Below are 81,190 nucleotides of genomic sequence, written 5' to 3' on the forward strand. Positions count from 1 at the left end.
GGCCTACCGGCAGGACGGCGCCGCGAAAGACATGACCTCGATGGTGCAGTTCATCGAGGCATGGTCGCAGCAGGAGAGCCAGAAGAAGGGGTGACGCGCCGCTAGCGTCCGCCTGCCGTCCGCCTGCGCCCAAAGCGGGGGCGGACGTTGCAAAAAGACCGCAGGAAGCCGGCACGCGGAACGCCGTACCGGAATCGGGCGGGTTTCGTCATGCTATAAAGGCGAATGATTCTTATTTAATAATTCGCCGATAGCCATGCGCCCGATCTCCGCCTCCATAGCACTGTTCGCCTGCACGGCCGCGTTCGATGCCGTCGCGCAGCAAGCCCAAACCCCAGCCCCGGCCCAGGTTCCCGGCGAACTGGAAGCCGTCGTCGTCGAGTCCAGCGCGGATGCGTCGGCCCAGGGACTGCCCAAGCCCTACGCCGGCGGACAAGTGGCGCGGGGCGCGCGTGTCGGCGTGCTGGGCACGCAGGACCTGCGCGATACGCCGTTCTCCATTACCAGCTATACGCAAGAACTGATCAAGGACATGCAGGCCCAAAGCGTGGGCGAGGTCCTGCAGAACGACGCCGGCGTACGTCAGGCGCGCGGCTTCGGCAACTTCCAGGAGCTGTACATCCTGCGCGGCTTTCCGCTCTATTCGGACGACATCGCCTACAACGGCCTGTACGGCATGCTGCCGCGCCAGTACGTCGCCTCCGAATTCTTCGAGCGCGTCGACGTGATACGCGGCGCCAATGCCTTCCTCAACGGCGCGGCGCCCGGCAGCACCGGCCTGGGCGGATCGATCAATCTGGTGCCCAAGCGGGCCGGCAACGATTCTTTGTCCAGCGTCAGCGCCGGCATCCAGTCGGGCGGCCAGTTCTTCGTTTCGACCGATCTGGCGCGCCGCTTCGGGCCGGACCAGAGTACCGGCATTCGCCTGAACGCCGTGCGCCGCGATGGCGACACCGGCATCGACGGCGAAAGCCGCGAACTGACCGCCCTGGGACTGGGCCTGGACTGGCGCAGCAGCAACGTGCGCCTGTCGGCCGACCTCGGCTTCCAGGACAATCAGTACGAGGGCGGCCGCCCCAGCGTCACGCCGGCGGGCTTCATTCCCGCCGTTCCCGGCAACAAGGTCAACTACGCCCAGCCCTGGACGTATTCCAAAGAGCGAGACCTGTTCGGCACCGTGCGCGGCGAATGGGACATCAACGACGGCCTGACCGCGTGGGCCGCGGGCGGGCTGCGCCGCAGCAAGGAAAGCAACTCGCTGGCTGGCGTGACCATGGTGAACACGGCCGGCGACGCGACCAGCTCGCGCTTCGACAACGAACGCGAGGACGACATCGCCACCGGCGAACTGGGCCTGCGCGGCCGCTTCGCCACCGGCGCCGTCAACCACGAAGTCGTGGTCTCGGGCTCGGTGTACTCGGCCGAAGAGCGCAATGCCTGGGGCATGGGCGGCACCAGCATGGACACCAACATCTATTCGCCCTTCCCATCGGCGCGTCCCGCCCTGACGGCGTCCGGGGGCAACCTGTCCGACCCGGCGCGGGTGGGCGAAACCGATACGCGCAGCGTCGCGATCGCCGATACGCTGTCCTTCGCGCAGGATACGGTGCGCCTGACGCTGGGCGCCCGCCGCCAGACGATCGAGCAGTCCAGCTACGACTACGACACGGGCGCGCGCAGCAGCCACTACAAGGACTCGGCGATCACGCCGGTGGCCGGTATCGTGTTCAAGGCCACCGATGCGGTCTCCCTGTACGCCAACTACATCGAGGGCCTGCAGGCCGGCGAGGTGGCGCCCGCGGAATCGGGCGGCTCGCCCGTCTCGAACGCCGGCGAGGTCTTCGCGCCCTACCGCTCCAAGCAGAAGGAAGTGGGCGTCAAATGGGAGGGCAGGACGCTGGGCGCGACGCTGGCCGCCTTCACCACCGACCGCCCGGTGAGCTACGTGCAGAACGGCGTGTTCGGCGCATTCGGCGAGCAGCGCAACCGCGGCATCGAATTGAACACCTTCGGCGAGATCCGTCCCGGCCTGCGCGTCCTCGGCGGCGTCACCTTCCTGCAGGCCACGCTCAAGCGCACCGAGGGCGGCGTGGACCAGGGCAACCGCGGCATCGGCGTGCCCGCCCGCCAGTTCAACCTGGGGCTGGAGTGGGACGTTCCGGGCGCGCCGGGCCTGGCGCTGAACGCACGAGTGGTGCACACCGGCAAGCAATACGCCGATACCGCCAATACGTTGACGGTGCCGTCGTGGACGCGCGCCGACATCGGTGCGCGCTACGTTACCGAAGTGGGCCGGAACCGGCTGCTGACCATCCGCGCCCGCATCGACAACCTGTTCGATCGCCAGTACTGGGCCTCGGTGGGCGGCTATCCCGGCGCCAACTATCTCGTGCAGTCGTATCCGCGCACTTTCATGTTGAGCGCCAGCCTGGAGTTCTAAGGGCCGACCGGCATGCGAAACTTCTGGACGGTGGTCCATCGCTGCATGGGCCTGACCGTGGCATTGTTCCTGATCGTCGCCGGCCTGACCGGCGCGGTCATCTCGTGGGACCACCAGCTCGACGAGTGGCTCAACGCCGACATCATGCACACGCCCGGCCGCGGACCGCTGCAGGATCCGCGGGCGCTGGCGGCCGCCGTCGAATCGGACGATCCGCGCGCCGAGGTGTCGTACATGACGCTGGGCCTGGAAGAAGGGCATGCCGCGCTGTTCCTGGTGCGGCCGCGTGCCGATCCGGCCACCGGCAAACCGTACGCGCTGGGCTACGACACCGTGTTCGTGGACCCGGTCACCGCCCGCATCACGGGCCATCGCGAGTCCCGCAGCATCGCGCTGAGCAAGCGCAACCTGATGCCCTGGCTGCGGCAGCTGCACGAGAGCCTTCACCTTCCGCCTTTCCGGGGCAGCGACCGCTGGGGCTACTGGCTGATGGGCGGCGTCGCGCTGATGTGGCTGATCGACAGCTTCGTGGCGCTGTACCTGACTTTTCCGCCGCGCCGCGCGCGTGCCGCGGCGACGCCTGGCCAGGCCTCGGGTCCATCCTGTAAAGGCGGCGCGCCGGGCGGGCCGTCGTGGCTCTCGCGCTGGAATCCGTCGTGGCGGGTGCGCTGGCGCGCGGGCGGCTACAAGCTCAACTTCGACCTGCACCGGGCTGGCGGGCTGTGGGCCTTCGTCGTCATCATCACCCTGGCGTTCACCTCATTCTCGCTCAATCTGTACAACGAGGTGTTCTATCCGCTGATGAGCAAGGTCTCCACCACCACGCCAGGCCCGTACGAAACGCTCGCCCCCGCCCCCTACGGCACTTTCATCCGACCGAAGATTTCGTTCTCGCAGGCCATCGACATCGCCGCCGGGGAAGCGCGCCGGCTCGATTTCGAGCAGCCTCCGGGCGGCATCTGGTATGGCGGGGACTATCCCTTCTACAACGTTTCCTTTTTCGATCCGGCCGACGAAACGGGGGCGATGGGGATGGGTTTGTCGAACATCTACGTCAGCGCCGAGACGGGCCAGGTGCTGGGCGTGCACCGCCCCTGGCATGGCACGGCCGCCGACGTCTTCGTGCAGCTGCAGTTGCCGCTGCATTCGGGGCGCATCCTGGGCCTGCCCGGGCGCATCCTGATGTCGGCGATGGGGCTGGTGGTGGCGATGCTTTCCGTCACCGGCATCGTGATCTGGGAGAAGAAGCGGCGCGCGCGCAGAAGCGCCATCCGCGCGGCGCGGTGAATCGACCGGATTCGCCCACCAAGGCGTGCTATTCCGCGCTCAGGCGCGCCGAATCGATGTGCCAGCGCAGTTGCTCGGGCGTGGCGCCATCGACGCCGTTGACGCGCCGAAGCACGTAATGGCCGCGGAAGCGCTGGCGCGTGCCGTCGTCGAGCGTCGCATCGACCGTTACCGGCACTGTCTGATAAATGGAGCCGGCCGCTCCTTCTCCTGGCTCGAGCTTGCCGATCGTTACCTTCGCCGTCCTGGTATGCGCGAAGCCCGCCCTGAATCCGGCCGGCGTCTGGCCGCGCGGGCCGTTTTCGCCCCACTGGCGCCACGCCGTGTCGTAGTCGCGCGCATTGATCGCCGAGTAATAGCGCTCCACCACCGCCGCGGCGGCTTCCGCGCTCTTGGGCGCCGGCCGGCAGTCGGCCATCGGCGCGCCGTTTCCGTCGAACAATGCGCAACTGCGGGCGATCTCTTCTTCGATCATCGCGCAGCTGTTGGCGGCGTTGCATGGCGGATGCGTGGCCGGCGATACCTGCCGGCAGACTTGCACGCGGCGCGCGGCGTCCTGGGCGCCGACCTGGGCCGCGCATGGCACGACGCCGTCCGCCGAACCGCCCGCCGCCTGGCCCGGCGGGATGCCGCAGGCCGCAAGCGCGAGGAGGGACAGCCATGAGAAGGCCCGCGGTAGGGAAGTTGCTTGCATGATCGACGCTCTCCGCTCATGCCGGCACACGGCGGTAAGTGGTGCCCCCGACAGGAATCGAACCTGTATCTGCCCCTTCTTGCCGCCACGGCTTTCGCCGCCGCCCGAAGGCGTTTGCGGTCTGGACTTTACCTTGGCCATGGCATCGAAACGATGCGGTAGGCCGCGCCTGTCAAGTCTCTACACGTTCCCGGAAACCCGGGCTTCGCTCGGTATTGCCTCGCCGCGGAGGGCAGGGGGTTCACCGACGTTAAGCGCATTCACGGCAGGCCTTTCGTTCCTGCGTGCCCAATCGTTCAGGAGGGGGCCGTTATATCCATTTAACTACGGGGACACTCGGCGCCGACGGTGTGTTGGCGTCGTGCGCATTCTAGCATCCGCCGCGTGGCGCCGCCGTCATTCCCGGTAGCCCGGATCCATCCGGTCGAGCTTGCGCAGCAGCGCCGGCCATTCCATCACGCCATAGGGGCGGCGGGTGCCGGGCTGGTAGTTGTCCCAGGTGGCTTCGAGCACTTCCTGCGGCACGTCGCGCAGCTTCTGCTGCGTGGCCTGCGCGGCCAGCTGGGAGCGGCAGGCCAGTTCCAGGCGGTGCATCCAGTTGAAGGCGCCGCCGACGGTGGTGCCGACAGTGAGGGCGCCGTGGTTGCGCAGGATCAGCGCTTCGTTGTTGCCTAGGTCGGCGATCAGCGAGGCCTGTTCCTTGGTGTCGAGCACCACGCCCTGGTAGTCGTGGTAGCCGATCTTGAGGAAGCGCATCGCCGTCTGGGTGAGCGGCAGCAGGCCGCAGTCCAGGGCCGAGACGGCCATCGAGGCCCAGCTGTGGGTATGGATCACGCAGTCCACTTCGTGGCGGGCGGCGTGGATGGCGCTGTGGATGACGTAGCCGGCCTTGTTGATGCCGTAGTCGAAATCGCCGTAGTCGGGCTTGGCCAGGATGTTGCCGGCGATGTCGACCTTGATCAGGCTGGAGGCCGTGATTTCTTCGTACATCATGCCGTAGGGGTTGATCAGGAAGGCGTCGGGTTCGCCCGGGACGCGGGCCGAGATGTGGTTGGCCATCATGTCGGCCATGCCGTAGAACTCGACCAGCCGGTAACAGGCGGCGAGGTCGACGCGGGCCTCCCATTCCTGTTCGGAGACCTTGTTCTTCATGGACGAGATTTTCAGGACTTTGGCGGTCATGGCGGTTTCCTGTGCTGGCGGGGACGCCGCATCCTCGGCGAAAAGACGGATGCGCGCCAGTAGCCGGGAGCTAAGAGGGGATAAGGAATATTAAAGGGGCGCAGGCCGCCGGAGGCGGCGCAGGCATCAGGGTAAGCCCGAACCGCATCAGGCGGCCGTGCCGTCTTCGGCCGGCAGCAGGCCGCCCAGCAGCGCATCCTCGATCCGGTCCCGGGTCAGCGCCGGCGCCACGTCGCCCACGAATTCGTACAGGTGGCGCGGCCAGTAGGCGCCGCGGCGCGCAAGCACGTAGACGGTGCTGACCGGCACCAGGTGGTCCACCGAACGCGCGGCCAGCCGGCGGTCGCGCGCGGCCGAGTAGGCGATCAGCGGGATCACGGCCAGCCCCAGGCCGCTGGCCGCGTAGTACTTCATGATTTCGACGTCGGTGCCGCGCACGGCGATGCGCGGCGCCAGGCCGGCGGCTTCGAACGCCTCGCTGAGGTGGCGGCCGATGGCGTGCTGTTCGCTGTAGACGATCATCGGGTGGCGCGAAATCATTTCCAGCGTGACGGTGCGCGGCGCGAAGACCGGATGGCTACGCGGGCCGATCACCACGTGGGAGAACTCGTAGCAGGGGATGGTGGCCAGCGCCGGCGGCACGACCGGCGGCAGGGTGGAGATGCCCAGGTCGACCTGGCCGGTGGATGCCAGGTCGGCGATTTCCGATGGCGTGGCCTGCACCAGGTGCAGGCCGATGTCGGGATGGCGGCGGGCGAAGCCGGGAATGATGTCCTGCAGCGCGTAGCGGGCGTGCGTGTGGGTGGTGGCGATCGCCAGCCGGCTGCCGGCCACGCGCCGGTGGTCGTCCACCACGTGGGCGACGTCGGCCGTGGCCGCCATCATCGCCCGCGCCGCCTTCAGCACATCGCGGCCCACGTCCGTCAGCCCCAGGATGCGGCTTTTGGAACGGACCAGCAGCGCGCAGCCCAGGCTGTCCTCGAACTGCCGCAGCTGCTTGCTGACCGCCGGCTGCGTCGCATGCAGCCGGCGCGCCGCGCGCGAGACGCTCATGCCCTCGTCGACCACCGCACAAAACGCCCGTACCTGCTGCAATTTCATCCCATAAACCTCCATCGCCCCGCCCGCCTCCGCCCTAATCCAGGACGCCGCGGATCCGGCTCCGCCGGTCCGCCAGCGTCGCCCCTTGAGGGGCGCGGCCGCAGGCCGCCAGGGGTGGGCTTTCCTTCCGGTCCGCCAGCGTCGCCCCCTGGGGGCGCGCGCAAGCGCGTAGGGGGATATTCCATTTCAGAATGGACATGAGCAATTTATCACTTCCTGGAAAGTGGATCCGCTTCTACGATGGCCCGACTTCGATTCCGCCATGCAGAGGATTCCGCCTTGCCCGACGCATCTCCGCTTTCCCTCGACCCCGCCCTGCAGGGCTGGATCGGCCGCAGCGAAACCGTTTTCGACACCGTCACTCCGCAGCTCGCCCAGCGCCTGGCGGCCACGCTCGAATCGCCGCGCGCGGGCCGCGCGGGGCGCGGCGACGAGCTGCCGCAGCTGTGGCACAGCGTGCTGTTCCCGCGGGTGGCGCCGCGCTCGCAGCTGGGCCGCGACGGCCATCCGGCGCTGGGCGACTTCCTGCCGCCGGTGCCGCTGCCGCGGCGCATGTTCGCGGGCAAGCGGACGACGTTCGTCGCGCCGATCCTGATCGGCGACGAACTGGAGCGGGTGTCGACCATTGCCTCCATCGCCCCCAAGCAGGGCCGCTCGGGCCCGCTGATCTTCGTGACGGTGCGCCACGACGTGCGGCGCGGCGGGGACGTATTGGTGAGCGAGGAACACGACGTGGTGTACCGCAGCGAATCGCCGGCGGCGTCCGCCGGCGCGGGCCAGGCCGAAGCGGCGGCGCCTGCGCCGTTCGGCGCCACGCGCGCATCGGACGAGACGGCGTTCGATCCCGTCACCATCTTTCGCTACAGCGCGCTGTCGTTCAACGGCCACCGCATTCATTACGACCGCAAGTACGCCACCGAGGTCGAAGGCTATCCGTCGCTGCTGGTCAACGGCCAGCTGGGCGTGCTGTACGGCGTGGAGCATGTGCTGCAAGCCTGGGGCGGCCGGCTGTCCACGCTGGCCACCCGCAACGTGGGCCCGCTGTTCGAAGGCGAACGGTTCCGCGCCGAAAGCAAGGCCGGCGCCAAGGATGGCGAAGTCGATTTCCGCGTGGTGACGACGGCCGGCAAGACGGTGGTGGCCGGCACCGCGCAACTCGAAGGAGCGCCCCGATGACCGCGTTCGCACAGCCGGCCGAAGGGCAGGCCGCCGCCGGCGCCGCGCCGCTGGACGGCCTGCGCGTCGTCGACCTGACCCAGGTGGTGGTGGGCCCCTACGCCACCCAGATGCTGGCAGACTTCGGCGCCGAGGTCATCAAGATCGAACACCCCTCCGGCGACCTCGCGCGCTGGATCGGCGGCCGTTCCCCCACGCCGGGCATGTCGGCCAAGTTCCTGCACCTGAACCGCAACAAGAAGAGCCTGGCGCTCGATCTGAAAAAGCCCGGCGCGCTCGACGTGCTGAAGAAGCTGATCGCCGGCGCCGACGTCGTGCTGCACAACATGCGGCCGGCGGCGGCGGCGCGCCTGGGCCTGTCGGCCGAAGACCTGTTCCGCATCCGCCCCGACCTGATCTACTGCAGCGTGGTCGGCTTCGGCCAGCAAGGCCGCTACCGCGACAAGCCCGCCTACGACTCCATCATCCAGGGCGTGTCGGGCCTGGCCTCGATCAATACCGGCAGCGACGGCGTGCCGCGCTACGTGCCGATGGTGATCGCCGACCGCACGGTGGGCATCATGGTGGCCAACGCGGTGCTGCTGGCCGTGGTGCAGCGGCTGCGGCACGGCGGCGGCCAGACCATCGAGGTGCCGATGTTCGAGAGCATGACGGCCTTCGTGCTGGCCGAGCACATGTTCCTGAAGACCTTCGACCCGCCGCTGGGCCGCGCCGGCGACAGCCGCCTGCTGGACCCGGAGTCGCGCCCGGTGCGCACGCTGGACGGCCATATGTGCGTGACGGCCAACACCGACGCCCAGGTATTCGCGATGTTCGACGCCATCGGCCGGCCCGACCTGCGTACCGATCCGCGCTTCGCCGACAAGCGCAACCGTTTCGAGAACATCGGCGAGATGTTCCGCATCCGCAACGAGGCCTTCGAGAAGAAGACCACCGCCGAGTGGATGGAGATCCTGGAGAAGGCCGACGTGCCGGCGATGCCGATGCATACGCTCGATTCGGTGCTGGAGGATCCGCACCTGGCCGACACCGGGCTGTTCCAGCGCATCGAGCATCCCACCGAAGGGACGTTCTACAACCTGCGCAACCCCATGAAGCTGTCATCGTACGAAGCGGCGCTGAAATGGCCGGCGCCGCACATCGGCGAGCACAGCGTGGAACTGTTGCGCGGCATCGGCATCGCCGACGACGAGATCGACGCGCTGCTGGCCAGCGGCGCCACGGTCGACGGTCGCAAGCAGGCGCAGCGATGAGACCGCGCGGCGCGGATATCCAGGCTTGAAGGCGCGGCTTCGCGCACGCCGCTGAACACGAACAGAACAAAAGGGGACAACCATGCAGAATTTCGGATCACGCGGGAAGCGGCTGCGCCGCTGGGCCGGCACGGCGATGTGCGCGGCCGCGCTGTCCGCCGGCGCCGTACAGGCCGCCGGCTATCCGGACAAGCCGATCACGCTGGTCGTGCCGTTCGCGCCGGGCGGCAATATGGACATCACGGCCCGCTTGCTGGCCGAACCGCTGGGGCGGGCGCTCGGCCAGCCGGTGGTGGTGGAGAACCGCGCCGGCGCGGGCAGCCTGATCGGGGCCTCCTGGGTGGCGCGCGCCAAGCCGGACGGCTACACGCTGCTGCTGGGCAACAGCGGCACCCATGGCACCGTGCCGGCCGTCTACAAGGACGTGCCTTACGATCCGCTCAAGAGCTTCGTGGCGCTGGCCGGCGTGAGCAGCACGCCATCGGTGCTGTCGGTCGGGCCTTCGGTGCCCGCCGCCGATTTCGTCCGCCTCAAGGCCTATGCGGCAGGCCGGCCCGAAGGCATCAGCATCGCCTCGGCCGGCACCGGGTCGTTCAATCACCTCAGCATCGAGTTGGTCAAGCTTCGCTCCGGCCTGAAGGCCGTTCACGTGCCTTACAAGGGTAGCGGCCCCGCGCTGAACGATCTGATCGGCGGCCAAGTGGATGCGCTGGCCGACCAGCTCAGCACGTCGCTGCCGTATATCCGCGACGGGCGCATCAAGGCGGTGGCCCAGATGGGCGCCAGACGATCGCCGCTGCTGCCCGACGTGCCGACGCTGGCCGAACAGGGCGTGCCCGATGCCGAGGCGGCCGTTTACACCGGCGTGTTCGGCCCGGCCGGCATGCCGAAGGACGTCGTCGCGCGCCTTTCCGGGGCGCTGGCCTCGGTGCTGCGCGATCCCGCGCTCAAGCGGCGCTTCGCCGACATGGCGTCCGACATGCTGGACATGGACACGGCGCAATTCACCCGCTTCGTCGCCAGCGAAGCGGAAAAATGGAAGACGCTGGCGCAGAGCGCCGGCATTTCGATCGAGCAATGATCATCCGGCGCCGCGAATCGGGCATGCGCGATGCGGTGGCGCCCATCGGGGGAGATTTTGCATGAGTAGTCCGGTGGAACAGCCGGCAGGACGGAATCAGCCCGCCTGGCGCTCGCTGCTGTACGTGCCGGCCAACGTGCCGCGCTTCGTCGACAAGGCCCACGCGCGCGGCGCCGACGCCATCGTGCTCGACCTGGAAGACAGCGTGCCGCCCGCCGAAAAGCCGGCCGCGCGCGCAGGCGTGCGGGACGCCGCGCGCCGGGTGCGCAGCGGCGGCGCCGACGTGCTGGTGCGCGTCAACCAGCCTCTGGCGCTGTGCGTGCGCGACGTCGAGGCCAGCGTGTCGGCCGAGGTCGACGGCCTGGTCATCCCGAAAGTGGAAGGCGCCTCGCACGTGCGACTGCTGGACCAGCTGGCAAGCGAGCTGGAGGCCGAGCGCGGCCTGCCGGCGGGCCACAACCGCTTCGTGCTGATGATCGAGACGCCCGACGCCTTCGAGCGGATGACCGAGATCGCCCGCGCGTCCGCGCGCGTGGCGGCGATCGGCATCGGCGCCGAGGATTTCGCGTTGTACGGCGGTTTCGAGCCCGACGACGAAACCCTGCTGATGCCCAAGCAGCGCATGATCCTGGCGGCGCGCGCGGCCGGCGTGATGCCGCTCGGCTACATCGGCTCCATCGCCGATTTCTCGGACTGGGATGCATTCCGCGCCATGGTGCGACGGTCGCGGCGGTTCGGATTCGACTGCGCCAGCTGCGTCCATCCGGGGCAGGTGGCCGTCGTCAATGAAGAGTATGCGCCGCGCGCCGAGGAACTGGCGCGCGCGCGGCGTATCGTCGAGGCCGGCGCGCAGGCGCAGGCCGAGGGCCGCGCGTCGTTCCAGATCGACGGCAGGATGATCGACGTGCCCGTGATCGAGCGCGCCCGCCGCCTGCTGGATCGCCAGCGCCGCCTGGAGGCCAGGCGCGCGCCGCCCGGCTGAATCTGGCCGCATCACAACGATTTCAACGAAGAAGGAGACCCATCATGCACCGCTCCACGCTCGCAAGCCCCGCCCTTTCCTCCGCCCGCCGGTGGCGGCTCGCCGCCCCCGCCTGCGCCGCCGCGCTGGCCTGCGCCGCGCTGGCCGCGCCGGCCCAGGCGGCCGACAACTATCCGTCGCGCCCGATCACGCTGATCGTGCCGTTCACGCCCGGTGGCAGCACCGACATCATCGCCCGCGTCATCAGCAAGCAGCTGGGCGCCGCGCTCGGCCAGTCCATCATCGTGGAATACAAGCCGGGCGCCGGTGGCGTGATCGGCACCCAGTACGCCAAGAACCAGCCCGCCGACGGCTACACCATCATCATGGGCGCCATCGGCACCTTCGGCGCCAACGCCACGCTGTACAAGAACCTGCCGTACGACCCGGTCAAGGATTTCACGCCGATCTCGCTGGTGGCGGCCGTGCCCAACGTGCTGGCCGTCAACCCGGCCAAGCTCGACGTGCACACCGTGGACGAGCTGATCAAGGCCGCCAAGGCCAAGCCCAATGGCTACGACTACGCCTCCGGCGGCAACGGCAGCGCCGCCAACCTGGCGATGGAGTATTTCAAGGTCAGCGCCGGCATCCAGCTGCAGCACGTGCCGTACAAGGGCACCGCGCCCGCGCTGACCGACCTGATCGCCGGGGTGACCTCGGTGGTGCTGACCGGCTTCCCGCCGCTGTACCCCCACATCAAGGCCGGCCGGCTGCGCGCCATCGCGGTGGCCTCGGAACACCGGCTGCCGGACCTGCCCGACGTGCCCACCATCAGCGAAACCAAGGGTCTGGAGAACTTCACGGCCGACCAGTGGTACGGCCTGCTCACGATCGCCGGCACGCCGCAGCCCATCGTCGACCGCCTGAACAAGGAAGTGGTGGCGGCGCTGAAGGATCCCGAGACGCTGGCCATGTTCCGCAAGGAAGGGCTGGTGCCGATGCCCAATACGCCGGCCCAGTTCGGCCAGTTCATCAAGGACCAGATCGCCCTCTGGCGGCCGGTGGTCCAGAAGGCCGGCATCATCATCGAATAAGCCGGAGCGAAATCCGGATAAGCCGGCGGCCCGCGCGGCGTTTCTCCGGCACTGGACAAGCGCCCCGGTCTCGCACGACACTGCATGCCGACGCAATCTCTTGCAGGCATGAGGATTCGATGATGAAGGTGACGATTTTCGGCGCCGGCGCCGTGGGCAGCAACGTAGCGGTCAAGCTCGCTTCGGCGGGGGTGGCCGAGGTGTCGGTGGTGGCGCGCGGCGCGCACCTGGCGGCGATCCGCGAGCGCGGGCTGACGCTGATCCAGAAGGGCACCCGCACCACGGTGCGGCCGGCCCACGCGACCGACGATCCGGCCACCCTGCCGCCGCAGGACCTGGTCATTTCCACCCTCAAGGCCAACTCGCTGTCGGCCGCCGCGCCCGCCCTGGCGCGCCTGCGCGCGCCGGACGCCGCGGTGCTGTTCCTGCTCAACGGCATTCCGTGGTGGTGGCCGCACGGCCTGCCGGCGGGCCATCCGGCCGCCGCGGCGCCGGTCGACCTGCTCGATCCCGATGGCGCGCTGCGCCGCGAGTTGGGTTTCGAAGCCGCCCTCGGCGGCGTGGTGTATTCGCCCAACGAGGTGATCGAGCCCGGCGTGGTCCAGAACCATACCCGCAACCAGTACGTGCTGGGCGAACCCGACGGCTCGATCTCGCCGCGGCTGCAGCAGGCGCACGACCTGTTCGCCGCCGCCGGCGTCGACGTCTCGATGCAGCGCGACCTGCGCGCGGAACTGCTCTACAAGCTGGTGATCAACGCCTGCAGCAATCCGCTCTGCGCGCTGACCCGGCTTACCGCCTACCAGCGGCTGTGCGATCCCGGGCTGCGCGAGCTGGCGGCCCAGGTGATCCGCGAGGTGATGGCGGCGTCCGAGGCCATGGGCTGGAAGCTGGACGTCGACATCGAGGCCGAAACCGACCCGGCCCGCATCAAGGGGTCGCGCCCCTCGATGCTGCAGGACACGCTGCTCGGCCGCCCGCTCGAGGTCGAGCCGATGCTGGGCCAGATGCAGGTGCTGGCGCGTTCGGTGGGCGTTCCCACGCCGGCGCTCGACACCATCACGGTCCTGCTGCGCGGACTCGACCTGCATCTGCGCCGCGCCGGCGCGCCGGATCCCGCCGCGATCGAACCCGTAGTGAGGTGACCCCTGCGCGCTTACGCGCCCCCCGCCAGGGGCGGCGCTTTCCCTGTCGCGATTCGTCCGTAAAATGGCGACATTTTCAAGGTAGCAGGGGATAAGTTGGCCACTCGCTATAACGAAGCTTCGATCCGGGTGCTCAAGGGGCTGGAGCCCGTCAAGCAGCGCCCGGGCATGTACACACGGACGGAAAATCCGCTGCACATCGTGCAGGAAGTCATCGACAACGCCGCCGACGAGGCGCTGGCCGGCTTTGGCAAGCACTTGCAGGTCACGCTCAACGCCGACGGCAGCGTCACGGTCGAAGACGACGGCCGCGGCATTCCGACCGGCCTGCACCCGGAAGAAAAGGCCCCCGTGGTCGAGCTGGTGTACACCCGCCTGCACGCGGGCGGCAAGTTCGACAAGCAGGGCGGCGGCGCCTATTCCTTCTCCGGCGGGCTGCACGGGGTGGGGGTATCCGTCACCAATGCGCTGTCGTCGCGGCTGGAGGTGACCGTCTGGCGCGACGGCGCCACCCACCGGCTGGCCTTCGCCCACGGCGACGTGGTCGAGCCGCTGGCCAGGGTGGCCGACACGCGCAAGAAATCCGGCACCCGGGTGCGCTGCTGGCCCGACCCCAAATATTTCGACAGCCCGGCCATCCCGACGGCCGACCTGGCGCGGCTGCTGCGCAGCAAGGCGGTGCTGCTGCCCGGCGTGCGCGTCACGCTGAAAACGGAAAAAACCGGCGAAACCCAGACCTGGCTGTACGAGCAGGGCCTGCGCGGCTACCTGACCGAGGCGCTGGCCGGCGCCGAGCTGGTGATCCCGCTGTTCGAAGGCGAGCAATTCGCCGGCCGCGACCACGAAACCTTCGCCGAGGGCGAGGGCGCGCAGTGGGTGGTGGCCTGGACGGAAGAGGGCAACGTGGTGCGCGAGTCCTACGTCAACCTGATCCCGACCTCGGCCGGCGGCACCCACGAGGCCGGCCTGCGCGACGGCCTGTTCAACGCCGTCAAGGGTTTCGTCGAGCTGCACAACCTCACGCCCAAGGGCGTCAAGCTGCTGCCGGAAGACGTGTTCGCCCGCGCCAGTTTCGTGCTGTCGGCCAAGGTGCTCGACCCGCAATTCCAGGGCCAGATCAAGGAACGGCTGAACAGCCGCGACGCGGTGAGGCTGGTGGCGGGCTTCTGCAAGCCCGCGCTCGAGCTGTGGCTCAACACCCACGTGGAATACGGCCGCAAGCTGGCCGAGCTGGCGATCCGCCAGGCGCAGACCCGGGTGCGCTCGGCGCAGCGGGTCGAAAAGCGAAAGAGCTCGGGCGTGGCGGTATTGCCCGGCAAGCTGACCGACTGCGAAAGCTCCGACGCCTCGCGCACCGAAGTGTTCCTGGTCGAGGGCGATTCGGCCGGCGGCTCGGCCAAGATGGGGCGCGACAAGGAATTCCAGGCCATCCTGCCGCTGCGCGGCAAGGTGCTCAACGCCTGGGAAGTCGAGCGCGACCGCCTGTTCGCCAACAACGAGATCCACGACATCGCGGTGGCGATCGGCGTCGATCCGCACGCGCCGGGCGACACGCCCGACCTGTCCGGGCTGCGCTACGGCCGCATCTGCATCCTGTCGGACGCCGACGTCGACGGCTCGCACATCCAGGTGCTGCTCTTGACGCTGTTCTACCGGCACTTCCCGGCGCTGGTCGAGCGCGGCCACGTGTTCGTCGCCCGCCCGCCGCTGTTCCGCGTCGACGTGCCGGCCCAGGGCAAGCGGCCGCCGCGCAAGCTGTACTGCCTGGACGACGGCGAACTGGTCGCCACCGAAGACAAGCTGCGCAAGGAGGGCGTGCGCGAAGGCTCGTGGAGCATCAGCCGCTTCAAGGGCCTGGGCGAGATGAGCCCGGAGCAGCTGTGGGAAACCACGATGAACCCCGACACCCGGCGCCTGCTGCCGGTCACCCACGGCGAACTCGACGCGGCGCAGACCACGCGCATGTTCGACATGCTGATGGGCAAGGGCGAGGCCGCGCAGCGGCGCGCCTGGCTGGAAGAAAAGGGTGACCTGGCCGAGGTGGATATCTGATGACCGACACTCAACAACCCGGCCTGTTCGAGACCCCCGGCGGCGACGCCGCCATCACGCTGGCGCGCTACGCCGAGCAGGCCTACCTGGACTACGCCGTATCGGTGGTCAAGGGCCGCGCGCTGCCGGAAGTGGGCGACGGCCAGAAGCCGGTGCAGCGCCGCATCCTGTACGCGATGCAGGCCATGGGGCTGGGCCCCGCGGCCAAGCCGGTCAAGTCGGCCCGCGTGGTGGGCGACGTGCTCGGCAAATACCACCCGCATGGCGACCAGGCCGCCTACGACGCCCTCGTGCGCATGGCGCAGGGCTTCTCGCTGCGCTACCCGCTGATCGACGGCCAGGGAAATTTCGGCTCGCGCGACGGCGACGGCGCCGCGGCCATGCGCTACACCGAGGCCCGGCTGACGCCGATCTCGCGCCTGTTGCTGGACGAGCTCGACGAGGGCACGGTCGACTTCATCCCCAACTACGACGGCTCCTACCAGGAACCGAAACAGCTGCCGGCGCGGCTGCCGATGGTGCTGCTCAACGGCGCCTCGGGCATCGCGGTCGGCATGGCCACCGAGATCCCCCCGCACAATCTGCGCGAAGTGGCGCAGGCCGCCGCCGCGCTGCTGAAGGACCCGAAGCTTTCCGACGACGAGCTGCACGCGTTGCTGCCCGGCCCCGACTTCCCCGGCGGCGGCCAGATCATCACGCCCCAGGCCGACATCGCGCAGATCATGCGCACCGGCCGCGGCTCGCTCAAGGTGCGCGCGCGCTGGACCTTCGAGGAAATGGCGCGCGGCCAGTGGCAGCTGGTGGTCCACGAGCTGCCGCCGGCCACCTCGTGCCAGAAGGTGCTGGAAGAGATCGAGGAACTCACCAATCCCAAGGTCAAGGCCGGCAAGAAGAGCCTGTCGGCCGAGCAGCAGCAGCTGAAGGCCACGGTGCTGGGCCTGCTCGACGCGGTACGCGACGAATCCGGCAAGGACGCCGCCGTGCGGCTGGTGTTCGAGCCCAAGACTTCGCGCGTGGACCGCGACGAATTCGTCAACATGCTGCTGGCCCATACCTCGATGGAAAGCAGCGCGCCGGTCAACCTGGTGATGGTCGGCAACGACGGCCGGCCGCGCCAGAAGGGCCTGCGCGAAATCCTGACGGAATGGCTGGCCTTCCGCACCGACACCGTCACCCGCCGCACCCGCCACCGGCTCGACAAGGTCAACGACCGCATCCACGTGCTCGAGGGGCGCATGGTGGTCTACCTCAATGTGGACGAGGTGATCAAGACCATCCGCGAATCCGACGAGCCCAAGCCGGCGCTGATGGCCGCCTTCGAGCTGTCCGACCGCCAGGCCGAAGACATCCTCGAAATGCGGCTGCGCCAGCTGGCCCGGCTCGAAGGCTTCCGCATCGAGAAAGAGCTGGAAGAGCGCAAGGCCGAACGCGGCAAGCTGGAAGAATTGCTGGGCAGTCCGGCGTCGCTGCGGCGGCTGATCGTGCGCGAGATCGAGGCCGACGCCAAGCAGTACGGCGACGAGCGCCGCACGCTGATCGAGGCGGCCGAGCGCGCCTCGGTGGAAGCGCGCGTGATCGACGAACCCGTCACCGTGATCGTGTCGCAGAAGGGCTGGCTGCGGGCCCGCCAGGGCCACGGCCACGACGCCGGCCTGTTCACCTTCAAGGCGGGCGACGCGCTGTACGGCGCCTTCGAGTGCCGCACCACCGACGCGCTGGTCGCGCTGTCGAGCACCGGCCGGGTCTATTCGGTGGCGGTCAACGCGCTGCCGTCGGCGCGCGGCGACGGCGTGCCGGTCACCACGCTGATCGATCTGGAGCCCGGCTCGCGCATCCTGCACATGATCGCGGCGGCGGCCGACAGCCGCTGGCTGCTGGCCACCCGCGCCGGCCTCGGCTTCATGACCCGGCTGGGCGACATGCAGACCCGGCAGCGCGGCGGCAAGCAGTTCATGTCGCTCGACGACGGCGACGAGCCGCAGCGCCCGGTGCCGGTGGCGCCGGCCGCCGAGTCGGTCGCGCTGCTGTCGGCGCGCGGCCGTTTCCTGGTGATCGGCCTGGACGAGGTCAAGGTGCTGGCCTCCGGCGGCCGCGGCACCACGCTGATCGACCTCGACCCGAAGGACACGCTGGAACAGGTGGTGCCGATCGGCCCCGGCGGACTGCGCGTGGCGGGCATCTACCGCAACAAGCCGGTGGAAGACGTGCTGGCCGGGCCGGCGCTCGCCGTCTACGCGGGCAAGCGGGCGCGCAAGGGCCGGCTGCTCGACGTCAGGCCCAAGCAGCCCGTCCTGTCGCCGGTGTTCTAGCCCATGGCGCGCCGCCGTCCGCGGTCGACGCCATGGTCGGCGCTGCTGGCGGCGGCCGCGCTGCTGGCCGGCTGCACGCGGGTCAATCCCTACTACGACCCGAACCTGGCGCATCACCGGCCCGACGGCTTCCGCAACAATTACCCGCATGCCACGCCGGGTTCGGCGGATTTCTGGCGCTGGCAGATCGAGCGCCGCCGCGACGGCCTGCCGCCGCCGCCGACCGATCCGCTGGCGCCGGTGGCGGCCGACGTGCCGTGGATCAAGGCGCCGTCGAACGACGTCCGCATCACCTGGGTCGGCCATTCGACGCTGCTGCTGCAGGCCGGACGCTTCAACCTGCTGACCGATCCGATGTTCTCGGAGCGGGCCTCGCCGCTGTCGTTCCTGGGGCCGAAGCGCTACCAGCCGCCCGGCCTGGCCCTGGCCGACCTGCCGCACATCGACGCCGTGGTGATCTCGCACAGCCACTACGACCACCTCGACCTGGCTTCCGTGCGCGCGCTGGCGGCGCAGAAGGGCGGCCCGCCGGTGTTCATGGTGCCGCTCGGCGTCGACGTCTGGTTCCGCATCAACGTGCCGGCCGCCACCGAACTGCGGCCGCTGGACTGGTGGGGGCAGACGGTGGTGGGGCCGGTTACCTTCACGCTGCTGCCGGTGCAGCACTGGAGCGCGCGCACGCCGTTCGACCGCAACGAATCGCTGTGGGGCGCGTGGTCGGTGCAGGTGCGCGAGCCGGCGCTGCGCTTCCTGTTCGGCGGCGACTTCGGCTACTCGCAAGACCTGCGCGACATCGGCGAACGGGCCGGCCCCTTCGACCTGGCGGCGCTGCCGATCGGCGCCTACGAGCCGCGCTGGTTCATGGCGCCCCAGCACGTCAACCCCGCCGAAGCCGTGCAGGCGCGCAGCGACGTGCGCGCCCGCGCGGCGGTGGCCATCCACTGGGGCACTTTCGCGCTGACCGACGAGGCGCTCGACCAGCCGCCGCGCGACCTCGCTGCCGCGCGTCACGCCGCCGGCCTGTCGGAAGACGATTTCTTCGTCATGAAACACGGCGAATCGCGCGTCTGGCGCGACGGCCATTGGCTGGTGCGCGCGCCAGGGGACTGACGCCTGTCTTGCTTCGGTCACCGATGTGCTGTATATGGATACAGTGGCCGGGCGGCCGCAAGGCGCCTGGTCCCCCGTTTCGCAACACTTTCGGGAGATGATCGTGGCTCACCTGGTTCTCGCGCTCGATGTCGCCGGCACGCCGGTCCGTTGGGTGGATATCGACAAAGCCATCAGCCTGCACGTGGCAGACCGGGTGGCATGGGAACTGGGCGAAACCATCGTCACGTACCGCGGCGGCACCAACCATCTCACCGGCCTGGTTTCCACCGTCAGCACGGCCAGCATCATCGCCGTGCGCGGCCGCGAGTTCCGCGGCGACCGCAGCGCGTCCATCAGCGTCAGCCGCGAACGGCTGTTCGCGCGCGACAAATACATCTGCGGCTACTGCGGCGGCCACTTCGCCGAGCACGACCTCACCATCGAGCACGTCACGCCCGAGTCGCGCGGCGGCGCCAACACCTGGGAAAACATCGTCACCGCCTGCCGTTCGTGCAACCAGCGCAAGGCCAACCGCACGCCCGAGCAGGCCGGCATGCCGCTGCTGTACCTGCCGTACCGGCCCAACCGCTGGGAGGGCATGATCCTGCGCAACCGCCGGATCCTGGCCGACCAGATGGAGTTCCTGATGGCCGGCGTTCCCGTCACCAGCCGGTTGCTGCTGGCTGCGTAGAGGGCCCCCCTACGCGCTTCGCGCGCCCCCGACGGGGGCGACGCTGGCGGACCGGAAGAAAGGCCCACCCCTGGCGGCCTGCGGCCGCTCCCCTCAAGGGGCGACGTCGGCGGACCGGCGGAGCCGGATCCGCGGCGTCCTGGATGGGCTGCTTGAAAATTGGGGCTCCTGTCACGATATCCTATGCGTTTGCGCCTATTCCTTCGTCCGACACCATGAGCCAGACCGACAACACCACCGAGACTCTGGGTTTCCAGACCGAAGTCAAGCAGCTGTTGCACTTGATGATCCACTCGCTGTACAGCAACAAGGAAATCTTCCTGCGCGAGCTGATCTCCAACGCCTCCGACGCCTGCGACAAACTGCGCTTCGAGGCGATCGACCACCCCGAGCTGCTGGAAGGCGGCGCCGATCTGGGCATCCGCGTCCTGTTCGACAAGGCGGCGCGCACCATCACCATCTCCGACAACGGCATCGGCATGAGCCGCGACGAGGCGGTGGCCAACCTCGGCACCATCGCGCGCTCGGGCACCCGCGAATTCTTCAGCCGGCTCACCGGCGACAAGCAGAAAGACGCGCAACTGATCGGCCAGTTCGGCGTCGGCTTCTATTCCTCCTTCATCGTCGCCGCCAGGGTCACGGTGCTGAGCCGCCGCGCCGGCCTGCCGGCCGACCAGGCGATCCGCTGGGAATCCACCGGCGACGGCGAGTTCACCATCGCCCCGGCCGTCAAGGAAGGCCGCGGCACCGACGTGGTGCTGACGCTGCGCGAGGGCGAGGACGGCTTCCTGTCGTCGTGGCGGCTGCGCGAGATCCTGCGCCGCTATTCCGACCACATCTCGCTGCCCATCCGCATGCAGAAAGAGGAATGGGACGCCGAGAAATCCGAATCGGTGCTCAAGGACGAGGAAGAAACCGTCAACCAGGCCAGCGCGCTGTGGACGCGCAGCAAGTCCGACATCACCGACGAGCAGTACGCCGAGTTCTACAAGCACGTGGCGCACGACTTCGAAGGCCCGCTGGCCTGGACCCACAACCGGGTCGAAGGCCGCACCGAATACACGCAGCTGCTGTACGTGCCGCGCCGCGCGCCGTTCGACATGTGGGACCGCAACAAGAAGAACGGCGTGAGCCTGTACGTGCGGCGCGTGTTCATCATGGACGACGCCGAACAGCTGCTGCCCGGCTACCTGCGCTTCGTGCGCGGCGTGATCGACTCGGCCGACCTGCCGCTGAACGTCTCGCGCGAGATCCTGCAGGAAAGCCGCGACGTGCGCGCGATCCGCGAAGGCAGCGCCAAGCGCGTGCTGGGCCTGCTGGAAGACCTGGCCGAGAACCGCAAGGAAGACTACGCCACCTTCTGGGCCGCCTTCGGCCAGGTGCTGAAGGAAGGCGTGGGCGAGGACGCCGCCAACATCGAGCGCATCGTGCGCCTGCTGCGCTTTGCCTCCACCCATGCGGGCAACGAGCAGACGGTATCGCTGGCCGATTACGTGTCCCGCATGAAGGACGGCCAGGACAAGATCTACTACGTGACCGCCGAGACCTTCGCCGCTGCCAACAGCAGCCCGCATCTGGAGATCTTCCGCAAGAAGGGCATCGAAGTGCTGCTGCTGACCGACCGCGTGGACGAGTGGATGCTGTCCTTCGTGACCGAATTCGACGGCAAGCCGCTGGTGTCGATCGCCAAGGGCGGGCTGGACCTGGGCGCGCTGGCCGACGAAGACGAGAAAAAGCGCCAGAACGACGTGACCGAGGAATTCAAGCCCCTGGTCGAGCGCCTGAAGACGGCGCTGGGCGAGCGCGTGCACGATGTCCGCGTCAGCTTCCGGCTGGTGGATTCGCCATCGTGCGTGGTGGTCGACGAGCAGGACATGAGCCAGCACCTGCAGCGCCTGCTGCGCGCGGCCGGCCAGGAGGCGCCCGCCTCCCGGCCCATTCTCGAGATCAACCCCGGCCATGCGCTGATCGCCCGCGTCAACGCCGCGCCCGAGGCCGAGTTCGATGCCTGGGCCAGCCTGCTGCTGGAACAGGCGCAGCTGGCCGAAGGCGCGCCGCTGGACGATCCGGCCGCCTTCGTGCAGCGCGTGAACCGGCTGCTGCTGGGCCAGCCTTGACCGCCGCGCGCCCGGCCGCTCCAGGGAAGGCACACCGGTGAGCCTGCGCCGCATGCCGCTACGGCGCACCGCTCCCGGCCCCCTCGACGAACCCACGTTTTCCGAGCAACAGGGCATCCGCTACCTGCATTTCGGCACGCCCTGGATCCAGGGCGCGATGTCGCTGCGCAAGCCCGACCGGCTGGTGCTGGAATACACGCGCCAGATGATGGCCTGGCTGCTGTTTCTCGATCCTCCCGAGGCGCCGTCGGCCATCGGCGTGCTGGGCCTGGGCGCGGGTTCGCTGGTGCGTTTCTGCCTGGCCCATACCGGCAGCCCGGTGCGCGCGGTGGAGTGGAATCCGCGCGTGACGGCCGCCTGCCGCATGCTGTTCCGGGTGCCGGAAGACGACGAACGGTTCGAGGTGGTCCATGCCGACGCCGGCGACTGGGTGGCCGACATCGCGCAGCGCGGCAGCTGTCCGGTGCTGATGGTCGACCTGTACGACGCCGAGGCCCGCGGCCCGGTGCGCGACTCGGTCGAGTTCTACCGCGGCTGCCGGCAGGTCGTCGGCGGCCGTGCGCAGGCCGGCGTGGTCGCCGTCAACCTGTTCGGCTCGCACGACAGTTTCGAACCCAACATCGCCCACCTGAACGAAGCCTTCGACGGCCGGGTGGCGCTGCTGCCCGAGATCGACGAAGGCAACCGCGTGGCGCTGGCGTTCGCCGGGCCGCCGCTGCAGGTCGACGCCGCGGCCGTGCTGGCGCGCGCCGAGACGGTGGAGCAGCAGTATTTGCTGCCGGCCCGCAAATGGGCGCGGTCGCTGATGCCGGCGATGCGCCGCTAAGACCGCATGGCCAAGACTACTCCCGCCTGCCCCGGGCTGCCCGCCGATCCCCGCCTGAGCGGCTTCCCGCCGGTGCTGCCCGGCAACGCCCGCATCCTGCTGCTGGGCAGTTTCCCGGGCGTGGCTTCGCTGGCCCAGGGGCAGTACTACGCCCATCCGCGCAACCAGTTCTGGCGCCTGCTCGGTGCCTGCCTGGGCTGCGACCTGGCCTCGTTGCCTTATGCGCAGCGGGTGGCCGAGGTGGCGCGGCGCCGCGTCGGCATCTGGGACGTGGTGGCGGAGTGCCGCCGGGTGGGCAGCCTGGACTCGGCGGTTACCGAGGCCAGCGTCAATCCGCTGGCCCGCTATCTGCGCGAGCACGCGCCGGCGCTGGAGCGCATCGGCTTCAACGGCGGCTTGTCGTGGAAACTGGGTCGGCACCTGGCCGACCACGGCTACGCGGTGTACCGGCTGCCATCGTCGTCGCCGGCGGCGGCGATGTATTCCTTCGAGCAGAAACTAGCCCGGTGGCGGCCGCTGTTCGAGTTCTGAGGCAGCCGCTATAGCGGTTCGATGCCCTGGTCGCCGCAGGCGCGCAGCAGCGCGTCGACACGTCCCTGCGCCAGCGTCATGTCCGGGTCCAGGTCGAGCAGCGGGCGCAGCACGAAGGCGCGCTGGTGCATGCGGGGATGCGGCAGCGTCAGCCGCGGTCCGTCGCAGCGCAGGCCGTCGTAGCGCAGCAGGTCGAGATCGAGCGTGCGCGGCGCGTTGCGGTAGGGCCGGCTGCGGCCGTGGCGGTTTTCGATGTCCTGCAGCAGATCCAGCAGTTCGAGCGGCGCCAGCCGGGTGGACAGGCGTGCCGCGGCGTTGACGTAGTCGGGGCCGCCGGCATCGACCGGCCGGGTGCGGTAGAAGCCCGAGACGCGGCAGTCTTCCACCGCGGGATGCGCGCCCAGTTCGTCGAGCGCCCGGCGCAGCGTCTGCGCCGGCTCGCCGAGGTTGGCGCCCAGTCCGATCCACGCCGTATGGAAATCTTTCATCGAGGACTCCTCCCGCCCCGCTGCCCGGCATCCTTTCCGTGGGAGGGCGTGCCCCCTTCGGGCGGCCGGGCGGGCGCGCTCACCCCGCCGCCGGCGCGCCGCCTTCCTGGCCGCCCTGGCCGTCGGGCCGCGGCTTGGCCGGGCGCCGGCGCCGCTTGCGGGCCGGGGCGTCGCCGCTGCGCGGCTGGCGCGCGGCTTCTTCCAGCATCCTGGCGCGGGTGCCGTCGTCGGCGTCGGCCAGGTCCATCCACCATTGCGCCAGCGCCGCATCGACCTCGCCAGCCGCCGCGCGCAGCTGCAGGAAGTCGCACGCGGCGCGGAAGCGCGGCTGTTCGATCATGCGCCAGGCCGCCTTGCCGGCGCGGCGGTCGAAGCGCGGCTGCATGAACCAGATCTCGCGCATGTCGGACACGAAGCGCCGCTGGATGGCCAGCTTTTCGGTCTGCGCATCCAGCACCGAATCCACCGCCAGGCCCAGCGCCGGCATCGGCAGCTCGCCGTCGGCCTGGTACTGCTGCCAGCGGCGGTACACCAGCTGCCACAGCAGCGCGGCGAACAGGAAGCTCGGGCTGACCGACTTGCCGGCCTGCACGCGCTGGTCGGTACGTTCCAGCGCCAGTTCGACGAAGCGTTCGCCGCCCGGCTGCTCCAGGATCACGTCGAGCAGCGGCAGCAGCCCCTTGTGCAGGCCCTGCGCGCGCAGCTGGCGCAGGCAGGCCATGGCATGGCCGCAGGTCAGCATCTTGAGCATTTCGTCGAACAGGCGTGACGCCGGCACGTTCTCGATCAGCGGCGCCAGTTCGTGGATCGGCGCCAGCGTGGCGGGGGCGATGTCGCAGCCCAGCTTGGAGGCGAAGCGCATGGCGCGCAGCATGCGCACCGGGTCTTCGCGATAGCGGCGGGCCGGGTCGCCGATCATGTTGACCACTTTGTTCTTCAGGTCGGCCACGCCGCCGTGGTAGTCGATCACGATCTCGGTGGCGGGGTCGTAGTACAGCGCGTTCAGCGTGAAGTCGCGGCGCGCGGCGTCTTCCTCCAGCGTGCCGAACACGTTGTCGCGCAGGATGCGGCCGTGCTCGTCGGTGGTCTGCTCGCCGTTGCCTGGCGCGCGGAAGGTGGAGGTCTCGATGATCTCCTGGCCGAACACCACGTGTACCAGGCGAAAGCGGCGGCCGATGATGCGCGCGCGGCGGAACAGCGGCTGCACCTGCTCGGGCGTGGCGTCGGTGGCGACGTCGAAGTCTTTGGGCTGGGCGCCGGCGATCAGGTCGCGCACCGCGCCGCCCACGATGTAGGCCTGGTAGCCGTGCTCGTGCAGCACGTCGCACACCTTGATCGCGTGGCGCGACACCAGCTTGCGGTCGATGCCGTGCTGGGACTGCGGCACGCGCAGCGGCGCGTGCCGCTTGACGCTGAGGATCGGGCGCGGCGCCCGCGGCGTGAACAGCTTGCTGATGAGTTTCTTGATCATGCGAACAAGTCCAGGATGGGCCAGTTGCGCTGGCGCGCCAGTTCGCGCAGGGCCGCCGACGGGTTGACGGCGACCGGATCGGTCACGGCCTCGAGCAGCGGCACGTCGTTCATCGAGTCGCTGTAGAAAAAGGATCGTGCAAAGCCTGCCAGCGGCAGGCCCAGGCCGTCCAGCCATTCGCGCACGCGCACCACCTTGCCCTCGCGGAAGCAGGGCGTGCCCGAGATGCGGCCGGTGTGGCGGCCGTTGACGTATTCGGGATCGGTGGCCAGCAGCGTGGGGATGCCGAAGGCGCGGGCGATGGGGGCGGTGACGAAGGCGTTGGTGGAGGTCACCACCGCGCACAGGTCGCCCGCTTCCAGGTGGCGGCGCGCAAGATCGATCGCCTCGGGCCGGATGGCCGGGCGGATCACCTCGGCCATGAATTCCTCGTGCCACAGCGCGAGGTCGAACGGCGTATTGCGGGCCAGCAGGCCCAGCATGAACTCGGCCGATTCCACCGCAGTCAGCAGGCCGGCGTCGTAGCGCTGCATCAGTTCTTCGTTGCGGGCGCGCGCCGCTTCGGGATCGCCGACGCGGCCGTTGCGGGCGAGGAAGGCGGCCCAATGGTAATCGCTGTCGAGCGGAAGCAGGGTATGGTCCAGGTCGAACAGCGCCAGACGGGCGGGAGCGGGCAGGGCGGTCATGGCGCGCAAGAGTGAGAGGTATCGGGCAACGGGGTATTCGTGTGTTCGGCCAGCATCGCGCGCAGCGTCGGCAGGGTGACGGGGCGCCGCGTCTGCAGCGAGTAGTGGTCCAGCGCGGCCAGCAGCGCGGTCAGGCGCCGCATGTCGCGTTCGTAATGGGTCAGGATCCAGCGCACCATCTCGGGCGGCAGCTGCAGGCCGCGGGCCGCGGCCTGGCGCTGCAGCGCCGCTTCCTTGTCGGCGTCGGACAGCACGCCGAGCCGGAACACCAGATCCCAGCCGAGCCGGGTGCGCAGGTCTTCGCGCAGCGGCATCGCGGCCGGCGCGCGGTCGCCGGCGGCCGCCAGCGCGATCGCGCGGCTGCCGGCGCCCGCCTCGCGCCAGCGGTTGTACAGGGTGAACACCGCCGCGCGCCGGGCGTCGTCCAGGCGGTGCAGGTCGTCGACCGCGACGCGGGCGACGTCGGCCGCCGAGGCATCGTCTTCGGCCAGGGCCTGGAACACGTCGATCGGCGCATTGGCGTCCAGGTAGACGGCGCCTGGCTGCCCTTCGGCCCAGGCCCGGAGCAGGTGCGTGCGGCCGCAGCCCTCCGGGCCCCACAGGTAGACGGCGCGGCCCGCCGCCAGGCCGCGCAGCGCGGCGACGGCTTCGGCGTTGAGGCCGGCAACGTAGTTTTCCAGCGACGGCGCCGGTTCGGCCAGCACGTCGAGTAGCAACTGCTTCATCGGACGGGCGACAGGCCAGGGCGGGTCGAGTTCCGGTCCGGCGCCCGCGGGCGCCGCGCTCGTGTATCGGTCATCGTAAAATTATAGCTTTCGCGCGCGTCGCGACGGGTTTTCCGGGCAAAATCCCCCGGTTCGGCCCTTTTCACGTTCCGGAGCCACTCCGGCGGCCCCACATTTCGGTTGATTCCATGTCCTCGAACCCTCCCAGCGCTTCCCCACTCACCTATCGCGACGCCGGCGTCGACATCGATGCCGGCGATGCCCTGGTCGAGCGCATCAAGCCGCTCGCCCGCCGCACCCTGCGCGACGGCGTCCTGGCCGGCATCGGCGGGTTCGGCGCCCTGTTCGAAGTGCCCAAGAAATACCGCGAGCCGGTGCTGGTGTCGGGCACCGACGGCGTCGGCACCAAGCTGCGCCTGGCCTTCGCCTGGGACAAGCACGACACCGTCGGCATCGACCTGGTCGCGATGAGCGTCAACGACATCCTGGTGCAGGGCGCCGAGTCGCTGTTCTTCCTGGATTATTTCGCCTGCGGCCGCCTGTCGGTCGACACCGCGGCCGCGGTGGTGGGTGGCGTGGCGCGCGGCTGCGAACTGGCCGGCTGCGCGCTGATCGGCGGCGAAACCGCCGAAATGCCGGGCATGTACCCCGACGGCGAATACGACCTGGCCGGCTTCGCGGTGGGCGCGGTGGAAAAGTCCAAGATCATCGACGGCAGCCGCATCCAGCCGGGCGACGCGGTGCTGGGCCTGGCCTCCAGCGGCGCGCATTCGAACGGCTATTCGCTGGTGCGCAAGATCCTCGAACGCGCGGGCGCCCGGCCCGAGCAGGATTTCCACGGCCAGCCGCTGCGCGACGTGGTCATGGCCCCCACCCGCATCTATGTGAAGCAGGTGCTGGCGGCGCTGGCCCGGCACGACATCAAGGGGCTGGCCCACATCACCGGCGGCGGCCTGCTCGACAACGTGCCGCGCATCCTCAAGCCCGGCCTGGCGGCCAGCCTGCGGCGCGACGCCTGGACCCGCCCCGCGCTGTTCGACTGGCTGCAGCGCGAAGGCGGCGTGGACGAAACCGAAATGCACCGGGTGTTCAACTGCGGCATCGGCATGGTGGCCGTGGTGGCCGCAGCCGACGCCGACGCGGTGGCGGCCACGCTGCGCGAGCAGGGCGAAACCGTGTGGCGCATCGGCGAGATCGTCGAGCAGCGGCCGGGGCAGCCGCAGACCGTGGTGGCCTGAGGAAGGTCGCCGGCCAGCGGGCCGGCGCCCGCCGCTAGCCGACGATCTCGGCCAGCGCCGCCACCAGCAGCGCGCATTCCTCGTCGGTGCCGACGCTGATGCGCAGCCAGTCGATGATGCGCGCGTTCGAGAAATGGCGAACCAGCACCTTGCGTTCGCGCAGCGCCGCATGCAGCGCCGGGCCGGCATGGGCCGGATGCCGCGCGAACACGAAGTTGGCCGCCGACGGCAGCACTTCCATGCCCAGGGCCTTGAGCTGCACGACCAGGCGCTCGCGCGTGGCGATGACGGCCTGCCGCGTCTGGTCGAAGTAGGCGCGGTCGTCCATCGCCGCCGCGGCGCCGGCGATGGCCAGGCGGTCGAGCGGGTAGGAATTGAAGCTGCTCTTGACCCGCTCCAGCGCCTCGATCAGGTGCGGCTGGCCGATCGCGAAGCCCACCCGCAGCCCGGCCAGCGAGCGCGACTTCGACAGCGTCTGCACCACCAGCAGGTTGGGGTGGCGGGCCACCAGCGGCACGGCCGACTCGCCGCCGAAGTCGACGTAGGCTTCGTCGATCACGATCACCGAGCCGGGGTGCGCGGCCAGCAGCGATTCGATGTCGGACAGCGGCAGGGGCTGGCCGGTGGGCGCGTTGGGGTTGGGGAAGACGATCGCGCCGTTGGGCTGCGCGTAGTCGGCGATGCGGATGTTCAGGCCGGCGTCGACCGGCACGGTGCGGTAGTCGATGCCGTACAGGCCGCAGTACACCGGATAGAAGCTGTAGGTGACGTCGGGGAACAGCAGCGGCAGGTCGTGCTTGAGCAGCGCGGCGAAGGTATGGGCCAGCACTTCGTCGGAACTGTTGCCGGCGAACACGTGGCTGACCGGCACGCCGTGGAAGCGCGAGACCGCCTCTTTGAACGCGGTGGCGTCGGGATCCGGGTACAGGCGCAGCGACGCCGCCGCCGCATGCCGGATCGCCTCCAGCGCCAGCGGCGAGGGCGGATAAGGGTTCTCGTTGGTGTTCAGCTTGATCAGCCCTTCGATCTTGGGCTGTTCGCCGGGAACGTAGGGCGTCAGTTGGCGAGCGACGCTGCTCCAGTACCTGTCCATGAATCTTCGCGTGTGGCGCGCGGCGGCATGCCGCGCAGCGAAGAGCATAGCAGAGCGGAAGCGGCGGACGGCCGCTACGAGCGGCCCGCCGGCTCCAGCACGGCCGCGGCCAGATCGACCACGCGGGCCGCGGCGTCGCCGGCCAGGCAATCCACGACGCGGCGCGCCGGCAGCGCGCGCAGCCAGGTGAGTTGGCGCTTGGCCAGCTGGCGGGTGGCGGCGATCGCCTGTTCGCGCATCGCGGCATGCGAAGTTTCGCCCGCCAGATGCGCCCAGGCCTGGCGATAGCCGACGCAGCGGATCGACGGCAGCCCCGGATGCAGGTCGCCGCGTTCGTACAGCCGGCGCACTTCCTCCAGCAGGCCGGCGTCGAGCATGGCGTCGAAGCGCCGCCCGATCCGCGCGTGCAGCGCCGCGCGGTCGGACGGTTCCAGGCTGATGTCCACATAACGTGGCGACCGGCCTCCCGGGCCGCGGGCGTCGTGCGGATCGCCAGGATCCGGCGTGTCGTCCGGGCGGGCCGCATCGCGGGTCAGCAGCGCCGACATCGGGCGGCCGGTCAGGGCATGGATTTCGAGCGCGCGCTGGATGCGCTGGCTGTCGTTGGGCGACAGCCGCGCCGCGGTGGGCGGATCGACTTCAGCCAGGCGCGCATGCAGCGCGGGCCAGCCCAGCCGCGCGGCCTGCGCGTCGAGCTCCGCGCGCAGCCGCGGGTCGGCCGGCGGCAGCGTATCCAGGCCGTCGCGCAGCGCCTTGAAGTACATCATCGTGCCCCCCGCCAGCAGCGGCGTGCGGCCGCGCGCACGGATGCCGGCGATCAGCGCCAGCGCGGCGGCGCGGAACTGGCCGGCCGAAAAGCTCTCCGACGGATCCTTGATGTCGAGCAGATGCTGCGGCACCGCGGCGCGCTCGGCCGCATCCGGCTTGGCCGTACCAATGTCCATGCCCCGATAGATGGTGGCCGAATCCACGTTGACGATCTCGATCGGCCAACGCGCCGCGATCGCGAGCGCCGCAGCGCTCTTGCCCGCCGCGGTCGGGCCCGTCAGGCACAACACCGGCGGTTCGAAGCGCGAAGAAATTGATTTCATCTCAGTCGTTCACCGTGCCTCGCACGCCCTTCCCCGCACGTCTCCGATGCCGCCGACCCAGGGCACAGCGGATCCGGCTTCGCCGGTCCGCCAGTGCCGCGCCTGGGGAAGCGGCCGCAGGCTGCAAGGCAGGCATCACCTTCCACGCAGGAACAGGCGGTCGAGGTCCGCTACCGTGAGCTGGATCCAGGTCGGCCGGCCGTGATTGCATTGGTCGGCACGCTCGGTTGCTTCCATCTGGCGCAGCAGCGCATTCATCTCGTCCAGCGTCAGCCGCCGGTTGGCGCGCACCGCGCCGTGGCAGGCCATCGTCGCGAGCAGCTCGTTGCGCTGCTCGGTCAGCAGCCGCGATGCGCCCACCTCGGCGAAATCGCGCAGCACCTCGCGCGCCAGGTGCTCGATATCGGTATGGGCCAGCGCGGCGGGCACCGCGCGCACGGCGATCGACGCCGGCCCGGCCGGCCGCAGCTCGAAGCCGAGCGAACCAAGCGCGCCGGCCTGCTCCTCGACCAGCGCGACATCGGCCGCCGACGCGCGGAACACCACCGGCACCAACAGGTTCTGGCGCGGCACGCCCTGCTCGTCGAGCGCGGCCTTCAGCCCTTCGTAGACGATCCGTTCGTGCGCCGCGTGCATGTCCACCACCACCAGCCCGAGCGCGTTCTGCGCCAGCACGTACACCCCATGCAGCTGCGCGATGGCCATCCCGAGCGGGTGTTCGCCGGCCGGCAGCGGCCGGGCGGCAGATTGGGCCAGCCGCGCGGCAAGCCCGGCCGCGCCGTCGGCAGCGTCGAAACCGCCGGCACGGCCGGACGCGAACGGATGGGCCGCTTCGCCGGCGAGCGCGGCGGTTTGCGGGCCACCGGAATCGGCCACGACCTGATTTGAACCGTCAGGCGGAATCGAGGCCGGCCCCGGCAGCGGCTCGTTCAGGGCCAGCAGCCGCTCGCCCAGCGCCGGCCGGTAGGCCGGGCCGGCACGATAGCCGGGCGCGGCATCGTGCAGCCGGAACGGCAGCTGCGTGCGCGGCGGCGCCGGCGGCGCCGGTTCGGCCGAGCCGGAGTGGGGCGGGGTGGACGCCGGCTCTGCCGGTATCGGCGACGTGGCCGATGGCGTTGCGGCCGGCGGGGACGCGCCGGCCGCATGGGCCAGCACCCGCCCCACCGCCTGCGCGACGAAACGGTGGACGGCGCCGCTGTCGCGGAAGCGCACTTCATGCTTGGCCGGATGCACGTTGACGTCCACCGCGGCCGGATCGATGTCGAGGAACAGCACGAAGGCCGGCTGCCGGTCGCCATGCAGCACGTCGGCATAGGCCGTGCGCAAGGCGTGGCTGACCGTGCGGTCGCGCACGTAGCGGCCGTTGACGTACAGGTATTGCCTGTCGGCCCGCGCGCGCGATGCCGTGGGCCGCGACACCACGCCGCGCAGCCGGACCGCGCCGGCATCGGCCTCGATCGGCAGCCCGCCCTCGGCGAACTCGCTGCCCAGGATGTCGTACACGCGGCGCAGCGCGCCGGCAGGCGGGCGCTGCTGGTGGGCGCGGTCGTGGTGGAACAGCCGGAACGCCAGCTGCGGATGGGCCAGCGCGATGCGTTCGAAGGCCTCGACGCAATGCGCGAATTCGGTGTTCTCGGATTTCAGGAATTTGCGGCGCGCCGGCACCGAGTCGAACAGCTGCCTCACGTCGACCGTGGTGCCGGGCTGCCCGGCGGCCGGGCCGACCTCGCCGTCATGCCACTGCCACGCGTGCTCGGCATCGGCCGTGCGCGACGTGAGCGTGAGCCGGGCCACCGAGGCGATCGAGGCCAGCGCCTCGCCGCGAAACCCCATCGAGGCCACCGATTCCAGCTCTTGCAGCGAGCGGACCTTGCTGGTGGCATGGCGCGCCACGGCCAGCGGCAGTTCGCCGGCCGGAATGCCATGGCCGTCGTCGATGACCGCGATGCGCCGGATGCCGCCGCCCTCCAGCCGCACCTCGATCGCCCGCGCGCCGGCGTCGATGGCGTTTTCCATCAATTCCTTCAGCACGGAGGCCGGGCGCTCGATGACTTCGCCGGCGGCGATCTGGCTGACCAGCAGGTCGGGCAGGGGGGCGATGGGGCGGCGTTCGGTCATACCGAATTATAGGTCGCGGCATGCGCGCAGGCCGTCCGGTCCGTCATACGGGTCGGCTATAGTGCACGCTTGCCCGGCGTACTTCGTTCCTTCCAGGAAGCTCCAATGCCCGAATTGCTGACCATGCTGCTGCACATCGACCAGACGCTGGGCGTCTGGGTCGCCCAGTACGGCGCCTGGATCTATCTGGTCCTGTTCCTGATCGTGTTCGCCGAAACCGGCCTGGTGGTGCTGCCTTTCCTGCCCGGCGATTCGCTGCTGTTCATCGCCGGCGCATTCGCGGCCTCGGGCGCGCTGGACGCCGGCCTGCTGATCGCGCTGCTGGCCGTGGCCGCGGTGCTGGGCAATACCGTGAATTACATGGTGGGCCGCTACATCGGGCCGAAAGTGTTCTCGCACAACATCCGCTTCCTCGACCGCCAGGCCCTGCTCAAGACGCATGCCTTCTACGAGCGGCACGGCGGCAAGACGCTGGTGATGGCGCGCTTCCTGCCCATCGTGCGGACCTTCGCGCCCTTCGTGGCCGGCGTGGCCTACATGGGATTCGCCCGGTTCCAGCTGTTCAACGTGGTGGGCGCGGTGCTCTGGGTGGTATTGCTGGTGCTGGCCGGCTACTTCTTCGGCAACCTGCCGTTGGTGCGCGAGCACCTGAACACCATCGTCCTGATCGGCCTGGCCGCCGCCATCGTGCCGGTGGCGCTGGGCGTGCTGTGGAAAGGCCTGCGCCAGCTGCGCACGAAGGGCGGCTCGGCGCCGTCCTGATGGACGGCGCCGCCGCGGTTCAGGTCAGCCGGTTCTTCGCGAGAGGCGGGTTGCGGGCGAAATACCGGCCTATCCCCTGCATGATGGCGGTGGCCATGCTGTCCTGGTAGGACGCGTCCTTCAGCCGCTTTTCCTCTTCCGGATTGCTGATGAACGCCGTCTCGATCAGGATCGACGGGATGTCGGGCGCCTTCAGCACCGCGAAGCCGGCCTGTTCGACCCGCCCCTTGTGCAGCCGGTTGACGTTCGACAATTCGTCGAGCACCGCGCGGCCCAGCTTGAGCGAGTCGTTGATCTGGGCGGTGGTCGACAGGTCGAGCAGCACGCGGGCGATCTGCTTGTCCTGGCTGCCGATGTTGATGCCGCCGATCAGGTCGGACGCGTTTTCCTTGGCGGCCAGCCAGCGCGCGGCGGTGCTGCTGGCGCCGTGTTCCGACAGCGCGAACACCGACGATCCGCGCGCGTCCGGCCGCACCCAGGCATCGGCGTGGACCGACACGAACAGGTCGGCCTGCACCTGCCGCGCCTTCTGCACGCGCACGTGCAGCGGCACGAAATAATCGCCGTCGCGCGTGAGCATGGCCCGCATATTGGGCTGCTTGTCGATCTTGGCCTTGAGCGCGCGCGCGATGCGCAGCACCACGTCTTTCTCGTGGGTGCCTGCGCGGCCGGTGGCGCCCGGGTCTTCGCCGCCGTGGCCAGGATCGAGCGCGACGGTGATCATGCGCGACAGCGCCGGCTGGCCGGGCGCCGGCGCGGCGGCCTCGGGGCCGGGGCTGGGCGCCGGCGCGCCGTTGGGCGCCGGGCCGGTGCCCGGGATCTGCATGCCGGCTTCCCCGGGGGGGACGCGATCGATGCCTTGCAGCACCTGCGCCATCGGGTCGTCCTGCCCGGCATTGCCACCCTTGTCGGCCAGCGCCAGCAGCGGGTCAGGCGCGACCTTGGGATAGAGGTCGAGCACCAGCCGGTGCCGGTATTCGCCCACCGGCTTGAGCGTGAACAGCTGCGGCGCCGTCTCCTGCTTGAGGTCGAGCACCAGCCGCACCACGTTGGGGCGGTTTTGCGCCACGCGCAGGGCGGCCACGTAGGGATCGTCGGGCCGCACCTTGGACACCAGTTCGCGCAGCGTCGAATTCATGTCCATGCCTTCGATGTCCAGCACCAGCCGGTGCGGATCCGTCAGCATGAACATGTCGGTCTTGAGTTCGCGGTCCAGCTCGAGCGTGACGCGGGTGTAGTCCGGCGCCGGCCACATCCGCACCGCCAGCAGCGACGCGGCCCGCGCGGCGGTGGGCCACAGCGGCACGAACAGCGTCGCGGCCAGGCCGGCCACCAGGCGCCGGCGCGAGGCGCCGCGCGCCACGATCGCCTGCGCGTCGGCGTAAGTGGGCCCGCCCGAAGGGCGCAGCGGAGGTTCGTCGTCCTGCCCTAGTTCGTCGGGCCCGGAAATATTGCGTTCAGCCATGTATGCCCCCTGGCGGTGCCCGCCGATAGGCGCGCGCCGCGTCCTTCACCCTCGTGGGAGAGCGCAATGTCGAGGTCGGGATCCGGCAAGGCGCCGCCTGCGCGCTCCGCCCATTCGATCAGCACGACGGCGTCGTCGCGCAGGGCATCGCGGAATCCGGCGTCGAGCCACTCGCGCGGGTCGTTAAATCGATAAAAATCAAAGTGATAGCAGTATAAGTTCGAAACTTTGTAAGGTTCAACCAGCGTGAAGGTGGGACTTTTGATTCGACCTGTAACGCCGAGCGCCCGCAACAGTGCGCGGGCGAAGGTGGTTTTGCCGGCGCCGAGCTCGCCGTGCAGGTGGATGCGGCCGCCGTTGCGCAGCAAGGGGGCCAGCCGGCGGGCGAGCGTCTCGGTGGCGGACTCGTCGGGAAGGCGCAGGTCATAGGTGGGGAAAGGGGACATGGCAGCGGGCGGAGCGCGTGAAAAAGGCCGTCTATGCCAGGAGAGGCGGGGATGGGTGAGGGAAAACCAGCATGGCCTGGGGAAGGGCGTGACGTACTCTTTGGCGAGACCCCACAAGCCTGAGTAAGACTGTGTAGCAGAAGAAACTATATCCGAAGCCGAACAGGCGGGATCCGCCGGCACTTGCGGCCGGCGGCGCGTTTTTTCCGGCGCGCAGCGTCCCGCCCATCAAGGAAAATTCATGAAAAGTACAACAGTCGCCGCGCTGGCGTCGCTCGCCGCCTCCGCCGCCATGCTCTCCGCCGTGCCCGCCGCGCGGGCGCAATCGTCGTATCCGAGCAAGCCGATCCACGTCATCGTGCCGTTCGCGCCCGGCGGGTCGACCGACATCATCGCGCGCCTGATGGGAGACCGGATGGGCCGCGAGCTCGGCCAGCCGATGGTGATCGAGAACCGCGGCGGCGGGGGCGGCGCGATCGGCGCCGCCGAGGCCGCGCGCGCCGCGCCCGACGGCTACACGCTCAGCATCGCCACGGTGTCCACCATGGCGATCGTGCCCGCCTGCAAGCAGCAGGGGCTCGGCTACGACCCGATCAAGGACTTCCAGCCGGTCACCAACTTCGCCCATACGGCCAACGTCCTGGCGGTCAATCCCAAGCTGCCCGCGCAGGACTTCGCCTCGTTCCTGGAACTGGTCAAGAAGAGCCCCGGCAAGTATTCGTTCGCCAGCTCGGGCCCGTGCAGCATCAACCACTTCCTGGGCGAACTGTTCCAGGTCGGCACCGGCGGCAAGATCGTCCACATTCCGTACCGCGGCTCGGGCCCGGCCATCGCCGACGTGGTGGCCGGCCAGGTGGAGATCCTGTTCGACAACCTGCCGTCTTCGATGCCCAACATCCAGGCCGGCCGCCTGCGCGCGCTGGCGGTGGCGTGGAAGGAGCGCGTCCAGGGGCTGCCCAACGTGCCGACCTTTGCCGAGGTCGGACTGCCGCTGATGAACAACCCGGCCTGGTACGGCCTGCTGGCGCCGGCCGGCACGCCGCGCCCCATCGTCGACAAGCTCAATGCCGTGGCGGCGAAGGTGCTGGCCGACCCGCAGGTGCGTGACACCCTGGCCAAGCAGGGCGCGGCGCCGGTGGGCAATTCGCCCGAGGCGTTCGGCGCCGAGATCGCGGCCGAACTGAAGCAGGCCCGCGAGGTGGCGGCCAAGCAAGGGCTCAAGCTCGAGTAGCGCCGCCCCGCGAGCAGCCGCCACCCCGCCGGCGGTGCAGGCGCAGTCCTATCCCGCGAGGCCCATCCGCGTCATCGCGCCGTTCGCCGCCGGCGGCTCCACCGACATCATCGCGCGGCTGATGAGCGATCGCATGGGCGCCGAACTGGGCCGGCCCATGATCGTGGAGAACCGCGACAACCCGGCAGCCGCCGCGGCCGCCGCGGCGCGCGCGGCGCCCGACGGCTATACGGTGAGCGTGGGCACCGTTTCGACGATGGCCACCGTGCCGGCCTGCAATCCCCAGGCCGGCTACGATCCGCTGAAAGACTTCCGGCCGGCCACCAATTTCGCGCGCGCCGCCAACGTGCTCGCCATCCATCCCTCGGTGCCGGCGCAGGACGTGTACGAATTCATGGAACTGCTCAGGCAGCGGCCCGGCGAATACGCCTTCGCCAGCTCCGGCGTCTGCAGCATCAACCACCTGATGGGCGCGCTGTTCCAGCTGGCCATCGTCGACCGGCGGCGCGAGGCGGCCGTCAAGGCGCTGGCCGAGCCGCAGGTCCGCTATGCGCTGGCCGCGCACGGCGCCACGCCGGTCGGCAATACGCCGGAACAGTTCCAGGCCGAGATCGAAACCGCGCTGAAGAAAGCAAAGGAAATCGTGGCCCGCAAGGGCCTCCACCTCGAATAGCCCTGCCCGCCGGCCCTGGCGCCACCACTTGCCGCCGCGATCCAGGGCACGGCGGATCGGGCTCCGCCGGTCCGCCAGTGCCGCCCCTTGGGGGAGCGGCGAAGCCGCCAGGGGTGGGCCGTCAGCTTCAGCTTCCGATTCCGCGGGCCATGGCGGCCGCCAGCCCTGGCAGCGCCACCCAGCCGGCCGCCTGCCAGCGCACCAGCCGCCTGACGGTGGCGAGCTCGGCCGCCGGCGGCTGGTAGTCCGGCTGCTGCCGCGCCTGCCTGCGCCACCGCATGAAGGCGCGCGTGGGGCCGGCGGACAGCGCGCCCACCAGCAGGAATACGGCGATCTTGGCCCAGAACACCGGGTTGTCGAGGTAGAACGCGGCGGGCTTGGCGCCGAACGCGACGCGCGCGGCGCCCACGGCCAGGATGCCCATCGCCAGCAGGCCGTAGCCCGCATCGATGCGCGCCAGCCGGCGCAGCCGGGCCTGGCCCCAGGGGCCCCCCAGCGAGGCCGCCTGCGCCGCCAGGCAGGCGGCCATGCCCAGCAGGCAGAGGTGGTGCAGCCAGGCAAGAAGGGTATCGGTGAACATGGTTTTGACAATGTCTAGATTCAACCAGGCCGAACATAGCGCCGGATGTTTACACTGTCAAGAAGCAATCCGCCGCGCCGTACGCCGCCCCCGCATCCGGGCGCGTCGAAATTGACGGCGTAAAGATACTTGCGAGAAGATCGGCGCATGACCTCGAACCCACCAGGGCGCGGGCGGGCCGTGGCGCCCAGCCCGCCCGCGGCGCGGCGCGCCGCCGATGCCTACCACCATGGCGCGCTGCGCCAGGCCTTGCTCGATGCCGCCCAGTCGATCCTGGAAGAACAGGGCCTGGAAGGCTTCACGCTGCGCGAATGCGCGCGCCGGGCGGGCGTCTCGCACGCCGCGCCGGCCCACCACTTCGGCGATGCCGCCGGCCTGCTCACGGCCTTCGCGACGCTCGGCTTCGAGCGGCTGGCCGAACTGATGCGCCAGCACCGGGGGCGCGCGGCCGGCACCGGCGAGGCGCAGCTGCGCGCGGTCGGGCTGGCCTACGTCGACTTCGCGATCAGGCACCGCGCCCACTTCCAGCTGATGTTCCGGCACGACCGGCTCGACGCGTCCGACCCGGACCTGGCCGCCGCCGGCGCCCGCGCGTCGGGCCACCTGGCCGAGACGCTGCAGGCGGCGCTGGCCGCGCGCGGCGTGGACTGCGAAGACAGCGAATTCGACGACCGCATGATGCTGGCATGGTCGGGCGTGCACGGCTTCGCCACGCTGCTGCTGGAGGGACGGCTGGACGGCTGGCGCGGCCGGCAGTCCCCCGGCCGGTTCGCGCTGGCCGCCGGCGACCGGCTGCTGGCCTTGCTGGAAACCGCGCTGCTGCGCCCGGACGGCGCGGCGGCCATGCCCGCGCAGCCAGGGGGCGGGCCGTCCCGCGCCGGCCTGCACGAGTCGCAGCCGGCGGGCACCCGGGCCAGGAGGCGGCCATGAGCGCCGGCCGCGACGAGGCCGATCCGTCGATCGGCCTGTTCATCGACGCCCTGTGGCTCGAAGACGGCCTGTCCGCCAACACGCTGGCCGCCTACCGCCAGGACCTGCGCGGCTTCGACGCCTGGCTGCGCAAGACGCGCGACAAGGCGCTGCCGGCGGCCGCGGCGCACGACATCGAGGCCTGGTTCGCCGCCGTCCATGCGCAGAGCAAGGCCACCACCGCCAACCGGCGCCTGGCATCGCTGCGCCGCTACTTCCAATGGGCGCTGCGCAACGGCCGGGCCGGGTCCGATCCCTGCCTGACGCTGCGTGCGGCCAAGCAGCCGCCGCGGCTGCCCAAGAGCCTGTCCGAGGCCCAGGTCGAGGCGCTGCTGGCCGCGCCCGACGTCGTCACCGAACTGGGCCTGCGCGATCGCGCCATGCTCGAAACGCTGTACGCCACCGGGCTGCGGGTGTCGGAGCTGGTCGGCCTCAAATCGCTCGACGTCGGCCTGAACGAAGGCGTGGTGCGGGTGGTGATGGGCAAGGGCGGCAAGGACCGCCTGGTGCCGCTGGGCGCCGAGGCGGCGCACTGGATCGAGGACTACCTGGCGCAGTCCCGGCCCGTCCTGCTGGCCGGCCGGATCAGCGACGCGCTGTTCGTGACCGGCCGCGGCGCGGCGATGACGCGCCAGGCGTTCTGGCTCATCGTCAAGAAATACGCGCTGCAGGCCGGCATCCGCGCCGCGCTGTCGCCGCACGTGCTGCGGCACGCCTTCGCCACCCACCTGCTCAACCACGGCGCCGACCTGCGCGTGGTGCAGATGCTGCTCGGCCATGCCGACATCTCGACCACGCAGATCTACACCCACATCGCGCGCGAGCGGCTTAAACTGCTGCACGCCCGCCATCATCCGCGCGGCTGAGCCGTCCATGTCAAAAGCCCGACACGTTTCCGAAACGCCCGCCACGCAGTGGCTGCGCCGCCACGGCGTGGCATTCACCGAACATGCCTACGACTACGTCGAACACGGCGGCACGGCCGAATCGTCGCGCCAGCTTGGCGTGGACGAGCACATCGTGGTCAAGACGCTGATCATGGAAGACGAGGCCGCCCGCCCGCTGGTCGTGCTGATGCACGGCGACCGCGAGGTGTCCACCAAGAACCTGGCGCGCCAGGCGGGCGTCAAGAAGATCGCGCCGTGCAAGCCCGAGGTGGCGCAGCGGCATTCCGGCTACCAGGTGGGCGGCACTTCGCCGTTCGGTACCCGCAAGGCGATGCCGGTGTACGTGGAGTCGACCGTGCTGGAACTGCCCCGCATCCTGATCAACGGCGGCCGGCGCGGCTACCTGGTGGGGATCGATCCGGGCGAACTGACCCGGCTGCTGAAGGCGGTGCCGGTGTCGGCCGCGCTGGAGTAAGCCGGCGCCGCGGCGCGCCGGCCGCGGCCCGGATACGGGTATAAGACCCGATGGTTTTCCTGCCCTCGCGCTTGGGTAGAATGCAGCCACTTTCGGTCGCCGCGTCCGCGGCAAGGAACGCATCCCGCATGTTCACCATCGCCGCCGGCGTCGTCGCCTACCTGATCGGTTCGATCTCTTTCGCCGTGATCGTCAGCCGCCTGTTCGGGCTGAGCGATCCGCGCAGCTACGGCTCCGGCAACCCGGGGGCGACCAATGTGCTGCGCTCCGGCAACAAGAAGGCGGCGCTGCTCACGCTGCTGGGCGACGCCGCCAAGGGCTGGTTCGCCGTCTGGCTGGCGCAGCGCCTGGCGCCGTCGCTGCACGTGGCCGAGGGCACCGTGGCGCTGGCCGCGATCGCCGTGTTCCTGGGCCACCTGTATCCGGTGTTCCTGCGCTTCAAGGGCGGCAAGGGCGTGGCCACCGCGCTCGGCGTGCTGCTGGCGATCGAGCCGTGGCTGGCCGTGGCGGCCGCGGCCACCTGGCTGATCGTGGCGGTGTTCCTCCGGTATTCGTCGCTGGCGGCCATCGTCGCGGCCGTGTTCGCGCCGCTGTACTACATGTTCGGCGACGGCCTGGCATGGGATGCCGACGCCCGGCTGGGCACCGCGATCGCCGCGATGAGCCTGCTGCTGCTGTACCGGCATCGCGCCAACATGGCGCGCCTGCTGGCGGGCAAGGAGACCCGGATAGGGGGGAGGTAACGGCCCGCCCCTGCGCGCTGGAGGAGGCTCCCCCTACGAGGAGGCTTCCCCCTACGTGGTGCGCGCGCCCCTCGAGGGGCGGCACTGGCGGACCGGCAAAGCCGGATCCGCTGTGCCCTGGGTGGGCGGCGGTTCAGCGGGCCGGGTCGCCGGCCTGTTCGAGGTCCCAGCGTGGCCGCACGGTGAAGGAGGCGCGCCGCAGCGAGGGGTCGGCCAGGCCTGCGCGCAGGCGCAGGGCGGCGGCGAAGGCGATCATGGCGCCGTTGTCGGTGCACAGTTCGAGCGGCGGAAAGAAGGCTGCGCCGCCCAGCGGGGCCAGCGCCGCGGCCAGCCGCCGGCGTAGAAGTCTGTTGGCGCCTACGCCGCCTGCCACCACCAGCCGCTGCAGGCCGGTCTGCGCCAGCGCCTTGGCGGCCTTGGCCACCAGCACCGATACGATGGCGTCCTGGGTGGCGGCGGCCAGGTCGGCACGGGCCTGGGCGTCGGCGGCGTCGATCTGTTTCATGCGGGTCAGCACGGCGGTTTTCAGGCCGCTGAAGCTGAAATCCAGGTCGGGGCTGTGCAGCTTGGGACGGGGCAGGTCGAAGCGGCCGGCGTCGCCGCTTTCGGCCAGCCGGGCCAGCGCCGGCCCGCCCGGGTAGCCCAGGCCCAGCAGCTTGGCGGTCTTGTCGAAGGCTTCGCCGGCGGCATCGTCCAGCGTTTCGCCCAGCAGCGCGTAGCGGCCCACGCCGTCCACCCGCATCAGCTGGGTATGGCCGCCCGATACCAGCAGCGCCACGAAAGGAAAGGCGGGCCGCGGCTCGGCCAGCAGCGGCGACAGCAGATGGCCTTCGAGGTGATGGATGGGAATGGCGGGCAGGTCGCGCGCCCAGGCGATGGCCTGGGCCACGCTGGCGCCCACCAGCAGCGCGCCGGCCAGCCCGGGCCCGGCGGTATAGGCCACGGCGTCGACCTCGGCCAGCGACAGGCCGGCGCCTTCGAGCGCCTGGCGCGCCAGCGGCAGGATGCGCCGGATGTGGTCGCGCGAGGCCAGTTCCGGCACCACGCCGCCGTATTCCCGGTGCATGTCGATCTGCGAATGCAGCGCGTGCGCCAGCAGCCCGCGCCCGGCGCTGGCGACGGCGACGCCGGTTTCGTCGCAGGAGCTTTCGAATCCGAGGACGATCATGGAGGCAGTGGAGGCAGCCGGCGGCAGGCGCGGCCGTGGGCAAAAGCGTCAAGTTTAGCATCGGCGCCCGGCCGGGCTTGGCAACCGGCGCCAGGATCTGTTATATTGGCAGGCTCTGATTGATCAACCCCTAGGCAATCGCTACACATGCCCACGATTCGCGTCAAAGAAAATGAGCCGTTTGAGGTCGCCCTGCGTCGTTTCAAGCGCACGATTGAAAAGACCGGCCTGCTGACCGAACTGCGCTCGCGCGAGTTCTACGAGAAACCCACGGCCGAGCGCAAGCGCAAGCATGCCGCCGCCGTGAAGCGCCACTACAAGCGCATCCGCAGCCAGCAGCTGCCCAAGCGCCTGTACTGATCGCCGCCGCCGGCACCGCCGGCTGCGAGATCCAGCAGGTTTCTCCCGTCATAGCCGCCAAGGCACGCGCCTGGCGGCTTTTGGCGCTTATTTTCCCGTATTATTTTGCCGACAGGCTTTCCACCGCAAGGCATTCCATGAGCGCCGACACCCTCAAAGCCCGCCTTTCCGACGAAGTCAAGAACGCCATGCGCGCCAAGGCCGCCCAGCGGCTGGGCACGCTGCGCCTGCTGCTGGCCGCCGTCAAGCAGAAGGAAGTCGACGAACGCCGCGAACTGTCCGACGCCGACATCACCGCCATCATCGAAAAGCAGGTCAAGCAGCGGCGCGAGTCGATCGCCTCGTTCGAGCAGGCCGGCCGGGCCGAGTCGGCCGAGCAGGAACGCGCCGAAATGCAGGTGCTGCAGGAGTTCCTGCCGCAGGCCGCGCCGCCCGAGGAAGTCGATGCCGTGATCGCCGCCGCGGTGGCCGAAGTCGCAGCCCAGGGCGTGACGGGCGGCGCCGCCATGGGCAAGATCATGGGCTTGGTCAAGCCGCGCCTGGCCGGCCGCGCCGACATGGCCGAGGTCTCGCGCCTCATCAAGGCAAAATTGCAGTGACCGCCTCCTGCGCGCTTACGCTCGCCCCCCCGGGGCGGCACGGGTAGCCGCGTGATACCGGATTCGTTCATTCAGGATCTGCTGGCGCGCGTCGACATCGTCGACGTAGTGGGGCAGTACGTGCAGTTGCGCAAGGGCGGCGCCAATCTGCTTGGGCTGTGTCCGTTCCATAACGAGAAATCGCCGTCTTTTACCGTCAGCCCTACCAAGCAGTTCTATCACTGCTTCGGCTGCGGCGCGCATGGCACTGCGATCCGCTTCCTGATGGAGCATACGGGCGCGAGTTTCCCGGACGCGGTGCGTTCGCTGGCGGCCAACGCCGGCATGCGGGTGCCCGAGGAAGAACGCAGTCCGCAGCAGCGCGCCGCCCGGGCGCAGCGCGAGGCGGTGGTGTCGCGCCACGGCCAGCTGCTGGAGGCCGCCAACAAGTGGTACCGGCAGCAGTTGCGCACGGCGCCGGCCGCCATTGCCTACCTGAAGAAGCGCGGGCTGTCGGGCGAGATCGCGGCGCGCTTCGGGCTCGGCTGGGCCGGTCCGGAGCGGCAGGGCCTGGCCGCGGCGGTTGAGGACTACAACGACCAGTTGCTGGTCGAGGCCGGGCTGGTGATCGTCAACGACGAGGGCCGCCGCTACGACCGCTTCCGCGAGCGGGTGATGTTCCCGATCCGCAATGCGCGCGGGCACCTGATCGGCTTCGGCGGCCGCATCATCGGCCCGGGCGAGCCCAAGTACCTGAATTCCCCGGAAACGCCGATCTTCTCCAAGGGCACCGAGCTGTACGGCCTGTGGGAAGCGCGCCAGGCGATCCGCAGCGCCGGCATGGTGGTGGTGGTCGAAGGCTATATGGACGTGGTGGCGCTGGCGCAGCTGGGCGTGGAGTGCGCGGTGGCCACGCTGGGCACCGCGACCACGCCGGTGCACGTGCAGAAGCTGCTGCGCGCCAGCGACCACGTCGTGTTCAGTTTCGACGGCGACAAGGCCGGCCGGCGCGCGGCGTGGCGCGCGCTCGAGGCCTGCCTGCCGCTGCTGCGCGACGATGTATCGCTGCGCTTCCTGTTCCTGCCGGCCGAGCACGACCCCGACTCCTACGTGCGCGAATTCGGCGCCGAGGCCTTCCGCGCCGCGCTGCGCGAGGCCCAGTCGCTGTCGCAGTTCATGCTGTCGGAACTGGCGTCGCGCCATCCGATGGACGAGGCCGAAGGGCGGGCACGCTGCGTGCACGACGCCCGCCCGCTGCTGCAGGCCATGCCGGCCGGCGCGCTGCGGCTGCAGGTGCAGCGCGAGCTGGCGCAGCTCACGAGGCTTACGCCGGAAGAGCTAGGCCAGCTGATTCCGCTGCAGGACGTGCCCAGCGGGCCGCTGGTGCAATCCGGGCCGCAAATCCGGGGAACCTCTGCCGTTGCCCCGCGTCAAGAGTCTAATGGCACTGAAGCGGCGGACGACAGCCGCTGGGAAGAGGTGCCCCATGAAGAATTCGACGACGCGCAGTTCCAGCCCCGGGCCCCAGGCCCGTCCGGGCGGGCCGGCGGCGGGCGCAACGGATTCCGGCGCTTCGACCGCAAGGGCTGGCAGCGCGGCCGCGACGATGGCCCCCCGGCCTACACCGGACCGCGGCCGGTCGTGGTGCCGCTGGCGGCGCGCCTGTTGCAGCTGCTGCTCGCGCACCCCGCGCTGGTCGAGCACATCGACGGCGAGGCCGAACGGTTGCTGGGGCAGCACGGCGATTTCCGCCCCGTGCGCGACCTGGTGGAACTGGTCCGCAGCAGCGGCGCCCGGCATGCCGGCGCGCTGCTGCAGGCGGCCGAGGGTGGCCCGCTGGCCCAGCCCCTTGTCCTGGCGTCGACCGCTACCATCTATGAAGAGGAATTGCCGGATCCCGCCGGCGAATTGCGCGACGCGTTGCGGCGCATCGAATTCCAGATCGTGCGCGACGAAACCGCCGCGCTTGTGGCCTCGGGGCTGCGCGATCCCGAGCAAAAAGCACGTTATGAGGCCCTTAGCGCAAGATTGGCCGCTCTGAAAAGGCCCGGAGTGGTAGAATAGAAGGTTATCCCGTCACCTTTTCCTGCTTTGCCCACGTCGTTTGCCGTGCCCGCGTGGCGCACGCGCGCGGCCCCGGGGCGCGGGCGATGGCTGCCGGACGGCAGTACGAGTGCCGGCGGGATGGCGCCCGAGCGGCGGGCTCGATGCGGGTCGAACCGCAGAGCCGAACGAATCAATAGGAGTGGTTGACCGACCATGGCGAAAACGACTGGCAAAACGCTGACTGTGAACAAATCCAAAGCCGAAGGGCAAGACAAGGCCAAGGAAAAGGCAGCCCTGGCCAGGGAAGCGGGGCCGTCCGTGACGGTCAAGCCCGCCCGCAGGGCCGCGGCCGTCAGCGACGCCGCCGAACCGGTCGCCAAGGCGGCGGCCCGCCCTGCCAAGACGGCCGCCAAGGCCGCGGGCAAGGTCGCGCCCGCCAAGGCGCTGACCGCCGCCGAAAAGAAGAGCGCCGAGAAGAAGCTGGCCGACCTGCTGGCCAAGCCCGCCGGCCGCCGCCCCGGCCGTCCGCCGAAGGACGCCAAGCCGGCCGGCGACGCCGCCGGCTCGGGCGGCCCCGATTTCGACGATGTGGCCGATGGCGACGCCGAGCCGATTCCCGAGATCAAGATCCCGAAGGGCCGCGGCAAGCGCGGCAAGGCCGATCCGAAAGACCTGATCGCGCGCGGCCCGGTCTCGGCCGAGGAATACGAAGCGCGCCGCAACCGCCTGAAATTGCTGATCAAGCTCGGCAAGGACCGCGGCTACCTGACCTACGGCGAGATCAACGACCACCTTCCCGACGACCTGGTCGACGCCGAAGCCATCGACGGCATCATCAGCACGTTCAACGACATGGGCATTTCGGTCTACGACCAGGCGCCCGATGCCGAAACGCTGCTGCTGAACGAGAACGCCCCGGTGGCCTCGTCCGACGACGACGCCGAGGAAGAGGCGGAGGCCGCGCTGTCCACCGTCGATTCCGACTTCGGCCGCACCACCGACCCGGTACGCATGTACATGCGCGAAATGGGCTCGGTCGAGCTGCTCACGCGCGAAGGCGAAATCGAAATCGCCAAGCGCATCGAAGACGGCCTGAAGCACATGGTGATGGCGATATCGGCGTGTCCGTCCACCATCAACGAGATCCTGGCCCACGCCGACCGCGTGCGCGCTTCCGAGGCGCAGATCGACGAGATCGTCGACGGCCTGATCGACCCGAACGACGGCGAGGAATACGCCGGCTCGGGCGTGACCTCTACCGACGAGGACGACGAGGACGGCGACGAATCGCCGGCCGGCGGCATGAGCAGCAAGCAGGTCGAAGAGCTGCGCGTGAAATCGCTCGAGAAGTTCGACAGCGTCAAGCGCTGGTTCGAGAAGATGCGCCATGCCTACGAGCACGAGGGCTACAAGTCGTCCGCCTACATGGCCGCGCAGGAAACCATCCTGGAAGAGCTGATGGGCATCCGCTTCACCGCCAAGATGGTGGAGCGGCTGGCCGACACGCTGCGCGCCCAGGTGGAAGAAGTGCGCAAGCTGGAACGCGCCGTGATGCAGGCCTGCGTCGACCGCGCCGGCATGCCGCGCGCCCATTTCATCAAGTCCTTCCCCGGCAACGAGACCAATCTCGAGTGGGCGGTGGAAGAGGTGAAGGCCGGCCACGACTATTCCGAAACGCTGTCGCGCCAGATCCCGGCCATCCAGGAACTGCAGCAGAAGCTGATCGACCTGCAGGCCCGCGTGGTGCTGCCGCTGAAAGACCTGAAAGACGTCAACAAGCAGATGGCCACCGGCGAGGCCAAGGCCCGCAAGGCCAAGCGCGAGATGACGGAGGCCAACCTGCGGCTGGTGATTTCGATCGCCAAGAAGTACACCAACCGCGGGCTGCAGTTCCTCGATTTGATCCAGGAAGGCAACATCGGCCTGATGAAGGCGGTGGACAAGTTCGAATACCGGCGCGGCTACAAGTTCTCCACCTACGCGACGTGGTGGATCCGGCAGGCCATCACCCGCTCGATCGCCGATCAGGCGCGCACCATCCGCATTCCGGTGCACATGATCGAAACGATCAACAAGATGAACCGGATCAGCCGCCAGATCCTGCAGGAAACCGGCGCCGAGCCCGATCCGGCCACGCTGGCGCAGAAGATGGACATGCCGGAAGACAAGATCCGCAAGATCCTGAAGATCGCCAAGGAACCGATCTCGATGGAAACCCCGATCGGCGACGACGACGATTCGCACCTGGGCGACTTCATCGAAGACACGGCGACCCTGGCGCCTTCGGACGCCGCGCTGCACGGTTCGATGCGCAACGTGGTCAAGGAAGTGCTGGACTCGCTCACGCCGCGCGAGGCCAAGGTGCTGCGGATGCGTTTCGGCATCGAGATGAGCACCGACCAGACGCTGGAAGAAGTGGGCAAGCAGTTCGACGTGACCCGCGAGCGCATCCGCCAGATCGAAGCCAAGGCGCTGCGCAAGCTGCGCCACCCGAGCCGGGCCGACAAGCTCAAGAGCTTCCTGGAAGGGCAGTAAGATCGCGCCCGGGCCGCAAGGCCGCGGTGCCCATCGGGGCCGGAACTCCTGCATGAGGGGTCCCGGCCCCTTTTCTTTGCGCTGCGCCGCCGGGGCACGGGGCCTGATACCATGGATCGGGTATTCCGCTTTGCCGCGGATCGGGTGAAAATGCCGGGTTTGCTTGGAATATTTCAGGTCTCAGGGGGAAATCGTATGCGTGGACTCGCAAGGCTGTTGAGCGCCGTACTGGTCGTGCTGGTGGCGGCATGTTCCGGCAAGGACGGGGGCAAGGAGATCAAGGTGGCGGTGTCGCCGGCGTCGCCGCCCAATCTGTACGAAGAGAACGGCCAGACCAAGGGCCTGGACCTGGACATCTTCGAGGGCTATTGCAAGGCCCGCGGCTGCACGCTCAAGATCACCGCCTACGACTGGCAGGGCATGCTGGGCGCGGTGGTCAGCAAGCAGGCCGACGTGGCGTTCTCCGGCATTTCCATTACCGACCAGCGCAAGCAGGTGATGGACTTCTCCAAGCCTTATATGGAGAACACCTGGAACCTGGTGAGCCTCACGAGCCGCAACATCCGCTTCGACGACCTGGCCGAGATGAAGAAATACAGCATCGGCTATCCGCGCGGCATGGCCTATACCGATTTCATCCAGAAGGAACTGGAGCCCAAGGGCATCTACCAGGTCAGCCAGGTCAAGATGTATCCCTCCTACAACGAGGTGCTGGCCGACCTGCAGAACGGCAACCTCGACCTGGCCTTCCTCGACGGCACGGTCGCCTCGGTCTACCGCAAGAAGCTGCCGATCCAGGACAGCTACGTGTTTACCGGTTTCGACCGCTTCGGCTTCGCCTTCCCCAAGGGTTCGCCGCTGCGCGACGATTTCGACCACTACCTGAACGACGAACTGGGCCAGCAGGGGCTGCAGGCCATCATCGACAAGTGGATGAACTGACGCGGGCGGGGCAGGCGGCGGGGATGGCCCGGTGAGCTTCGCGCAGATCGTCGGCCTGCTGGCAAGCGGCGCCGGCTACACCATCCTGGTGACCGTCGCCTGCAGCGCCGCCGGCGTCGCGGTGGGGCTGGCCGTCGCGCTGCTGCGGCGCCTGGGCTGGCGGCCGCTGGATGCGGCGCTCGGCGTATTCACCTATGTGTTCCGAGGCGTCCCGGTGCTGGTCCTGCTGTTCCTGGTGTTCTTCGGCCTGCCCGGCATCGGCCTGAGCGTGCCGCCGCTGGCGGCGATGGTGCTCAGCCTCGGGCTGATCGCCGGCGCCTACCTGGCCGAAGTGTTCCGCGGCGCGTTCGACTCGGTCGACGCCGCCGAGATCGTGGCGGCCGAGGCGATGGGCATGAGCCGGCTGCAGGCGCTGCGCTACATCGAACTGCCGCAGATGCTGCGCTTCGCCGTGCCGGGCATGGTCAACGAATTCACCACGGTGCTCAAGTATTCGCCGTTCGCCTACACGGTGGGCATTTCCGAAGTGATGAAGCAGGCGATGGCGCTGTCGGCCGTCACCCTGCGCGGGGTGGAAATCTATTTCGCCGTGGCGCTGGTCTATTTCGCCATCTACAAAGTGCTGGTGACGGCGGTCTGGTCGCTGGAAAAACGCTGCCGCGTGCCGGGCCTGGACGGACGCTGAGGAAACGCCATGGCATTGCTGACCGTGCGCAAGCTGGTAATGGAATACGACGGCCGCGCCGTGCTGGACGGCATCGACCTGGACCTGGAAGAAGGCGAGCTCAAGGTCGTGATGGGGCCGTCCGGCTGCGGCAAGTCCACGCTGCTGCGCTGCCTGAACCGGCTGCTCACGCCCACCTCGGGCCAGATCATCTTCCGCGGCGAGGACGTGACCCGGCCCGATACCGATGTGCGCGCGCTGCGCCAGCGCATCGGCTTCGTGTTCCAGAACTTCGCGCTGTACCGCCACCTGACCGCGCTCGAGAACGTGACCCTCGGGCTGCGCAAGCTGCGCGGCATGGCCGCCGCCGAGGCCGCCGAGCGCGCGCTGCACGAGCTGCGCCGCATGGACATGGCCGAACACCAGCGCAAGTACCCGGCCCAGCTGTCCGGCGGCCAGAAGCAGCGGGTGGCCATCGCGCGGGCGCTGGCGATGGACCCGGCCGTGCTGTTCTTCGACGAGCCCACCTCGGCGCTCGATCCGCTGATGGCGCGCGAGGTCGTCAACGTGATCGGCCAGCTGCGGCGCGACAAGGTGTCGATGCTGTGCGTGACGCACGACCTGTTCCTGGCGCGTTCCCTGGGCTGCCGGGTGCTGTTCCTCGACCAGGGGCAGGTGCAGGCCGAGGGCGAGGCCGAGCAGCTGTTCGGCGACCACGCGGATCCGCGCATCCGCGCCTTCTTCAGCCAGGCCGTCGGCGGCGGCGAGGCCGCGGGCCGATGAACGCCTTCGACCTGTTCCTGCGGCAGGTGGCCGAGGCCGGCCCGCAATTGCTGACCGGGCTGGGCCATACCGTGATGCTGGCGGCCGTCGTTTCGGTGACCGGCCTGGTGGGCGGGATCGTCGTCTTCTACCTGACGCTCAGCCCCGGCCGCGCCTGCCGGCGGCTGACCGAGGCCTATATTTCGTTCTTCATCGGCACGCCGCTGCTGGCGCTGCTGTTCCTGATGTACTACGGCCTGCCGCAATGGGGTTTCCGGCCGTCGCCGCTGGCGGTGGCCGTCGTCGGCTTCACGATGAACGTGGCGGCCTACAACGCGCGCTACCTGGCCACGGCCTACCGCGGGCTGGACCGCGACGAACTGGAGGCCGCCCGGGCCCAGGGGTTCTCGGGACTGCAGGTGTTCCGCCTGATCACGCTGCCGCAGGTGCTGCGGCTGTCGGTGCCGGCGCTGTCGAACCAGGTGATCCTGAACCTGAAGGACAGTTCCATCGCCTTCCTGATCCAGTACACCGAGTTCTTCGCGCAGGTGCAGGACGTGGCCATGCGCCATTTCCAGTTCTTCAAGTCCTACGTGATGGCGGGGCTGGCGTATCTGGCGATGGTGTCCGTCATCGTGCTGGCGGCGCGGCATCTGGAGCGCCGCTACATCCTGCCGGGAACGCGGCGGCCGTAGCGGGCGATATCCTCCCGGCCGCGGCGGCCTGGAACAGGGCGGGCGGCGCCACGTACAGGCCGCGGCCCAGCAGCCCTCGTTCGCCGGCGGCGTCGAGCATGGCGATCGCGGCCAGCGGCGGGGCATCGGGCGTGACCGCCGCCGCGTCGAGCGCGGTGCGCAGGCCGAACGGGGCGAATGCGGGATGCACGCCGCTCAGCAGCGCGGCCGGGCGGTCGAGCGCGTCGGCCGGCAGCCATGGCGCCAGCGCCGATGCCACCTCGGGCGAGCAGCGCAGCGCGTGGCCGCCGAAGCCGGCGGCGTCGATCGCGCCGCTGTCGCCGATCATCGGCGAGGTTTCGGCCTCGACGGCGGGATCCAGCCGCGGGCCCTGGGGCGGGGCGGCGTCGGCGGTGAACCACAGGCCGGGCCGGCCGGCCAGGCGGATGCCGCAGCGCTGGCCGTTGCCGGCCAGCGCCACCACCAGGGTCGAATCGCCGGCGTCGCGGGCGGCGGCCGACAGCATCAGGTGGCAGGCTGCCATCCACAGCGTCAGGAAAAACAATGGCGTGCCGCGCAGCATCGCCAATGCCTCGGCATCGTCCAGCCGGGGTTCCAGGTGCGAGACCAGCGCCTGGGTGGCGGCGGTGGTGCGGCCGTGCAGGTCGTCGCCGCCGGCCACGCCGGACACTGCCAGCGGCAGCAGGTGGATCGGCGCTTCGGCCAGCACGCGCGCCAGCACGCCGGCCAGGTGGCCGTCGCGCCAGGCCAGCCGCGGCAGGATGGCCGGATCGCGGCTGCCGAAACGCAGTTGCGGGCCGGCGCCGCTGCCCAGCAGGGACCAGCTGCGTCCGGACTCGCCGTCGGCGGCGAGGTCGGTCACTTCGACCAGCGTGGTCGACGGCGAGAACACCGCCGCCAGCGGCGCCACGGCGCCGTAATGCTGGGCCGGCTCGAGCCGCACCGCGCCGTCGGCGATCAGTCTTTCGGCCTCGGCCGCATCGGCGGCCCAGCCTTCGTACAAGCAGCACAGCACGGCCGATGACAATACCGGCGCCGATGGGCGGCGCGGGTCGATGAACGGCGGGCCGGCGTGCAGCAGGGTGCGGTCGGGCAGGCCGAGCGCCTCGCGCGCGGTACGCACGGCGGTCCAGGCCGGCCGCACGGCGGTCAGGCGCGCGATCGCGCCGCGGTTGACCGAGGTGCGCGGCGGTTGTTGGGAGGAGGGGGGCTGGGAGCTCATCGTGGCCGTCCGTCCGCTATTTCGACGCGAAGCCGAACAGGCGCTTGATGCGGCCCCACAGGATCGGCCAGAAGAGATTGCCGAGGTCCAGCGGCTGGTTGGCGGCAGCGGCCGTTGCAGGGACCGCCGCAGGGGGCGCCGCTGCCGCGACGGGGGCCGCTTCAGCCACGGGGGGGACATCAGCCAGGGGTGCCGCCGCAGGTTCGGCTGCCGCGGCGGATTCGGGCGTCGCCGCGGTGCCTGCTGCGGGCGCCGTCTCCGACCCTCGCTCCAGCCGCTGCTTCAGGTTGTCGGCGAAGGCAGCCGTCATCCGGGTCGCCAGTTCCTTGACGATGCCGCCGCGCGAGAACTGCGCCAGCGTGCCGGTGATGGCGTAGTCCACCTTGACGTCCACGCGGGTGGCGGGCGCGCCGCCGGCCGTTTCGTCGTGCAGGGAGAACGCTGCCTCGCCCTTGACCCGCGAGCCGCTCTTGCGGTCGGCGCCGCCGCCGGTCACGCTGCCGCTGCGGCTGGCGTCGTCCAGCGCCATCACGCCATCGCCGGCGAACGAGGCGACGATGGGGCCGAGCTTGACGGTCATGGTCAGCTTGAGCTTGCCGTCGGGCGTCGATCCGGTCAGCGCCGCGCCGGGCAGGCAGGCGACGATGCCTTCGGTGTCGTGGAAATGCCGCCACACTGCGTCGGGCGGGAAGGGAACGCTGAAGGATTGCTGGATTTCCACCTGGTCTCCTGGGGAATTTGGTCAGAGTTGCGCCGAGGCCGGCGCGGCGGCGGCGCGCCGCGCTTCGAGCACGCGCAGCACGGCCCGCACGATGCCGCGGTAGCCGGTGCAGCGGCACAGGTTGCCGGCCAGCTCGCGGCGCACGGTTTCCTCGTCGGCGCCGGGCAGGCGGCCGACGATGTCGCGCGCGGTGGCGAGCATGCCCGGCGTACAGTAGCCGCATTGCAGCGCGTGCTCGGCCTTGAAGGCGGCCCGCAGTTCGGCCATCAGCGGATCGTCGTCGAAGCCCTCGATGCTGCGGATGCGGGCGCCGTCGCAGGCCGCGGCGTAGGCGATGCAGGAACGCATCGGCACGTCGTCGATCATCACCGTGCAGGCGCCGCACACGCCCTGCTCGCAGCCGATGTTGGTGCCGGTCAGCATCAGCTGATCGCGCAGGAAGTCGGCAAGATGGGTGCGCGGTTCGACGTTGGCGCCGACGGGCTTGCCGTTGACGATGAGCCGGATCGGGATCATGGCTGGCTTCCAAGCGCCTGCACGGCGCGCGACAGCGCCACCGCGTGCAGGCGGTACTCGTAGGTGTCCGGTTCGAGCCCGGCGGCGGCCAGTTCGCGGCGCGCGGCGGCCTCGGCGTCGCCGCCCAGCAGCGGCCGCGCGTCGGCCACCACGTGCGGCGGGCCGTCGAGCGCGCCGATCACCGCGCGGCACAGGCCGCGCCGCGGATCGTCCACCACGGCGGCGATCGCCTCGGCGAACTCGCCCGCCTTGCGGTTGAACTTGATGTAGCTCCAGCGCGCCGCCGGCGACAGCCGCGGCAGCCGCACGCCGGTCAGGATCTCGTCTTCGCCCAGCGCGGTCGTGAAGGCCGCCTGCATCCAGTCGGCGGCGGCCACGCTGCGTTCGCCGCCCGGCCCTTGCAGCAGGCATTCGGCATCGAGCAGCGGCATGGCGTTGATCCAGTCGGCCGCCGGGTCGGCGTGGGCCAGGCTGCCGCCCAGCGTGCCGCGGTTGCGCACGGCGCGGTAGGCGATGCCGCCGGCCACGAAAGGCAGCAGCCCGCGCGACGGATCGGGCACCAGTCCGTCCTCGATGCGGGCGTGGGTGATGCAGGCGCCCAGCACGATGGCGTCGTCTTCCTCGCGCGCCAGCGCAAGCTCGTCCAGCACGCGCACGTCGATCAGCGCCGAGGGCTGCGCCAGCCGCATGTTCAGCATCGGGCCGAGCGATTGCGAGCCGGCCACGATCTTGCCCAGGCCCCCGGTCTGCGCCAGCAGACGCACGGCCTCGAAGCGATCGGCCGGCCGCAGGTAGTCGAAACGGGCGGCCTTCATGCGACCCGCCGCTGCGGTTCGGCGCCGGGGGCGGCGTCGCGCCGGGCGCGGGCCAGCGCTTCCAGCACGGCGCGGGGCGTGACGGGCAGTTCGTTGACCTCGGCGCCCAACGGCCGCAGCGCGTCGTTGACGGCGTTGGCGATGGCCGCCGGCGAGCCGATCGCGCCGCTTTCGCCGATGCCCTTCTGGCCGAATTCGGTGTACGGCGCGGGCGTTTCCATGTGCTCGATCCGGAAGTCCGGCACGTCGGTCGCGCCCGGCAGCATGTAATCGGCCAGCGTGGAGGCCATCGGCTGGCCTTCCTCGCTGTAGCGCATCTCTTCCAGCAGCGCGGTGCCGATGCCCTGGGCCGCGCCGCCGCACACCTGGCCGTCGACCACCATCGGATTGATCAGCACGCCGCCGTCTTCCACGATCACGTAGTCCAGAATCGACACCTTGCCGATCTCGATGTCGACGCCGACCGCCACCGCGTGGCAGGCATAGCTGAAGGTGCCGGTGTCGCGCTGCGCCTGGTAGGTGGTGGAGACTTCCAGCCCGCCGGGATCGACGTCGGGCGGCAGCAGCTGCGGCTTCAGGTACCAGGTGCGGGCGATCTCGGCCACGTCGACGGCGGCCGCGGCGCCGGCCAGCCGGTCGCCCTGCCATTGCGGCGCGCCGCCGTCCTCGCGCAGCAGCCAGGCGCCGATGCGGTACAGCCGCTCGCGCAGGATCTTGCAGGCCTGGCCCACGGCGCTGCCGGCCATCACGATCGAACGCGAGCCCCAGGTGCCGGTGGAATAGGGCGTCTGCCCGGTGTCGCCCAGCACGATGCGCACGCGCGCGGTGTCGACGCCGAGCACCTCGTGCGCGATCTGCGCCAGCGTGGTTTCCATGCCTTGTCCGTGCGAATGGACGCCGGCGCGGATCTCCAGGATGCCGTCGGGCGTGAGCCGCACCGCCGCCGGCTCGCGGCCGGGCACCATCGGAATGCCCCAGCCGTAGTACACCGAAGTGCCGTGCGCGCCCTGTTCGCAGAACACCGCCAGGCCGACGCCGATGCGCTGCGTGCCCAGGGCCTCGCGCTGCCGCGCGCGCCACCTGGGCAGGTCCAGCGCGTCCATCGCCCGCATGACGCAGCCGGGATAGTCGCCGCTGTCGAAATGCTTCCTGGTGATGTTGTCGTAGGGCATGTCCTGCGGCTGCACCAGGTTGCGCAGCCGCACTTCATGGGGTTCCAGGCCGGTCTCGGCCGCGATCGCGTCCATCATCGTCTCGATCGCGTAGCACACGCCGGTGCGCGCCACGCCGCGGTACGGCAGGATCGGCGGCTTGTTGGTCGCCACCGACCAGGTACGGCAGCGGTAGCGCTCCATCTTGTACGGGCCGGGCAGGATGCTGCCTACCTGCGCGGCCTCCAGACAGGCCGAGAACGGGTACGACGAATACGCGCCCGAATCGACGTGGGCTTCGCAGTCGATCGCCAGCAGGCGGCCGTCGCGCTCGGCGTAGACGGTGATGTCGTAGTCGTGCTCGCGGCAGTTGGCGTTGGCCGTCAGCTGTTCGCGCCGGTCCTCGATCCAGCGCACCGGATGGCCCAGCCGCATCGCCAGCCACGCCACGCATACTTCCTCGGGCAGCAGGATGCCCTTGTAGCCGAAACCGCCGCCCACGTCGGGCGACACCACGCGGATGCGGCCTTCGTCCAGCCCCAGGCACATCGACAGCCCGGTGCGGTTGACGTGCGGCATCTGGGCCGAGGTCACCACCACCAGCTGTTCCTGGCGCTTGTCCCAATAGGCCACCACGCCGCGGCCTTCCATCGGCGCCATGCTCTGGCGCGCGGTGCGCAGCCGGCGCCGCAGGCGCACCGGCGCGCGGCTGCGGATGTCGTCCAGGTCGGCATCGACCACGGTTTCCAGGAACACGTTGTCGCCCCAGTGCTCGTGCACCAGCGCCGAGCCGGGCTGGCGCGCGGCCAGCATGTCGACCACCGCGGGCAGCTCCTCCAGGTCGGCCCAGGCCTGGGCGGCCAGGTCCTCGGCCTCGGCGCGCGTATCGGCCACGCACATGGCGATCATCTCGCCCACCTGCCGCACCTTGGCGCCGGCCAGCACCGGCTGCTCCGACGATTTGAAGCCAGGCAGGCCGGAGTCGGCGACGATCGGCTTGACGTCCGCCAGGTCGGCCAGCGTGTAGACGACGTGTTCGAAGCCTGCCGGCTTTTCCACGCCGCGCAGGCGGGCGTGGGCCACCGGGCTGCGCAGGAAGGCCACGTCCTTCATGCCGACCATGCGCAGATTGCCCACGTAGTCGCCGCGGCCCCGCATGAAGCGCTCGTCTTCCTTGCGTTCCAGCGGGGCGCCGATGCCTTGGCGGGTGGCCATGCCCGTTCCTCAGGCCGCGGCCGCGGCCGGCAGGATCGGCGCGTCGGCGTCGATCCGCACGCCGGCGCGCAGGCAGAACAGCGGCTGCAGCATGCGGTCGGTCACCACCTGGTTGTCTTCGTTGTCGCGCAGCACCCAGCGGCCGCGCTCGTCCGACAGCACGGTCACGTCGGCCGTGCGGCCGGGGGCGAGCGTGCCGATCTCGTCTTCCATGCGGGCCATGCGGGCCGCGTTGATGGTGGCCATCGCCACCACATGGTTCAGCGGCACGCCCAGCGCCAGCATCGACGTCATTGCCGACACCAGGCTGAAGCGGGTGTGGCCGAGGAACATGTGGTCCTCGTCGGGGTGTTCGGCAGGCGTGCCGGCAGGGGCGGGCACCGTGGTGTTGTAGCCGTGCATGTCGGCGCCCAGCGAGTCGGGCAGGAAGCCGGCATCGAGCACCTGCCTGGCCACGCGGAAGCTGAAGTGCGAGCCGTGGCCGACGTCCAGCTTCATCCCGCGCTCCAGCGCCGCCTGCAGCAGGGGATGGATGCGGCCGCGGCTGTCCACGAAGCCGCCGGGGTGGCGGCTGAAGGGATGCGCCAGCACGTCGCCCGGCTTGAGCAGGTCCATCACCTGATCGAGGATGGTGTCGGGATTGACCGCCTGTCCGCCGTCCTCCGGCTTGGGCCACATCCGGCCGAAGTGGATGTAGACGGGCAGGTTGGCCTGCCTGCCGATCTCGGCAGCCAGCCGCATGCTTTCCACGCCCCAGCGCTCGAAGCCGCCGAGTTCGGCGTGCGCCTTCAGGCCCTTGACCAGGTCCGGGTTGGCCTGCGCCGTCTTGACCGTGGCGTCGACGTCGATGCAGTCCGGGCGGTACAGCGAGGCGTAATAGTGTCCCTCCATGCCGCCCACCAGGTAGGCCGACAGGAAGGCCACCACCCGGCTTTGCGAAGGCTGGACGATGAACTGCCGGAAACCGGGCAGCGTCATGCAGCTCGGCCCGCCCTGGTCGATCAGCGTCGTCACGCCCGACTGCACGCCGCACATGTCGGGGTTCAGGCCGAAGCGGCCGGTGACGTACTGGTAGACGTGCGCGTGCGTGTCGATCAGGCCGGGCAGCACCAGCTTGCCGCGACAGTCGACCACCTCGGCGTCGGGCGCCGACAGGTTCTCGCCGACGCTGTCGATCCTGCCGCCGCGCACCAGAACGTCGCAGACCTCGTCGAGTCCGGCATGCGGGTCGATGACCCGGCCTTGCCGCAAAAGATAATTCGCCATGTTTCCCACCTGTATCAGTGATCGATCGGAGTTGTGCAAAAACCATGCCATTTGGATCGCCGCCCAGGCATTGCGCCGCGGCGCGGCGTCGATGCTGGCTTTATCGACTGTCCATATAAGAGGTATACCACGTATTTTGCGCGAGAATGTTGTCTTTGCGCCCGCCGCCACGCACTAAAAGCGGGGTGCGGAACGCACCGATGTCGTGCATTGAGTGGTATGCCACATAGTTATGGCCGGGGAATGGGGTAGAATCGGCCCGGAAAAAAAGCGGAGCGCCGCGCGTCCGGCCGGCATCCGGCCGACATGTCCCCACTTCGCGCCATGACCCAATCCGATTCTTCTTCCGACGCCCAGGCCCAGTTGCAGTCGGCGATCGAGCGTTCCGCCCTGCTGGGCCGCCCCGGCTTTCTCATCCGCCGCCTGCACCAGGTGCACGGTTCCCTGTTCCTGGAGGAAACCCGGGAATTCGCGATCACCCCCGTCCAGTACAGCCTGATGACCGCGCTTAGCGAGCGCGGCGAGATGGACCAGATTTCGCTCGCCCTGCAGCTCGGCCTGGAACGCACCAGCGTGGCCGAGGTGATCCCGCGCCTGGAGGCCCGCGGCCTGCTCAGCCGCAGGCAGAGCGCCGACGACAAGCGGGTCAAGCTGGTCAAGCTGACCCGCAAGGGGCGGGCGCTGGTGGTGAAGATGGCGCCGGCGGTGCAGCGGGCGCACGACCGCACGATCGAGGCGATCCCGCCGGGGGAACGGGCGCAGTTCATGCTGCAGCTGATCCGGCTGGTGGAGGCGGGGGGGGATTACGGGGTGCCGCTGGCGTTGCCGTAAGGCCCCCCGTCGCCAGCATTGCCTTGGCGGCATGGTATTCACGGCGCAGCCGGCGTCGCGTCTTTTCGCGGCCGTCCCTCCCTCGTTCCATTGGCACGGGCTGCTTCGATGAACGTCTTGAGTTGCGTGTCGGCAGGCTTTCAGGCGCGAGTTCAGCACCGGGTCGTTTGAGCAGCTTGCGCCCAAGCCGAGTTCGACTCGTACGATCCGCGGCACCAAGCGAGGGTATGTCCTGGTATCTATGTCACTAGGCCGTCAGTAAGATTGTCTGGCAATCTGGCCATATAAGAACACAAAGACGGATACCGGAGACAACATCATGAACGCTTTGCTCGCCCCCACGTGGGCCGTTCGTCCGCTCACAGGCTCAATAGGCGCCGAGATCGAAGGACTCGATCTGCGGCACGCCACCGACGATGACATCGCGCACATAAAGAAAGCCTTTCTCGAACATTGCGTGCTCGTCTTTCGTGGACAGGACTTGCAGCCGGAAGACCAAGTGGCCTTTGCAGAGAAGCTTGGCCAGGTCTACCGCTTCAAGAAGGACAAAGTCGACTTCGGCAGCGATGAACTGCCCTCCGGCATTCTCAAGCTCAGCAATGTCGGCAAGGAAAAAACCATCACCGAGCGCTGGCACTTCGATGGCATGTATCTGGAAAAGCCGCCCGCCGTCTGTATCCTGGCGGCCAAAGAGCTGCCGCCGCAAGGCGGCGACACGATTTGGGCCAATCAGTACCTGGCGTACGAAACGCTCTCCAAGCCGATGCGCGACATCATTTCCCGGTTGCGCTATCTGTACCAGGGCGGCCGGATCACGCAGCGCTACGAAGGCAACGACGTGCCCGAAACCGCCTGGCAGCCGGCGGTGCGCCGCCATCCCGAAAGCGGCCGGGACGCCCTGTACGTGGGCCATCCGGAACAGGCGCTGCACTTTGAAGGCATGACGCGAGAGGAGAGCGAGCCGCTCCTGCGCTTTCTCTATACTCATGGACAGCGGCCCGACTTCTGCTATCGACACATCTGGAAGAAGGGCGACGTGCTGATGTGGGACAACCGCTGCACCATGCACTTCGCCGTCCACGACTACGGCATGCAGCCGCGCTTGATGCACCGAATCACGCTCAACGGCGACGTCGCGGTAGGACCCGCCTGAAGGCGGGACGGCAGACGCGCCCCGAACTCGCAACCCGAGATCCAGATGCAGAACGATTGGCTGAAAATCGACACCGCCCCCGCAGCGCTGCGCAATCTGTTGGTCAATAAGCTGCGTACCGCCATCACCCAGGGCCGCTTCAGTCCCGGCGACCGGCTGGTGGAACGCAGCCTGTGCGAGCGCCTGCAGGTCAGCCGTCCGTCCCTGCGCGAAGCCTTCAGGCAGCTGGAAGCGGAAGGGCTGATCGAAATCATTCCCTACCGCGGCCCGGTGGTCCGGATCATCGGCGTGCAGGAAGCCGGCGAGCTGTACGACCTGCGAGCCGGCGTGGAGGCGCTGTGCGCCCAGTACTTCGCCGAACGCGGCACGCCAGCCGATATCGAACGGTTCGAGAATGCGTTGAAGACACTGACCGCAGCCTTGCGCCGCGGCGACCGCGAAGCGATCTTCACCGCCAAGGACGCCTATTACGAAGCCTTCACCGACGGCTGCCACAGCGTCCCGGTCAAAGCTGCCGCCAGCCAGCTCATCGCCAGGCTCAGCTATTTGTGGTCCACCTCGCTCAGGATTTCCGGCCGGGTCGACCAAGGCGCCGAGCAGATGAAGGCGATCGCTGCCGCCATCCGCAAGCGCGACCCCGCGAGTGCCTACGAAGCGGCCCGCACTTACGTGCTGCACGCACGCGCCACCGGGCTGGAAGCGCTGCGGCAGTCCGCCGGGCCCGCACCGAAGGCGACAGCGCGGCGTAGCCAAGCGGAGCTGCACACGGAATCTGTCGCCAAAGAAATGGGCTGATTGAAATGGGCTGAGCGCAGGCCCGGTCTTCAACAAGCAAGACTACCGAGGAGACACATCATGCTGGAAAGCAGGACTTCGTTCGCGCCCACGCGCAGGCATTTCGTCTTGGCGGCAGCGCTGGCGGCCGTAGCGGGGCCCGCCGTCGCCCAACAAAACGATGGCACGCCCATCACGATCGTCGTCGGCTACGCGGCCGGCAATGCCGCCGATGTGTTGGCGCGCGTGGTCGGGGCGAGGCTGTCGCAGGAGCTGAATGCTTCCGTCGTGGTCGAGAACCGGCCCGGCGCCAACGCCCGCATCGCCATCCAGGCCCTGAAGAACGCGCCGCCGGATGGCAAGACCATGCTGTTCAACACCAGTTCGGCGATGTTTCTGACGCCGCTCATTTTCAAGAATCTGCCGTACGACGTGGATAAGGATTTTGCGCCGATTGCCAACATCGGCAACAACCAGATCGCGATGACCGTCCAGGCCCATGCCCCCTACAAGAATCTCAAGGAATTCGCCGCATGGCTGAAGCAGCACCCCGAAAAGGCCCAGTTCGGGAACGAAGGCGTAGGCAGCCCGGGACACCTGATGGGCCTCCAGCTCGGGATCGCCGCCGGCGTACCGATGACTTTCGTTCCCTATAAGGTGGGCGGTCAGATGCTCAGCGATCAGATCAGCGGCCAGATCACGTCCGCCACGTGGGCGCTGCCTTCGGTCTACGAGCAGCACAAGGCGGGTAAACTGAGGATCATCGGGATTGCGGGCCCCGAACGCTCATCGATTGCGCCGGAACTTCCCACCTTCAAGGAACAAGGCTTCGATGTCGAGATCATCAGCAGCTACGGCGCCTACTTCCGCGCCGGCACGCCCAAGCCGTTGGTGGACAGAATGAGCGCTGCGCTGGTCGCCGCCATCAAGGATCCGGCCGTGCAAAAGCGACTGCGCGAGCTAGGCGTAGACCCCACCGGATACGGTACCGCCGAATTCGAAAAGATAATCGTCGACGATCGCAAGCGCTGGAGGAAGATGGTGGACGAAACGCACTTCTCCGTCGAATGAGAAACAGCATCGGGAGCGCTCGATGACCCCCACGAACGGCAGGACGATGACCGAGAAGATGCTGGCTCGCGCCGCGGGAATCGCCTCCTGCAAGGCAGGCGATCTGGTGCGGCCTGACCCGGCATGGGTGATCGTCCATGATGGCTACGTCGAGTCGCTCTATAAGGAGCTTTCCGCCCTCGGCTATCGGCGTATCGCCCGCCCGCAACGCATGGCTTTCGTCACCGACCACGATGTGATCTACACCACGACTCGCGCCGCCGAGCGCGGCGCCGCCAACCGCCGCATCGCCGCCGAGTGGCAGGTGGGACATTTCTCGGACGCCGGACGCGACGGGCACGGGCATCTATACCCGATGGAATCGGGCATGGTCCAACCCGGCTCGTTTGTCTTCGCCTACGATATGCACTGTACGAACTTCGGCGCAATCGGCGCGTTCGCGCTGGGCGTGCTCGGCGAAATCAGCGTCGTGGCCGCCACGGGCTCGTTGACGGTACAGGTTCCCGGCGCGGTGCGCGTCCGGCTTGACGGCCGGTTCGCGCCCGGCGTGCACGCGCGCGACCTGGGCTTCAAGCTTTCGCATGCCCTGACTTCCGGGCAAATCCCTGTGGAATACGACGCTCGCGTGTTCGAGTTCTGCGGGCCGGCGGTAGACGCGATGTCGGTGGCCGCGCGCGTGGGCCTGTGCAACACTCTCACCGAGATCGGCGTGGCTCATACTCTGTTCCCGCCCATGACCTACCGGAATGAGCCGTGTCCCGAATTGGCGGGGCTCGTGGGAGACGAGGACGCCGACTACGAAGCGACCATCGACTGGAACCTGTCCGAACTTGTTCCCCAGGTAGCGTTGCCGGGCTCGCCCGACAATGCGGCTACCGTGGAAACCGTCGCCGGCCAAGCCATCGACCAGGCCTATCTTGGCTCCTGCGGGTCGGCGATGTACGAAGACTTCCGCGATGCGGCGCAATTCCTGCGCGGCAAATCGCTCTCGCCCAGGGTGCGTATGGTGGTGGTTCCTGGCACCATCGAGATCGCCAGGCGCCTGACCGACGACGGGATCCTGGAGGTGTTCATTGACGCCGGCGCCACGGTGCTGCCTCCGGGATGCGGTCCCTGCGCCGGCGGGCGCTCCAGTCTGCTGGCGCCCGGCGAGGTCTCGATTTCTACCGCTGCCACCAACAATCATGGCCGCATGGGCGCCGCCACCTCGCGTGCCTACCTGGCCAGCCCGCTCACCGTGGCCGCCTCTGCAGTCGCCGGCGAGATCGTCGCCCCGCTCCCTTGGCCCGGGGATGGAACCGCCTCCTTGGAGATTTCATGAACACGATCTGGCGTGTCCGCGGCAAGGCGCATGTGATCGGGCACGACGTGCCGCACGACGGCGGCATCATGCCCAAGCAAGTGGTACAGGCCCGCATTGTCGACCCCGCGCAACTGATTCCCCATCTGTTCGAGGACTATCGCTCGGGCTTCATGCAGGACGTCAAGCCCGGCGACATCATCGTCTCGGGCCGCAACTTCGGCTGCGGCAAGCCGCACACGAATGGCTACATTGCGATGAAGGCGCTGGGCCTGCACCTGTTGTGCGAGTCCGTATCCTCGATCGTCAGGCGCGCGCTGATGAACCTTGGCCAGCCCTGCCTTCAGCCGTGCCCGGGAATCTCCGAAGCCATTGCCCAGGGCGACGACGTCGAAGTGGACTACGAAACGGGTACCGTGATGAATCTCACCTCCGGCACCCGCCTCCAATACAGCGCTATGGACGACTACACGCGACAGTTGATCGAGCAAGGTGGACAGAAGGGATTGCTGCTGCATTGGCTGCAAACGCATCCGGAACTGGCCGAGCCGATGCCTCCATGTATCTCCAGCACTGCGGCCGGGCCGGCGCTGCGGGCCGTCCACCTGCTCAAGGAAATCTGACGTGCGAGACGCCGCGCTGCTTGGCGACATCGACATTGCCACGATCGCCGCCGCTACGTTCTACGAAGCCAACGGCAAAGCTGGCGACATGTCGGCCGCCATTCGACCGTTGTTCGATCAGGCAAGGCTCATCGGCCCGGCTTTCACCGTCAAGAGCCTGCCCAACGACCTCAGCGCCATGCGACGCGCAGTCGACGTGGCGCCTCCTGGCTACGTGCTGGTGATCGACGCGGGCGAAGACGGCGTGCCAATCTGGGGCGGCAGCGGCACCATCGCCGCCCGGCGCCGAGGCCTCGCCGGTGTCGTCACCAACGGCATCGTGCGCGACAGCGCGCAGATACGCGAACTCGGCTTCCCGGTATTTTGCTCCGGCGCCGGGTTGCGCGGCGGCCTCCGCCAGCATCCCGGCTGGCATAACGTCGCTGTCACGGTCGGCGGCGTGCTCGTACACCCCGGCGATCTGGTGGTAGCCGACGCGGACGGCGTGGTCGTCATCGCAAAGGACCGCATCGATGCGGTGACCAAGCTGGCGAAAGAAAAGGCCAAGAAGGAGGCTGCGCGCGAAATGCGCCTGCATCAGGGCGAGGCTTACGACATCTAGGGGCATGGTATGCAGCGCCAGGTTTCCTCTTGGAACCGACATTTTTTCCCCGGGTTGGCCCTCAGCAATCTCCAAGAGAAACACAGATTCGTCCTAACGCCGGTCGCAATCCCGCTCCTAGAATCGACATTGCCCGCCCGCCGGGCCGGCACAATTCTGGAACGGCAACCGCTTCGCCATGACCACCGAAAAGAAACTCACCGGCAAGATCGCGCGCGAGCGCATCCGCCTGATGGAAACCCCGCGTCCGCCCGCGGGCCTTATCGAAGGCTTCAAGTCACTGGGCGACGCCAGCGGCATCGTCTCCGACATCCTCGACGAACTCGGCATTACGGGCGCGGTCGCGGCCACCACGCTGCGGCCCACCATTGCCGGCAAGTGCATCGTCGGTCCCGCGCTGACGGTGCGCAACATCGTCCAGCGCGAGCATCCGTACGAAACCGCCAAGGCGCACGTCAACAAGATGGCCGAATTCGAGGCCCACAACCTGGCGTTGCCGGGCGACGTGGTCGTGATCGACGGCGTGGCCGGCGTTTCCAACATGGGCGGCATCTCGGCCCAGACCGGCAAGCGCCAGGGGGAGGCCGGCGCGATCGTGCACGGCGGCATCCGCGACATTTCGCATTCCCGCAGTGTCGACTACCCGCTGTGGTCGAGCGAGGTGACGCCGGTGACCGGCAAGTCGCGGATCGAGACGGTCGAAATCAACGGCGACATCGAGATCGCCGGCATCCGCGTTTCGCCGGGAGACATCGTGCTGGCCGACGACACCGGGGTCTGCTTCATCCCGCGCGGGCGCGCCGAAGAAGTGCTCGCGCTTTGCCTGGCGAAGTCGCAGGCCGAAGACCGCAAGGTCAGGATCATCGTCGAAGGCGCGTCCGTGGCAGACCTGCCGACCAACGCCTGAGAACGCGGCGACGGGGCTCGCAGCCCTCGAGGCGCGGCGGTCCAGGTAGAAAGAGAAAGACCCGGGGAGACATCCATGCAACGACCATTGCTGCTGTCCTGCCTTCTTGCCGCCGCCTGCGCCGCAGCGGCGCCCGCCGCGACGGCGCAGGCCTGGCCCGACCGGCCGATCCGCATCATCCTCGGCTTCGCGCCGGGCGGACAGGTCGACAGTTCGGCGCGCATCGCGGCCAAGATCCTGAACGACGCGCTGGGCCAGCCCGTCACGGTCGAGAATCGCGCCGGCGCCGGCGGCATGATCGCCTCCACCTTCGTCGCCCGTTCGGCGCCCGACGGCTATACGCTGCTGGTCAACGCGACCTCCGACATCATCAATCCGATCGTCACCAAGAACGCCGGCTATTCGATCGAGAAGGATTTCGCGCCGATCGGCCTGATCGCCAGCTCGCCCAACGTGCTGGTCGTGCATCCGTCGATCCCGGCCAAGTCGGTGGCCGACGTGGTGGACTACGCGCGCACGCACCCGGTCAGCTACGGCTCGGCTGGCGTCAACACGGTCAGCCACCTGGCCGGGGCGCTGCTGAGCGCGATGTCGGGCGTGCCGATGACGCACGTCGCCTACAAGGGCACGGGCGCGGCGCAGGTCGACCTGCTGAGCGGCCGGATCGCGATGATGTTCGACGGCACCATGACGGCCTTGCCCAACGCCAAGCTCGGCAAGGTCAGGGCGATCGCGGTCACCTCGCTCGAGCGCTGCACTTGCGCGCCCGAGCTGCCAACCGTGGCCGAAAGCGGCTACCCGGGCTACAGCCTGCTGCCCATCTTCGGCCTGATGGCGCCGGCCGGAACGCCGCCGGCCGTCGTCGGGCGCATCTCGAACGTTTTGCAGGCCGCCTTGAAGACCCCGGCGGTGCGCGAACAGATCGCGGCCATCGGCGCCGAGCCCGGACGCATGGGGCCGGACGAGTACCGGCGCTATCTGCAGACCGAGACCGAGCGCTGGACCAAGCTCGCGGCCCAGGGACTCCTGCGCAGCGAGTGAGCGCCGCTCAGGGTTAACGTCAGTGCGGGCGGGCCGCCGGGGCCGGCTATACTGGGCAGCCCGTCCTGGTATTGACCGTGAACGCGCCGTCTCCCGCCTTCAATACGTATTCGATGGCGCAGCTCTGCGACTATGTCGATTTCGACATCCGCCGCCAGGGGCCGCGGCGGTCCGCGGCGCGCCTGCACCGGCACGACTATTTCCAGATGCACGTGCACCTGGAAGGCTCGGCGCAGATGCACATGGCCATGGTCACGCGCCAGCTCGCGCCGGGCGCGGTCACCTTCATCCTGCCTGACAAGGTCCACTTCCATTCGCATCCGCCGGGCTGCCGCTACTACGTGCTGAGCTTCGGCCTGCGCTTCCTGCGCGGCGACCTCGACGTCGGCCCGCTAGAGCTGGAAGACGTTCCGCTGGCGCGCGCGCCCGAGCTCGCGCCCTTCCTGTTCCAGGAGACGCTGGACTACGATCTCGACGCCGGCGAGCTGGCCGAGGCGGCGCGCCATTGCGAGGCGATGCTGGCCGAGAACGCGGTACGCGGCTTCTATGCGCTCGAGATGATCCGCTCCCACCTGCTGGCGCTGATCGGCCAGGTGTGCCGCAGGTACGCGGCCAGTTTCGAGCTCCTGAGCGCCGACCAGCACGGCCGTGCCTCGCGCCGGGCAGCCATCAAGCGCGTCGTCAAGTTCATGCGCGAGAACTACATGCGCCGCATCATGCTGGAAGACGTCGCCAATGCGGTCTGCCTGTCGCCCAACTACCTGTCGCACCTGATCAAGCGCGAGCTTGGCAAGTCGTTCGTCGACCTGCTGACCGGGCTGCGGATGGAGGCGGCCAAGCCGCTGCTGCTGGATACGCGGCTGCGCGTGTCCGATATCGCCGAGCAGATCGGGTTCGACGACGAGGCGTATTTCTCGCGGCGGTTCCGGCAGATCGAGGGGCGGACGCCCAGCGCGTATCGCGGCACGGCGCGGCGCGGTTGAGTCCGGTCCGGGCGCGGGCCGCAACGCCGGCGCGGCCGTCTGGAAGGGCGGCAGAGCAGGGCTGCGGCGTACGATGTAGAATTCGGCCTCCGGGCCTCTAGCTCATGCTTGGTTAGAGCAGCGGACTCATAATCCGTTGGTGCTGGGTTCGACTCCCAGGGGGCCCACCAAACATCAGGGCGGGCCTTTACCTAAGCGACCGCCCGTCAGGCCATATGCCGCCAAGCTCCCCAGCGATGCGCGCCCCGGACGCTCCCCAAGAAACGCGGAGGCATTCGAGGCGCTCATTCGTGCCGCACAGGCGGACCGCCCACGCCGAATTCTGCGGGTGTACCGCCGAATGGTTCTCCACGCGGTCCCACGAGAATCGGATTCGGGGGTCTGCCGCGTGGAGGCGCTCAGGCATGAAGCGATGAAAGCCCGCGGGCTGTAGCCTCAGGCCCGCGCCGCTAGCGCGTGTTCCGCTCCCAGGGCGGAACATGGCCGAATTTCTCTTCCAGGAAGGCCACGACCGCCGCGACTTTCTGGCTCAGGTTCCGCCGCGCCGGGTAGACCATGGTCAGCGGCTCCGGCGTCATCGATTCGAAATCCTCCAGCAGCGGCACCAGCGTGCCGCGCTGCAGGTCGCCATGTATGTGGAACTGCGCGAGCCGGACGATCCCCACGCCATGCCTGGCCAGTTCGAGCAGCATATCGCCCTGGTCCGCGCTCATCGACCCCCCGGGCGGCGCATCGAGCCCGGCCGGCACGTTGAAATGCCAGTTGTTCCAATGGGTCGGCATCGCGAATTTCAGGCAGTTGTGCCCTTTGAGGTCTTCCGGCCGCTTCGGGACGCCATGCCGGGCCAGGTATTCGGGCGAGGCGCACAAGGTCCACCGGCTGCTGGCCAGGTGCTTCGACACCAGCGAGGAGTCTTCCAGCGGGCCGCTGCGTATGGAAAGATCGATGCCGTTTTCCAGCAGGTCCGCATGGACGGGCGCGAGGTGGAATTCGATCTCCAGGTCCGGGAACCGGCGCGAGAATTCGGGGATCAGCGGCGCGATCTGGTACTTGGCGAACGTGAGCATGGTCGCGATCCGCACCCTGCCCACCAGCCGGCCGCTCTTGCCGGCCACTGCCGTCTCGGCGTCGGCCATCGCTTCCACCGCGCGCTGCCCGTGCAGGAAGAAGGTGCGGCCGTCTTCGGTGGGGCGGACGCTGCGCGAGTTGCGGTAGAACAGTTGCGCGCCGAGCCGGTCTTCCAGGCGCTGGATCAGTTTGCTGATCGATGATGGCGTCTTGTTGAGCGCCCTGGCCGCGGTCGAAAAGCTCCCAGACTCGTATACGGAAATAAAGACTTCCATTTCTTCCAATCTGCTGGGCATGGCTTGGCTGCGCTGTCTGTCGTATGTCTCGATGCGCCTGCGTGCAGGCATCCTCGTATATCACGCGGCGGATGCCCTACAAATCCGGGCTAACCCGGCTCGCTCACCGGGTTCGATCGCTGTGCCGCTGCTTCATAGAAGCTGTGAACCCGGAAAAATGGATGGCCGTTGCGCCAGCACTCACAATATCCGCAGGATCACCCGCAGCCGGATGCCGCGGGCCATCGACAGGAAAATCCATGCGTCTGAACAACAAGATTGCCCTGGTGATCGGGGCCGGCCAAAGCCAGGGAGAGGGGACGGGCAACGGCAGGGCCGTGGCCCTGAGGTTTGCGCAGGAAGGGGCGGCGGTGCTGGCCGTCGACCGCGACGGCGGGCTGGCCGCCGCCACCGCCGAGATCGCCAATACGCATGGCCGCGGCTGCCTGCCCTTCGAGGCGGACGTGACCGACGAGCGGTCCGTCGAGAAGATGATCGAGTTCGCTGTGGCGCAGTGGGGCCGCATAGACATTCTCCACTACAACGTCGGCATCAGCGTATCCGGCCGGGACGCTTCGCCGGAAGACATCACCGAAAGCGCGTTCGACACCATCATGGCCGTCAACCTGCGCGGCGCCGTCATGTGCGTGAAGCACGTGCTGCCGGTCATGCGACGCCAGCAGGACGGCGTCATCCTGACGGTGGCATCGGTCTCGGCCTGGCAGCGCTACCCGTGGGTGGCCTACAAGGCCAGCAAGGCGGCCCTGATCGCGTTCACGCAGCAGATCGCGATCGAATACGCGGCCGACGGCATCCGCGCCAATACCATCCTGCCCGGCCTGATGAACACTCCGATGGCGGTGGATACGCGGGCGCGGACGTTCAACCGTTCGCGCGACGACATCGTGGCCGAGCGCGACGCGCGGGTGCCCTTGCGCAAGAAGATGGGCACCGCATGGGACGTGGCGAACGCCGCCTTGTTCCTTGCGTCGGACGAAGCCGCCTTCATCACGGGCGTCGAACTGCCGGTGGACGGCGGCGCCCTCGTCAACTTGCCGCGATGACCGCACGGCAATCATGGGAACCAATATGCTGAACGGCGAATCCTCGGCCCTCGCGGGCTATCGAGTCATCGATCTCACCCAGTTCGAGTCGGGCACCTCGTGCACGCAGACGCTGGCCTGGCTCGGCGCGGAGGTGATCAAGGTCGAGCCGCCCGTCACGGGCGAACAGGGCCGCAATTCCAGCGCGGAAGGCGGGAAGGATTCGCTGTACTTCGTGCAGCTGAACACCAACAAGAAAAGCGTGACCTGCGACCTGAAGTCGGCCAGGGGCAAGGAACTGCTGGCCTCGCTGATCAGGCACGGCGACGTGTTCGTCGAGAACTTCGCGCCGGGCGTGATCGAGCGGCTGGGCTTCAGCGCCGACGAAGTGCTGAAGATCAATCCGCGCATCGTGTTCGCCCGCATCAAGGGCTTCGCGCCAGGCAGCAGGTACGCGAATTATCTTGCCTTCGACGCCGTGGCCCAGGCGGCCGGCGGCGCGGTTTCGATCACCGGCGAGCAGGGCGGGCGGCCGATCAAGCCGGGGCCGAACATGGCCGACTCGGGCACCGGGCTGCATTGCGCACTGGGCATCCTGGCCGCGCTGATCCAGCGGGCCACCACCGACAAGGGCCAGGTGGTGGAGGTGACGATGCAGGACGCCGTCATCAATTTTTCGCGCATCGCCTATGCCGCGCAGGCGATGTCGGGCCAGCCCGCGCCGCGCACCGGCAACCAGAGCATTTTCGGCGGCACTTCGCCCAGCGAGGTCTACCGGTGCAAGGGGGACGGGGAAAACGACTACGTGTACGTGTACACGACGCGGGCGGGCAGCAAACATTGGCTCAATCTCTGCCGCTTGATGGGCAGGGAAGACCTGCTCGACGATCCGCGGTTCAAGACGCCGCAGTCCAGGGCGCAGCATGCCGACGTGATCGACGCCATGCTTTCGGAGTGGGCGGCCCGGTACGACAAGCGCGAGGCCATGGAGATCCTGGCGGCCGCCAACGTGCCGGCCAGCGCCGTGTTCGACACGATGGAACTGTTCAACGATCCGGAGTTGCGGGCGCGCGGCACCTTCGCCACGTTCACGCATCCCCAGCATGGCGAGCTGACGGTGCCGGGCAACATGATCAAGCTTTCGGATTCCAGGGTAACGGTGTCTTCCCCGCCGCTTCTGGGCGAGCACAACCGGCAGATCTACGGCGGGCTGCTCGGATATACCGACGAGGAACTCACCAGCCTGGCCGGGCACAAAATCATCTGAGGAGGAGCCGCGCGCATGGCGACCACTACTGGCAACGAGCTGTTCGGGCGGGCCCTGGCGCGCCAGGGGGCCGATACGATGTTCTTCATCATGGGCGGGCCCATGAACGAAGCCTTGAATGCGGCGATGAAGCAGGGCGTGCGGGGCATCGACGTCCGCCACGAGCAGGCCGCGGCCATGATGGCGCAGGCCTATGCGCGGGTCAGGAGCCGGCCCGGGATCTGCCTGGGCGCCTCCGGTCCCGGCACGATCAACCTGACGCTGGGGCTGGCCAACGCGCTGATCGATTGCGCGCCCGTGGTGGCGTTCGGCGGGTCCAGTCCCTTGTCGGCTTCCCATTCCGGCGCCTTCCAGGAAATCGACCAGGTCGCGATCATGCGGCCCATCACCAAGATGGCCGACCGGGTGCTGGACGCCAGGCGGATCCCGGAGTTCGTGGACCGGGCATTCCGTACCGCGGTCAGCGGAAAGCCCGGGCCGGTCTATCTCGACTTGCCGGGCGACGTGCTGTACGCCAAGGTGGAAGAGAGCGAGGTGGCGTGGCCGCAGCCCATCTTCGAAACCGGCGTGGCCCGCCCTGCCGTGTCGGCGGCCGACATCGGCCGGCTCGTCGATGCGCTGGGCAGCGCCGAGCGGCCCGTCCTGCTGGCGGGCAGCGGCGTCCTGTGGTCAGACGCCGCGGACAGCCTCCGGCGCTTCGTGGAGCTGGCGGGGATGCCCTTCTTCTGCACGCCGCAGGGCCGCGGCGCGGTGCCGGACGACCACGAGTACAGCTATCCACTGGCCAAGTCGGCCGCGTTCAAGGGCGCCGATCTGGTCCTCGTCGTCGGCACGCGGCTCAATTATGTTTTTTCCCACGTTCGCCCGCCACGCTTCGATCCGGACGCGGTCATCGCGCGGATCGACATCGATCCGCAGGAAGTGTCGAGCGATGCGCGCGTGAGGATAGGCATCGCAGCCGACGCCGGCACGGCCTTGGATCAACTGGCCGAGGCGCTTGCCGCGTCGCCGTCGAAGAAGGACTATGCCGCGTGGCGCCGGACCCTGGGCGAGATCCAGGTCAAGAAGGCGCCCGGCGCCGAACAGGCGCTCGCCAACGACCAGGTCCCGATCCATCCGCTGCGTCTGTGCAAGGAGATCAGGGATTTCATCGACAAGGACACGGTGCTTTGCGTGGACGGCCAGGAGATCCTGAACTATGGGCGGCAGTCCATCCCCAGCTTCCTGCCGCGGCGCAGGCTCAATTCGGGGCCGTTCGGCACGATGGGCGTCGGGCTGCCGTTCGGCGTGGGCGCCAAGGCCGCGCTGCCCGACAAGAAGGTCGTCGTCCTGCATGGCGACGGCTCGTTCGGCCTGAACGCGATGGAGCTCGACACGGCGGTGCGCCACAAGCTGCCCTTGCTCGTCGTCATCAGCCTGAACGGCGGGTGGACGGCCGATCCGGAAAAGGTCAAGCCCGGGCGCAATCTGGGCTATACGCGCTTCGACAGGCTGGCCGAATCGCTCGGCTGCCATGCCGAATACGTCGAGCGGCCGGGCGATATCGCGCCGGCCTTGCGGCGCGCCGCCGAGCAGGTGGCCGCGGGCCGGGTGGCGTTGCTCAATGTCGTGACCGATGCCAATGCCCGCGCCGGCACGCAGGCGTTCACGAGCTTTTCGACCTGAGGGGCGCCACGCCGCGTCAAAGCGGCAGCGCGCTGCTGGTGCCGACGAACACGGTATAGAGCCCCGACGCCGTGGTGACGTACAGGCGGCTTCGCTTGCGTCCGCCGAAGGCGAGGTTCGTGACCGTTTCCGGAAACCGTATCCTGCCGATCAGCTCGCCGTCGGCGGCGTAGCAGTGGACGCCGTCGGCCGCGCTGGTCCATACGTTGCCTTCCGAGTCGACCTTGAACCCATCCGCGATGCCGGGGCTGACGGTGGCGAATACCTGTCCGTCGCGCAGCCGCCTGCCCGATACCTCGAACCGCACGATGTGGTGCGCGCCGGCCGGGTCGTGCGTGGCGCCGCTGTCGGCCACGTACAGGAAGCGCTCGTCGGGGGAGAACGCCAGGCCGTTGGGCAGGGTGATCTCGTCGGTGCCGACGGACAGGGCGCCGGTGTCCGGGTCGAGGCAGAACACGTAGTTGCGGCCGATCTCGCTTTCGGCCTTGTCGCCGGTGTAGTCGCTGACGATGCCGTAGACCGGGTCGGTGAACCAGACCTCGCCGTTGGACCTGACCACGACGTCGTTGGGCGAGTTCAGCCGCTTGCCTTCGAACTTGTCGGCCAGCACGGTGACGCTGCCGTCGTATTCGGTGCGGGTGACGCGGCGGCTGCCGCTTTCGCAGGTGATGAGCCGGCCCTGGCGGTCGCGGGCGTTGCCGTTCGCGAAGTTCGACGGCTGGCGGTGCACCGTGGCGCCCAGGCCGGGAACCCACTTCATGATCCGGTTGTTGGGAATGTCGCTGAACAGGAGATAGTCGCCGTCGGCAAAGTACACGGGGCCTTCGCCCCACAGCAGATCCGTGCAGAGCCGTTCGATGCGGGCGGTGGCCACGACGTTGGGGCGAAAGCGGGCGTAGTTCAGAATTTCGAAGTCCGGACTCATGTCGTTCCCTGAAGAAGGCGAAGAATCAGGCGCCGCCGAAAGCGGCCCGCGATGAGCATTGCACGTATTCCCTGTGAACGATTTTCGCAGGTGGTATTCCGCCAGGGCGCTTGTTGCGCCAGGTCCGAAAAGCAAGAATCGGTCTGCGCGGAACGCACCGGGCCGAAACGCATCGGGCCGGCTCGTTCGCATACCGGGGACACGAGCAATGCTTGATCGACACATAGGATTCATCGGGCTGGGCGCGATGGGCGGCGCCCTCGCGGAAAGGCTGCTGCAGTCGGGCGCCACGCTTCACGTCCACGACGTGGATCCGCAGGCCGTCGCCAGGTTCGTGGCCGCCGGCGCGCATGCCTGCGATTCGCCCCGCGCGGTGGCCGACAGCGTCGAACTGGCCATCGGCTGCCTGCCCAACGGCCATGTCTCGAAAGCGGTCGCGCTGGGCGAAAACGGCATCGTGCACGGCGCGCGGGTCAAGACCTACGTGGAATGCTCCACCATCGGCCGCGCCACGGTGATGGCGATGGCCGAAGGCCTGGCCGCAAAAGGCATCGCGCTGATCGACGCGCCGGTCAGCGGCGGGCCGAAGGGCGCCCGCGCGGGAACGCTTTCCGTCATCGCGTCGGGGCCGCGCGAGGCCGTGGCGGTGGCGCTGCCGGTACTCGCGGCCTTCGGCCCGAAGCAGTTCGTCGTGGGCGAGCAGGCCGGCATGGCGCAGATGATGAAGCTGGTCAACAACCTGGTGTCGGCCGCCAACATGGCGTCGGCATTCGAAGCGGTGGTGCTGGGCGCGAAAGCCGGCCTGGACCCGGACGTGATGGTCGAGGTGCTCAACGGCAGCACCGGCCGCAATACCGCCACCGAAACCAAGCTGCCCCAGTCCGTCCTCACCCGCAGCTTCGACTACGGGGCCAAGGTGGACGTCATCTACAAGGACGTGCATCTCGCGCTGGCCGAGGCCGAGGCGCTCGGCGTGCCGATGTGGGTTGGCCAGAACACCGGGCAGATGTGGCGCCACGCGGTGTCGCAGGGCGCGGGCGCGCAGGACTATACGGTCCTGATCAGGTTCATGGAGCAGTGGGCGGGCGTCGAGGTGAAGGGAAAGGGCGTCCGGCCCTGACGGCGTCGCAGGCCGGATCGAGACCGAATCAGGATCAACGGAGCACAGGAACGATGAGCAATCCCAACAACGATTTCAACCCCGTCACCGCCGAGACCATCGAGCTCGGACACCGGAACCGGCGCGCGACGCTAGGCGACGGCTATGTCGACAAGTCGCTGGCCGCCGCGCGCGACAACGAGTTCATGCGCCCGCTGCAGGAGGTCGTGACGGGGCTGGCCTGGGGCGGCATCTGGGGCCGGCCCGGCCTGAGCCTCAAGCATCGCAGCCTGGTCACCGTCAGCGTGCTGGTCGCCACCGGGCGGCGGCATGAATTGAAGCTGCACCTCAATGGCCTGTTGAACAACGGCTGGACCGAGACCGAGCTGCAGGAAATATTGATCCACGCCGCGTGCTATTGCGGCATGCCGGCCGCGGTGGACGGCTTTCGCGTGGCCAGGGAAGTGATCGCGGAACGCGCGGCGGGCGTCGACAGCACGTCGGCCCCGCTGGGAGGCGAATGATCCGGCGGCTTCCAGAAAAATGATGGCAGCGCAGCCATGACCAAAATCTCGGGCACTACCCGGGTCTTCGCCATCCTGGCGGACCCCATCCATCACGTTCAGACTCCGCAGGCCGTCAATGAAGTATTCCAGGCGGAAAAGCTCGACGCGGCCATGATCCCGATCCACGTCAAGCAGGAGCATCTGCAAAGGCTGGTCGACGGATTGCGGGGCATCCAGAATCTGGACGGCTTCGTGGTCACCGTTCCGCACAAGCGGGCGATGGCGGCGCTGTGCGACCAGCTCACGCCGGCCGCGGCGCGGATCGGCGCCGTCAACGTCGTGCGCCGGACCGCGGCGGGCGCCTTGCTGGGCGGCATGCTCGACGGCGAGGGCTTCGTGGCGGGGCTTCGTTCGCAAGGCCTCGAAGTAACGGGGCGCAGGATCTACATCGCGGGCGCCGGCGGCGCGGCCTCCGCCATCTTCCACGCGGTGGCCCAGGCCGGCGCCAGCCACGTCACCGTGGCGAACCGCACGTCGTCCAAGGCGGACGAACTCGTCAGCCGCATGCGGCAGGCGTTTCCCGCGGTGTCGATGTCGGTCGGCACGCCGGATGCCGGCGGGCACGACATCGTCGTCAACGCGACCTCGCTCGGCATGCATGCCGGCGATGCGCTGCCGCTGGATCCGGGATCCCTCGACCGCGGCCAGACGGTGGCCGAAATCATCATGCAGCCGGAGCAAACCCCGCTGCTCGCCGAGGCGAAACGGCGCGGCTGCCGGATCCAGTACGGCGCGCCCATGCTGCGTTGCCAGCTCGAACTGATGACGGGCTTCATGCGCCAATGAGCCGGTACGACTACATCATCGTCGGCGGCGGCACCGCCGGCTGCATCCTGGCCAACCGGCTGAGCGCCTCGGGCCGGCACACGGTGCTCGTGCTCGAGGCGGGCGGCGATCCGGCCAGCCCCTGGATCGGGATTCCCGCCGGCTTCAGCAAGCTGCTGACCAATCCCACGTACAACTGGAATTTCCGCACCGCCCCCGAGCCGAATACCAACGGACGGGCGATCGCGGTGCCGCGCGGCAAGGGGCTGGGGGGCTCGTCGCTGATCAACGGGATGATCTATGTGCGCGGCCAGCCGCGCGACTACGATGCCTGGGCCGAAACCGGCGCCGCGGGATGGACCTTCGCCGATATACGGCCGTATTTCCAGCGGATCGAAAGGCGGGCCGGCATTCCCGGCCCGGCGGCGGGCGGCCGCGCCGATGCCGGACAGGGCGCGGTGCACGTGATGGCGGTGCGGGAACGGTTCCCGCTGACCAGCGCCTACATCGAAGCCGCCAGGCAGGCCGGGCTACCCTACAACGAAGACTATAACGGGCCGACGCAGGAGGGCGTCGGCTACTACCAGGTCACCCAGAACAACGGCCGCCGTTGCAGCGCGTACGACGCCTACCTCAAGCCCGCGCTGCGGCGCGCCAACCTGCGCGTGGAGCGCTTCGCGCGCGTATCCAGGCTCGAGTTCGAAGGCGGGAAGTGCGTGGGGGCGAGCTATGTCCAGCGCGGCCGGGAACGTCGCGCGTCGGCCGCGCGCGAGGTCATCGTGGCGGCCGGCACGATCCAGTCGCCGCAACTGCTGGAATTGTCCGGCATCGGCGATCCGGCGCTGCTGAACCGGCTGGGCGTGGCCGTCAGGCATGCGCTGCCCGGCGTGGGCGAGAACTACGTCGACCATTTCGCGACACGGCTCAACTGGCGCGTGCGCAACACCGTCACGCTCAACGAGATGACGCGCGGCTGGCGGCTGGCCCTGGCCGTCATGCGCTATGCCGCGCGGCGGCGGGGCATCCTGACGCTGGGTACCGGCCTGGTGAATACCTTCGTCAAGACCCGGCCCGAACTGGAATCCGCCGATGCGCAATTCTTCGTCGTGCATGCCAGCTATGCCAACGCGGCCGAGCGCATCCTCGACCGGTGGCCGGGAATGACGATAGGCGTGAGCCAGCTGCGGCCGGAATCTTCCGGCAGCATCCACAGCGCATCGGCCGACATCGGCCAGCAGCCGGAGATCCGCCCGAACTTCCTGGACGCGCAGGTCGATCGCGACTGCATCGTCGGCGCCATGCGCATGGCGCGGCACATCATGTCCCAGCCGGCGATGGCGCCGTTCTGCATCGAGGAGACGAGCCCCGGCCCGGAGGTCAGGTCGGATGCGCAATGGCTGGAGTTCGCGCGCGGCAACGGGCAGACGATCTACCATCCGATCGGCACCTGCAGCATGGGCACCGGTGGCAGGGCCGTCGTCGATGCCGGCCTGCGGGTGCATGGGGTTCCCGGGCTGCGCGTGGTGGACGCCTCGGTCATTCCCCGGATGGTTTCGGGCAACATCCAGGCCGCCGTGATGGTGGTGGCCGAGAAGGCCGCGGACATGATCCTGGAGGATGCCAGGGCGTGATCCCGGCCATCGCGGGGACGCCGGCTCCCCGCGATGGCCGCGCGGCCGCGGCCCGGGCGCAGGAAGCCCGGCGCGGCCGCGTCATTCCGCGGTGATTCCCGCCTCGCGGACGATGCCGCCCCATTTCTCCGTCTCGCTTTTCAGCCAGGCCTGGGTCTCGGCGATGCCCGTCGAGCCCGGGACCAGGCTCAGGTTCGCGAAGCCGGACACCGCCGCGGGCGTTGCCAGCGCCTTCGCCGCCTCGGCATGCAGGCGATCCAGGATGGGCGACGGCGTGCCCTGCGGCGCGAGGATGACGTTCCATGCCAGGCCTTCGAAGCCCGGAAAGCCGGATTCGGCAATGGTCGGCACGTCGGGCAGTTCGGCCAGCCGCTGCAGCGAGGTGACCGCCAGCGGCCTCACCTTGCCCGAGCGGATCTGCGGCAGCAAGGCGGGCGTCGTGTCGAACATGACCGGTATGGTCCCGCCGATCAGATCGGTGGCGGCGGCCGTCGACCCCTTGTAGGGAATGTGCATGACGTTGAGCTTGGCCGCCCGCTTCAGCATCTCCATCACCAGGTGGTTGGTGATGCCGTTGCCGCTCGACGCATAAGGCATCGCCGGTCCGCCGGCCCGGGCCTTGTCGAGGAACTCCGCGAAGGTCTTGGCGGGGAAGGACGGGTTGACCACCAGCACCAGCGGAATGGTGTTGGTCAGCGTGATCGGGACGAAGTCCTTCAGCGGGTCGTACGGCAGCTTGGGGTACATGAATGGCGCCACGCACAGCGGGCCCGCCGAACTCACCAGCAGGGTATAGCCGTCGGCCGCCGAGCGGGCCGCCACGTCGGCGGCCAGCGTTCCGCTGGCGCCCGGCCGGTTTTCGATGACGAAGGACTGGCCCATGCTTTTCTGCATTTCGCCCATGACGATGCGGGCGATGACGTCGCTGGAATTGCCCGGCGGAAAGCCGACGAGGGTGCGGATGGGGCGCGAAGGATAGGCGTCCGCCGCCTTCGAGGCGATGGGCGCCCAGGCGAGCGCCGCCGCAGACGAACCGATGAATGCCCTGCGTTTCATGTATTGTCTCCGTTCGATTATTGGCGCCCGCCGATCATCGCCAGCACTCTCAGGGAGGGCGGCGCCTTGTCAGTGGATTCCCGGCCAGCGGCGGGCCGCGACGGGGCCTCTGAAATCAATCAGATGAAAGTCCCGTGTGTGGTATTGCGGCGGGCAGCCCGGCTTGCAGGCACTCCGATTCTATCGGTCAGGTCGAAGGCGACATGTGAACCGTTTTCATAGAACCTATGCGGGCGCGACTATGCCGGGGCGACGATGCCCCGGCCGCCGAAGAAAGAGGCGTTCAGCCCTGCGGCGGCTGCCCGTTGGACGCCATCACGCCCCCGTCCACCGGAATGTTCGCCCCGGTCACGAAGCGCGCGTCGTCGCTGGCCAGGAAGGCCACCACGCCGGCGATGTCTTCCGGTTCGGCCACGCGCCCCAGCGGCATGCGTTCCTTGAATTTCTCGACCAGCGCCTTGTCTTTCAGCATGTCGACGGTCATGCCGGTGCGGGTCAGGCTGGGGCACACCGAGTTGATCCGCACGCCGCGGCGGCCGAGGTCGAGCGCCAGCGCGCGGGTCAGATTGACCACGCCGCCCTTGGCGGCGTTGTAGGGGCTCATGCCCCAGTCGCCGCCCAGGCCGGATACCGAGGCGGTGTTGACGATCGATCCGCCCGTCTGTTCCAGGTAGGGAATGGCAGCCCGGCAGCCGAAGAACACGCCGTCGAGGTCGGTGCGGATCACTTCGTGCCACTGGTCGTCGGTGATCTTGTCGGGCTCGCCGCCGGCGAACACGCCGGCGTTGTTGACCATCACGTCCAGGCGCCCGAAGCGCTCGACGGTCGCCTTGACGAAGGCGTCGACGGCGCGCGAATCCGACACGTCGGCCACCGTGGTCATGGTGCGCGCGGCCTCCAGCGGCGCGGCGACGGCCTCCAGTCCCTCGGCCTGCCGGTCCACCAGCGTGACGCTGGCGCCTTCCTGCGACAGCCGGCGGGCGATGGCCGCGCCCATGCCCGAGGCGGCGCCCGTCACGATGGCCACTTTGTCCTTGAATCGTTCCATGTGTTTCTCCTCGTCCGATGATTCCGCGCTGGGCCGCGCGGCCTACTTGCCGCTGGGGAACAGCGTGTCCCAGGTCTGCCGCAGCGCCGCCAGGATGATGCCCTTCGAATCCGGGTCGCCGTGGGCCAGCGCCGACATATAGGCCCTGGCCTGCTTGAGCGTGACGTGCGGCGGCAGCGGCGGCACGTCGGGATCGGTCACCATCTCCACCACGGTCGGCACGTCGGCGGCCAGGGCGCCGTCCCAGGCCGCGCCGATGTCTTCCGGCCGGTCCACCCGCACGCCGCCCAGCCCGACCAGGCGTGCATATTCCGCGTAGGGGAAATCGGGCAGCGCCTGCGATGCGGGGAATTTCGGGTCGCCCTCCATGGCCCGCTGCTCCCAGGTGACCTGGTTCAGGTCGCGGTTGTTCAGCACCAGCAGGGTCAGCTTGCCGTTGCCCCATTCGCGCCACACTTTCGAGATGGTGATGAGGCCGTTGATCCCGTTCATCTGCATCGCGCCGTCACCGGCGATGGCGATGACGTGCCGCTGCGGATGGGCGTACTTGGCCGCGATGGCGTAGGGCACGGCCGAGCCCATCGTGGCCAGGCCGCCTGACAGCGAGGCCCGCATGCCGCGCCGCAGCTTCAGGTCGCGCGCGTACCAGTTGGTGGAGGAACCCGAGTCGGCCGTCACGATGCAGCCGTCGGGCAGGCGCGGCGAGAGTTCGCGGAACACGCGCTGCGGGTTGATGGGATCGGCCGGGCTCATGGCCCGCGCGTCGAGCACCTGCCACCAGCGCTCGACGTTGCGTTCGATCGTCTGCCGCCAGCCGCGGTCGGCCTTGGGTTCCAGGTGCGGGATCAGCGCGCGCAGCACCGCGCGGCTGTCGCCCACCAGGCCGATCTCCATCGGGTAGCGCAGGCCGAGCATGCGGCCGTCGATGTCGATCTGCACGCCGCGCGCCTGGCCTTCCTTCGGCAGGAACTCGGAGTACGGGAAGGCCGAGCCGACCATCAGCAGCGTGTCGCAGTCCTGCATCATGTCCCAGCTGGGCTTGGTGCCGAGCAGGCCGATGGAGCCGGTCACGAAGGGCAGATCGTCGGGCACGGCGGCCTTGCCCAGCAGGGCCTTGGCCACGCCGGCGCCGAGCCGCTGGGCCACCTCGATGATCTCGTCGGTGGCGTGCAGGGCGCCCGCGCCGACCAGCATCGCGACCCGGCGGCCGCTGTTGAGCAGGCCGGCGGCGCGGCGGATCTCGGTCTCGTCAGGCACCGAGCGCTCCAGCGTCACGCCGATGCCGCTATGCACGGTGCCGTGTTCGTGCGGCGGCACCGGGACGGCGGGCAGGCGCTGCAGGTCGTTGGGGACGATCACGCAGGTGACGGTGCGGCGTTCGTGCGCGATCCGCATGGCGCGGTCGATCAGGTGCCTGACCTGGCCCGGCACGGTGGCCATCTGCACGAATTCGTGCGCCACGTCCTTGAACAGCGAGAGCAGGTCGACTTCCTGCTGGTAGTCGCCGCCCAGCGCGGTGCGCGCCTGCTGGCCGACGATGGCCACCACCGGCTGGTGGTCGAGCCTGGCGTCGTACAGGCCGTTGAGCAGGTGGATGGCGCCGGGCCCCGAGGTGGCGATGCAGACGCCGGTCTCGCCGGTGAACTTCGCGTGGGCGGCGGCCATGAAGGCGGCCAGTTCCTCGTGGCGGGCCTGGACGAAGCGGATCGCGTCGTCGCCGCCGGACTGGCGGTCCAGCGCGCCCATCAGGCCGTTGGCGCCGTCGCCGGGGTAGCCGTAAATGCGCCGCACGCCCCACGCGGAAAGACGCTTGAGGATGAAATCGCTGACGGTGTCGCTCATGATGCTCCTGTCTCCGGATTACTTCAGTTGCCCACGACGCCCGACCTTGCGCCGCCCCGTCCAGGATGCGGCGGATCCGGCTCCGCCGGTCCGCTCGCATCGCCCCTTGAGGGGCGCGCGAAGCGCGTAGGGGTGGGTTTCATCTCATCGCGCCGTAGAACGAGGCCAGGGCATGCACGTCGTCGTCGCTCAGCCGCTGGCTGAAGGCGCGCATCACGCCGCCGTCGTCGTTGGCGCGGGATCCATTCTTGAAGGCGGCCATCTGGCCGGCGAAGTACTCGGCCGGCTGGCCGGCCAGGCGCGGCAGCAGCGGGCCTTCGCCGCGGCCCGACAGGCCGTGGCAGTTGGCGCAGGCGGGCAGGGCCAGCGCGTTGTCGCCGATCCGGTCGAGGTCGGCGGCGCGTTGCGGGGCGCCAGCCGGCGGCGACGGCGCGGTCGCCGCCAGGCCGCCGTAATACTTGGCCAGCGAGCCGATGTCGTCCGGCTGCAAGGCCTTGGCGATGGGCGCCATGACGGGGCTGCCGCGGCGGCCGCTGCGGTAGTCCATCAACTGCTTGGCCAGGTATTCGGGCTGCAGGCCGGCCAGGCTGGGGAAGGCGGTGCCGGCCGCCGCCACGCCGTTGGCGCCGTGGCAGGATACGCAGGCGGCGACGCCGTTGCCGCCCGACTGGGCGATGCGCTGTCCATCCTGGGCCGTGCCGTGGCCCAGTATGGGTTCCCAGTCGACGGGTAGCGGCGTGAATTCGGTGGCGGTGCGCGGAGCGGGCGCCGGCGCGCCGGCCGCGGCCGGCGCGCCGGCCGCCGCGGTGCCGGCCGGCGGCACCGTG

At 69.1% G+C, this 81,190-nt stretch carries 74 protein-coding genes and 1 tRNA gene; 49 read left to right on the plus strand and 26 right to left on the minus strand.

Going from position 1 to position 81,190, the window contains the following annotated elements; all coding sequences use genetic code 11:
* The first annotated feature begins 256 nt into the window (after nt 1-256).
* Together ABD927_RS19640 and ABD927_RS19645 are read left to right on the plus strand one after the other, a co-directional pair.
* Nucleotides 257-2,440: a TonB-dependent receptor gene (locus tag ABD927_RS19640; protein ID WP_345251550.1), complete on the plus strand. Its 2,184-nt coding sequence runs from the start codon at nt 257-259 to the stop codon at nt 2,438-2,440.
* Nucleotides 2,441-2,452: 12 nt separating this feature from the next.
* Entirely contained in the window at nt 2,453-3,727 is a 1,275-nt protein-coding gene (locus tag ABD927_RS19645) for a PepSY-associated TM helix domain-containing protein (protein ID WP_345251551.1), read from the plus strand.
* A 28-nt stretch (nt 3,728-3,755) separates the two neighbouring features.
* On the opposite strand, the gene ABD927_RS19650 is transcribed toward ABD927_RS19645, so the two are convergent.
* From ABD927_RS19650 to ABD927_RS19660, 3 genes are all read right to left on the minus strand, one after another.
* Nucleotides 3,756-4,421, minus strand: coding sequence for a hypothetical protein (locus ABD927_RS19650; protein WP_345251552.1), 666 nt, complete (start codon nt 4,419-4,421; stop codon nt 3,756-3,758).
* A gap of 396 nt (nt 4,422-4,817) precedes the next feature.
* Entirely contained in the window at nt 4,818-5,603 is a 786-nt protein-coding gene (locus tag ABD927_RS19655; RefSeq protein ID WP_345251554.1) for a class II aldolase/adducin family protein, read from the minus strand.
* A 147-nt stretch (nt 5,604-5,750) separates the two neighbouring features.
* Complete coding sequence (locus tag ABD927_RS19660; RefSeq protein WP_345251555.1) at nt 5,751-6,704, minus strand: LysR substrate-binding domain-containing protein; 954 nt, start codon at nt 6,702-6,704, stop codon at nt 5,751-5,753.
* A gap of 279 nt (nt 6,705-6,983) precedes the next feature.
* Here ABD927_RS19660 and ABD927_RS19665 point away from each other — a divergent pair, with 279 nt between their 5' ends.
* The 13 genes from ABD927_RS19665 (at nt 6,984) to ABD927_RS19725 (ending at nt 23,032) form a co-directional block, all read left to right on the plus strand.
* Nucleotides 6,984-7,880, plus strand: coding sequence for an HTD2 family dehydratase (locus ABD927_RS19665; protein WP_345251556.1), 897 nt, complete (start codon nt 6,984-6,986; stop codon nt 7,878-7,880).
* Nucleotides 7,877-9,133, plus strand: a complete 1,257-nt coding sequence (locus ABD927_RS19670; RefSeq protein ID WP_345251557.1) for a CaiB/BaiF CoA transferase family protein — start codon at nt 7,877-7,879, stop codon at nt 9,131-9,133. Before ABD927_RS19665 ends, ABD927_RS19670 begins: the two co-directional genes overlap by 4 nt.
* Nucleotides 9,134-9,215: 82 nt before the next feature.
* Nucleotides 9,216-10,214 (plus strand): Bug family tripartite tricarboxylate transporter substrate binding protein, encoded by a 999-nt coding sequence (locus tag ABD927_RS19675; protein WP_345251558.1) that lies wholly within the window; start codon nt 9,216-9,218, stop codon nt 10,212-10,214.
* Between the two features lie 61 nt (nt 10,215-10,275).
* On the plus strand, nt 10,276-11,196 hold the full coding sequence (locus tag ABD927_RS19680; protein ID WP_345251559.1) for an HpcH/HpaI aldolase/citrate lyase family protein: 921 nt from the start codon (nt 10,276-10,278) through the stop codon (nt 11,194-11,196).
* A gap of 44 nt (nt 11,197-11,240) precedes the next feature.
* Nucleotides 11,241-12,269 (plus strand): Bug family tripartite tricarboxylate transporter substrate binding protein, encoded by a 1,029-nt coding sequence (locus tag ABD927_RS19685; protein WP_345251560.1) that lies wholly within the window; start codon nt 11,241-11,243, stop codon nt 12,267-12,269.
* A gap of 122 nt (nt 12,270-12,391) precedes the next feature.
* On the plus strand, nt 12,392-13,414 hold the full coding sequence (locus tag ABD927_RS19690) for a ketopantoate reductase family protein (RefSeq protein ID WP_345251561.1): 1,023 nt from the start codon (nt 12,392-12,394) through the stop codon (nt 13,412-13,414).
* A gap of 96 nt (nt 13,415-13,510) precedes the next feature.
* A complete protein-coding gene (locus ABD927_RS19695; RefSeq protein ID WP_345251562.1) occupies nt 13,511-15,466 on the plus strand; it encodes a DNA topoisomerase IV subunit B in 1,956 nt (651 codons plus the stop codon).
* A complete protein-coding gene (gene parC, locus ABD927_RS19700; RefSeq protein WP_345251563.1) occupies nt 15,466-17,775 on the plus strand; it encodes a DNA topoisomerase IV subunit A in 2,310 nt (769 codons plus the stop codon). Before ABD927_RS19695 ends, parC begins: the two co-directional genes overlap by 1 nt.
* 3 nt (nt 17,776-17,778) lie before the next feature.
* Nucleotides 17,779-18,885 (plus strand): MBL fold metallo-hydrolase, encoded by a 1,107-nt coding sequence (locus ABD927_RS19705; protein WP_345251564.1) that lies wholly within the window; start codon nt 17,779-17,781, stop codon nt 18,883-18,885.
* A 103-nt stretch (nt 18,886-18,988) separates the two neighbouring features.
* A complete protein-coding gene (locus ABD927_RS19710; protein WP_425570314.1) occupies nt 18,989-19,558 on the plus strand; it encodes an HNH endonuclease in 570 nt (189 codons plus the stop codon).
* 215 nt (nt 19,559-19,773) lie between these two features.
* Nucleotides 19,774-21,675, plus strand: a complete 1,902-nt coding sequence (gene htpG / locus ABD927_RS19715) for a molecular chaperone HtpG (RefSeq protein WP_345251565.1) — start codon at nt 19,774-19,776, stop codon at nt 21,673-21,675.
* 52 nt (nt 21,676-21,727) lie between these two features.
* Nucleotides 21,728-22,501, plus strand: a complete 774-nt coding sequence (locus ABD927_RS19720; protein WP_345251623.1) for a class I SAM-dependent methyltransferase — start codon at nt 21,728-21,730, stop codon at nt 22,499-22,501.
* 6 nt (nt 22,502-22,507) lie between these two features.
* Nucleotides 22,508-23,032, plus strand: a complete 525-nt coding sequence (locus ABD927_RS19725; RefSeq protein ID WP_345251566.1) for a DNA-deoxyinosine glycosylase — start codon at nt 22,508-22,510, stop codon at nt 23,030-23,032.
* Between the two features lie 8 nt (nt 23,033-23,040).
* Here the strand turns inward: ABD927_RS19725 and folK are convergent, their stop codons facing one another.
* The 4 genes from folK to hda form a co-directional block, all read right to left on the minus strand.
* Nucleotides 23,041-23,520 carry a 2-amino-4-hydroxy-6-hydroxymethyldihydropteridine diphosphokinase gene (gene folK, locus ABD927_RS19730; RefSeq protein ID WP_345251567.1) on the minus strand — a complete coding sequence of 160 codons (480 nt, stop codon included), beginning with the start codon at nt 23,518-23,520 and terminating at the stop codon, nt 23,041-23,043.
* A 79-nt stretch (nt 23,521-23,599) separates the two neighbouring features.
* Nucleotides 23,600-24,991 carry a polynucleotide adenylyltransferase PcnB gene (gene pcnB, locus ABD927_RS19735; protein WP_345251568.1) on the minus strand — a complete coding sequence of 464 codons (1,392 nt, stop codon included), beginning with the start codon at nt 24,989-24,991 and terminating at the stop codon, nt 23,600-23,602.
* Nucleotides 24,988-25,677 (minus strand): HAD family hydrolase, encoded by a 690-nt coding sequence (locus tag ABD927_RS19740; RefSeq protein WP_345251569.1) that lies wholly within the window; start codon nt 25,675-25,677, stop codon nt 24,988-24,990. The genes pcnB and ABD927_RS19740 overlap by 4 nt, the downstream gene beginning before the upstream one ends.
* A complete protein-coding gene (hda, locus tag ABD927_RS19745; protein ID WP_345251570.1) occupies nt 25,674-26,402 on the minus strand; it encodes a DnaA regulatory inactivator Hda in 729 nt (242 codons plus the stop codon). Before hda ends, ABD927_RS19740 begins: the two co-directional genes overlap by 4 nt.
* A gap of 188 nt (nt 26,403-26,590) precedes the next feature.
* Here hda and purM point away from each other — a divergent pair, with 188 nt between their 5' ends.
* Complete coding sequence (gene purM / locus ABD927_RS19750; protein WP_345251571.1) at nt 26,591-27,640, plus strand: phosphoribosylformylglycinamidine cyclo-ligase; 1,050 nt, start codon at nt 26,591-26,593, stop codon at nt 27,638-27,640.
* A 34-nt stretch (nt 27,641-27,674) separates the two neighbouring features.
* On the opposite strand, the gene hisC is transcribed toward purM, so the two are convergent.
* The 3 genes from hisC to mutL all read right to left on the minus strand — a co-directional run bounded on the left by hisC (nt 27,675) and on the right by mutL (nt 31,942).
* The gene (gene hisC, locus ABD927_RS19755) at nt 27,675-28,733 is read right to left on the minus strand and encodes a histidinol-phosphate transaminase (protein ID WP_345251572.1); all 1,059 of its coding nucleotides are present in this window, start codon (nt 28,731-28,733) and stop codon (nt 27,675-27,677) included.
* Nucleotides 28,734-28,807: 74 nt separating this feature from the next.
* Complete coding sequence (gene miaA / locus ABD927_RS19760; RefSeq protein ID WP_345251573.1) at nt 28,808-29,824, minus strand: tRNA (adenosine(37)-N6)-dimethylallyltransferase MiaA; 1,017 nt, start codon at nt 29,822-29,824, stop codon at nt 28,808-28,810.
* A gap of 135 nt (nt 29,825-29,959) precedes the next feature.
* Nucleotides 29,960-31,942 carry a DNA mismatch repair endonuclease MutL gene (gene mutL, locus ABD927_RS19765; protein WP_345251574.1) on the minus strand — a complete coding sequence of 661 codons (1,983 nt, stop codon included), beginning with the start codon at nt 31,940-31,942 and terminating at the stop codon, nt 29,960-29,962.
* Nucleotides 31,943-32,047: 105 nt separating this feature from the next.
* On the opposite strand from mutL, the gene ABD927_RS19770 reads away from it, so the two are divergent.
* The gene (locus tag ABD927_RS19770; protein WP_345251575.1) at nt 32,048-32,704 is read left to right on the plus strand and encodes a VTT domain-containing protein; all 657 of its coding nucleotides are present in this window, start codon (nt 32,048-32,050) and stop codon (nt 32,702-32,704) included.
* A 19-nt stretch (nt 32,705-32,723) separates the two neighbouring features.
* Here ABD927_RS19770 and ABD927_RS19775 read toward each other — a convergent pair whose 3' ends face one another.
* A complete protein-coding gene (locus tag ABD927_RS19775) occupies nt 32,724-34,169 on the minus strand; it encodes an N-acetylmuramoyl-L-alanine amidase (protein ID WP_345251576.1) in 1,446 nt (481 codons plus the stop codon).
* Entirely contained in the window at nt 34,133-34,615 is a 483-nt protein-coding gene (tsaE, locus tag ABD927_RS19780; protein ID WP_345251577.1) for a tRNA (adenosine(37)-N6)-threonylcarbamoyltransferase complex ATPase subunit type 1 TsaE, read from the minus strand. Before tsaE ends, ABD927_RS19775 begins: the two co-directional genes overlap by 37 nt.
* Nucleotides 34,616-34,856: 241 nt before the next feature.
* On the opposite strand from tsaE, the gene ABD927_RS19785 reads away from it, so the two are divergent.
* Together ABD927_RS19785 and ABD927_RS19790 are read left to right on the plus strand one after the other, a co-directional pair.
* Nucleotides 34,857-35,846, plus strand: a complete 990-nt coding sequence (locus tag ABD927_RS19785; protein WP_425570315.1) for a tripartite tricarboxylate transporter substrate binding protein BugE — start codon at nt 34,857-34,859, stop codon at nt 35,844-35,846.
* A 34-nt stretch (nt 35,847-35,880) separates the two neighbouring features.
* Nucleotides 35,881-36,519, plus strand: a complete 639-nt coding sequence (locus ABD927_RS19790; RefSeq protein WP_345251578.1) for a tripartite tricarboxylate transporter substrate-binding protein — start codon at nt 35,881-35,883, stop codon at nt 36,517-36,519.
* Between the two features lie 127 nt (nt 36,520-36,646).
* Here the strand turns inward: ABD927_RS19790 and ABD927_RS19795 are convergent, their stop codons facing one another.
* Entirely contained in the window at nt 36,647-37,099 is a 453-nt protein-coding gene (locus ABD927_RS19795) for a DUF2214 family protein (protein ID WP_345251579.1), read from the minus strand.
* A gap of 147 nt (nt 37,100-37,246) precedes the next feature.
* Between ABD927_RS19795 and ABD927_RS19800 the strand changes: the two genes are divergently transcribed.
* The 4 genes from ABD927_RS19800 to plsY all read left to right on the plus strand — a co-directional run bounded on the left by ABD927_RS19800 (nt 37,247) and on the right by plsY (nt 40,173).
* Complete coding sequence (locus ABD927_RS19800; protein ID WP_345251580.1) at nt 37,247-38,029, plus strand: TetR/AcrR family transcriptional regulator; 783 nt, start codon at nt 37,247-37,249, stop codon at nt 38,027-38,029.
* Nucleotides 38,026-38,934 carry a site-specific tyrosine recombinase XerD gene (gene xerD / locus ABD927_RS19805; RefSeq protein WP_345251581.1) on the plus strand — a complete coding sequence of 303 codons (909 nt, stop codon included), beginning with the start codon at nt 38,026-38,028 and terminating at the stop codon, nt 38,932-38,934. Before ABD927_RS19800 ends, xerD begins: the two co-directional genes overlap by 4 nt.
* A gap of 7 nt (nt 38,935-38,941) precedes the next feature.
* On the plus strand, nt 38,942-39,430 hold the full coding sequence (gene ybaK, locus ABD927_RS19810; RefSeq protein WP_345251582.1) for a Cys-tRNA(Pro) deacylase: 489 nt from the start codon (nt 38,942-38,944) through the stop codon (nt 39,428-39,430).
* Nucleotides 39,431-39,558: 128 nt separating this feature from the next.
* Complete coding sequence (gene plsY, locus ABD927_RS19815; protein ID WP_345251583.1) at nt 39,559-40,173, plus strand: glycerol-3-phosphate 1-O-acyltransferase PlsY; 615 nt, start codon at nt 39,559-39,561, stop codon at nt 40,171-40,173.
* A 133-nt stretch (nt 40,174-40,306) separates the two neighbouring features.
* On the opposite strand, the gene tsaD is transcribed toward plsY, so the two are convergent.
* Entirely contained in the window at nt 40,307-41,341 is a 1,035-nt protein-coding gene (gene tsaD / locus ABD927_RS19820) for a tRNA (adenosine(37)-N6)-threonylcarbamoyltransferase complex transferase subunit TsaD (RefSeq protein ID WP_345251584.1), read from the minus strand.
* Nucleotides 41,342-41,488: 147 nt separating this feature from the next.
* Between tsaD and rpsU the strand changes: the two genes are divergently transcribed.
* The 8 genes from rpsU to ABD927_RS19860 all read left to right on the plus strand — a co-directional run bounded on the left by rpsU (nt 41,489) and on the right by ABD927_RS19860 (nt 49,923).
* Complete coding sequence (gene rpsU / locus ABD927_RS19825) at nt 41,489-41,701, plus strand: 30S ribosomal protein S21 (protein ID WP_087782307.1); 213 nt, start codon at nt 41,489-41,491, stop codon at nt 41,699-41,701.
* A 137-nt stretch (nt 41,702-41,838) separates the two neighbouring features.
* A complete protein-coding gene (locus tag ABD927_RS19830) occupies nt 41,839-42,300 on the plus strand; it encodes a GatB/YqeY domain-containing protein (protein WP_345251585.1) in 462 nt (153 codons plus the stop codon).
* A 51-nt stretch (nt 42,301-42,351) separates the two neighbouring features.
* Nucleotides 42,352-44,343, plus strand: coding sequence for a DNA primase (dnaG, locus tag ABD927_RS19835; RefSeq protein ID WP_345251586.1), 1,992 nt, complete (start codon nt 42,352-42,354; stop codon nt 44,341-44,343).
* A 195-nt stretch (nt 44,344-44,538) separates the two neighbouring features.
* Nucleotides 44,539-46,860 (plus strand): RNA polymerase sigma factor RpoD, encoded by a 2,322-nt coding sequence (gene rpoD, locus ABD927_RS19840; RefSeq protein WP_345251587.1) that lies wholly within the window; start codon nt 44,539-44,541, stop codon nt 46,858-46,860.
* Between the two features lie 195 nt (nt 46,861-47,055).
* Nucleotides 47,056-47,802: a transporter substrate-binding domain-containing protein gene (locus tag ABD927_RS19845; protein ID WP_345251588.1), complete on the plus strand. Its 747-nt coding sequence runs from the start codon at nt 47,056-47,058 to the stop codon at nt 47,800-47,802.
* Nucleotides 47,803-47,833: 31 nt separating this feature from the next.
* A complete protein-coding gene (locus ABD927_RS19850; RefSeq protein WP_345251589.1) occupies nt 47,834-48,487 on the plus strand; it encodes an amino acid ABC transporter permease in 654 nt (217 codons plus the stop codon).
* Between the two features lie 9 nt (nt 48,488-48,496).
* Entirely contained in the window at nt 48,497-49,249 is a 753-nt protein-coding gene (locus ABD927_RS19855) for an amino acid ABC transporter ATP-binding protein (protein ID WP_345251590.1), read from the plus strand.
* On the plus strand, nt 49,246-49,923 hold the full coding sequence (locus ABD927_RS19860) for an amino acid ABC transporter permease (RefSeq protein ID WP_345251591.1): 678 nt from the start codon (nt 49,246-49,248) through the stop codon (nt 49,921-49,923). The genes ABD927_RS19855 and ABD927_RS19860 overlap by 4 nt, the downstream gene beginning before the upstream one ends.
* On the opposite strand, the gene ABD927_RS19865 is transcribed toward ABD927_RS19860, so the two are convergent.
* The 6 genes from ABD927_RS19865 to ABD927_RS19890 are packed head-to-tail and all read right to left on the minus strand — an operon-like array spanning nt 49,859 to nt 56,829.
* Entirely contained in the window at nt 49,859-51,145 is a 1,287-nt protein-coding gene (locus tag ABD927_RS19865; protein WP_345251592.1) for a YlbE family protein, read from the minus strand. The genes ABD927_RS19860 and ABD927_RS19865 overlap by 65 nt on opposite strands.
* A 16-nt stretch (nt 51,146-51,161) precedes the next feature.
* Nucleotides 51,162-51,866, minus strand: a complete 705-nt coding sequence (locus tag ABD927_RS19870) for an SRPBCC family protein (protein ID WP_345251593.1) — start codon at nt 51,864-51,866, stop codon at nt 51,162-51,164.
* 21 nt (nt 51,867-51,887) lie between these two features.
* Nucleotides 51,888-52,382, minus strand: a complete 495-nt coding sequence (locus tag ABD927_RS19875; RefSeq protein WP_345251594.1) for a (2Fe-2S)-binding protein — start codon at nt 52,380-52,382, stop codon at nt 51,888-51,890.
* Complete coding sequence (locus ABD927_RS19880; RefSeq protein ID WP_345251595.1) at nt 52,379-53,197, minus strand: FAD binding domain-containing protein; 819 nt, start codon at nt 53,195-53,197, stop codon at nt 52,379-52,381. Before ABD927_RS19880 ends, ABD927_RS19875 begins: the two co-directional genes overlap by 4 nt.
* Nucleotides 53,194-55,563 carry a xanthine dehydrogenase family protein molybdopterin-binding subunit gene (locus ABD927_RS19885; RefSeq protein WP_345251596.1) on the minus strand — a complete coding sequence of 790 codons (2,370 nt, stop codon included), beginning with the start codon at nt 55,561-55,563 and terminating at the stop codon, nt 53,194-53,196. Before ABD927_RS19885 ends, ABD927_RS19880 begins: the two co-directional genes overlap by 4 nt.
* Nucleotides 55,564-55,572: 9 nt before the next feature.
* The gene (locus tag ABD927_RS19890; RefSeq protein WP_345251597.1) at nt 55,573-56,829 is read right to left on the minus strand and encodes an amidohydrolase/deacetylase family metallohydrolase; all 1,257 of its coding nucleotides are present in this window, start codon (nt 56,827-56,829) and stop codon (nt 55,573-55,575) included.
* Between the two features lie 324 nt (nt 56,830-57,153).
* Here ABD927_RS19890 and ABD927_RS19895 point away from each other — a divergent pair, with 324 nt between their 5' ends.
* From ABD927_RS19895 to ABD927_RS19945, 11 genes are all read left to right on the plus strand, one after another.
* Nucleotides 57,154-57,660 carry a MarR family winged helix-turn-helix transcriptional regulator gene (locus ABD927_RS19895; protein ID WP_345251598.1) on the plus strand — a complete coding sequence of 169 codons (507 nt, stop codon included), beginning with the start codon at nt 57,154-57,156 and terminating at the stop codon, nt 57,658-57,660.
* 319 nt (nt 57,661-57,979) lie between these two features.
* Nucleotides 57,980-58,813, plus strand: a complete 834-nt coding sequence (locus ABD927_RS19900) for a TauD/TfdA dioxygenase family protein (RefSeq protein ID WP_345251600.1) — start codon at nt 57,980-57,982, stop codon at nt 58,811-58,813.
* A 45-nt stretch (nt 58,814-58,858) separates the two neighbouring features.
* Entirely contained in the window at nt 58,859-59,608 is a 750-nt protein-coding gene (locus ABD927_RS19905) for a GntR family transcriptional regulator (protein WP_345251601.1), read from the plus strand.
* 60 nt (nt 59,609-59,668) lie between these two features.
* Nucleotides 59,669-60,658, plus strand: a complete 990-nt coding sequence (locus ABD927_RS19910) for a Bug family tripartite tricarboxylate transporter substrate binding protein (RefSeq protein ID WP_345251602.1) — start codon at nt 59,669-59,671, stop codon at nt 60,656-60,658.
* A gap of 22 nt (nt 60,659-60,680) precedes the next feature.
* Nucleotides 60,681-61,979 (plus strand): 3-isopropylmalate dehydratase large subunit, encoded by a 1,299-nt coding sequence (locus ABD927_RS19915; protein WP_345251603.1) that lies wholly within the window; start codon nt 60,681-60,683, stop codon nt 61,977-61,979.
* Complete coding sequence (locus tag ABD927_RS19920) at nt 61,976-62,581, plus strand: 3-isopropylmalate dehydratase small subunit (RefSeq protein ID WP_345251604.1); 606 nt, start codon at nt 61,976-61,978, stop codon at nt 62,579-62,581. Before ABD927_RS19915 ends, ABD927_RS19920 begins: the two co-directional genes overlap by 4 nt.
* Nucleotide 62,582: 1 nt before the next feature.
* Nucleotides 62,583-63,182, plus strand: a complete 600-nt coding sequence (locus ABD927_RS19925; protein WP_345251605.1) for an RraA family protein — start codon at nt 62,583-62,585, stop codon at nt 63,180-63,182.
* A 178-nt stretch (nt 63,183-63,360) separates the two neighbouring features.
* Nucleotides 63,361-64,089 carry an RraA family protein gene (locus ABD927_RS19930; protein WP_345251606.1) on the plus strand — a complete coding sequence of 243 codons (729 nt, stop codon included), beginning with the start codon at nt 63,361-63,363 and terminating at the stop codon, nt 64,087-64,089.
* A 75-nt stretch (nt 64,090-64,164) separates the two neighbouring features.
* Nucleotides 64,165-65,130 (plus strand): Bug family tripartite tricarboxylate transporter substrate binding protein, encoded by a 966-nt coding sequence (locus ABD927_RS19935; protein WP_345251607.1) that lies wholly within the window; start codon nt 64,165-64,167, stop codon nt 65,128-65,130.
* Between the two features lie 77 nt (nt 65,131-65,207).
* A complete protein-coding gene (locus ABD927_RS19940) occupies nt 65,208-66,113 on the plus strand; it encodes a helix-turn-helix transcriptional regulator (RefSeq protein WP_345251608.1) in 906 nt (301 codons plus the stop codon).
* A 91-nt stretch (nt 66,114-66,204) separates the two neighbouring features.
* Nucleotides 66,205-66,283: transfer RNA gene (locus tag ABD927_RS19945), tRNA-Ile, on the plus strand.
* Nucleotides 66,284-66,562: 279 nt separating this feature from the next.
* Here ABD927_RS19945 and ABD927_RS19950 read toward each other — a convergent pair.
* Entirely contained in the window at nt 66,563-67,477 is a 915-nt protein-coding gene (locus ABD927_RS19950) for a LysR family transcriptional regulator (RefSeq protein WP_345251609.1), read from the minus strand.
* Nucleotides 67,478-67,716: 239 nt separating this feature from the next.
* On the opposite strand from ABD927_RS19950, the gene ABD927_RS19955 reads away from it, so the two are divergent.
* Genes ABD927_RS19955 through ABD927_RS19965 form a run of 3 tightly spaced genes read left to right on the plus strand, consistent with a single transcriptional unit; the run spans nt 67,717 to nt 71,431 of the window.
* Nucleotides 67,717-68,520, plus strand: a complete 804-nt coding sequence (locus ABD927_RS19955) for an SDR family NAD(P)-dependent oxidoreductase (RefSeq protein ID WP_345251610.1) — start codon at nt 67,717-67,719, stop codon at nt 68,518-68,520.
* Between the two features lie 13 nt (nt 68,521-68,533).
* Nucleotides 68,534-69,766, plus strand: coding sequence for a CoA transferase (locus tag ABD927_RS19960; RefSeq protein WP_345251611.1), 1,233 nt, complete (start codon nt 68,534-68,536; stop codon nt 69,764-69,766).
* A gap of 15 nt (nt 69,767-69,781) precedes the next feature.
* Nucleotides 69,782-71,431, plus strand: coding sequence for a thiamine pyrophosphate-binding protein (locus ABD927_RS19965; RefSeq protein WP_345251612.1), 1,650 nt, complete (start codon nt 69,782-69,784; stop codon nt 71,429-71,431).
* Between the two features lie 16 nt (nt 71,432-71,447).
* Here ABD927_RS19965 and ABD927_RS19970 read toward each other — a convergent pair whose 3' ends face one another.
* Nucleotides 71,448-72,356: an SMP-30/gluconolactonase/LRE family protein gene (locus tag ABD927_RS19970; RefSeq protein ID WP_345251613.1), complete on the minus strand. Its 909-nt coding sequence runs from the start codon at nt 72,354-72,356 to the stop codon at nt 71,448-71,450.
* 208 nt (nt 72,357-72,564) lie between these two features.
* Here ABD927_RS19970 and ABD927_RS19975 point away from each other — a divergent pair, with 208 nt between their 5' ends.
* The 4 genes from ABD927_RS19975 to ABD927_RS19990 are packed head-to-tail and all read left to right on the plus strand — an operon-like array spanning nt 72,565 to nt 76,417.
* On the plus strand, nt 72,565-73,476 hold the full coding sequence (locus ABD927_RS19975; RefSeq protein ID WP_345251614.1) for an NAD(P)-dependent oxidoreductase: 912 nt from the start codon (nt 72,565-72,567) through the stop codon (nt 73,474-73,476).
* A gap of 53 nt (nt 73,477-73,529) precedes the next feature.
* Complete coding sequence (locus ABD927_RS19980) at nt 73,530-73,979, plus strand: carboxymuconolactone decarboxylase family protein (protein WP_345251615.1); 450 nt, start codon at nt 73,530-73,532, stop codon at nt 73,977-73,979.
* 36 nt (nt 73,980-74,015) lie between these two features.
* Nucleotides 74,016-74,807: a shikimate dehydrogenase family protein gene (locus tag ABD927_RS19985; protein WP_345251616.1), complete on the plus strand. Its 792-nt coding sequence runs from the start codon at nt 74,016-74,018 to the stop codon at nt 74,805-74,807.
* Nucleotides 74,804-76,417: a GMC family oxidoreductase gene (locus ABD927_RS19990; protein ID WP_345251617.1), complete on the plus strand. Its 1,614-nt coding sequence runs from the start codon at nt 74,804-74,806 to the stop codon at nt 76,415-76,417. Before ABD927_RS19985 ends, ABD927_RS19990 begins: the two co-directional genes overlap by 4 nt.
* An 81-nt stretch (nt 76,418-76,498) precedes the next feature.
* On the opposite strand, the gene ABD927_RS19995 is transcribed toward ABD927_RS19990, so the two are convergent.
* From ABD927_RS19995 to ABD927_RS20010, 4 genes are all read right to left on the minus strand, one after another.
* Nucleotides 76,499-77,473: a Bug family tripartite tricarboxylate transporter substrate binding protein gene (locus ABD927_RS19995; RefSeq protein WP_345251618.1), complete on the minus strand. Its 975-nt coding sequence runs from the start codon at nt 77,471-77,473 to the stop codon at nt 76,499-76,501.
* Nucleotides 77,474-77,756: 283 nt separating this feature from the next.
* Nucleotides 77,757-78,521 (minus strand): meso-2,3-butanediol dehydrogenase, encoded by a 765-nt coding sequence (gene budC, locus ABD927_RS20000; protein WP_345251619.1) that lies wholly within the window; start codon nt 78,519-78,521, stop codon nt 77,757-77,759.
* A 42-nt stretch (nt 78,522-78,563) separates the two neighbouring features.
* Nucleotides 78,564-80,363 (minus strand): thiamine pyrophosphate-requiring protein, encoded by a 1,800-nt coding sequence (locus tag ABD927_RS20005; RefSeq protein ID WP_345251620.1) that lies wholly within the window; start codon nt 80,361-80,363, stop codon nt 78,564-78,566.
* A gap of 139 nt (nt 80,364-80,502) precedes the next feature.
* Nucleotides 80,503-81,190, minus strand: a 688-nt coding sequence (locus tag ABD927_RS20010) for a c-type cytochrome (RefSeq protein WP_345251621.1), incomplete at its 5' end; no start/stop codon positions are given.

The sequence above is a fragment of the Pigmentiphaga soli genome, assembly GCF_039541095.1.
GTDB classification, from domain to species: domain Bacteria; phylum Pseudomonadota; class Gammaproteobacteria; order Burkholderiales; family Burkholderiaceae_B; genus Pigmentiphaga; species Pigmentiphaga soli.

Coding starts and splice junctions, on each gene's coding strand:
- ABD927_RS19640 (WP_345251550.1), top strand. CDS start 257: ATGCGCCCGATCTCCGCCTCCATAGCACTGTTCGCCTGCACGGCCGCG.
- ABD927_RS19645 (WP_345251551.1), top strand. CDS start 2,453: ATGCGAAACTTCTGGACGGTGGTCCATCGCTGCATGGGCCTGACCGTG.
- ABD927_RS19650 (WP_345251552.1), bottom strand. CDS start 4,421: ATGCAAGCAACTTCCCTACCGCGGGCCTTCTCATGGCTGTCCCTCCTC.
- ABD927_RS19655 (WP_345251554.1), bottom strand. CDS start 5,603: ATGACCGCCAAAGTCCTGAAAATCTCGTCCATGAAGAACAAGGTCTCC.
- ABD927_RS19660 (WP_345251555.1), bottom strand. CDS start 6,704: ATGAAATTGCAGCAGGTACGGGCGTTTTGTGCGGTGGTCGACGAGGGC.
- ABD927_RS19670 (WP_345251557.1), top strand. CDS start 7,877: ATGACCGCGTTCGCACAGCCGGCCGAAGGGCAGGCCGCCGCCGGCGCC.
- ABD927_RS19675 (WP_345251558.1), top strand. CDS start 9,216: ATGCAGAATTTCGGATCACGCGGGAAGCGGCTGCGCCGCTGGGCCGGC.
- ABD927_RS19680 (WP_345251559.1), top strand. CDS start 10,276: ATGAGTAGTCCGGTGGAACAGCCGGCAGGACGGAATCAGCCCGCCTGG.
- ABD927_RS19685 (WP_345251560.1), top strand. CDS start 11,241: ATGCACCGCTCCACGCTCGCAAGCCCCGCCCTTTCCTCCGCCCGCCGG.
- ABD927_RS19690 (WP_345251561.1), top strand. CDS start 12,392: ATGAAGGTGACGATTTTCGGCGCCGGCGCCGTGGGCAGCAACGTAGCG.
- parC (WP_345251563.1), top strand. CDS start 15,466: ATGACCGACACTCAACAACCCGGCCTGTTCGAGACCCCCGGCGGCGAC.
- ABD927_RS19705 (WP_345251564.1), top strand. CDS start 17,779: ATGGCGCGCCGCCGTCCGCGGTCGACGCCATGGTCGGCGCTGCTGGCG.
- htpG (WP_345251565.1), top strand. CDS start 19,774: ATGAGCCAGACCGACAACACCACCGAGACTCTGGGTTTCCAGACCGAA.
- ABD927_RS19720 (WP_345251623.1), top strand. CDS start 21,728: ATGCCGCTACGGCGCACCGCTCCCGGCCCCCTCGACGAACCCACGTTT.
- ABD927_RS19725 (WP_345251566.1), top strand. CDS start 22,508: ATGGCCAAGACTACTCCCGCCTGCCCCGGGCTGCCCGCCGATCCCCGC.
- folK (WP_345251567.1), bottom strand. CDS start 23,520: ATGAAAGATTTCCATACGGCGTGGATCGGACTGGGCGCCAACCTCGGC.
- pcnB (WP_345251568.1), bottom strand. CDS start 24,991: ATGATCAAGAAACTCATCAGCAAGCTGTTCACGCCGCGGGCGCCGCGC.
- ABD927_RS19740 (WP_345251569.1), bottom strand. CDS start 25,677: ATGACCGCCCTGCCCGCTCCCGCCCGTCTGGCGCTGTTCGACCTGGAC.
- hda (WP_345251570.1), bottom strand. CDS start 26,402: ATGAAGCAGTTGCTACTCGACGTGCTGGCCGAACCGGCGCCGTCGCTG.
- purM (WP_345251571.1), top strand. CDS start 26,591: ATGTCCTCGAACCCTCCCAGCGCTTCCCCACTCACCTATCGCGACGCC.
- hisC (WP_345251572.1), bottom strand. CDS start 28,733: ATGGACAGGTACTGGAGCAGCGTCGCTCGCCAACTGACGCCCTACGTT.
- miaA (WP_345251573.1), bottom strand. CDS start 29,824: ATGAAATCAATTTCTTCGCGCTTCGAACCGCCGGTGTTGTGCCTGACG.
- mutL (WP_345251574.1), bottom strand. CDS start 31,942: ATGACCGAACGCCGCCCCATCGCCCCCCTGCCCGACCTGCTGGTCAGC.
- ABD927_RS19770 (WP_345251575.1), top strand. CDS start 32,048: ATGCCCGAATTGCTGACCATGCTGCTGCACATCGACCAGACGCTGGGC.
- ABD927_RS19775 (WP_345251576.1), bottom strand. CDS start 34,169: ATGGCTGAACGCAATATTTCCGGGCCCGACGAACTAGGGCAGGACGAC.
- tsaE (WP_345251577.1), bottom strand. CDS start 34,615: ATGTCCCCTTTCCCCACCTATGACCTGCGCCTTCCCGACGAGTCCGCC.
- ABD927_RS19785 (WP_425570315.1), top strand. CDS start 34,857: ATGAAAAGTACAACAGTCGCCGCGCTGGCGTCGCTCGCCGCCTCCGCC.
- ABD927_RS19795 (WP_345251579.1), bottom strand. CDS start 37,099: ATGTTCACCGATACCCTTCTTGCCTGGCTGCACCACCTCTGCCTGCTG.
- ABD927_RS19800 (WP_345251580.1), top strand. CDS start 37,247: ATGACCTCGAACCCACCAGGGCGCGGGCGGGCCGTGGCGCCCAGCCCG.
- xerD (WP_345251581.1), top strand. CDS start 38,026: ATGAGCGCCGGCCGCGACGAGGCCGATCCGTCGATCGGCCTGTTCATC.
- ybaK (WP_345251582.1), top strand. CDS start 38,942: ATGTCAAAAGCCCGACACGTTTCCGAAACGCCCGCCACGCAGTGGCTG.
- plsY (WP_345251583.1), top strand. CDS start 39,559: ATGTTCACCATCGCCGCCGGCGTCGTCGCCTACCTGATCGGTTCGATC.
- tsaD (WP_345251584.1), bottom strand. CDS start 41,341: ATGATCGTCCTCGGATTCGAAAGCTCCTGCGACGAAACCGGCGTCGCC.
- rpsU (WP_087782307.1), top strand. CDS start 41,489: ATGCCCACGATTCGCGTCAAAGAAAATGAGCCGTTTGAGGTCGCCCTG.
- ABD927_RS19830 (WP_345251585.1), top strand. CDS start 41,839: ATGAGCGCCGACACCCTCAAAGCCCGCCTTTCCGACGAAGTCAAGAAC.
- rpoD (WP_345251587.1), top strand. CDS start 44,539: ATGGCGAAAACGACTGGCAAAACGCTGACTGTGAACAAATCCAAAGCC.
- ABD927_RS19845 (WP_345251588.1), top strand. CDS start 47,056: ATGCGTGGACTCGCAAGGCTGTTGAGCGCCGTACTGGTCGTGCTGGTG.
- ABD927_RS19855 (WP_345251590.1), top strand. CDS start 48,497: ATGGCATTGCTGACCGTGCGCAAGCTGGTAATGGAATACGACGGCCGC.
- ABD927_RS19860 (WP_345251591.1), top strand. CDS start 49,246: ATGAACGCCTTCGACCTGTTCCTGCGGCAGGTGGCCGAGGCCGGCCCG.
- ABD927_RS19865 (WP_345251592.1), bottom strand. CDS start 51,145: ATGAGCTCCCAGCCCCCCTCCTCCCAACAACCGCCGCGCACCTCGGTC.
- ABD927_RS19875 (WP_345251594.1), bottom strand. CDS start 52,382: ATGATCCCGATCCGGCTCATCGTCAACGGCAAGCCCGTCGGCGCCAAC.
- ABD927_RS19880 (WP_345251595.1), bottom strand. CDS start 53,197: ATGAAGGCCGCCCGTTTCGACTACCTGCGGCCGGCCGATCGCTTCGAG.
- ABD927_RS19885 (WP_345251596.1), bottom strand. CDS start 55,563: ATGGCCACCCGCCAAGGCATCGGCGCCCCGCTGGAACGCAAGGAAGAC.
- ABD927_RS19890 (WP_345251597.1), bottom strand. CDS start 56,829: ATGGCGAATTATCTTTTGCGGCAAGGCCGGGTCATCGACCCGCATGCC.
- ABD927_RS19895 (WP_345251598.1), top strand. CDS start 57,154: ATGACCCAATCCGATTCTTCTTCCGACGCCCAGGCCCAGTTGCAGTCG.
- ABD927_RS19900 (WP_345251600.1), top strand. CDS start 57,980: ATGAACGCTTTGCTCGCCCCCACGTGGGCCGTTCGTCCGCTCACAGGC.
- ABD927_RS19905 (WP_345251601.1), top strand. CDS start 58,859: ATGCAGAACGATTGGCTGAAAATCGACACCGCCCCCGCAGCGCTGCGC.
- ABD927_RS19910 (WP_345251602.1), top strand. CDS start 59,669: ATGCTGGAAAGCAGGACTTCGTTCGCGCCCACGCGCAGGCATTTCGTC.
- ABD927_RS19915 (WP_345251603.1), top strand. CDS start 60,681: ATGACCCCCACGAACGGCAGGACGATGACCGAGAAGATGCTGGCTCGC.
- ABD927_RS19920 (WP_345251604.1), top strand. CDS start 61,976: ATGAACACGATCTGGCGTGTCCGCGGCAAGGCGCATGTGATCGGGCAC.
- ABD927_RS19930 (WP_345251606.1), top strand. CDS start 63,361: ATGACCACCGAAAAGAAACTCACCGGCAAGATCGCGCGCGAGCGCATC.
- ABD927_RS19935 (WP_345251607.1), top strand. CDS start 64,165: ATGCAACGACCATTGCTGCTGTCCTGCCTTCTTGCCGCCGCCTGCGCC.
- ABD927_RS19950 (WP_345251609.1), bottom strand. CDS start 67,477: ATGCCCAGCAGATTGGAAGAAATGGAAGTCTTTATTTCCGTATACGAG.
- ABD927_RS19955 (WP_345251610.1), top strand. CDS start 67,717: ATGCGTCTGAACAACAAGATTGCCCTGGTGATCGGGGCCGGCCAAAGC.
- ABD927_RS19960 (WP_345251611.1), top strand. CDS start 68,534: ATGGGAACCAATATGCTGAACGGCGAATCCTCGGCCCTCGCGGGCTAT.
- ABD927_RS19965 (WP_345251612.1), top strand. CDS start 69,782: ATGGCGACCACTACTGGCAACGAGCTGTTCGGGCGGGCCCTGGCGCGC.
- ABD927_RS19970 (WP_345251613.1), bottom strand. CDS start 72,356: ATGAGTCCGGACTTCGAAATTCTGAACTACGCCCGCTTTCGCCCCAAC.
- ABD927_RS19975 (WP_345251614.1), top strand. CDS start 72,565: ATGCTTGATCGACACATAGGATTCATCGGGCTGGGCGCGATGGGCGGC.
- ABD927_RS19980 (WP_345251615.1), top strand. CDS start 73,530: ATGAGCAATCCCAACAACGATTTCAACCCCGTCACCGCCGAGACCATC.
- ABD927_RS19985 (WP_345251616.1), top strand. CDS start 74,016: ATGACCAAAATCTCGGGCACTACCCGGGTCTTCGCCATCCTGGCGGAC.
- ABD927_RS19990 (WP_345251617.1), top strand. CDS start 74,804: ATGAGCCGGTACGACTACATCATCGTCGGCGGCGGCACCGCCGGCTGC.
- ABD927_RS19995 (WP_345251618.1), bottom strand. CDS start 77,473: ATGAAACGCAGGGCATTCATCGGTTCGTCTGCGGCGGCGCTCGCCTGG.
- budC (WP_345251619.1), bottom strand. CDS start 78,521: ATGGAACGATTCAAGGACAAAGTGGCCATCGTGACGGGCGCCGCCTCG.
- ABD927_RS20005 (WP_345251620.1), bottom strand. CDS start 80,363: ATGAGCGACACCGTCAGCGATTTCATCCTCAAGCGTCTTTCCGCGTGG.